Source organism: Mesorhizobium sp. M0848 (assembly GCF_040319805.1).
GTDB lineage: Bacteria > Pseudomonadota > Alphaproteobacteria > Rhizobiales > Rhizobiaceae > Mesorhizobium.
This window is the reverse complement of sequence record NZ_JAMYOM010000007.1, coordinates 1-109,783: the sequence shown is the minus strand read 5'-3', so window position 1 is coordinate 109,783 and position 109,783 is coordinate 1. Positions and strand designations below refer to the sequence as shown.

The following is a 109,783-nucleotide window of genomic DNA, read 5'->3' as shown; positions in this document are numbered from 1 at the left end:
GCCCAGACCAGTCATGCGAGATTGATCTGCCAGGAGACCCCGAACCTGTCGTTGAGCCATGCGAAACGGCGGCTGAAGCCGTAACTGTCGGGCGGCATCAGAAACCCACCGTCCTTGGCCAGTGTCTCGACAATTCGGTTCAGCTCCTCTTCTGAGGAACAGTCCACATAGAGCGAGACCGACGGCGTGAACGTGAAGGCGTGGTGCACGGGGCTGTTGAAGACCATGACTTCCAGGCCAGCGATCGACACGCGCGCCAGCTTGACCGTTCCGTCCGGGCCATCTTCGCCGGGGCCGTAATTTGTGACGTCAAGGACGCCGCTGCCGGGAATGGTCTCGCAATAGAGCGTCATTGCCTCTTCGGCCTTGCCCTCGAACATCAGGAATGGCGTTACTTTCTTCATCGCGGATCTCCATCCTCCCCATGGTGGCTCAGATATTGGTCTCGTTGGCGGGTTCGCCCTTCATCTCGCTGCGATAGTAGCCGTCGCGCAAATTGATGCCGTATTCGACATAGGCCTTCATGCAGGCCAGCATCTGCGACCAGCCCTCGCAATTGAGGTAGGACTTCTTCAGGCCGACCGCGCCTTCCTGCCAACCGCTCTCGGCGATGGTGACGAAGGTGCCGCCATCGTCCAGCGGCTCGAAATTCATCTCGATACGGGTCTTGTAGGCGGGTTTGCCGTCGGCGTCGGTGGCATCCCAGCGCAGCACGATGCGGCTGTCCTTGACCACTTCGTCGACCTCGACCGGCACCTTGCCCCACCAGACGACGCCGGTGCCAGCTTCCAGCGGGGCGCTGGCGCCGCCGATCGTGGTGAAGTAGCCGCTCAGTTTCTTTGGATTGACGACCGCGTCGAAGACGTCGGCGACCGGCTTGCCGATGCGTCCGGAAACACTGAATCCAAGTGACATATCCACAACTCCTTCCCTTGATCGGCCCAACAATATGTTATAGAAAGATAACATGTCAAGCCGATCGCAAGACGACAATGTTTTCAAGGCGCTGGCGCATCCGCGCCGGCGTGAAATACTGGATCAGCTGAAGGACGCGCCGAGGACGACCGGCATGCTGTGCGAGGCCTTTCCCGACATCGATCGCTGCACCGTCATGCTGCATCTCAAGGTATTGGAGGAGGCCGACCTGATCGTTGCGCGGCGCGACGGCCGCGAGCGCTGGAACCATCTCAACGCGCTGCCGATCAAGCAGATCCATGATCGCTGGATCAGCCAGTATGCCGGTCATGCGCTCAGCATCATCGACCGGCTGAAGTCGGATCTCGAGGCGTGAGCGGTCGCAGCATGCCATGCAGTGCCATGTCTTGCGCGGTGCGGCTGGACGAATTGAGCCGATTTATCTATAAGCCGGCCATTCCGACAGAGAACGTCGTGCTTCCACGAGTTGCACCTGGGACGCTCTGAAATTTTGAATTCGGGCATTGCGGCAGACGAGGTCAGATCACTTCGCTTCGGGATGCTCTAGCCGAGAAGACGACAGGGGTGCCATGGCCGGCCATTCACAGTTCAAGAACATCATGCACCGCAAGGGCCGCCAGGATGCGGTGCGGTCGAAAATGTTTTCCAAGCTGGCGCGCGAAATCACCGTCGCCGCCAAGAGCGGGACGCCCGATCCATCGATGAACCCGCGCTTGCGCCTTGCGATCCAGAACGCCAAGGCGGTGTCGATGCCGAAGGACAACATCCAGCGTGCCGTCAACAAGGCCTCGATGGGCGACGCCGAGAACTACGAAGCCGTGCGGTATGAGGGCTATGGCCCGGGCGGCGTCGCGGTCATCGTCGAAGCGCTGACCGACAACCGTAACCGTTCGGCGTCGAATGTGCGCGCCGCCTTTACCAAGGCCGGCGGAGCGCTCGGTGAAACCGGCTCGGTGTCGTTCATGTGGGACCGTGCCGGCGAAATCTACTATCCGGCCTCCGCAGGCAGTGCCGACAAGGTCATGGACGCGGCAATCGAAGCCGGCGCCGATGATGTCGAGTCGGATGAGGAAGGCCACACGATCTATTGCGCCTTCGAAAATCTCGGCGAGGTCTCGAAGGCGCTGGAAGGCGCACTCGGCGAGGCGGAATCGGTGAAGCTGGTCTGGAAGCCGCAAAACAATGTTCCGGTCGACGAGGACCGGGCACAGTCGCTGATGAAGCTGGTTGCCACGCTCGAGGACGACGACGACGTGCAGAGCGTCTACGCCAACTTTGAAGTCGACGACGAGACCATGGCCAAGCTCAGCGCGGCATGAGCGGAAGCCCGGCATGAGCGAGCAGATACTCCCCGCCATCCGCATCACCTACTGCACGCAGTGCCATTGGCTGCTGCGCGCCGGCTGGATGGCTCAGGAACTGCTGTCGACCTTCGGCACCGATCTCGGCGAGGTGACATTGGTGCCCGGCACTGGGGGCATCTTCACCATCAGCTGCAATGACGTGCTGGTCTGGGACCGCAAGCGCGACGGCGGTTTTCCGGACGCGGCCAAACTGAAGCAACTGGTCCGCGACGTCATCGACCCGGATCGCGACCTCGGTCATTCCGATCGGAAGACAAAGGCGTAGAGGTCGCCGGCGCTGCCGTCACTTGCGTGGCCACGCACCGAAGGCGGCGCCAATCGCAATACCCACGGCGACGCCCATCGGAAGGTCATCCAGAGCGGTGCCGATCGCGGCACCGACACCAACTCCGATTGCCATGCCGAAGGCCATATTTGCGTATTGATCCTTCATCGGTCGCTCCATCGTCGTCAACGCGTGGCGAACCAGAAGGATGCCAGCGCGGCCATGCCGCTGATGGCGCGGACATGGTTCCACATCACCCATTCATTGAGGTAGCGTGGCCACAGGGCTGCGCCATTGCTGCTGGCTGGATCGACGGCGGCGAGCGCATCATTCAGCGGGACGTTGAAGATCATCGTCACCACCACGATGCCGATGAGATAGAGCAGGCTGCCGGCAATCAGCCAGAGCGAACCCGGCTGGCTCCAGCCAATCACCGCACCGATGGCGACAACGATGCAGACGAGCGCCGTGCCGAACAGCGCTGTCATGAACAGCGGGGTCACAGCTGTGACATTGATCGAATTCATCGCGGCAATGCCGCTTGCGGCCGGCATGCGGGCGAGGCCCGGCATGACGAAGCTGGAGAAAGCAAAGAAGACGCCGCCGACGACGCCTGAGCCGAGTGCGGCAATGAAGATGAGGGTGGGAAGAAGTTTCGCGATCATGTCATTTGCTCCATATGCCCGTTATGTTTTCCTTCGCGCCAAAACATGAATAATCCTCACGTTTGCAAAACGTGATAAACCCTCGTATTTTGTGAGTCAAGCGATTTTGATGCATTTGGAGTCAGTCATTGGAAGACACGGCAGCCCCCGTTTCCCCGCAGGAGCAGGTTGCTTCACCGCGCCGGGCGCCGAGCCAGCAGCGCAGCCGCGAGCGGGTCGAGCGCATGCTGGCGGCTGCCTCGGCGCTGATCGCCGAGCAAGGCAGCGATGCCATGCGCATGGGAGAAGTGGCGGAACGGGCCGGTGTGTCGATCGGCTCGCTCTACCAGTTCTTTCCGGACAAGCGGGCGATCATCTGGGCGCTGGCCGAGCGCTACACCGCCGAAAGCCAAGCCTGCATCTCGGCGGCACTCGCCGGCGTCAGCGACGCCGAAGGCCTGCAGTCCGCGTTTTCAGAGTTAGTCGACATCTATTACCGGCTGTTCCTGGCCGAGCCGGTGATGCGCGACATCTGGTCGGGCACGCAGGCCGACAAGGCGCTGCGCCAACTCGAACTCGCCGACAGCCGCGCCAACGCCGAATTCCTCACCGCGGTGCTGAAACGGCTGCGGCCGGCGGTCGATCCGGCGACACTGGAAACCACGGCGTTTCTGGTCTGGCAGATGGGCGAGGCCGCCATGCGGCTGGCGATCTCGGTTGAGCGCCAGGAGGGCGACAGGCTGGTCGCCGCCTACAAGCGCATGGCGCTAAGGGAATTGCTGGCCGAGTAGCGCCGCGCCGCAACAAAAAACCCGCCACAAGGACGGGTTTTCGATCTGTGAAAGCTCGTTGAGTTAGATGCCGAAACCTTCGAAACGCTTCTTGAACTTCGACAGGCGGCCGCCGCGGTCGAGCAGGGTCTGCTGGCCGCCGGTCCAGGCCGGGTGGGTGGTCGGGTCGATATCGAGGTTCATCGTATCGCCTTCCTTGCCCCAGGTCGAACGGGTCGTGTATTCGGTGCCATCGGTCATGACGACCTTGATGGTGTGGTAGTCGGGATGAATAGCGCTCTTCATGGCTCGGTTCCTGGCTTGACGGCGCTGCCGACGGGCATAAGCCTGCGTCGATGCGCCTCTTTTTAAAACTCGAAGCCGCAGCTATTGAGGAGCCACGGCTTCTAAAACGGTCGGCGAGCCTATACATCAGCCGGAATTGAATCACAAGGCCGCGGCAAGCGCATATTGAGGCGTAGACCCCAAGGGCGGCTGGAGGAAACATCGGGATGGCGCAAATCACCAGCGCAGACGAGCGCCGGCGTTCGCTCAAGCCGCTCCGGCGCCTGTTCCCGTACATCACGCACTATCGCACACTGGTCGTCGGCGCCATTATCTCGCTGGTCATCGCGGCGGCAACCACGCTGGCGCTGCCGCTGGCGGTGCGACGCATGATCGATCATGGCTTCTCGTCGGCCAGCACCACCTTCATCGCCGAATATTTCGCCGCTCTGGTGGCGATGGCCGCCGTGCTGGCGGCAGCATCGGCCGGCCGCTACTATTTCGTCATCACGCTGGGCGAGCGCGTCGTCGCCGATATCCGGCGCGATGTGTTTGCCCATGTGACGACGCTGTCGCCTGCCTTTTTCGACACCGCCCAGTCGGGCGAGATCGTGTCGCGGCTTGCCGCCGACACGACGCAGGTCAAGTCGGCGGTCGGAGCGACGGCCTCGGTGGCGCTGCGCAACGTAATCCTCGGTCTTGGCGCGGTGGGGATGATGGTCATCACCAGCCCGAAACTGTCAGGCCTCGTCATTGCGGCTATACCCGTCATCGTGCTGCCGCTGGTCGCCTTCGGCCGCTCGGTGCGGCGCAAGTCACGCCAGGCGCAGGATACGCTGGCCGATGCCACGGCCTATGCCAGCGAACAGATCGGCGCGGTGCGCACGCTGCAGGCCTTCACCAATGAGAAGCTGGTCACCGGGCATTTCTCGGCCGCGGTGGAAGCTGCTTTCGAGGCGGCACGCTCCTCGATCTTCGCGCGCTCCTTCCTTACCTTCTTCGCCATTTTCACCATCTTCTCGTCCGTTGTGGCGGTGCTGTGGTTCGGCTCGCGCGACGTGCTCGAAGGCTCGATATCGCCGGGTACGCTCGGCCAGTTCCTGCTCTATTCGGTGTTCGCCGCCGGCGCGCTGGGGGCGCTGTCGGAAGTGTGGGGTGAGCTCGCGCAAGCGGCGGGTGCCGCCGAACGGCTGACCGAGATCCTGGCCGAGAAGCCGGCGATCCAGGCTCCCGCCGATCCGAAACCGCTGCCGGCCGTCGCCAAGGGCGCGATCGTCTTCGACAATGTCTCCTTCTCCTACCCGGCAAGGCCCGACCGCGCCGCCGTGCACGGCTTGAGCTTTCAGGTCATGCCGGGCGAGACGGTGGCGATCGTCGGGCCGTCAGGGGCCGGCAAGAGCACGGTGTTTTCACTGATCCTGCGCTTCTACGATCCCGAAACAGGCAAGATCCTGATCGACGGTGTCGACGTGCGCGAGGCCGATCCCGTTTCGGTCCGCCATCGCATCGCGATCGTGCCGCAGGACGTCACCATTTTCGCGGCAAGCGCGCGTGACAATATCGGTTTCGGCCGGCCGGGAGCCAGCAAGGCCGAAATCGAGACGGCGGCGAAGGATGCACTTGCCGATGAATTCATCCTCAAGCTGGAAAAAGGCTATGACAGCCAGGTCGGTGAGCGCGGCGTGACGCTGTCAGGCGGCCAGCGCCAGCGGGTTGCGATCGCCCGCGCCATCCTGCGCGACGCCCCGATCCTGCTGCTCGACGAGGCCACCTCCGCCCTCGACGCCGAAAGCGAGACGCTGGTGCAGACGGCGCTGGAACGGCTAATGCAGGGCCGCACCACGATCGTCATCGCCCACCGCTTGGCAACGGTGCTGAAGGCCGACAGGATCCTGGTCATGGATGGCGGCTCGATCGTCGAGGAAGGCACGCATCAAAGCCTTGTCGCCAAGGGCGGCATCTATGCGCGGCTGGCCAAGCTGCAGTTCGAAACCGGCGCCAGTGCTTTCAGGGGCGCGGCGGAGTAGGCAGAAACATCTGCCGCTGTGCCGGCAGCCACTATACGGCTCCGTATCGCTGCTTCAGATGGTTCACGAAATAGGTGGCGTTGAGCTTTTCGCCGGTAGCGCGTTCGAGCAGATCCGGCGTCGACCAGCGTGATCCCTGCGACCAGATTTTTTCGCGGCGCCACTCGTTGATCGCCTTGAAATTGCCTTTGGCGAGATCGTCATCGGCGGCAGGATGATCCCGCGTCAGCGCCGCCCATTGCTGCGCCGCCATCATCGCGCCCAGCGTATAGGAGGGGAAATAGCCGAAGGCGGCCCCTGGCCAATGCACGTCCTGCATCGGCCCGTCGGCGGGATTGTCGATGGTGGAAAGACCGAGGTAATCGCGCATCTTGGCGTCCCAGGCTTCGGGCAGGTCGGCGACCTCCAGCCGGCCCGCGACGAGCTCCTGCTCCAGTTCGTAGCGCAGGATGACATGCAGGGGGTAGGTCACCTCGTCGGCATCGACACGGATCAGGCCGCGCTCGACGCGATGCACATGCGGCAGGATATCGTCGAGCGACCAGGCCTCACCGAGATGCTTTTCAACCACCGGCAGCGCCCAGTTCCAGAAGGCCGGGTTGCGGCCGAGCTGTTTTTCGACGAACAGGCTCTGGCTTTCATGCACGGCCATGCCGCGCGCCTTGCCGAGCGGCCAGTGCGACCATGCCTTGGGCAGGTTCTGTTCGTAGAGCGCATGGCCGGTCTCGTGCAGCACGCCCATCAGCGCCGACAGGAAGTCGGACGTCTTGTAGCGGGTGGTGATGCGCACGTCGCTCGGCACGCCGCCGCAGAAAGGATGGTGCGACACCGACAGCGACCCGTGTGTCAGGTCGAAGCCGACCGCCGCCATCATGGCAAGGCCGAGCTCGCGCTGCCGGTCGATCGCATAGGTGCCTGAGAGCGGCTTCAGCGGGCGCTTGCGCAGCCGCGCGTCCTGGACCGCCAGCGCCTCCGGCACGAAGCTTTTCAGGAAAGCCTTCAGGTCGGTGAAGACTGGCGTGATGTCGGCGGTGCGGTTGCCGGGGTCGTATTGCTCCATCAGCGCGTCATAGGGGGCTAGGTCGAGCACATCGGCACGCAGCGCCGCCTCCTCGCGCACCAGCGCCACGACGCCCTCCAGCGCCGGCTGGAAGCCTGCCCAGTCGTTCTTGCCGCGCAGGCCGCGCCACAGCTGCTCGCAACGCATGCGCGCGGTCGTCTGGCGTTCGACGAATTCGACCGGCAGGCAGGTCAGGTTGGTATATTGGCGCCGCAGTTCCGAGACCGCGGTGCGCTGCTCTTCACCCAACGCTTCCTGCTCTGCCGCGGCGATCCAGTCTGCTATCTCCGGCGCCGTTGCCCTGGTGTGATACATGCCGGCCAGTGCCGACATCGCCTCGGCACGCTTCTCGCCGCCGCCGACGGCCATGTGGGTGGCCTCGTCGGCACCGAGGATGGCCAGCGCATGCTCGAGTGCTTGAGCTTGTGGCCGAGATTATCGAGTTTCTGAAAGGACATGGCGGCTTCCGTGATTGGGGACGGCGCGAAAAGATACCAACGCAAAGGCGTTGGCAACCCTCAGACGCCGTCCAGCAGATGCACCTTGCGCAGGCGAGGCCGCGCATGAAATGCTGCCGGCAACACATCAAGGGGGGAAAAAATGATCGGCAACATCCTGGTCGGGCTGGTGGCCTTGATCCATGCCTACATCGTCTATCTGGAGATGGTGCTGTGGGACACGCCGCGCGGACACAAGGCTTTCAACCTGACCCGGGAATTCGCCAGTGCCTCGAAAGTGCTCGCCGCCAATCAGGGACTCTACAACGGGTTCCTCGCCGCCGGGCTCATCTGGGGGTTATACCTTGGTGCGGCCGGTTTCCAGGTCAAAGTCTTCTTTCTGGCTTGCGTGGCCATTGCCGGCCTCTATGGCGCGGCAACGGTCGGGCGCAAGATCCTGTTCATCCAGACCGTGCCGGCGGCGGCTGCCCTGATCGCGGTGTGGCTCGGCTGGTAAAAAGGACGCCCGCGGGAGGCCCCCGAAGGCGTCAGGCGGTCCCTTCCTCTTGGACCGTTTCAGCCGTCCTCTTGGACCGTTTAGCCGTTCGGGTAATTGCCGCCGTCGGCGCCGTCGCCGATCAGGAAACCACTGCCGGTATCGATCATCAACCGCTGGTCGACATTGTCGATACGACGCAACAGGTCATGGTATTGCGCGGCCGGTATCCTGCCATGATAGGACGCGGCGACTTTCTCTGCCGCCTGACTGATGTGGGCCGTGCGCATTTCCAGGCGTTCCGCCACGGCCGGGGTGATGTTGTTGGCCTGTCTTGCGTCCACGATGCCCTGCCGGACGCCCTGCACCTGTGCGATAAGCGCCTCGACACGCGGGCCAGTCATGTCGGTCGGATCGGTCGCGTCGAGAGCGCCCTTGTGATGGCCCGCGGCATAGGCACCGGCAAGCGGAACGGCGATGAGGAACGCCGTGAGTGTAGCAGTTCTAAGCGAGGTCTTGAAAGAGCGCATCACGCGTCTCCTCTTGTAGAGGAAAGCGGCGGTTGTCCGCCTGCCTTCCGGCCTTGGGTCGTCCGGTTCCGTCGCGTCGCGATGAGGGGGATTCATCGCCGGCGGTTCTCGGCCCGGGCGGCAAGCTAGGACCGCCCCGCGACAATGTGTAATTAAAAAAAGATAATCTTTTCAGGCCTTGCCGGCCTCGATATGCGCCCTGGAGTTGAGCCGACGAACAAGTTCGCGTGAGTTCGCGTGATCATGGATCAACGTTCGGTGAGCTTCAGTTCAATACGGCGGTTCTTGTTGCGCGCCTCTTCGGTGTCGGCGGGGTCGAGCGGCTGGAACTCACCGAAACCGGCGGCTACGAGCCGGTTGGCAGGCACGCCGTTTTCGATCAGGAATTTCACCACCGAGGTCGAACGGGCCGTCGACAGTTCCCAATTGTCGCGGTAGCGGCCGGCGCCGGAGAGCGGCTTGTTGTCGGTGTGGCCGTCGACGCGCAGCACCCAGTTGATCTCGGGCGGGATTTCCTTCTGCAGCTCGATGATGGCGTCGGCGAGCTTCTTCATCTCGACCTTGCCGGCATCGTTGATCACCTCGGAGCCGGTCGGGAACAGCACTTCCGACTGGAAGACGAAGCGGTCGCCGACGATGCGGATGTTCTCGCGGTCGGCGAGGATTTCGCGCAAACGGCCGAAGAAGTCGGAGCGGTAGCGGTTCAATTCCTGCACGCGCTGCGCCAGTGCGACGTTGAGGCGACGGCCGAGGTCGGCGATCTTGGTGTTTGAATCGCGGTCGCGGATTTCGGAGACGTTGAGCGCATCCTCGAGCGCGCCGATCTGCTTGCGCAGTGCCGCGATCTGCTGGTTGAGGATCTCGACCTGGCTCAGTGCCTGCTGGCTGATCTGGCGCTGGCTGTCGAGTTCGCCGCCGAGCGCCGCAGCGCGCTGGTTGGCGGCGTCGCCGGCGCCCGCACCTTGCGCCAGCAATTGCTGGAGCCGGCTCCTTTCCGCTTCCGCCGCCGACAGCGATGCCTGCAGATTGGCCAGCGAGTCATCCTTGTCCTGCGCCGTCGAGCGCTCCAGCGCCAGCAGCTGCGTCAGTTCGTTGATCTGGGAGTTTAGGCGCGAGAGTGCCGTATCCTTGCCGGAGATTTCGCGTCCCAGCAGGAACTGCGCCAGCACGAAGACCGTGAGCAGGAACATGATGGCCAAAAGCAGCGTCGACAGCGCGTCGACGAAGCCCGGCCAGTAGTCGATGCGGCGATCGGTGCGCCGGCCCCTGGCGAGTGCCACTTCAGTGCACTCCGGGCTTCTTCAGGGCATCGGCGATCTTTTCCAGCGTGTTGCGCATCGCCTTCTGCTCGTCGGACTGGGCCTCGACCCAGTCGCGCATGATCTGCTGTTCCGAGCGCATGTTCTTGACCAGGCCGGAAATGCCGTCGGCGAGATTGGCCATGGCGGTGGCGACGCGCGGGTTGGAGCCGCCGCCATTCTCCTGCATGCTGCGCAGCCGTTCCGACAGCACCCGGATCTCGTCGGAGGATTCGGTCTTGGCTGGGTCGGCGACGACGATGTCCGACGACAGGTCGGTCACCGAGGACAGCCAGTTTTCCAGTTCGGTGTAGAAGCGCGTCTGGGCGCGGCCGGCCTGCAGGTCGAGGAAGCCGAGCACCAGCGAGCCGGAGAGGCCGAACAGCGAGGACGAGAAGGCCGTGCCCATGCCGGCCAGCGGCGCGGAAAGCCCCTGCTTCAGGGAATCGAGCACCGCGGCGGCGTCACCGGTGCCGGGATCGAGCGATTCGATGGTCTCGCGGATCGAGCCGATGGTGTTCAACAGGCCCCAGAAGGTGCCGAGCAGGCCGAGGAACACCAGCAGGCCGACGAGATAGCGCGAGGTGTCGCGGCTTTCGTCGAGGCGGGTGGCGATGGAATCGAGCATGGTGCGCATCGAACTGGTCGAGAAGGCCATCGCCGAGGAACGGCCGATCATCGCCTTCATCGGCGCCAGCAGCACCGGTTCGGTCGTCTCAGAGCCGGCACGGAAGGAGTTGACCCAGCGCACTTCGCGAAACAGTCGCCCGACTTGGGCGAAGGCCAAAAGGATGCCGACCACCAGCACGCCGACGATCAGGCCATTGAGGCCGGGATTGCTGCCAAAGGCGGTCGAGATTTGTCGGGTCAGAATGGCGGCGATGAAGGCGACGATGACCAGGAAGATCACCATGGTCAGCAAAAAGACCTGCGGGCTCGATAGTTTATGCGGGTCGTAGATCAGGACATCAGAACGTCTGCCCATGCCGAAGGATCTGAGAAAAGCCATCCGTGCCCCGTTTCCGATGCCGCCGCCGATCACGTAAACCGCGACTCTAAACGGAATTGTGACCAAATTGAATGGCGCTTGGCAATATTGCCGCGTCGATAGTGTCAGAGGCGATTGATGACCAGACAGTCGACCATGGCGGCCAGATGCAGGCCGGCGCCGGTGACGACGAAACCGTGCCACAGCGCGTTGTGGAAGCGCAGCCCCTTCCAGGCGAAGAAGATGACGCCGCAGGAATAGACGATGCCGCCGGCGACGATCAGCGCTATCGATGTCGTCGGCAGTGTCTGGACAAGCGGCTTGACCAGGATGATGCCGCTCCAGCCGATGGCGAGATAGAAGCCGATCGCCAGCCGGTCGAAACGGCCGGGAAAGAACACCTTGATGGCAATGCCCAGCACTGCCGCGGTCCAGACCAGCACGATCATCCAGCGCGCCAGCGGCGAGCCTTCGAGCTGCGCCAGGAAAGGCGTGTAGGTCGCGGCGATCAGCAGATAGATCGCGGCGTGGTCGAAACGCCGCAACACCCATTTTGCCGGCGACGACACCGGCCACAGATTGTAGGTCATCGACACCGAGAGCACGGTGAGCAGCGAAACCACGTAGAAGGCGGCGGCGATGTATTCGCCCGGTCCGACACGGAACGCCGCCAGCGCCAGCAGTGCCGAACCGGCCGATATCGCCAGCACGATGCCGACCGCGTGGACGACACCGTCTGCGATCATCTCGGCACGCGAATAGTGCCAGCGTCCGATGAACGGGATATCGGGGTAGGGTTCGTTGTCTCTCACTAAGCCGGGTTCCTGCACCGCGCCCTCCAATTTGGGCGCATGCCGGGCAGTATTTCAAGCTTTTCGTTGCGGTTTTGCGACTGCGGCGCATCAGCGCGGCGTGCCTGTCAGCGCGCCGAGAGCGGCTTCTTGACGGCCTTAAGCAAAGCGCGTTGGATGACCTCGTTGCCGGCGACGACCGAACCGTTGTCGAGCATGTCCTGGCCGCCGTCCATGTCGGAGACGAAGCCGCCCGCCTCGCGGATCAAAAGCAGCCCGGCGGCGATGTCCCAGGCCGACAGGCCGGTTTCCCAGAAGCCATCCATGCGGCCGGCGGCGACATAGGCAAGATCGAGCGAGGCGGAGCCGAGGCGGCGGACCCCGGAAACCTCGGCCATGACGTTGCGCAGTTCGACCAGGAAATTGCCGTGGTGGCCGCGGCCGAGATGCGGCATGCCGCAGCCGATCACGGTGTCGACCAGCTTGATGCGGCCAGCGACGCGCAAGCGGCGGTCGTTCATGAAGGCGCCGCCGCCGCGTTCGCAGGTGTAGAGTTCGTCCATCGCCGGATTGTAGATGACGCCGGCGACGATCTGGCCCTGGCGCTCCAGCGCGATCGAAACGGCAAAGAGCGGAATGCCGTGCAGGAAATTGGTGGTGCCGTCGAGCGGGTCGACGATCCAGCGATGCTGGCCGTCGTCGCCTTCGACCGCACCGCGCTCCTCCATCAGGAAGGAATAGCCCGGCCGTGCCTTGGACAGTTCGGCAAAGACGATGTCCTCGGCCTTGCGGTCGGCCTGGCTGACATAGTCGCCGGGGCCTTTCATCGAGACCTGCAGGTTCTGCACTTCGCCGAAGTCGCGCGACAGCGAGCGGCCGGCCTTCATTGCGGCCTGGACCATGACGTTGAGAAGGGCTGAGCGTGCCATAGTGCTTTTTCCCGGTGCTGCGCTTTAAACTCCGCCTCGATGCATGTCGGTGACCCAGAACCGGGGCCACTTTTGGGCGACATGCGTCAGTCGGCGCGGCGCACGTAAGTGATTTCGTTGGTGTCGACGATGATGCGCTCGCCGGCGCCGATGAAGGGCGGCACCAGGACGCGGATGCCGTTCTCCAGGATCGCCGGCTTGTAGGACGATGCCGCCGTCTGACCCTTCACCACCGGGTCGGCCTCGGTGATGGTCAGCGTCACATAGTCGGGCAGCGAAATGCCGATCGGCCGCTCTTCGTAGAGCTGGACCGTCACCATCATGCCGTCCTGCAGGAAGGCGGCGCGATCGCCGACGAAGTCCTTGTTCAATTCGAGCTGCTCGTAGCTCTGGGTGTCCATGAACACCAGTGCGTCTTCCTGCGCGTAGAGGAAGGAAAAATCCTTCAGGTCGAGCCGGATCTGTTCGACCGTCTCGGCCGAGCGGAAGCGCTCGTTGAGCTTGGTGCCGTTGATGAGGTTCTTCAGTTCGACCTGATTGTAGGCGCCGCCCTTACCGGGCTTGACGGTGTTGGTCCTGACCGCCACCCAAAGGCCGCCATCATGCTCGATGACATAGCCGGGACGGATTTCGTTGCCATTGATCTTGGCCATGATGAGATGATCCGGAATGATGCCAACGGCCACGCCGTTGGTATGGGATGTTCGCAGGGAAAGCGATTTCGGGCTCCCAAGACCACAAATCGCCAGAAGAGGCAAGGGAGCGGGCAGGTTGGAACCAGGCCAGGGAGCCGGGGTTACACTTGCCTTGACCGCGAGAACCGCCGTCAAGGCAGCCGGTTGGCCTTCTGCAGCGCCTGCTTGGTCTGGTCGTCGTCCAGCCCCTGCAGGAAGTCGTCCATCTGGGGGTCGATGAGGCCGGCACGGCGGGCGACGACGTACCAGGCGCCGGCAAGCACAAGGTCCGGATCGGTGCCGATGCCTTGCATATAGAGCTTGGCCAGGCGGTTCTGGGCGGCGACATTGCCGCCTTCCGCCGCCTGCTTCATCCAGCCGAAGGCGGATTTCAGGTCGCGCGCACCGCCGCGGCCTTCGATCATCCAGGCGGCGAGATCGATCTGCGCGGTGTCGTAGTTCTGCCTGGCTGCCTGCGCCAGCAGGCGCCTTGCCTGGGCGTCGTCGCGTGGCTTGCCGCCGACGCCATTGGCGTAGATCTGCGACATCGCATATTGCGCGTCCGCGAGGCCGGTCGCGGCGGCGCGCTCATAGTAGGAGACCGCCTTGGCCATGCCGGCATCGCCGGGGTCCTGCTGGACCAGCATCTGCGCGAAATTGAATTGCGCCAGCCGGTTGCCGGCTTCGGCGGCGGCCTGCATCAGGGCGTAGGCTTCTTTTCCATCCTTTTTGACATAGCGGCCGTCGAGCAGCATCAGCGCATACTGGAACTGCGATTCCGGCACACCCTGTTCGGCGGCCAGCGCGTACCATTTCGCCGCCTGCGCCGAATTGACCGGTACACCGAGCCCCCGCGACAGGATCTCGGCCACCAAGGTCTGCGCCGCCGGATCGCCGTTTTGCGCCCGGACCAATGCCAAATTGTAAGCTGTCTTGTAGAGACCGCGCTGGAAGGCGCCATAGGCCGCGTCGGCGGGTTTTGCGCCGAAGCGGTCGGGATTGACCGTGTCGGCCGACGGCAGCGGCGCCGGTTCTGCCGTGGTGGCGGGCTGCGGCAATGGCTTGTCGATCGGCTTGTCGGTGTGGACGCCGATTTCCGGCTTGGGCTGCGGCAGGGGGACGGTCTCCGCGGCGGCAGCCTGGACCATTAGCACCGCAAGCAGAGCTTGGAGGGGAAGCGTCGCCGAGGACATTTCAGTCCTCGAAGCGCGGCGCGGTCTCGTCGAGCAGCGCGTTGGCGGTGGCTACCGCTGTCCCGGGATCGGTGCCGTCGGCGAACACGGCGCTCGACAGCGCCACGAATTCAGCGCCGGTGGCGCCCACGGCTTCGACCGAGGCGATGTCGGATCCGGCCATGACGATGCAAGGGATCTGGATCATGTCCGCCCACCATGCGCCGAGCGACAGGTTGCGCGGGTGCGGTTCGGGCTTGTTGTCGTAGCCGAAGCGGCCGAAGAAGATGTAGTCTGGCCGTGTCTCGCCAAGCTCGAGCGCGTCGTCACGCGTCTTGGCGCCGCCGGTGCCGACCATCATCTTTGCCTGGAAATGCTCGATCGTCTCGGCGAGCTCGGCCTTGGAGACCTCGACATGGATGCCGTCGGCCTGGACGCGGCCGGCTATGCGGGTGTCGCCGGCGATGATGACAGCAACGCCGGCGGCTTGCGCTGCCGGCACGATCTGTTCGGCGAAAGCCTGGAAGGAGGCTTCATCCATGCCGTTCTCGGGCAGGATCAGCGAAGCGACATCGCCGCCATCGAATGCCGCGACAATACGGGCCGCCGGCACGCCGGACGGCGCGATCAGCACGATGCGACAGCGATTGGGGGGCGTTGCTTCATTCATGGTTCTTCGGGTCCCGCGTCTCGCCTATGCCGGGCGAAGATGGTTGGATTGCGGCATAGAGCAAAGTGCCCGCTTTGAACAGGCGGGCAGCCGGGATCGCGATGTTTGACCCGCCGGGCAGCCGGCGGGGCGCTTCATTTGATCGGGTGCGGGCTCGCCACGGGCGGTTTGCCCTTCCACAGCGTCCAGCCGAGATTCATGCCGGCGGCGGCGATCAGGATGGCGGTGGCGCCGACGACCTGACTCAGATGCAGCCGATGGCCGAAGGCGACGACATCGACCAGTATGGCGACGACGGGATAGATGAAGGACAGCGATCCCTGCAGATGCGTCGGCAGCTTCTGGATGGCGCCGTACATCAGTATGTACATCAGGCCGGTATGGACGATGCCGAGCGTCGCCAGCATGGTCCAGCTCCAGGCATCGGCCGGAAGCTCTGCAAGATTGGCGAAAGGCGCCAGCATGACGACGCCGACGCAGACCTGGATCAGCGCAATCAGGTGCGGTGGCGTGCCCTTGAGCTTCTTGGTGACGATGGCGGCAACGGCCCAAAAGAAAGCCGCGCCCAATGCCATGACGATGCCGGTAAAATAGTCCGTGCCAACATCACCGGCGTCGGGGGCCGACTGCACGATCAGCACCATGCCGGCGAAGGCGATGGCCAGCCAGGTCAGCTTGGTCAGGGTCAGCCGTTCGGCGAAGAAAAGCGCACCGAAGCCGACCAGCATGAAGGGCTGCGTGTTGTAGACAGCGGTGGCGATCGAGATCGACGCGCGCGAGAATGCGCTGAACAGCAGCAGCCAGTTGACGACGATTGCGACACCGCCGAGCGCGGCGATGCCGATGATGCGCAGCGACAGCTTGTTGCGCAGCAATCCCAGCCCGGCGCAGATGATGAGCAGCGTCATCGCGCCGAAAGCGCAACGCCAGAACACCACATCCATGATCGGCTGGCCGGACAGGACGACGAACCATCCGATCGTTCCCAGGATGGCCATTGCGGCGGACATTTCGACCGTGCCGCGTACTGTCTCGTTCACAACAAACCTCCGTATCGGTTGAGCCGCAATAATCTCATGCTGCCGCGAAGCTTTCCATCTGATTGGAAAGGGTGTATGGCCTGTTTGCCTAATTATATTAGGAGAAACTCCAAATTATCGGGGAAAGAAAAAAGATGCTGGACGATCTCGACCGAAATCTCCTTGAAATCCTGGTCAAGGATGCGCGAACCTCGCTGAAGGAGCTGGCCGCCCAGGTCGGACTGTCGTCGCCAAGCGTTTCGGAGCGGCTGCGACGGCTCGAGGAGCGCGGCGTCATCCGCGCATTCACCGTCGAGATCGATCCGCTGGCGCTCGGCTATACCTTGCAGGCGATCGTGCGCATCCGGCCTTTGCCGGGCAAGCTGCACATCGTCCAGAAGCTGATCGAGGACATCCCCGAATTCGGCGAATGCGACAAGGTGACGGGCGATGACTGTTTCGTCGCCCGGCTGTTCGTGCGTTCGATCGGCGATCTCGACGGGATTCTCGACCGTATCGCAGACAAGGCCGAGACAAGCACCGCCATCATCAAGGCGCAGCCGATCCGGCGGCGTCCACCGCCGCTCGATGCAGCTTCACCGCGCGACAGGGCAAAGGTCTTGCAGGCATCCTGATCGAGTTGGTGGAAAGCCGGTGGCCGGTTGGTTAGTGTGCCGGCCCAAACGAGGCCGGAACCATGGCGCAGAACATATACGACCGTGAGGATTTCTTCGCAGGCTACAGCCAGCTCGGCCGTTCGGTCGAAGGGCTGGAGGGTGCCGCCGAGTGGCCGGCACTGCGCGCCATGCTGCCCGATGTCGGCGGCTTGAGGGTCGTCGATCTCGGCTGCGGCTTCGGCTGGTTCTGCCGCTGGGCCCGCGAGCATGGGGCGGCGCAGGTGCTTGGCCTGGATCTGTCGGAGAAGATGCTTGCCCGGGCAAGGGCCGCCGGCCCGGATGCGGGCATAGACTATGAGACGGCCGATCTCGATCGGCTCAGCCTGCCGGAAGCCAGCTTCGATCTCGTCTACAGCTCGCTCGCCTTGCACTATGTCGAGGATGGGTCGCATCTGTTCGGGACCGTGCATCAGGCCCTGGCGCCTGGCGGGCATTTCGTTTTTTCGACGGAACATCCGATCTTCATGGCGCCGACCAAACCTGGCTGGGTGATCGATGCCGAAGGCCGCAAGACGTGGCCTGTCGACCAGTATCTAGTGGAAGGACCGCGCAGCACCGACTGGCTGGCCAAGGGTGTCGTGAAACATCACCGCACGATCGGCGCCACCATCAACGCACTGATCCGGTCCGGCTTCACCATCGGCCATGTCGAGGAATTCCGGCCGACCGATGCGCAAATCGCAGCCAAGCCGGAACTGGCGGAAGAGCTCGAGCGGCCGATGTTCCTGCTGGTCTCGGCGCGTCGGTAGGCACAGGCCTGCGTCGGCTCGCATGTGCGGCCGCCACGCTCATATTTGCTGTCGCTCCGCCCGGCATTCTGGGCTATTCAAGCGTCGACACGCTTTCCCTCCGGACCAGTCCCGCTCCCATGTCAGGCCTGCTTCTCGACCCGTGGTTCTATGCGGCCGCCATTCCGGCGGTCATTCTGGTCGGCCTGTCCAAGGGCGGCTTTGGCGGCGCCGTCGGCTTCGTCGGCGTGCCGCTGATGGCGCTGACCATGCCGCCGGTGCAGGCGGCGGCCATCCTGCTGCCGATCCTGTGCCTGATGGATATCGTCTCGGTATGGACATGGTGGGGCGTTTATAACAGAAAGATGCTGGTCGACATGATGCCGGGCGCCGTCATCGGCATCGGCCTTGGCTGGCTGACGGCGGCACTGGTCACCGAAGAGGCGGTGCGGCTGATCGTCGGCGCCGTCGCCATCATCTTCGTCCTGCGCTGGCTCTATCTGCAGTTCCGCCACGGCGCCGACCACGCAGCCGCGCCCAACCGTGTGGCCGCCGCGGTCTGGGGCACGGTCGCCGGGTTCACCAGTTTCGTCGCCCATGTCGGCGGCCCGCCCTTCCAGGTCTATGCCTTGCCGATCCGGCTCGACCCGAAGGTGTTGTCGGGCACGGCGGCGATCTTCTTTGCCGCCACCAATGCGCTGAAGCTCGTGCCCTATTTCGCGCTCGGCCAGTTCGACACCGCCAACCTGACGGCGTCGGCGGTGCTGATGCCGCTGGCGCCGCTGTCGACCATCGCCGGGGCGTGGCTGGTGCGACGGATGCGCCCGGAAACATTCTATCCCTTCACCTACGCAACCGTCGCGGTCGTGGCGCTGAAGCTGCTTTGGGACGGCATCGCTGGCTTGATGTAGAAAGGCGGCCGCGCAGCCGCCCTGTTTATCCGGGGGTCACGCGGCGCTCGGCACGAGGCGACGGTTGCCGCCAAAGGCCAGTGTGGCGCCGGCCACGACGACCAGCACCATGCCGGCGAGGATGCCGATATCATGCGCGGTCGGCTTGAGCACCATGTCGGCGATGATCACCAGCATCACCGCATAGTCGAAGCGTGCCGCGCTCATCATGCGCTGACCGATGGCAAGAACAGCCGGTGTGACGCCCTCCTTGGCGATCATCTCGCCCATGCGCTCGCCCGTCGGCTTGAAGATCAACATGCCGATCGAAAAGGTCGTGGCGTAGCCGGCCAGGCCGATGAGGATCCATAGGTCGGAGAAGCCGACCCAGAACCAGCACATGATGAGGCCGAAAATCAGCGTCAGCATCGACATCGGCGCGAAGAACCTGCCGCCCAGCTGACCGCTGGCGCGCATTGCCTGCAGTTTTTCCTCGATGTTGCCCGCCCGCTCGGCAAGCATGCCCAGCAGGAACAGCACGAAGCCGCCTCCGACCCACAGAATGGCGGTAGTGACGTGGAGGAATTTGACGATCGAGTACCAGTCCATGGGTTGTTCCTGCAGTGTTCGGTCAGGTTTGCGGCTGGGCTGATTTGCGCCGGCCGTCAGAGGAGCGGGCGTTTTGCGTGGTGCCTGTTTCGGTACGATGTCGGGAAAAATTCGGCTCTGTTTCAGCCTGCCCTCAACTTACGAAGTCGCCGAGATTGTGAATGCACTATCTGATTTTCTGCTAATATACGGATGTCGGGAGGGGTTGGCGCGACATCGTCCGGATACGTTGCCGATGCTAGTGCGCCAATGCCGGGAGCCCGGTGGCGACAACAATCGCCTGACGATCAACCCATTCCCGCAAACGGGAAAAGGCAATTCGGGGGACCATTATGCAAGGGATAGCACGGAATTTCTTCACGCTGGCCATCATCTATTCGCTGTGCGGCATGGCGCTCGGCCTGTACATGGCGATCAGCCAGGATCACGGACAGATGCCGACCCACGCCCACACGATGGTGGCCGGATGGCTGATGTCGGCGGTCTTCGCCTTCTTCTACCATTTGTTTCCGGCAATCGGGAAGAAGACGCTCGCTACCGTTCATTTCTGGCTGACCGCAATCAGCGGTATCGGCCTGCTGATCGGCCTCTATTTCCTGCTTGCCGGCAATGCCGCGATCGAACCGCTGGTGGCGGCCTCCTCGATGGGCTTCTACGCGGCCATGCTGTTGTTTGCCTTCATCGCCTTGCCCGCCGTCTGGAGGACAGCCTGAGCTAGCCTGACGTAGGAGATGCTGTGCTGTTACGGCACAGTATGGCGTGCGTTCGGTCAAAAAACATCCGCGCCGTTAAGGCTTCATTAAGCTTTACAGGTGTTTACTATGTTCATCCAGTGATCTGGATTCTTACCGAGTGGTTGGAGCCACTTTGTTTGACGCCTCCCTGTTAAACTCCTGAGAGCCGCCTTATCCGCGGCTCTTTTTTTGTCTTCATTTCCCTTTTTGTCCGCATCTCGGCGGGGGCCGCCCAATGGCGGCTCGCCGTTAACCTTCTGTTAAACATGTGCTTGCCTTCGCCAGTGACGAAGCGCATTTTCAAGCTTCAGTCAGATAGGGTTCCGGGTGTATCGGCAGGGAGCCGAATCGGCCGGTTGCAAGTGCAGGGGCGTATCAATGAACGAGCCTTCGAAGGGCAGTGCGAAAACCGTCAAGCTGGCGGAGCGCCGGGTTTTCTCGCAATCCTTCAAGCCGCTTTACCAGGAAGGCATGGGCCTGGTCGAACAGGCCGCCGAATATCTCGACGGCAAGGGCCGGGCCGAGGCAAAGAAACTGTCGCGGCTGGGCGCCACGCTCTATGCGGCCGAATCGATGCGGCTGACCACCAGGCTGATGCAGGTTGCGTCCTGGCTGCTTTTGCAGCGCGCCGCCAATTCCGGCGAGATGACCCGCGACCAGGTCGCGTCGGAAAAGTCCAAGGTGCGCCTCGACACCGCTTCCGCCCATGACGAAGCCACCGGCTGGGCCGAGCTGCCCGAGGATTTCCTCGACCTCGTCACCCGCTCGCTGCGCCTGCAAGCACTGGTGCGCCGCATGGACGACGAGATCTATGGCTCGGGCGCCTTGGTCGACATGCAACCGATGGCGCGCCGCCTCAATCCGGTTTCCGACCAGATCAGCCTGCTCAACACGGCTTTCGCTCGGGGTTAGACCTCGGTCTGTCTTTCTGTTTCCGGTTTGTTCACATTTCGCTGGCATCGCTGTGGGCCGGAGGTAAAGTCGGCAAATGGCGGAAGCGATTCGCATCATCGGTATCGATCCGGGGCTTCGGCGCACCGGCTGGGGTATCGTCGAAAGCCTCGGCCATTCGCTGCGCTTTATTGCTTCAGGCACTGTGAAGTCCGACGACAAGGCGGCGCTGGCAACGCGGCTGTGCCAGCTGCATGACGGGCTGGCGGATATCCTGCACAGCGCGATGCCGCACGAGGCGGCGGTCGAACAGACCTTCGTCAACAAGGACGCCGTGGCGACGCTGAAGCTCGGCCAGGCACGTGGCATCGCCATGCTGGTGCCGGCGCGTGCCGGTCTCGTCGTTGCCGAATATGCGCCCAACGCCGTCAAGAAGGCGGTGATCGGCGTTGGTCATGGCGACAAGAAGCAGATCCACATGATGGTGAAGGTGCTGTTGCCAAAAGCCGTCTTCGACACCGAACATGCCGCCGACGCGCTGGCCATCGCCATCTGCCACGCGCATCATCGGCAAAGCGTGGCCTACAGGATGGCGCTGGCCGGCTAGCTATGTTCTTGACTTGTTCACGTTGCAGGGATAAGTAATACCGCAGAGGTATTACCATGCGCGTGACCACCAAGGGGCAAGTTACAATCCCCAAGCCGATAAGGGAGCGTCTGGGCATCGCCCCGGGCTCCGAGGTGGAGTTTGTGGCCACCGACGAGGGCGTTCGGCTGGTTGCCGTCAACGAGAACCTCTCCCAGGAAGACAAATTGCGCAGGTTCAGCGATGTCCTCGACCGGATGGAGGGGACGTTGGATCTGGGAGGCATGACCACCGATCAGTACATGGAGTGGTTGAGGGGGCCGCGTGAAGATCTCGACGTTGATTGACACAAATGTCCTGATCGACGTCTGGGGACCGGCCGGACCGCTGACAACATGGTCGGCGTCGGCGATTGCTTCCTGCCGCCGTGATGGAGCCTTGGTGGTCAACACCATCATTTGGTCCGAACTCGCGCCACTGATAGCGACGGAAACGGCGCTTCGAAAAGCAGTCGACATGCTTGAGATGGATCGCGAACTTGTACCTTGGGACGCGGCATTCCTTGCCGGCGTCACGCATTCCCGCTATCGCCGGGCCGGTGGCATCAGGGAAAGAACCTTGCCCGATTTCTTTATCGGCGCTCACGCGACCGTCGCTGGACATCGTCTTTTGACCCGCGACGCCGCGCGTTACCGCAGTTACTTCCCGGAGCTCGACATCATCTCTCCTGAGACGCACCCATGAGAGCCCATCTTCCATGAAAGGTCTGGCATGATCGGCAAGCTCAAGGGTACGCTCGACGAGGTCGACGAGGACCATTGTCTCGTCGATATCCATGGCGTCGGCTATGTCGCCTATTGCTCGGCGCGCACGCTGGCCGCGCTGCCTTCGCCCGGCGAAGCGGTGGTGCTGTTCATCGAGACCTATGTGCGCGAGGACATGCTGCGTCTCTACGGCTTCCAGTCGCAGCTCGAGCGCGAGTGGTTCCGGTTGCTGATGAACAATGTGCCGGGCGTCGGCGCCAAGGTGGCGCTGGCCATCCTGTCGACGCTGGCGCCGGCGGATCTCGCCAACGCCATTGCGCTGCGCGACATCGCCATGGTTTCGCGCGCGCCCGGCGTCGGCAAGAAAGTGGCCGAGCGCATCGTCACCGAATTGAAGAACAAGGCGCCGGCCTATGCCGGCACCGCCTCGGGCACCATCGGCCTGAAACAGGAGCTCGGCGACGGCGTGGCATCCGCGCCGATAACCGACGCGGTCTCGGCGCTGGTCAATCTTGGCTATTCGCGCGACACCGCCGCCAATGCTGTGGCGGCGGCGCTGAAGACGGCGGGCGAGGATGCCGATGCGCCGAAGCTGATCCGCTTCGGGCTGAAGGAACTGGCGCAGTGATATGGTTGTTGGAAAAGAAAATTCCAACTATCATAGGTTTGGTAGGAAATTTCTTAGAAAGTAAGAAAATGGGTGCTTACGCCAGTCTGACCTCGAAGGGTCAGCTTACAATTCCAAAAGATGTCCGGGATGCGCTGTCACTCAAAACGGGTGACATGATCGCCTGGACGGTCATGGATGGCTACCTGATTGGAACGCCGCGCAATCTCGACTTTGCGGACCTCGCCGGATTTCTGGGCGATCCGCCCGGCGGTCCGGCGTCACTGGAGGAAATCGACCTCGCGGTGCGGGATGCAGTTGGTAGGCATGTTGTCGGAGACGGATCGCAAGGCGGACGAGAGGGCGACGAGTGACGTCGATCGGCATTGATACGAACGTTCTGCTTCGAATGGTGCTGAACGACGATGCAGAGCAACGGGCGAAAGCCCTCGCATTCGGCGAAGGCCTCAGCGACGATGCTCCCGGCTTCGTCAGCTTGATCGTGCTGGTGGAATTCAGCTGGTCGTTGATTTCGCGCTACAGACTACCGAAAGAGCAGATGCAGGCGGCAATCCAGAGACTGTTGAAGGTCAAGACACTGTTGTTCGAAGATTTCGATGCCATCGTGATTGCGCTCGAAAGATCAAATTTGCCGCAGGTAGATTTTGCCGATGCGCTGATCGCCGAGCACAATCGAAATCTGGGTTGCTCGCATACAGTCACGTTCGATCAGCGGGCCGCCAAGTCCATTGCCAGTATGGAACTGCTCGCATGAGCCTGTCGCCCCGCCTGATTGCGCCGGAAAAACGCGGCGAGGATGCCGAGCAGACCTTGCGGCCGCAGACGCTCGACGATTTCGTCGGCCAGGCGGCGGTGCGGGCCAATCTCAAAGTGTTCATCGAGGCCGCCAAGGGCCGCAACGAGGCACTCGACCACGTACTGTTCGTCGGGCCACCCGGTCTGGGCAAGACGACGCTGGCGCAGATCATGGCGCGTGAGCTCGGCGTCAATTTCCGCTCGACCTCCGGCCCGGTCATCGCCAAGGCCGGCGATCTTGCCGCGCTGCTGACCAATCTCGAGGAAGGCGACGTGCTGTTCATCGACGAGATCCATCGGCTGAGCCCGGCGGTGGAGGAGATCCTCTATCCGGCGATGGAGGATTTCCAGCTCGACCTGATCATCGGCGAAGGACCGGCGGCGCGTTCGGTCAAGATCGACCTCGCCCGCTTCACGCTCGTCGCCGCCACCACCCGGCTTGGACTGCTCACCAACCCGCTGCGCGATCGTTTCGGCATTCCGGTGCGACTCAATTTCTACACGGTCGAGGAGCTGGAGCAGATCGTGCGGCGCGGCGCGCGCATCCTGCAAATGCCGCTCGGCGATGACGGTGCGCTGGAGATCGCGCGGCGTGCGCGCGGCACGCCACGCATCGCCGGCCGGCTCTTGCGCCGTGTGCGCGATTTCGCCTCGGTGGCCGGCGACGGCCATGTCGACCGCAAGATCGCCGACGAGGCGCTCACTCGGCTGGAGGTCGATGCGCTCGGCCTCGACGCGCTCGACCGGCGGTATCTCAGCATGATCGCGTGCAATTTCGGCGGCGGGCCGGTCGGCATCGAGACGATCGCCGCCGGCCTGTCAGAGCCGCGCGATGCCATCGAGGACATCATCGAGCCCTATCTGATCCAGCAGGGCTTCATCCAGCGCACGCCGCGCGGCCGCATGCTGACGGCCAATGCCTGGCGCCATCTCGGCCTCGACGCGCCGAAAGATCTGGCGCAGCAGCAGATCAACCTGTTCCAGGAAGAGTAATTTTCCAGCGCCGTCCCGTCGTCTCGGACCTGGCTCAGCATTGCGTCGGTACGTTTTTGAATGCGCCCGGAATCTTCTCGATCGATCTTGGCTGGGCGATCAACGCAGCCCACGGATCACGTCCATTACAACCGGCTCGGCCTTGTCGCCGTTGAAGGCGTCGACGATGCCGAAGGCACCGCCATAACTCCACACCGACCATGAGAAGCCATGTGCTTCGGCACGCCCGATCATGTCCCTGACATAGGCGGCCCGGTAATCGGCGGGCATCACATAGGAATTGCCATATTCCTGGCGGATCATGCCGAACTCGCCCAGCGTGATGTTTTCCGGCTTGACGCGGTTGGCCTTCGCCCATGCCTCGACCTTTTTGAACGGCGCATCCATCAAGCCGAGCAGCTTGTCGAGGCTGTCCATGCTGGCGACTTGTTCGTCGAGATAGGCAAGCAGGCCGCTCTGCCTTGTCCATGGCGCCTCGGCCTTGATCCTGGCGCGGATGGTGTCGAGCGTCACGTCGAGCTGTGCCTTGGGCACCGCGCTCAGCGGGTAAGGCAGGCCGGTCACGTAGGGGATGAAGTCGCCGGCCCAGGTCGCGCCCTGATGGGTGAGCAGGAACGGATCGTAGGAGTGGAACGCCCAGATGACGTTGTCGTCCGGGATCGTCTTCGGGTCGATCTTCTCCAGTGAGCTCGCGGCGGAATAGCAGGCGCCGGTCAGCACCAGGGTCAATTTCGTCGCCGACGATCGCGCTGCGGCGAACAGTTTACGCTGGCGGTCCGGCCACAGGGTGGTGCCATCGCTGTCGCAGTCGACGATCGGTTCATTCATCGGCTCGAAGGCGACCTGGGCGGGATCTTCGCTGGCCAGCGTGCGGGCCATCTTGCGGACCATCTCGACATAGGTGTCGAAGGTCCGCGGGTCGTCCATCACTTGCGCCATGCCGATCTTGCGGCTGCCGCCGGCCGGGATCAGGTGCATGTCGACGACCACCTTCAGCCCGGCGCGGTTGATCATGCGCACCGAGTCCAGCACGCTGGCATAGAGATCGTCACGCAAGGTCACGGTCTGGTCGGACAGAAAGGGCGATGGATCGACCGGCATGCGCAGGAAATCGAAGCCGGCGTCCTTCAGTGCCTTGAGGTCGTTCTCCCCAAGGAATTTCCGCCATTCCGGGTAGGGCAGGATGGCCGTGGCATCGCCCCACTGGTCTTCGCCGGGCCATGTGACCCATTGGTCGAGGTTGAGGCCGCGCTTCATCGAGAATGTCGCGGTCTGGCCAGGCAGCGCCAAAGCCATCAGCACGAACAGCGCCGCCGTCAAACTCTTGATCATCGCCGTCAACAGTGCCATCCGATGTTATGTTCCGCGGGAAACTGGTGCCTCGCCGGGGCTGAAAAAGGAAGCGCAATGGGCGATCATGGTGAATCGGCGACGCTGCTGGCCGGCATTTCGGGCGCTCTGACCGCGTTCGGCCACCGGCTGATGGCGCGGGTCTATTATGCCGACACCGATTTCTCCGGCGTCGTCTACCATGCGCGCTATCTCGAATTCTTCGAACGCGGTCGCTCCGACTATCTCAGGCTGACCGGCGTGCACCACACAGAGCTTGCCGACGGCAAGCATGGCGAAAGAATAGTCTGGGTGGTGCGCCGCATGGAGATCGACTTTCGCGGCCCCGCCCGCATCGATGACATCCTGACGGTCGACACCCGCACCGAGGAGATTTCCGGCGCGCGCATCTTCATGGCGCAGCAGCTCAAGCGCAGCGACGAGGTGCTGGTCGAGGCCAAGGTCGAGGCGGCGATCATCGGTGAGAATGGCCGCCCAAGGCGTTTTCCCAAGGAATGGGTGGTGGCATTCATGCCCAGGGCCTTGCCGACGGCTGACTAGCCTCATTGTGAGCGACGGCGAATGCATGTGCCTTGCCACTGGGCGTGGCAATGCGCCGCGCCTTATATACTAACCCATCCTTAACCATAACGGTTCATGAAGAGATTGGTGAAGATTGGCGTTATCGAACGCCTTCCTTTCACCAATATTTGCCCCGAAAAGGCCGATAACGGCACAGTTTGGGGTTGTTCCGGTAGCTTCGTGCGAACCGACCACAAGGGATGCCAGGGGCCAGCCGCCAGCTTCGCCCGGAAAATCTTAAGGACGTAACGATGGAAAATATCGCACTCGCCGACCCGGGCGCGCAATTGTCGGTTTGGTCGCTGTTCGTTTCGGCAAGTTGGGTGGTCAAGCTGGTCATGATCGGCCTGCTCTGCGCCTCGGTCTGGACCTGGGCGATCATCGTCGACAAGCTGGTTTCCTATGCCCGCATGCGGCTGGCGCTCAACCGGTTCGAGCAGGTGTTCTGGTCGGGGCAGTCGCTGGAGGAGCTTTACCGCACGCTCGCCGACCGCAAGACCACCGGCATGGGCACCATTTTCGTCGCCGCCATGCGCGAGTGGAAGAAGAGTTTCGAGAAAGGCGCCAAGTCGCCGCTTGGCCTGCAGACCCGCATCGACAAGGCGATGGACCTGGCGCTGACCCGCGAGATGGAAAAGCTGGAAGGGCGCCTCGGTTTCCTTGCCACCACCGGCTCGGCGGCACCCTTCATCGGGCTGTTCGGCACCGTCATCGGCATCATGACGTCGTTCCAGGCGATCGCCGGCTCCAAGAACACCAGTCTCGCCGTGGTTGCGCCGGGCATCGCCGAAGCGCTGCTGGCGACGGCCATCGGCCTGCTCGCGGCCATTCCCGCCGTCATCGCCTACAACAAGCTGTCGTCCGACGCGAGCAAGATAGCCGTGCGCATGGAAGGGTTCTCCGACGAGTTCTCCGCCATACTCTCGCGCCAAATCGATGAAAAAGTGGCCCCCAAGGCCTGAGGAGTAGCAGATGGGTATGTCCATGGGCATGGGAGGACGCGGCGGGCGCGGCCACAGGCGGCGCGGCCGTCACCATGCACTGATGTCCGAGATCAACGTCACGCCGATGGTCGACGTGATGCTGGTGCTGCTGATCATCTTCATGGTCGCCGCACCAATGCTGACGGTCGGCGTGCCGGTCGACCTGCCGGAGACGCAGGCCAAGGCGATGAATGCCGATACCCAGCCAATCATGGTTACGATCGACGCCACGGGCAAGATTTTCCTGCAGGAGACCGAAATCCCGCAGGAAGAGTTGGTGGCCAAGCTGCAGGCGATTTCCAAGACCGGCTATGACGAGCGCATCTTCATCCGCGGCGACAAGTTAACCAACTACGGCACCGCGATGAAGGTGATGGCCCTCATCCAGGCCGCTGGCTACAAGAATATGGGCCTGATTTCATTGCAGGAACAGGATCAGTAGACAGACGATGAAGACCGGCCTCACCACATCGGTGATCTTGCATGCGGCGGCGCTGACCTTCGGCTTGTTCACGCTGACGGCGCCGGCCGCGCTTCCGTCCTCCGACGTCGAGTCGGTCGCGGTCGATATCGTGCCGATGGAAGCCATTGCGCAGACGTTGCAGGGCGACAAGAAGGCCGTGATGCACGAAAAGCCGGCACCCGTGCCGACGCAGCGCCCGGACATCGTTCCGGATGCGCAGAAGGTCGGCGAGAACAGCGTCGACACCGACAAGCCGATAACGCCGGAAGCCAAGCCGAAGCCCGTCGACATGACCTCGGCTCCGCCGCCCGCGCCGACCCCGATCGAAAAGCCGAAGCCCGAGGACGTGCCGAAGCCGCAGGAAAAGCCCAAGCCCACCCCGGCAACGGAAGTGGCGCCGGCGCCAACGCCCAAGGAAGAGGTCAAGCCCGAGCCGGTCAAGCAGGCCGACCCCAAGCCGACACCGGCCAAGCCGGCGCCAACTCCGCCGCCGCAGGACAAGACCGCCGCCATCGATCCAACGCCCGAGGTCAAACCCGACGCCGTCGCTGAAGCCATAGCGCAGGAGCCGCCCGCCGAGGCGACGCAGCTGCCCGACTCGGCGCCCGCGCCGGAAGGGCGGCCGAAGCCGCAGCCTGCGCAGGCCGAAAGCGCCAAGGCGCCGGAGCGGAAGAACGCCGACAAGCCGGTTAAGGAAGCCTCGTCGAAGCCGAAGTCCGACGACAAGCAGTTCAACGCCGACGAGATCTCCGCGCTCCTCGACAAGCAGAAACCATCCGGCGGCGGCGCCAAGCGCTCGACCCAGCAGGCGTCGCTTGGCGGCGACAAGGATCAGGGCCAGAAGCTTTCCAGGTCCGAAATGGGCGCCCTGGAAAGCCAGCTTGGTGGCTGCTGGACTCTTCCCGCGGGCCTTGAAGGTTCCGAGAACTTCGTCGTCGTGGTGCGGTTCAACCTGGATGCCTCCGGCAAGCTGGACGGACGCCCGGCGGTCGAAACGTCGAGCGGAAACCGCCAGTTCGACGAAAGTGCCGTTCGTGCGGTGCAAAAATGCGATGTCACCGGCCTGCAGGTTCCCGCCGGCAAGCAGGATATCTGGGCCGACGTCCGCGTCACCTTCGATCCAAGGGAGATGCTGGGCCTCTAAGGCGGCCCGCGTATCCGAAAATCAGTACGAGAAGCGAGAAGACATGAAATCAATCCTCAAGCCGCTCCTGATGGTCTCAGCAATGGCGATGGGCATGACCACTGCCAGCACTTTGCCGGCGCTGGCGCTGGTCGAGCTCAACGTCAACAAGGGCAACGTCGAGCCGCTGCCGATCGCCATCACAGATTTCCAGGGCGGCGACGCGCTTGGGGCTCAGATTTCGCAGATCGTCACCGCCGATTTGAAGCGTTCGGGTCTGTTCGCTCCGATCGACAAGAGCGCCTTTATCGAGAAGATCACCAACCCCGATGCAGCGCCGCGCTTCGACGACTGGAAGGTGATCAACGCGCAGGCGCTGGTCACCGGCAGCGTCAGCAAAGAAGCCGACGGCCGCATCCGCGCCCAGTACCGGTTGTGGGATACCTTTGCCGGCCAGCAGATGGCCGGCGAGCAGTTCTTCGCCAACGACGCCAATCAGCGGCGTGTCGCCCACATCATCGCCGACGCCATCTATGAGCGGCTGACCGGCGAAAAAGGCTATTTCGACACCCGCGTCGTCTTCATCGACGAATCCGGCGCCAAGAATGCGCGCAAGAAGCGCCTCGCGATCATGGACCAGGACGGCGCCAATGTGCGCTATCTCTCGGACGGCAGGTCGATCGTGCTGACGCCGCGTTTCTCGCCGAACCGGCAGGAAATCACCTACATGTCGTATGAGAGCGGCCAGCCGCGGGTCTACCTGCTGCAGATCGAAACGGGGCAGCGCGAACTGGTCGGCAATTTCCCCGGCATGACCTTTGCGCCGCGCTTTTCGCCCGACGGCCAGAAGGTGATCATGAGCTTGCTGCGCGACGACGGCAATTCCAACATCTTCGCTATGGACCTGCGCAGCCGTTCGACGACGAGGCTGACCAATTCGACCGCCATCGACACCTCGCCGTCCTATTCGCCCGACGGCAGCAAGGTGGTGTTCACCTCCGACCGTGGCGGCCGCGCACAGATCTACGTGATGGGCGCCGACGGCTCTGGTCAGACCCGCATCTCCTTTGGCGACGGCGTCTATTCGACACCGGTATGGTCGCCGCGCGGCGACCTCATCGCCTTCACCAAGCAGACCGGCGGCGAATTCCAGATCGGCGTCATGAAGACCGACGGCTCGGGAGAGCGCATCCTGTCCTCCGGCTTCCAGCAGGAGGGACCGACCTGGGCGCCGAACGGCCGCGTGCTGATGTTCTTCCGCGATTCCGCCGGTGGCCCCAAACTGGTTTCGGTCGATCTGACCGGACGCAACGAGCAATCGATCCCAACGGCGAACTTCGCTTCGGACCCGGCCTGGTCGCCGCTGCTCGAATAGGTTCGGCTGAATTGCCACACATGCTGAGAAGGGGCCGTTTCGGCCCCTTTTCCATGCCTTGGCCGCCTTTTGGCCGTATTTACGCCTAGGGTCCGCGTGAACTGTGGCTTCAGGCCGAAACGGCTGCGGACGGGCAGCTTAAACCAAAATTTAACCGTGTTTCTTGAATGCCGGTTAACCCAAACGTGGTTACTGGGTGATCAACGAAATCACTCAAAGTAGATCACTCGAAATACGAAGGAGAGGCGGCATGGGCCGTATCGCAGCACTTACCAGAAACCCGGTCATGATCGCGCTGGTGGCGATGCTCGCCATCGCCGGTTGCGCCTCGAAGAAGACGCCGAACAACGCGGCCGATCTTGGCCTCAACGGCGCCGGCGCGGCGACGCCCGGCTCGGCGCAGGACTTCACCGTCAACATTGGCGACCGCATCTTCTTCGATACGGACTCGACCTCGATCCGTGCCGACGCGCAGACGACGCTCTCGCGCCAGGCGCAGTGGCTGAATCAGTACAAGCAGTATGCCATCGTCGTCGAAGGCCATGCCGACGAACGCGGAACGCGCGAATACAATCTGGCGCTCGGCGCCCGCCGCGCCGCCGCCACCCGTGACTTCCTTGTCGCCAAGGGCGTCTCGGCCAGCCGTCTCAAGACCATTTCCTACGGCAAGGAACGTCCGGTCGCGGTTTGCGACGACATCTCCTGCTGGTCGCAGAATCGCCGCGCGGTCACCACGCTCAGCGGTGCTGGCTCCTGAGGCATCACGCAGCCGACCGGCGCGTCAAAGAACGCGCGGCCGTCTAGCGGTAAAAATGCAACATACCTGCGCGAAAGGCGGCCCTGGGGCCGCCTTTTTCATATCCGGATGCTCGAAACAAAATTTGGCCGAAGTCTCGGCTCCTGCTATGAGCCGAGGGCGCTTGGCTGGTCCCATTCTGATTGGAAGGCGCGAACAAGCTAACGAAATCACTGCGAGAGGCACATGCATTTGAGATCGGTTCTGAGCGGCACGCTTGCGCTGCTGCTCCTATCAGGCGTCACCGCCTTGGCTAGTGGCACAGGGCAATCAACCGACAGCGGCTTTACCTTCCATCTTCCCAGTATCGAATTGCCGGGGTTTTTTGGTCAAAAGAAGAAACCGGACCAGGTTCAGCTGGTGCAGTCCGATCCTGCCGCTGTCACCAGCCTGGAAGAGCAACTGCGGCAGATGAACGGCAAGATCGAGGAACTCAATTTCCAGGTCCTGCAGATGCAGGAGCAGATTCGCAAGCAGCAGGAAGATAATGAATTCCGCTTCCAGCAGCTGGAAGGTGGCGGCACGCAAGGCGGGCAGCCGCCGGCGCAGAAGAAATCGGACGCCACCACCGGCCCCGACAACGACGTGGCGGCGGCCCCGGCAATACGGGCGCCGGCCGATGCCGGCGCCGCGCCCGCCAACGACCAATCGGCAGGCGGCAAGACGGTCGAGGACGTCATCGTCGAATCTCCCGATGGCGACCCCGGCAAGGTCATTCCCGGTACGGGAGCGCCGGAAAAGAATTTCGGCACCATCACCCTCGACAAGAATGGCAATGTCATCGATGCCGGCGGCAACACACAATCGACCGCGCCGGCGCAGGACACCGCGCCAGTCGCCGGGGCGGCGCCCAAGGCCGGCAAGTCCGACACGGTAGTCGCGGCGTTGCCCGCCACCAACAACCCGGAGGAGCTTTACCGCAACTCATACCAGTTCATCCTCTCGGGCGACTACGGCACCGCCGAGCAGGGTTTTCGCGACCACATCGCCCGCTTCCCCAGGGATGCGAAGGCGGCGGACGCGCATTACTGGCTGGGCGAGTCATTGCTCGGCCAGCAGAAATACCGCGATGCGGCCGAGACTTTCCTTGCCGCCAGCAAGGACTACCCCAAGGCCAAGAAAGCTCCCGACATGTTGCTGAAGCTCGGCGTGTCGCTGGTCGGCCTCAAGCAGCATGATGTTGCCTGTGCCACCTTCAGCGAGGTCGGCAAGCGCTACCCTGATATTTCCAGTGCGCTCAAGGAACGCGTCAAGCAAGAGAAGGCTCTGGCTGCCTGCTGATCCTTGTCCTACATGTCGTTGTCCTGAAACCGGGATCACTTTTGGGCGACATGCATTATGCTCGACACCGAGCCGGACCTTTCGTCTAACCCTTTTTCGCATATCGATTTTACCAGCGGCGCTGTTGCGGCCGTGTCCGGCGGCAGCGACTCGACCGCCCTGCTCCTTCTTCTCAGACACCATCTCGACCGTACGGCGCCGGCAACCAAGCTGCTGGCGGTGACGATCGACCACGGTTTGCGGTCCGGTTCGGCTGCGGAAGCGCAAGCAGTGGCGAAGCTGTGCGCCAGACTCGGAATTTCACACCGCATCCTGACATGGTCGGGCCTCAAGCCATCGACCGGCCTGCCCGCCGCCGCTCGCGAGGCGCGCTACCGGCTGTTGTCCGAAGCGGCACAAGCCGAAGGCGTCGGCATGATCCTCACCGGCCATACCGCCGATGACCAGGCGGAGACGGTGTTGATGCGGCAAGCGCGCGCAGAAGGATTGGCGCGGGACGAGGGCCAAGGCCATGCCGAAATGGCAGGCCGGGGACTTGCCGGCATGGCGCCGGCCACCCTGTATGACTCTCGCGCGTGGATCGTGCGGCCGCTTCTCGGGTTGCGGCGCGCGGCGCTGCGAGATGTCCTGCGGCGTGAGAATGTCGGCTGGGCCGACGACCCGACCAATGCCGACGAGGCTTTCGAGCGGCCGCGCATGCGGGCAGCCCTTGCCGACGGCAACGGTGCACAGCGCATCGGCGATGCACTGGCGTTGGCCGCGCATGAGGGCCGCGCGCGCAGTCAACTCGGCCTCGCCGCCGCTAGTTTGATCGGCGATTTCGCGACCCGGCTGTCCTGCGGGCTCATTCGTCTTGATCCGCTTTTGCTGAACACAGGTGACGAGCGAGCGGCCGTCTATGCGTTGCGTATCCTGCTGGCCATGGCCGGCGGAATTGCCTTCCTGCCGGATCAGGCCCGCAGCGAGACTCTGTTCGGTCGGCTGAGGGCTGGATTTCTTTGCGCCACATTGTCGCGGACGGTTGTGGATTCCCGGCGCTCCGGCATCTTCCTGCGCCGCGAGGCGCGCGGCCTGCCCTCCGCCGCTGCCATCACGGACGGCACCGTCTGGGATGGCCGCCGGCGCATCACATTGAACGACAGCAGCAGCGCATTGTTGATTGCCCCGTTCGGCGCAGCAGCGGCGAAGCGGCTGGCGAAGGGCGATGGAAGAACCCCGCCGAGCCTGATGCGCGCCGCGCTCGCCGCCGAGCCGGCGTTGTGGCAGGCCGGTGAATGCCTTGATTTGTCGGGGGATAGCCGGGCGCCAATGGCGGTTGAAGTGCGGCCGGTCGTTGCGCCCTTTGCCCGCTTCCTGCCGTCCTTCGACCTGGCGCCGGCGCGGGCCGTGGCCGGGCTGATTGGCGCGGCCCCGGTGCCGCCCTTGCCTTTCAGCGGCCACAGTGCCGGCTGATGGTTGCGCGAAAGCTTAACCCAGACGTGCTGTTCTGCTTGGCAAGGGGGGACGCTCTCCCTATGTTAGGCGCAAGTTTCCTCTCATGACGCGTGTCCGCCCCGCGGACGCCAACGGGACAATTGATGAATCCGAACTATCGCAACCTCGCGCTCTGGGCGATCATAGCGGTCCTGCTCATAGCCCTGTTCAATCTGTTTCAGACGCCGCAGACGCGAGGGGCCTCCAGCGATGTGCCTTATTCGCAGTTCCTGCAGGATGTCGCGGCGGGCCGGGTCAAGACGGTGACCATCGCGGGCGCCCGTATCAGCGGCACCTACACCGACAATGCCAGCGGCTTCCAGACCTATTCGCCCGGCGATCCTTCGCTGGTCTCGCGGCTGCAGGACAAGAACGTCACCATCAATGCGCGGCCTGAAACAGACGGTTCCAATTCGCTGTTCGGCTATCTGATCTCGTGGCTGCCGATGATCCTCATCCTCGGCGTCTGGATATTCTTCATGCGCCAGATGCAGTCCGGCTCCGGTCGCGCCATGGGCTTCGGCAAGTCGAAGGCCAAGCTGCTCACCGAAGCGCATGGCCGCGTCACCTTCCAGGACGTTGCCGGCGTCGACGAAGCCAAGGAAGATCTGGAAGAGATCGTCGAGTTCCTGCGCGATCCGCAGAAATTCCAGCGGCTCGGCGGCAAGATTCCGCGCGGCGTGCTGCTTGTCGGCCCTCCGGGAACCGGCAAGACGCTGCTCGCCCGCTCGGTTGCCGGCGAAGCCAATGTGCCGTTCTTCACCATTTCCGGTTCTGACTTCGTCGAGATGTTCGTCGGCGTCGGTGCAAGCCGCGTCCGCGACATGTTCGACCAGGCCAAGAAGAACGCGCCCTGCATCATCTTCATCGACGAAATCGACGCTGTCGGCCGTCATCGCGGCGCCGGCCTCGGCGGCGGCAATGACGAACGCGAGCAGACGCTGAACCAGCTCCTGGTCGAGATGGACGGCTTCGAGTCCAACGAAAGCATCATCCTGATCGCTGCCACCAACCGGCCCGACGTGCTCGATCCGGCACTGCTCAGGCCAGGCCGCTTCGACCGCCAGGTCGTGGTGCCGAACCCCGACATCGTCGGCCGCGAGAAGATCCTCAAGGTGCATGTGCGCAACGTGCCGCTGGCGCCCAATGTCGACCTCAAGGTGATCGCGCGCGGTACGCCGGGCTTTTCCGGCGCTGACCTGATGAACCTCGTCAACGAATCCGCGCTGATGGCGGCACGGCGCAACAAGCGCCTCGTCACCATGGCCGAATTCGAGGACGCCAAGGACAAGATCATGATGGGCGCCGAGCGCCGCTCGTCGGCCATGACGCAGGCCGAGAAGGAGCTGACCGCCTACCACGAGGCAGGCCACGCCATTCTCGCGCTGAACGTGCCGTCGGCCGATCCGCTGCACAAGGCCACGATCATCCCACGCGGTCGCGCGCTCGGCATGGTCATGCAGTTGCCCGAAGGCGACCGTTATTCGATGAGCTACAAATACATGATCTCGCGGCTCGCCATCATGATGGGCGGCCGTGTCGCCGAGGAGTTCAAGTTCGGCAAGGAAAACATCACCTCGGGTGCCTCTTCGGATATCGAGCAGGCGACCAAACTGGCGCGCGCCATGGTCACACGCTGGGGCTTTTCCGACAAGCTCGGCCATGTCGCTTATGGCGACAACCAGGAAGAAGTGTTCCTCGGCCACTCGGTGGCGCGCACGCAGAACGTGTCGGAAGAAACGGCGCAGATCATCGACGCCGAAGTGCGCCGCCTGATCGACGAGGCCTACTCATCGGCGAAGTCCATCCTGACCAAGAAGAAGAAGGAATGGATCGCGCTGGCGCAGGGCCTGCTGGAATACGAGACGCTGTCCGGCGAGGAGATCAAGCAGTTGATCGCCGGCCACAAGCCAGCGCGCGACCTTGGCGACGACACGCCGCCGAGCCGTGGCTCTGCCGTGCCGAAGTCCGGCGGCCGGCGCAAGAAGGGGCCGGAGCCCGAAGGCGGCATGGAACCGCAGCCATCGAGCTGAGCTTGACCACTGATTTCATCGAACGCCGCGGCTTGCTCCGCGGCGTTTTTTGTTTTTGGCGTTGGGGAGGAGTTGTCCGCGACCTCGCATCTGCGACGATGACGATTGGCGAAAGCCTAGGTGATAGCCAATCTCCCCCCTTGCGGGGGAGATTGGCAACGTCGCCGCGGGCGTGCCCTCGAAGGCAACAAAGAAGGCCCGCGAACCCTGCGGTTCGCAGGCCTTCTCTTCTTCAGATGTCTTGTCGCTCAGCTCTTCAGCTTGGCATTGCACAGGCTGTAATAACCGCCGCCCTTCTGGATCCAGCGAAGGCCGTTCAACGTGCCCGCGTCCTTGTTGCCATGGTAGCCCTGGAGACAGGTCTTCATGCGCGCCTTCGCGGGCTTTTCGGTCTTGAACTCGGCGGCCAGCGTGGTTGGGAATGTCACGCCCGCGGGCGCTACAGTGGGGGCGACCGCCGCGCTGGTTTCCTTTTTCGTCTGCGGCTCGGTTTTGACCGTATCCTCGCTGACACTGTCCGCTGCTGATGTCGCGCACTTCTCCTTGCGAAAAGCCGTCCAGTCCATGCCGTTCAGAGTGCCGCCTTCCTTGGCTGTTCGATAGGTCTCGCCGCATTCCTTCATCGTCAGTGCGCTTGCGGGGGCGACGCTCCAAGCGACAAATGCGGTCGCAGCCAATACCGCCAATTTCAAACTGTGCATAAGACCCTCCTGGTTGATAATAAGTTTGACGTCTTTTTGTATACGGTTTGTTCTTTATATGTTCAACAGAATCGTTACGGACTACCGATGAGCTTGGCGGTGGGCAGTAGGCGAATTGATGATCCCGGCAGCCCGGCGACATGCAGTTGCGAGCAAGGCAGTATGCGTCTTCGCGCAACAAAAAAGGCCCGCGCATCTTGCGATGCGCGGGCCTTTGTTTGGAGACTATGGCTAAGCGATCAGCTCTTCAGCTTGGCATTGCACAGGCTGTAGAAGCCGCCGCCCTTCTGGATCCACTTCAGGCCGCCAAGCGCATTGGCGTCCTTCAAGGCATAATACTGGTCGAGGCAAGTGTGCATGCGGCCTTTACCGGGGGTCTCGCTGGAATATTTAGCCGAGATCGCGGACGGGAAAGTGACGCCCTTGGGTGCGGCCGTGGTCGGCTTTGCCGGCTCCTTGGTGTAGCTCGCCTCGTCGGCGGCCGGCACGGTGTCGTCATCCGAGGCACCGGTACCGCATTCGGCCTTGCGGAAGTCGTTCCACTTCATGCCTTTCAGCGTGTTGGCCGTCTTGGCAGCCTGATACTTGGTGCTGCATTCGGCCATGCTCAGGCCCTTGCCGTCGGCGGGAGCCGCGGCTGCCTTGGTGGCTGCCGGCTTGGCGGCGGCAGCGGCGGATGCACCGGCGGCGCATTCGGACTTGCGGAAGTCGTTCCACTTCATGCCGTTCAGCGTGCCGGCGGCCTTCGCCGCCTGGTATTTGGTGCTGCATTCCTTCGCCGTCAGGCCCTTGGCCGTGCTGTCGTCCGTCGCGGCGGCAGCCTTGGCCGGCTTCGTCTCGGCAGCCTTCGTGGTGTCAGTTGCTTTCTTGGTATCGGCCGGCTTGGCGTCGGTCGTCGCGGCGGCGTCGGTGCCGCACTGAGCCTTGCGGAACTGGTTCCAGGTCGCGCCGGCGAGTGTCCCCGCATCCTTGGCGGCGTTGTACTTCGTGCTGCACTCGGCCATCGTCAGTGCGTTGGCTGGCGCGGTCAGGAACAAGGTCGCGACGGCGAGGCCGGTCAAAGTGGCAAGTCGGTGGATGAGCATAGCGTTTCTCCGTTGCAGCAGCCCATGATACGTCCCTGCAAATCAATACCGCTCAACGGGCGGTTGCGCCAGATGCTAAGTGGCGTATATATCGCCGAAGACCGGTTTCTCCCGATAAGGTGATGAAATCGTTGTTTGTTGCCTGGTCCAAAGCAAGATTTTGCTGGTGCATCCGCGCTGAAAGGCTCGCATGACTTGTATATTGCAACATGGCAGTCTGGGCATGTCAGGTTGCGGCCACATGTGTGCAGTGCACAACAATGGTTTTCTAAGGATTGGTAACGTATAATCACACAATGTGATCATAGCGCCCTGGCCAATTGTGGCATGACGTGCCGGGGAAGAAACGTCGAGGAAGCTGACTAGCATGGCAGGGAATTATTTCGGCACGGACGGCATTCGCGGACGCGCCAACAAGTTTCCGATGACGGCTGAAATCGCGATGCGGGTCGGCATGGCCGCCGGCCTTTCCTTCCAGCGCGGCAGCCATCGACATCGTGTCGTGCTCGGCAAGGACACCAGGCTTTCCGGCTATATGATCGAGAATGCCATGGTCGCCGGTCTTTGTGCCGCCGGCATGGACGTGTTCCTGCTCGGCCCGATCCCGACTCCGGCTGTCGCCATGCTGGTGCGTTCGCTGCGCGCCGATATCGGCGTCATGATCTCGGCCTCGCACAACCCCTATTACGACAACGGCATCAAGCTGTTCGGACCCGACGGCTACAAGCTCTCCGACGAAATCGAGGAGCGCATCGAGAGCATGCTCGACAAGGATATCGAACTGGCGCTCGCCGATTCCGACGGGCTTGGCCGCGCCAAGCGCGTCGATGGCGTGCATGACCGCTACATCGAATTCGCCAAGCGCACCTTGCCGCGCTCGATGTCGCTCGCGGGCTTGAGGATCGTCGTCGATTGCGCCAATGGCGCGGCCTACAAGGTGGCGCCCGAGGCGCTGTGGGAACTGGGCGCCGAAGTCGTCGCCATCAATGTCGAGCCCAACGGCTTCAACATCAACAAGGAATGCGGCTCGACCCATCCGGCCGGCCTGCAAAAGAAGGTGCACGAAGTGCGCGCCGACATCGGCATCGCGCTCGACGGCGACGCCGATCGCGTCGTCATCGTCGATGAAAACGGCGCGATCGTCGATGGCGACCAGATCATGGCGCTGATCGCCGAATCCTGGCACCAGAGCGGGCGGCTTGCGGGCGGCGGCGTCGTTTCGACGGTGATGTCCAATCTCGGCCTCGAGCGCTTCCTCGGCGGCATGAAGCTGCAATTGCACCGCACCAAGGTTGGCGACCGTTATGTCGTCGAGCATATGCGCGCGCATGGCTTGAATGTCGGCGGCGAACAGTCGGGCCATATCGTGCTGTCGGATTTCTCGACCACCGGCGACGGCCTGGTTTCGGCGCTGCAGGTGCTGGCCTGCATCAAGCGGCAGGGCCGGCCGGTCAGCGAACTGTCGAAGAAATTCGAACCCGTGCCGCAGCTTCTGAAGAACGTCCATATTTCCGGCGGCAAGCCGCTCGAGGAGGCGCCGGTCAAGGCCGCCATCGAAGACGCCCGTAACCGCCTCGGCAAGACCGGACGGCTGGTTATCCGGCCATCAGGGACAGAACCGCTGATCCGCGTGATGGCCGAAGGCGACGACCCGCAACTGGTCGAGTCCGTCGTCAACGGCATCGTTGAAGTCATCTCGGAAACGCGCAGCGCCGCCTGACCCCAGCGCGTCCAGCAGGACGTGGATCGGACAACCAGGCGCGCCGCGCTCCCTTAACCGGTCCAAGGCCCGCCCCTCGGCGGGCTTTTTCTTGTCAGCCGCCACTTTTTTCGGTGCCCGTAAATCTCGCGCCAATCCCTAGAGTTTCGAGATTCGTGGTTAAGCAACAGGGTTAAACGCCTTTTAACCTTTGCAATTCATTATCCACGACTGAAAGCCAATCGCATTTCGGACGGATTCGCCGTTCCGAGCTTCTCAGGGGTGACAAGCATGTTCAAGACAGCAAGAAAGGTCCTGCTCGCCTTCCTGTTCGCAGGCCTGGCAGGACCGCTGTTCGCAGCCGACCTGCCGGAACCGATGGTCGAAGAGGCTCCGCCTCAGGCTGTCTACGAGCAGCCGGTCGAGGTCGGCGGCTGGTACATCCGCGGCGACATCGACTATCACAAGTCGACCGTGCGCGGCATCGACTATATGACCTACACCGTCGATCCCTGTAACTGTACGGTTACGCCCGGCACCAGAAGCTTCGATTTCGGCAAACTCAAGGGCGGTTTCTCGCTCGGCGCCGGCGTCGGCTACAAGATCAACGATCACTTCCGGACCGATTTGACCGCCGACTACTGGTTCAAGTCGAACTTCAACGGGGGCACCTCGGACATCAACGGTACTTCGACCGAAGTATCGAAGATGAGCGCCCTGTTGCTGCTGGCGAATGCCTATGTCGATCTCGGCACCTACCATGGCATCACGCCTTACGTTGGCGCCGGCATCGGCGGCGCCCGCGTCAAGTGGGATGATGTCTACGACCCGAACACCACCGAGTTCAATCCCGGCAGATCAAGCTGGCGTTTCGCCTACGGTCTGATGGCCGGCGCTTCGTACTGCCTGACCGACAAGATCATTCTCGATGCCGGCTACCGCTTCTCCCATATTCAGGGCGGCCGCATGTTCGACTGGAACATCACCAGCTCCGGTCCCGGCTTCGACCGTGGCATCAACACGCACGAAGTGCGCGGTGGCCTGCGCTACCAGTTCGGTGGCAGCAATGGTTGCGCCGCGCCGGTCGTGGCCTACCAGCCCGAACCCGAGCCGATCTACACCAAGTAACGCCATCTACATCACTTGAATTCTTCGAAAACCGTCCGGCCTCAAGCCGGGCGGTTTTTCGTTTGGGCCGCCTGGAATCGACAGGGGAAATGAATTCGCTAACGCTCTGTTAGCCTTAACCGGCACTTAACCACTATGGTTAACAATGCTCCTTGAAACGATGGCTGCCGCTGCGATTGCGGGCTGAGCCAAATTCGGGAGTCGGGGACCATGAAACTTACATCGCGTATGGCGCTGGCGCTCGGTGCACTAGCCCTCCTGCCGCTGACGCCGGTGCACGCGGCCGATTATGACCCGCCGATCTACGTCGACCAGGCGCCCGACTACGTCCCGGTCGAGGTCGGTTCCGGCTGGTACCTGCGCGGCGACGTCTCCTATCTGGCGCAGAAGAGCTTCAAAAATGAGGATTTCGCCTTCACACCTTCGCCACCTGCAAGCTTCAGCGACAAAGAAGATCCGATCTTTGCCAGCATCGGCTTCGGCTACCATTTCAACGACTATCTGCGCGCCGACCTCAATCTCGGCTATCTGCCTGGCAACGAGATCGGCGTCGGCTATGACGATTCAGCGACTGCGGCAGAGCCGACCGTGGCGTCGGCATCCCTGAAGAACTACGCCTTGTCGGGCATACTCAACGGCTATGTCGATCTTGGCACCTATGTCGGCATCACACCCTATCTCGGCGCCGGTATCGGGGTCGTTCGCAGCAAGCGCAGCCTGTCGGCAAGCTATTTCACCGACAATGGCGACGACACGGACGATTTCGCCGTAAGTGACAGCAAGACCCAGTACTCGCTGGCCTACACGCTGAATGCGGGCCTCGCCTATCAGGTATCGAAGAACGTTTCCGTCGACCTGGGCTATCAGTATTTCTCCGCCCCGGACGCTGAATATGTGACGGCTGAGAGCCTGACCTCCTATCCGGTCAAAAAAGGTATCAGCAACCATCAGGTCAAGCTCGGGCTGCGCTACGATCTCTGGTAGGCGCGGCGAGCACGAGGTTCAGGACGGCGGATCTTCGGGGTCCGCCGTTTGCGTTTGAAGTCACGACATCCCGATCAGGGATCGCCGGTATCCCGGCAGCGACAAAAACTTTCCTCTTGACGCCCGAAGTCTGAACGCATATCGCCGTCCGTGGGCCACCCCTCCCCAACGAGGGGCCACTATCTGGAAGGATAGACCACGATGACGACGCATACGAAGCCCGGACTCCGTCCGGCAAACCCCAATTTTTCCTCAGGTCCCTGTGCAAAACGTCCCGGCTGGTCGGTCGAGGCGCTGAACAATGCCGCGCTCGGCCGTTCCCACCGCGCCAAGATCGGCAAGACCAAGCTCGAACAGGCGATCGAGCTGACGCGGGAGATTCTCCAGGTCCCGGCGGGTTATCGCATCGGCATTGTGCCGGCGTCGGACACCGGTGCGGTCGAGATGGCGCTGTGGTCGCTGCTCGGCGAGCGCGGCGTCGACATGGTCGCCTGGGAGAGCTTTGGCTCCGGCTGGGTCACCGACGTGATCAAGCAATTGAAGCTCGCCGATGTGCGCAAGATCGAAGCCGGCTACGGCGAACTGCCTGATCTTACCAGGATCGATTTCGACCGCGATGTGGTCTTCACCTGGAACGGCACCACGTCGGGCGTGCGCGTGCCGAACGGCGATTTCATTCCCGCGGACCGCAAGGGCCTGACCGTCTGCGATGCGACTTCCGCCGCATTCGCGCAGAGGCTCGACTTCGAAAAGCTCGATGTCGTCACGTTCTCCTGGCAGAAGGTGCTGGGCGGCGAGGGCGCTCACGGCATGCTGATCCTGTCGCCTCGTGCCGTCGAGCGGCTGGAGACCTACAAGCCTTCATGGCCGCTGCCGAAAATCTTCCGCCTGACTTCGGGCGGCAAGCTGATCGAAGGCATCTTCAAGGGCGAGACCATCAACACCCCCTCGATGCTGTGCGTCGAGGATTACCTCGATGCGCTCAACTGGGCGAAGTCGACCGGCGGCCTCGACGCGCTGATCGCCAGGGCGGATGCCAATGCGGCCGTCCTCGATCGCTTTGTCGGCAAATCCTCCTGGCTCGGTCATCTCGCCGTCCAGCCGGCGACACGGTCGAACACGTCCGTCTGCCTGTCCTTCACCGATCCGGACGTGTCCGAGCTCGACGCCGACGGGCAGGCGGCTTTCGCCAAGGGGCTGGTGTCGGTGCTCGACAAGGAAGGCGTCGCCTACGATATCGGTGCCTATCGCGACGCACCGCCCGGCCTGCGCATCTGGTGCGGCGCGACGGTCGAGACGTCGGATCTGGAAGCGCTGCTGCCCTGGCTCGACTGGGCCTTCGCCGCACAGAAGGCGTCGCTCAAAGCGGCGGCCTGAGATCATTCGCGGCGGCCTCCGGGCCGCCCATTCCCATCAGGATCAAATCCATTTCAAGGAGGTCGCCATGGCGCCCCGCGTTCTCGTCTCAGACAAACTCTCCCCCACCGCCGTGCAGATATTCAAGGATCGTGGCGTCGAGGTCGACTATCTGCCCGATCTCGGCAAGGACAAGGAAAAGCTCGCCGAAGTGATCGGCCAGTATGATGGCCTCGCCATCCGTTCGGCGACCAAGGTCACCGAAAAGCTGATCAACGCCGCTACCAATCTCAAAGTCATCGGCCGCGCCGGCATCGGCGTCGACAATGTCGATATCCCGGCGGCAAGCCGCAAGGGCATCATCGTGATGAACACGCCCTTCGGCAACTCGATCACCACAGCCGAACATGCGGTGGCGATGATCTTTGCGCTGGCGCGCCAGATCCCTGAAGCCAACGCCTCGACCCATGCCGGCAAATGGGAAAAGAACCGCTTCATGGGCGTTGAGATCACCGGCAAGACGCTGGGCGTCATCGGCTGCGGCAACATCGGTTCGATCGTCGCGACACGCGGCGTTGGCCTCAAGATGCACGTCATCGCCTTCGATCCGTTCCTGTCGGACAGCCGTGCCGAGGAGCTTGGCGTCGACAAGGTCGAACTCGACGAACTGTTCGCCCGCGCCGATTTCATCACCCTGCACACGCCGCTGACCGACAAGACGCGCAACATCATCGATGCCGCGGCGATCGCCAAGATGAAGAAGGGCGTGCGCATCATCAATTGCGCACGCGGCGGTCTGATCGTCGAGGCCGACCTGATCGCGGCGCTGAAGAGCGGCAAGGTCGCCGGCGCCGGCGTCGACGTCTTCGAGGTCGAACCCGCCGAGAACAACGAACTGTTCGGCATGGAGAATGTGGTGGCGACGCCGCATCTCGGCGCCTCGACGACGGAGGCCCAGGAGAATGTCGCGCTGCAGGTTGCCGAACAGATGGCCGACTATCTGATCAAGGGCGCCGTCTCCAACGCCATCAACATGCCGTCGATCACCGCCGAGGAGGCGCCGCGGTTGAAGCCGTTCGTCAAGCTTGCCGAGGTGCTCGGCGCCTTCGTCGGCCAGGTCACCGAGGATCCGATCAAGGAGGTCGAGATCCTGTTCGACGGCTCCACCGCGACGATGAACACGCGCGCGCTGATCAGCGCCGCACTCGCCGGGCTGATCCGGCCTCAGGTCTCGGACGTCAACATGGTGTCGGCGCCGATCATGGTGAAGGAGCGCGGCATCATCGTCGCCGAGGTCAAGCGCGACAAATCGGGCGTGTTCGACGGCTATATCAAGCTGACCGTGAAGACCGAGCATATGACGCGTTCGATCGCCGGCACATGCTTCTCGGATGGCAAGCCACGCTTCATCCAGATCAAGGGCATCAACCTTGATGCCGAGGTCGGCCAGCACATGCTCTACACCACCAATGCCGACGCGCCGGGCATTATCGGGCTGCTCGGCACTGTCTGCGGCGAGAATGGCGTCAACATCGCCAACTTCCAGCTCGGCCGCAACCGGCCGGGCGGCGATGCCATAGCGCTGCTCTATCTCGACGCGCCGTTCCCGGAAGCCGTGCTGGAAAAGGTCAAGGCGCATAAGTCGATCGACTCGGCCAAGCGGCTGCAGTTCGACGTCAACGCGATGTGATCGAGGACAGGGGTCGCCCTCGTTGAACCGGCCGCCGCGGCGGCCGGTTCAGGTCAACTCGTCCGAGCCATCGGAGACACCCACGCGATGTCGGTAGACCAGTTCCCAGCCCTTCCAGCCCGTAAACAGCAGGATGAGAACCACGATCAGCGATAGGACGAAGCCGGTTGGCATCACGGCCGCCGCTCCGCCCGCATACCGCGAGTACCAGTTGTAAAGCTCGATCAACACGACGAGTACATTGCCGCCGGCATGGAGCCATGCCGTCGTGAGATTGCGGATCTGAACATCGCCGAGAACATCCGTCAGGCCAGCAAGCGCAGCCAGGGCAGCCATGATCAGGCCTGCGCCGAGAAGCCAAAGCGACCCGGTGACCCATCCGGGATCGGCTGTTCGCCAGAAGATAAGATCGCAAACGAAGGTGCCGACGAAAAAAGCAATCGGAAACGGAATCAGCATGGGATGGATAGGGTGACCAGCGATGCTTGCCGTGCTGCGAGGGTTGTGGCTCATCATGTCGCCTCCCTGCCGTTCAAACTCCGCTGGAGGTGAAATGTTCCAAGTGGGGACGCGGCAGGGTTTATGCCGCCGTTCCGCGGCCATTGGCGAAGTCCAGGCCGTTCGCGTGAATTGCCGCGACGGCGGAGGGCGTCAGCCGCCACATGTCATCCGCGGTGGTCCGCCAACGCCATCTTGCGCCCGCTGTATTCGGCAAGTCCGATGCCGCCCAGCACGAGCACCAAAGCCAATGCCTGATAGAGGTGGAACGTCTCGCCGACGATCAGCACCGATAGCAGCGTGCCGAAGATCGGCACCAGATTGATGAACAGGCCGGCGCGGTTGGCGCCGATCAGTTCGTTGCCTCTGATGTAGAAGATCTGCGAAACGACGGAGGCGCCGATCGCCGTATAGACGATGACGGTCCAGCCGCGCGCGTCGGGCATGATGACCTTGCCGGCGACGACCTCCCACAGGAAGAACGGCAGCGAAGTGACGAGTGCCGCAACCGACAGGGCCAGCATCAGGCTTTGCCAATGCATCACTGGTTTCAACCGCAGTCCGACCGAATAGCCGCTGTAGAGAAACACGGCGACCAGCATGATGGCGTCGCCGAAATTGAGTTCCAGCGTCAACAACCGGCGCGGGTCGCCATGGCAGGCGGTGAGGATCACGCCGGCGATGGTCAGCACGACGCCGACAATCTGAGCCCAGTTCACGCGCAGGCGGAAGAAGACGAAATTGGCAGTCATGATCAGGATCGGCATCGCCGCCTGTTCGATCGAGACATTGATCGCTGTCGTGTAGTTGAGCGCCGTGTAGAAGATGGTGTTGAACAGGGTGAAGCCGCTGGCGCCGAGGGCGACCAGCACGAACCAGTGCTTGCGGACGACCGGCCAGTCCTTCTGGATGGTCTTCCAGCCGATGGGCAGCATGATCGCCACGGCCAGAACCCAGCGCAGGAAGACCAGCGTCATCGGCGAGACGTGATCGACCGCCAGCTTGCCGGCCACCGAATTTCCGCCCCAGAGCAAGGTGGTGAGCAGCAGGAATATGTAGGCGCTTCGATGCATCGCGGGATTCCAGTCGCCGGAGCTGCGGTGTTTGCCGGCCTATTGCCCTCGCTCGCCCAAGTAAATGATGTCAAAGCCGAAAATTGTTGTGCCTCAGGGCATTTTCGACGGCAAAGAAAGGTCGCGCTCGCGAGGTCTTGACGTTATAGAGGCCTGTCGTTTCGAACCATATTCAAGCCGCTTGGCGGCGTCTCAAGGGAAAAGAAACATGGCCAATGTGGTGGTCGTCGGCTCGCAGTGGGGTGACGAAGGCAAGGGCAAGATCGTCGACTGGCTGTCGGAGCGGGCCGATGTCGTGGTGCGTTTCCAGGGCGGCCACAATGCCGGCCATACGCTGGTCGTCGACGGCAAGGTCTACAAGCTGTCGTTGCTTCCGTCGGGCGTCGTGCGCCAGGGCAAGCTGTCTATCATCGGCAATGGCGTCGTGTTCGACCCGCATGCTTTCGTCGCCGAGGTGGCCAAGCTCAAGGCGCAAGGTGTCGAAGTCGCACCGGATCGCCTGAAAATAGCCGAAAACACAGCGCTTATCCTGTCCCTGCATCGGGAGCTGGACGGATTCCGTGAGGACGCCGCATCCAATTCCGGGACGAAGATTGGCACGACCCGTCGTGGCATCGGCCCCGCCTACGAGGACAAGGTGGGCCGGCGCGCGGTCAGGGTGATGGACTTGGCGGATTTGGAAACACTGCCCGTGAAGGTTGACAGGCTGCTGACGCACCACAATGCGCTGCGTCGGGGGCTTGGCCATGCGGAAGTCACGCATGACGCGATCATGCAGGAACTGACCTCGGTCGCCGACGACATCCTGCCCTATATGGACCGGGTCTGGAAAATCCTCGACGACAAGCGCCGGGCTGGCGAGCGTATCCTGTTCGAGGGCGCGCAGGGCACGCTGCTTGACATAGACCACGGCACCTATCCATTCGTGACCTCGTCGAACACGGTTGCCGGACAGGCTGCCGCCGGCTCCGGCGTCGGCCCAGGCGCTATCGGCTATGTGCTCGGCATCACCAAAGCCTATACGACACGCGTCGGCGAGGGTCCGTTCCCGACCGAGCAGAAGAACGAGGTCGGCGAATTCCTCGGCACGCGCGGCCATGAATTCGGCGTCGTCACCGGCCGCAAGCGCCGCTGCGGCTGGTTCGACGCGGTGCTGGTACGCCAGGCCGTCGCTGTCAACGGCATCAAGGGCATCGCGCTGACCAAGCTCGACGTGCTCGACGGGCTGGACGAGATCAAGGTCTGCACAGGTTATCGTCTCGACGGCGAGATGATCGATTATCTGCCGGCCAGCCAGGGCGCGCAGGCACGTGTCGAGCCGGTCTACGAGACGCTCGAGGGCTGGAAAGGCACCACTGCCGGCGCGCGCAGCTGGAACGATCTGCCGGCCCAGGCCGTCAAATACGTCCGCTACATCGAAGAGCTGATCGGCGCCCCGGTCGCACTCCTTTCCACCAGCCCCGAACGGGACGACACGATACTTGTGACCGATCCGTTTCAAGACTAGTTTCTGAAGCCTTTCCGGGCATCGCGGCCGATTTGCGGGGGCCGGCGCGGAAACAAAATACAGGTCGACTGAAGCATGGCAGATTACGTTGCTATTCTGAAAAAGGCGCTCGGCAAGCATGGTGACGAGACGCCGGAAAAGCGTACGCGCATCTATGCCAGCGTTCGCACCATGCTGGCGAAGAAGCTTGAGGAATATTCGCCGCCGCCGGCCGCCGAAGCCATAGCCACGCAGATGCGTTCGCTGGAAGACGCGATCGCGAGTGTCGAGCGGGACTATGCCAAGAGCCTGCCGGAGACCGATCCGCTGGCGGAGCTGGAACACATCTTTTCGTCGATCGATCGTAACAAGAATCAGCCAACCCATACACGGCAGCCGGCCAAGGCCGAATCAGCCTGGCCGGCACCGCCCGCTGCAAAGCCTGAATCTTATCAGCCCGCGCCACCACCTGCCGCCAAGGTCGAGCCGAGCTGGCAAAGGGCGACGCCGGCGCCTTCCCAGCTGGCTCGCGCCGACACGCCTCTTCCAGGTATGGATGTCGACGAGGAGGAGGACGAGGCCGATGTCTTTTCCAGCGACGAAGAGCCGGTGTCGGATACCTTCCAGCGCCTGCGTCCCGCCGAGCGCAAGCGCAGCTATGGTGGGCTGATCGCGGCCGTCGTCGCTCTTCTGGTCGTAGCCGGCGGCGGCTACGGAATCTGGCTGAACAAGGATGCCTTCGGCAAAATGCTTGGGTTTGGCGGCAATCAGATCGCCAAGACCGAGCCGGTGAAACCAGCGCCTGCCAAGCCGGCAACCGATGCCGCGGCAACGCCTCCGGCGCCCGCGGCTGGCGGCACGGAAGCCGAAAGCACGAAATTCACGCAGCGGCTGACGCCGCAGGGCAGTGAAGTCGACCCGGGTCCGGCCGGTGGCCAAAGCGGCATCGGCGAAGGCGAATCGGTCGCCGCGCTGACCACGCCGCCCTCGGCGACGAACCCACCGGCGATTTCCGCTCCGGCCGCAGGCACACCTGCCGCGGCAGCGCCCCCCGCTACAGGTGCCGCCCCCGCAACACCGCCTGCCAACGGAGCTGCCCCGGCAGCGCCAGCCGATGCTGCCGGCACGCCGACCGCACCGGCCGGCGCCGCGCCGCCCGCCACGGCAGCTGCGCCTGCGGAAGCCGCTCTGCCTGTCGGCCAGAAGGCGATCTTCTATGAGGAGCGTACCAGCACTGCCCAGGGTTCCGCCGAGCCCGGCAACATCGTCTGGTCGCTGGTGCAGGAATCGCCCGGTGGCGACCTGCCGCCGGAGCCGGCGATCCGCGCCGAGGCCACCATTCCCGGCAAGGACATCCAGTTGCGCATGACCATCCGCCGCAACACCGACCAGACACTGCCGGCCAGCCATATCATCGAGATGATCTTCCTGACGCCCGACGGTTTCGAGGGCGGCGGTGTCGACAACATCCTGCGCGTCGCCATGAAGGGTTCGGAGCAGGATGCCGGCAGCCCGTTGATCGGCATTCCGGCCAAGATCGCCGACGGCTTCTTCCTCGTCGCGCTCAACGATACCAAGGCCGACGAAGACGCCAACATGACCCTGCTTCGCGGCCAGGACTGGATCGACGTACCGGTCGTCTACAAGACCGGACGGCGGGCACTGCTGACCATGGAAAAGGGCATTCCCGGCGAGAAGGTGTTCGACGAGGCAATCAAGGCCTGGCAGGCGAAGACGGCGGGCTGAGAAGGAAGCCGGCCCGAAGCCTCGTTGACTCAGAAGCCCTGGAACAACATATCGAGCGCGGCGACGATGTCGTCGTGGTGCCGGGAGAGATTTCCCTCGGCATCCGGCAATTCAGAGGCCATCAAGGCTGACATGAACTGCGTGACCATTACATGATCTTTGCCATCGATAGCGAAGGTCGGATTTAGTCGGCGGCCCGGAACCGGTGCTATGTTGGGCGGCATCAACGGAATGACGACTCTTGTGCTCAGTCCTTCAAGAAGGTCGGACTGAACATCGAGAAAATAGCCGCCGCCTTCAGCATTCCGATAAAGATCGTAACGTGCCATCAAAACAGCCGGTATTTGGCTAATGGCAGTCCGTTGCGCCTGACATATTCATTGGAGCTTTCAATGGCTTGTTTGTTTTCCTCTTGCCATCGACGCGTCTTTTCCGCCGCAATCGCTTTCGCGATCCCCGCCTCGGCGGCACGGGAAATGTTGATGCCCAACGCTTTCGCGTCGCTGATCAACTGGGAATCGATGGACGTGTTGACGGATTGCCGTTGAGGTTTTGACGTCGATTGAAGCATGGAAATCGCTCTCTTTTATGCGCATAATGTAGGCGCATAAAAGTTCACACACAATCCCTTACCCTTCCATCTCCTCGCGCAGCATCTCCAGTTCCAGCCACTCTTCCTCCAGCGCCGCCAGCGTGGCGCGCTCCTTGTCGAGGGCGGCGATGGTTTTCTGGAAGGAGGCCGGGTCGCGCTCGTAATAGGCCGGATCGGCGATGTTGTTCTCCAGCCTTGAGATCGAAGCCGTCACACCCTCGATTTTCTTGGGCAGCGATTCCAGCGCGAATTTCTGTTTGAACGACAGTTTCTTCGCCGGCCCCTTTGGCGCGGCCGCTTCATTTCTGGTCGTCACTGGCGCTTCGCCGTTTTCGGCCTTCGCACGCGCCTTGCGGTCGTCCAGCCTGGTGCCGCCGCGCTGCGCCAGCATGTCGGAGTAGCCGCCGGCATATTCGATCCAGCGGCCTTCACCATCCGGCGCGATCAGGCTGGTCACGGTGCGGTCGAGGAAATCGCGATCGTGGCTGACCAGGATGACGGTGCCGGCAAAGCCGGCGACCAGTTCCTGCAGCAGTTCCAGCGTCTCCATATCGAGATCGTTGGTCGGCTCGTCGAGCACCAGAAGGTTTGCCGGCCGCGCCAGCACCCGCGCCAGCAAGAGCCGTGCCCGTTCTCCGCCGGACAACTCGCGCACCGGCGTGCGTGCCTGCTCCGGCTTGAACAGGAAATCCTTCATGTAGGAGACGACGTGGCGCTGCTCGCCATTGATGACGAGGTTCTCGCCGCGCCCGTCGGTGAGATATTGCGCCAGCGTCTCCTGCGGGTCGACCGCCTCGCGCTTCTGGTCGAGCGTGGCGATCTCCAGATTGGTGCCGAGCCGCACCGAACCGGCGTCCGGCTTCATCTCGCCGTTCAGCATCTTCAAGAGCGTCGTCTTGCCGGCGCCGTTCGGCCCGACCAGGCCGACGCGATCGCCGCGCTGGATGCGGGTCGAAAACCCCTTGACCACGGTGAGATCGCCAAAGCTCTTCTCGATGTTCTTCGCCTCGATCACCAGCTTGCCGGACTCGGCGGCGTCGCTCGCCACCATGGTCGCCGACCCTTCGGCACCGCGATGGCCGCGAAAACGCTGGCGCATGGTCTGCAACTCGCCGAGCCGGCGCATGTTTCGCTTGCGCCGCGCCGTCACGCCGTAGCGCAGCCAATGCTCTTCGCGAACGATCTGGCGGCCGAGTTTATGCTGCTCGCGCTCTTCTTCCTCCAGGACCAGGTCGCGCCATTCCTCGAAATGGCCAAAGCCCTTGTCCAGCCTGCGGGTCTGGCCGCGATCGAGCCAGATGGTGGCGCGCGACACACGTTCGAGAAAGCGGCGGTCGTGCGAGATGACGATCAGTGCCGAGGAGGTGCGGATGAGTTCTTCTTCCAGCCATTCGATGACCGAGAGGTCGAGATGGTTGGTCGGCTCATCGAGCAGCAGGATGTCTGGCTCCGGCGCCATCACGCGGGCAAGGGCAGCACGCCTCGCCTCGCCGCCCGACAGATCATTCGGACGTTCCTCACCCGACAGTCCGAGATGCTCCATCAGATAGCTGGCTCGGTAGGGATCGTCGGCGGGGCCAAGCCCGGCCTCGACATAGGCGCGGACGGTGGCAAAGCCCTCCATGTCCGGCATCTGCGGCAAATAGCGGATAGTTGCCGAAGGCTGGCGGAACACCTCGCCGTCCTGCGGCTCGATCAGGCCAGCGGCGATCTTCAGCAGGGTCGACTTGCCCGACCCGTTGCGGCCGACCAGTGCAATCTTGTCGCCGGCCGAAGCCGTCAAGGCGGCGCCGTCGAGCAGCGGCGTGCCGCCGAAGGTCAGTTTTATCCCGTCGAGGTTGAGAAGAGGCGGGGCCATGTCAGCTTTCAGGTAAGGGATAGGGATGAGCGAGCAGCATCGCGCGGCCATGGTCCAGTGCGATTTCGAGGCGGCCCTTGACCTCGTTGGAGATGGTCAGCGACGAACCGAACGCCACCTTGACGTGGTTCAGCGGCCATTTGGCGCCGGTGACGGTCAGGCCGGCGAGCTCGGAAAAGCCGAGCACCGAAAACAGCGTGCCATCGGCATAGTCGAAGCCGGCCGTTCCGCGCAGCAGGGGAATGCCCTCCTGGGCGCCGCTGGTCAGGAGCACATCAGTCCCGGCCTCGGCCAGCCGGAGGGCAAGCGCCAGATGCAGGAAAGCGTGGTCGGCGCGCTTGCCGCCGAAAGCACCGGCGAGCACCAGGCGGGTCGCGCTGCGCTCGAGTGCGGCGGCAATGGCCAGTTCGCCATCGGTCTGGTCCTTTTCCGCCGGGAAGGTCCGGCGCGGCACGGAAGCGAGATCGTCAGGCAGCTTGGCTGGCACGGAATCGAAATCGCCCACCCACAGTTCGGGCACGAGACCCAGCAGCCGCGCATGCCCGATGCCGGCGTCGGCGGCGATGACGCGGGAGCCTTCGGCCTGGCGGTCGAGCCGTGGCGTGCGGATGAGATCGCCGCCAAGCAGGATGGTGAATGTGCTCATATCGTGTGGCCCTTACCAGCCCGGCACGGGAAACGGAAGGCGGCAAACTCCCACTTGCATGGGGGATCGGCCCGGCCTATGTGTCGAAACGCTCTAACGGGGTGCCGGACGCGATCTTCGCGGACCGGCTGAGAGGCAGTCTCGCCAACCCGCTGAACCTGATCCGGTTTGTACCGGCGGAGGGATTAGACGTTTCGGACAGTCCGACGCCTCAATTCCTTTCAATTCGAACGAAGGAGGCGCCGATGCGCACGCATTTATACGCTCTAGTCTCAGCAATGGCCGTGGTCCTGTCCGGACCGGCCTTGGCCAAGGACAAACTCACCGTCTACACCTATGAGAGCTTTACCGCCGACTGGGGTCCGGGTCCCGTGGTGAAGAAGGAGTTCGAGGCCGAATGCGGCTGCGATGTCGAGTTCGTCTCGGTCGCCGACGGCGTCGCGCTGCTCAACCGCGTCAGATTGGAAGGCGCATCGACCAAGGCCGATATCGTGCTTGGCCTCGACACCAATCTCACCACCGATGCCAAGGCGTCAGGCTTGTTCGCGCCGCATGGCGGCGTAACTGATGTCAACGTGCCGGGTGGCTGGAGCGACGATACTTTTGTCCCCTTTGACTACGGATATTTCGCCGTCGTCTACGACACCGAGAAGCTGAAGAACCCGCCGAAAAGCCTGAAAGAGCTGGTCGAGGGCAGTGCCGATGACAAGATCGTCATCCAGGATCCGCGCACCTCCACGCCGGGCCTCGGTCTGCTTCTGTGGGTCAAGTCAGTCTATGGCGACAAGGCGCCCGAGGCCTGGGCCAAGCTCAAGGCGAAAGTGCTGACCGTGACGCCGGGCTGGAGCGAGGCCTATGGGCTGTTCACCAAGGGCGAGGCGCCGATGGTGCTGTCCTACACGACGTCGCCGGCCTACCACATGGTCGCCGAGAAGACAGAGCGCTATCAGGCAGCGTCGTTCGAGGAGGGCGAGTATTTGCAGATAGAAGTCGCGGGTATCACCACGGCGGGGGCCAAGAACCCGCTGGCGGCCAAGTTCATCGCCTTCATGACCGGGCCGAAATTCCAGGATGCCATCCCCGAGACCAACTGGATGTTCCCGGCCGGCAAGACCGACAAGCCGCTCAATCCGGCCTTCGACAAACTGGTCAAGCCGACCAAGACCTTGCTGTTCAGCCCGCAAGAGGTCGCTGCCAACCGCAAGGCTTGGGTCGATGAATGGCTGGCGGTGATGAGCAAGTAGGCTTGCGAGTTCTTTTGATGTTCGCGCCACTCCACCCCCCTCTGGCCTGCCGGCAATCTCCCCCTCAAGGGGGGAGATTGGCAGCGTCGTTGCTGGTTATAGTCCGGCAACGTTGGAGACTAGCGGAAGCATGGGTGACGGCCGATCTCCTCCCTGGAGGGGGAGATGTCCGGCAGGACAGAGGGGGGCGCCAAGGAACGCAATCCTTTGTAATTGCCGCGATGGAAAGAATGGTGGTCCAGCGTGCAACGCGCGTCTGACCCCCGCATCACCGCTGGCACCCTCGCGCTCGCTGCAATCGCGCTGCTGATCGGCGGCGCGTTTGCTGGCCTGCTTTTCGAGGGCGCCCATGATTTCTCGGGCGCCTGGGCAACCTTCGATCCCTATCTGCTTCGCGTCATTCGCTTCACGCTCTGGCAAGCGGCGCTCTCGACGCTGCTTTCGGTCATCCCGGCGCTGTTCGTGGCGCGCGCTCTGTCGCGGCACCCACGTTTCTTCGCTCGCGCCTTCATCCTGCAGATCTTCGCCGTGCCGTTGGCGCTGCCGGCTATTGTCGCAGCACTCGGCATCCTGGCGCTTTATGGCCGTGCCGGCTATTTCGCCGGCGTGCTTGCCGTGATCGGCGGGGGAAGCTGGCCGGGCATCTATGGCCTGTCCGGCATCCTCGTCGCCCATGTCTTCTTCAACCTGCCGCTGGCGACGCGGCTGTTCCTCGAGGCGCTGCAGACCATACCGGCCGACCAATGGCGGTTGGCGAGCCAGCTCGGCATGGCGGCGCGGCCGGCGTTCCGGCTGATCGAATGGCCAACGCTGCGCGCCGCACTGCCCGGCGTCGCCGGGCTGGTGTTCATGCTCTGCATCACATCCTTCACCATCGTGCTGACGCTCGGCGGCGGGCCGGCCGCGACGACGCTTGAGGTCGGCATCTACCAGGCGCTGCGCTTCGATTTCGATCCCGCGCGGGCCGTTACACTGACGCTGTTGCAGATCGCCTTGACCTTTATCGTTGTGCTGGCCCTGACGCGCCTAGGCGCCAATGTGATCGGCGACACCAATTTGCCGGTCGCGCAACGCCGCTATCTCTCGGTCAATCGGAGCGAGACCTGGTTGAACGCGCTAGTCATCATCCTGGCGCTGCTGTTCGTCGTTGGGCCGATGGCGGCAACCGTGGTGGCCGGGTTGGGTGCGGACCTCGGCCGTTTGGCCAGCGAGGCCACCGTCCGGCAGGCAACGCTGACCAGCGCAGCGCTCGCCTTCCTGTCGGCGCTGCTTTCGGTGATGCTGTCGCTGGTGCTGACCATGGCGCGGCGGGCACTGGCGCTGAACCGCCGTGCCGGCGCAAAGACACTGCTCGAACGCGCCACCGATACAGGCGCCGGTTTTGTCCTTGTCGTGCCGCCGATCGTCGTCGGCGCTGGCTGGTTCCTGTTGCTGCGCCATGTCGGCGATGCCTTCGCCATCGCCCCGGTCATGGTCGTCACCGTCAATGCGGTGATGGCGATGCCGTTCGCCCTACGCGCCGTGCGTCCCGCCTATGATGCGGCGAGCGAGCGTCACGAACGGCTCTGCGCACAGCTCGGCATTGCGGGCTGGAACCGGCTGATGCTGGTCGACTGGCCGTCGCTGCGGCGACCGCTCGCCACGGCCTTCGCTTTCGCCATGGCGCTGTCGCTCGGCGATCTCGGTGTCATTGCCCTGTTCGGCAGTGATTCCGTGCAGACATTGCCTTACCTTCTTCTGGCACGGATGGGCAGCTACCGCACCGAGGATGCCGCCGGCCTGGCACTGCTGCTCGGCTTCGTCTGTCTCGCGTTGATCGTGGCGGCGCACTGGCTGGGAAGGGAGAAGGTCCGCGATGCGTGAGAGGGCGGCCAACAGGCTCGAAAAGGGCGCGCCGGTGCGGCTAGACAATGTGTCGTTCAGTTATGGCAGCTATGGCGATGCGCCACTTGTCTTCGACGTCGAGTTCGCCACGGCGAAGATCACCGCCATCATGGGTCCGAGCGGTTCGGGCAAGTCGACGCTGCTCAATCTGGTCGCCGGCTTCGAGACCCCACAATCGGGCCGCGTGCTGATCGGCGGGGCCGATGTCAGCGCCGAGCCGGCCTCGGCGCGGCCGGTGTCGATGGTGTTCCAGGAGAACAATCTCTTCGCGCATCTTTCCGTCGAGCAGAATGTCGGGCTCGGCCGCTCGCCCTCCCTGGGACTGACCGAGGCGGACCGCGTCGCGGTCGCCGAGGCGCTTGCGCGCACCGGTCTCGCGGGCAAGGAGAAACGCCTGCCGCGCGAGCTCTCCGGGGGCGAACGCCAGCGCGTCGCACTGGCCCGCGTGCTGGTGCGCGACCGACCGGTGTTGCTGCTCGACGAGCCCTTCGCTTCGCTCGGACCCGCTTTGCGCGACGAGATGCTGGATCTGGTTGCTGCCGTTCATGCCGAACGCGCCATGACGGTGCTATTTGTCACCCACCAGCCCGAGGATGCACGCCGCATCGGCGAGCACATGGTGTTTGTCGACAATGGGTTGGTGGCCGCAACCGGCAAGGCTGATGATTTCTTTACCGGGGCTGGTCCGGAGGCGTTCCGGCGCTATATCGGCGCGGGTACTGGATATTCCACATCACGCGATGTTGCCCGGAAGCGGACATAATTTACGGTCAAACCGGCTCCAGGCGATGTGGCGTTTGCTTGCCATGACCGGGGGAGTGTGGCTAGGTCCGCCCTACCGGTCCGGCACCGGCCGTGATTTGCCTGCAGTATCCGCCGCCGCCCTAAGGGACGGGCACGGATGCTGCAGCAGTTTGAGATAGCGCATGACACGTTCCGAAGATCGCCCCCGATTTTCGTGGTCACGCGCCGGGACCCGAAAGGAAGCCGTTCTGGCGATCGGCGCTAACACATTGGGAATGAAACCGCTGGCGCGTTTTCTCGCGCTGGCCGGTTTTGCCGTGGCGTTGGCAAGCTGCCAGATGTTCACGCCGCCGGAAGTTCAGGAATCCGGCTTCCAGCCTTCCGACAAGCCGATCACGGTGGACAATGTCGGCGCCAACAACAAGCTCGCCGAATTGGCCAAGGCGCAGCACCCGCGCATCCTGGCGACTTATGGCGGTGAATATTCCGACCCCAAGCTCGAACGCATGGTCGCCAAGGTGGTCGGTAGTTTGACGGTGGTGTCCGCCAACCCGACACAGACCTATCGCATCACCATTTTAAATTCGCCCAACGTCAACGCCTTCGCGCTGCCGGGCGGCTATCTCTACATCACCCGCGGCCTCCTGGCGCTGGCCAATGATTCGGCCGAGCTTGCCGCCGTCATCGCGCATGAGATGGGCCACGTCACCGCCAATCACGGCCTGCAGCGCCAGCAACTGGAAGCCGAGGAAGGCCTGGCCACCAAGGTGGTTTCGGACGTGCTCGGCGACAGCCCAACCGCCAAGGCGGCGTTGATCCGCGGCAAGCTGAGGCTGGCGCAATTTTCGCGCAACCAGGAGCTGGAAGCCGACGCCATCGGCATCAAATCGATCGGCGAGGCCGGCTACGATCCTTTCGCCGCAGGCCGCTTCCTTCAATCGATGTCGGCCTATACCGATTTCCGCTCGATCAGTGGCGCCACCGACGCCAGCCTGGACTTCCTGGCCACGCACCCAAACACGCCGCAGCGCATCGATCTGGCGCAGCGCCATGCCCGCCAGTTCGGCGCGCCGGGCGTCGGCACGCGCGACCGCGATTCCTTCCTCGCCGGCATAGACGGCCTGCTCTATGGCGACACACCCGAGGAAGGCTATGTGCGCGGCGAAACCTTCCTGCACCCGGGCCTCGGCGTGTCGTTCACGGTGCCGGACGGCTTCATCATCGACAATTCGGCGGCAGCGGTGACGGCCACCGGCCCCGGCGACATAGCGATCCGTTTCGATGGCGTTTCCATCGACAAGAACCGGGCGCTGACGGACTATATCCGCAGCGGCTGGGTGGCTGGTCTCGTCGACAGCAGCGTCAAGCAGGAAACCATCAACGGCAATGAGGCGGCGACCGCGCATGCCGGCGCCGAAGGCTGGCAGTTCGACATTGCGGTCATCCGCGCCGGCGGCCAGGTCTACCGGCTGCTGACCGCGGCCCCTTCCGCCAGCACGTCGCTGGACACGATCGCCCGCTCGGTCAGCGGCTCGTTCCGGATTTTGAGCGCTGCCGAAAAGGCGGCGCTGAAGCCGCTGCACATCCGCGTCGTCACCGTCCAGCCTGGGCAGACGATGGGTTCGCTTTCGGCGCAGATGGTCGGCGTCGACCGCAAGCTCGACCTGTTCCGCGTCCTCAATGCGCTGTCGCCCGGTGCCGCGGTTTCGGCCGGCGACAAGGTCAAGATCGTCACCGACAAGTAGGCGCCGCTGGACGCCTGCCGCCGTTCAGGCGGCAGTCGCCATGAACTCCGGATTCTGCTTCACCAATGCGACCTTGAGCTTTTCCATGGCGCGGGCCTCGATCTGGCGGACGCGTTCCTTGGAGATGCCGAGCGTTTCGCCGAGCGCTTCGAGTGTGGCGCCCTCGTCGTTCAGCCGCCGTTCCTCGATGATCCTCAGTTCCCGTGCGTTGAGCGCGCGAAGCGCCTCCCTCAGCCAGAGCGAGCGGCGCGCGACATCGATCTTGTCGCCGACGATCTCGTCGGGCAGCGGATCGTCCGAAATCAGGAAATCCATGCGCTCGGTCGAACCCGCATCGTCGGCAATAGGCATGTTGAGCGAGGAGTCGGGCGCCGAGAGCCGCGAATCCATCATCGCCACATCGGCTTCGGAGACGCCAAGCGCCTCCGACACCTCGCGATAGAGCGTGGCGTTGGAGAGCGGCTCCGTGCCATTCGCCAACCGCGCGCGCAGGCGTCGCAAATTGAAGAACAGCGCCTTCTGGGCCGAGCTGGTGCCACCACGCACGATAGACCAGTTGCGCAGGATATAGTCCTGCATCGAGGCGCGAATCCACCATGTCGCATAGGTCGAGAACCGCACCTCGCGCTCCGGCTCGAAGCGGGCGGCGGCCTCGAGCAGTCCGACATGACCCTCCTGAACCAGGTCGCCGAGCGGCAGGCCGTAATGGCGGAATTTGGAGGCCATGGAAATGACCAGCCGCATATGGGCGACGGTGATGCTGTGCAGCGCGTTCTGGTCGTTGTCCTCTTTCCAGAGCAATGCAAGCCGATGCTCTTCGTCACGCTCGAGGTAGGGAGCCTTCATTGCCGCGCGGACCATGATCCGTCCTGCCGTGTCTTCCATCATGAGGCGCTCCCTGGGTGGTGCGGATGACTTTGCAAACTTGGCTGGCGCCCGGGTTGAAATGGCGGCGTCGTGCCCTACAACAGCCAGAACTGCCATGCGCGGGAAAGGTTCCGCGACCGTGGCGGCGGGATTGTGTTGCCTGAAGGATTCCCAGGACGGTTCGTGATGGCTGCGATGACGAGCAGAAAGTGCCATTTGGAGAATTAGGTTTCATAAACCGGTTGTTTTTGAAATTCTGTTCCTTATTTTTTCTGCTTGCATCTGTCAGTTTCCAGCGCTCACAAATATGCCGGCCAGCCGGCCAAGGACGGGATCACAGAAAAATGAAATGGCTCAAGTCGCTCATCATCGCCGGAACGCTGCAGGCCCTGGCTGTCACTGCAGGCCATGCCGGCGCCAATCTCGACCAGATCAAGCACGCCGGTGTCATCAAGGTCGGCACGGAAGGCACCTATGCGCCGTTCACTTACCATGACACGTCCGGTGCACTGGTCGGCTTCGACGTCGAAATCGCCAAGGCGATCGCCGACAAGCTTGGCGTCAAGGCCGAGTTCCTCGAAGGCAAGTGGGATGGACTGATCGCCGGCCTCGACGCCAATCGCTACGATGCCGTTATCAATCAGGTCGGCATCACCGACGCCCGCAAGGCAAAGTACGACTTCTCCGATCCCTACATCGCCTCTAAGGCGGTGCTGATCGTGCGCGGCGACAACACCGACATCAAGAGCTTCGCCGATCTCAAGGGCAAGAAGTCGGCGCAGTCGCTGACCTCGAATTTCGGCAAGCTGGCCGAAACGAACGGCGCCGAACTGGTCGGCACCGATGGCTTCGACCAGTCGATCCAGCTGCTTCTGACCGGCCGCGCCGACGCCACGATCAATGACAGTCTGTCGTTCCTCGACTTCAAGAAGCACAAGCCCGACGCCAATGTGAGGATCGCCGCGCAAGAGGAAAACGCCGACTATTCCGGCGTCATCGTGCGCAAGGGCGACCCGGAGCTGGTCGCCGCGATCAACAAGGCGCTGGCCGATATCAAGGCCGACGGCACCTACAAGAAGATCTCCGACACCTATTTCGGCCAGGACGTTTCGAAGTAATCCGGGAGGCGGGCCGGTCCGCCGCCCATGAGACTATCGAGCGGCGAGCCGTCTTTGACGGCCCGCCGCTTTTGTCGTGATATGGCCGACGCATTCTTGCTTTGACCAAGCTGCTTCGACCAATCTGGAGGGTCTTACGTGCCGCACTGGCTGCAACTGATGCTGGAGTCGCTGCCTTCGCTCCTGTGGGCGGCGCTGATCTTCACCGTGCCGCTGACGCTATTGTCCTTTGCTCTCGGCTTGACGGTCGGCCTGGGTGCTGCACTCGCCCGGCTGTTCGGCCCCAAGCCGCTGGTCGCGCTGGTGCGCTTCTATGTCTGGATCTTCCGCGGTACGCCGCTCCTGGTGCAGCTGTTCCTCATCTTCTACGGCCTGCCGTCGGTCGGGATCCTGCTCGACGCCTTCACGGCGGCGCTGATCGGCTTTACCTTGAACATCGGCGCCTACACGTCGGAAATCATCCGCGCGGCCATAGGCTCGGTGCCGAAAGGCCAGTGGGAAGCCGCCTATTCGATCGGCATGACCTGGGGCCAGGCGATGCGGCGCACCATTCTGCCGCAAGCCGGCCGGGTCGCGGTGCCGCCGCTCTCCAACACCTTCATCTCGCTGGTCAAGGACACGTCGCTGGCCGCCGCCATCACCGTGCCGGAGATGTTCCAGGCGGCGCAGCGCATCGTCGCCACCACCTATGAGCCGCTGATCCTCTATGTCGAGGCGGCGATCCTTTATCTGGCGCTGAGTTCGGTGCTGTCGGCCTTGCAGACGCGGCTGGAGATCCGGCTCAACCGCTATGGCGGCTTCCTGGAGGCACGCTCATGATCGGCCTCAGCAACATCGAAAAGCGCTTCGGCGACAATCTCGTGTTGAAGGGCGTGACAGTCACCATTGCCGAAGGCAGCGTCACGGCGCTGGTCGGACCTTCGGGCGGGGGGAAGAGCACCCTGCTGCGCTGCATCAACCTCCTGGAGATTCCAACTTCGGGCACGGTGCGGATCGGCGACGAGACGCTCGAATTCCACCCCGGCGGCAGGGTTCCGGCCAGGGATATCCAGCGCCTGCGGCTGCAGACCGGCATGGTGTTTCAGAATTTTCAACTGTTTCCGCATCGCACCGCGATCGAGAATGTCATGGAAGGGCTGGTGACGGTGCTGAGATGGCCGCCTGAGAGGGCACGCGAGCGGGCGCTGGCTTTGCTGGAGAAGGTGGGGATGGCGCACAAGGCCGACGCTTGGCCAGCGACCTTGTCGGGCGGCCAGCAGCAGCGCGTGGCGATCGCCCGCGCGTTGGCGCCGTCACCGAAAGTGCTGCTCTGCGACGAGCCGACTTCGGCGCTCGACCCGGAACTGGCGCAAGAGGTGGTCGACGTGCTTGGCAAGCTCGCCAGCGAAGGCACGACCATGGTGATGGCGACGCATGATCTGCGCCTCGCCTCCAAGATCGCCCAGGAAGTGGTGTTCCTCGATGCCGGTCTCGTCGTCGAGAAGGGACCGGCCGCGGTGCTGTTCAACAATCCGGAGCAGCAACGGACCAAGCGCTTCATTGCGACGCTGAAGCAGGAGGCTGAGAAGGAAGGCGGCGGCGCGTAAGCGCGCGGCCCAGAGTGTGTTGAATTCGGGTGATGGCCCCAGCCGCGGCTTTTCATTTGCAGGTTCAGATATGATGGCTGACGAGCGCCACGCCAAGTCCGATGAGGATCGAACCGCATGTCTTGGGGATCACCCATCCGGCGCCGCCGCCAGTGAACCGGCCAACGGCGAGCGAGGCGATGCCGACCGCCGCCAGGTCGGCCATCGAGAAGATGAGATTGACGACGATGCCGAGGATGAGGAATTGCAACCCTACGGCAATGGCGGCTGACGGGTCCACGAACTGCGGCAGGAAGGTCAGGAAGAACAGTGCCGTCTTGGGATTGAGGATCTCGACGACCATGCTGTCGCGAAATGTGTTCGGCGCCGGCCTGGCACCGTCCTCGCCCATCCGGTTCCAGCCCAGGAACATGGCAAGGCCCAACGAAATAAGATATATAGCGCCCGCCAATCGGATCATCGAGAAAGCGACCGGCGCGTGTTCCATCAGTGCGGCGAGCCCGACCGCCGCGGCCAGGATGTGCACGTAACAGCCGAGATGAACACCCAGTGCCGCCATCAATCCCGCCTGACGGCCATGGGCCAGCGTTTGCGCGGTCATGTAGAGAATCGCCGGCCCCGGCATGCAGGCGAAGGCGAGCGTTGCGAGGGCGAACGGAATCCAAAGATCCAGCGACGGCATGACGGCTCCTCCCATGTGATCAAGCCGTGGGAGGAGTAGGCTGGGGGTCAGGCCGAAAACATACGGCAGATGCCGTATTTGGATCGTGATCGGGCTTGGCTAATCTGCCGATGGTTAAGGGGACGTTGCGGGGTTGCCCATCGTCGCGGCTGCGATGTCAGCCGGCGGGCAATCCCAGACGAACCGCGTAGGCGGTCAGTTCGGCGGTGTTGTGGAGATTGAGCTTGCCCATCAGGTTTTCGCGATGCTTGCGAGCGGTCGGCAGGCTGATCCCCAACCGTTCGGCGATGTCGCGCGTGATCATGCCTTGCGCCACCAGTTGAAGGATCTGCCGTTCGCGCCGCGTCAGCGGCACCGGGGAGAGGATTTCCTGTGCGGCTATCGGCTCGCTGCCCCTGCCCATATCGCTGACGGCGAAGCGAACGGTTTTCGCCAGATAGGTGCCTCCGTTCTTGACCGCTTCGATGGCGGCGCCAAGTTCCTCGGGATCGCCGTCCTTGGTCAGGTAGGCGTTGGCGCCGGCACTGAGCGCGGCGCGCACCGTCCTCGGCTCGATATTGGCCGTCAGCACCACGATCCGCAGGCGTGGCGCCAAGGTCCTGATGGTGGCGATGAACTGCATCCCGGCGACACCTGGCATGCCGAGGTCGAGGATCAAAAGGTCGGCGCGCGTGCTTCGCAGCTGGCCAAGCAGCGCCTCGCCATCCGCAGCCTCGGCGACGACCGAGACATTGTCCATTGCCGAGATGAGCAGCTTCAGCCCCTCGCGCACGATGGCATGGTCGTCGGCGAGTATGGCGGTGAGCGGGCGATTCATCAGGGCACTATCCAGGACTGCAGCGGCGTATATGGATCGATCGCCAATCTATGCGAAACAGGTTGCCGGTAGATCAACGGTACCGGGGAAGACCGCCCGGAGAATACTTGGGGCAATTGGAGGGCTTCGATGCAGGAAGACAAGATACGCTAGGCCCTGATCGAACTCCTGTATCGCAATTTGAAAAAACGGCGCGACGCCAGCACCCGGATAGCCGTCAGCAGATACAGCGCCGCTAGCCAGCCGATCAGCCAATTGATGGAAACGGCCGTTCTCAGCACATAGACCGCCGCCATCGAGATCACGATGTTGGAGATGACCACGCCGTAGGACGCGCCCGGGATCGCCACTCGATCTTGCGCTGGGCATGGCTGGCTACGGCGTTTTCCTGCATGTCGGGCCTTCTGTGGGGTGTGCTTGGCTGGGTCGGCTTCATGCCCGAGGCGCCGATCGTGCTGTCCTTCACGGTCATTGTCCTGACTGGTCTCGTCTGCGGCACGGTGCCGTCTCTGTCGGCCTTTCCGCCGGCGCTGGTTGGTTCCATCCTGGCAACGGTGGTGCCGGTCGCCCTTCGCTGCCTGACCACCCAAAGCGATATTTCCGGCGCCTTCCTGTTCCTGCTCGCATCGCTGGTGGCGATCAATTTCTACTACTGCCGTATCACCTACCGCATGCTGCGCGAAACCGTCAGCCTGCGATTGGAGAACGAAACGCTGGTCGAGCATCTGCAAGAGGAACGCGACAGGGCGCAGACCGCCGACCGTGCCAAGACGCGTTTTCTGGCGGCGGCGAGTCACGATCTGCGCCAACCGATCCATGCCCTGAGCCTGCTGGTCTCGACGCTTGCCGTTTTGGGGCAGCGCGGCGACGTACCCTCCGGCGAGGCGCGCGAGCTGGCCAGCCGAGCGAAATCGGTTGTCAGCAACTTCAGTGGGCTGCTCAACGCTTTGCTCGATATCTCCCGGCTCGATGCGGGCATCGTCACGGTCGCGAGCGAGGCGGTGCCGCTGCGCGACCTCTTTGGTGATCTTCGCAATGAATTCGCCGCCGAGGCGAAACAGCGCGGACTTAGGTGGCGCGTGGTCGACAGCGGCCTCTACGTCGACAGCGACCCGATGATGCTGAAGCGCATTCTCAACAACCTGGTGTCGAATGCCTTTCGCTACACCAAGCAAGGTGGTGTCCTGCTGGGCTGTCGCCGGCGCGGCGCATGTGTGGAGATACAGGTCCTGGACAATCGGCCCCGGCATCCCCGCCGATCAGCAGGGGATGGTCTTCGAGGAGTTCGTGCAGTTGCAGAACCCGGCGCGGGACCGCACGCAAGGCCTGGGACTCGGGCTCGCCATCGTTCGCCGCACCGCCGAACTGTTGCGGCACCCCCTGAAATTGGCTTCGACATCCGGACGCGGTTCCCTGTTTTCCATCACCGTCGCGAAGGCCGGCGCGGTGCAAGCTCGCTTAGCGGTCGACACGACATCGCCGGCCAGCAGTACCGCGGGCATCATCGTGGTCGAGGACGAGGGCGATGTTCTCGATGCCATGGTGCGCTTGCTCGGCCTGGAGGGACATCGTGTCTATCCCGGCCGCTCCGCCGGAGAGGCGCGGAAGGCCCATGCGGCGGCGCTGGCTGCCGGCGATGCGCCGGTCGACCTGATCATCGCAGACTACCGTCTCGAGAATGACACCACCGGCACCGACGCGATCCGTGCGCTTCACGCCCATATCGGCCGCGTTGTCCCGACCATCATCATCACCGGCGATACCTCGCCTTCGCGCCTCAAGGAGATCAGCGCCAGCGGCAGCCGCATCCTGCACAAGCCGATCGCCGACGAGGAATTGCGCGAAACCATTGCTGCGGTCTGCTTTGCTGGCAAGGCGACAAGTGGGGACAAACGTTAACCGAAAACGCGCGCTGGACGGCCCGGAGCGCGCCAGCAAGCCGCGATGCAGCACGCTGGTGCGCAGTACATCATCAACATCGAAGCCGCCGCCCGAAAGCAAAAGAGGCCCCGGTCAAACCGGAGCCTCCAATCGTTTCAGGCAGGATCTCTCGAATCAAAGGCGAGAAGGATCAGGCAGCTTCTTCCTGCTCGGCCTCTTCATTGTCGGCCTTGGCGCCACGCTTAGGGCCCTTGTTGAGGTTGACCTCGATCAAGCGCACGGCTTCGGTTTCCGACATGCGGTTGACGGCCGCGATCTCGCGGGCCATGCGGTCGAGCGCCGCCTCATAGAGCTGGCGCTCGGAATAGGACTGCTCCGGCTGGTTGTCGGCGCGGTAGAGGTCGCGCACGACTTCCGAGATCGAGATCAGGTCGCCCGAATTGATCTTCGCATCATATTCCTGGGCGCGGCGCGACCACATGGTGCGCTTGACGCGGGCGCGGCCCTGCACGACCTTCAGCGCGCGCTCGACATAATCCTCTTCCGACAGCTTGCGCATGCCGATGGAGGTCGCCTTGGCAACCGGAACCTTCAGGCGCATCTTGTCCTTCGAGAAGTCGATGACGAACAGTTCCAGCTTGTGTCCAGCAACTTCCTGCTCGTCGATCGAGACGATCTGGCCGACGCCGTGCGCCGGGTAGACGATGTATTCGCCGGTCTTGAAACCGTGACGCGCAGCGGTGGACTTCTTCTGCGGGGTGATCGTTGCCATTACGCCCTGAACTCCTTGTTGTGGCACCGGCGTCCTGCCGGTCCGAACTCGCGCGATCGGGGAAGCCGATCGTTAGCCGCACAACAGATGAACCCATCGGAAAAGCCGGACCGGCAAACGCGACATTGCGACCGCCTGGCCCAGATCGCTCTGGTCCGAATGGGATTTTCACCTTTCAGTGATTTGGGGCGTCTGCGCCATAAATCGACGTTGTGTCACCGGCATGTTTCGCTGATGTAACACAAAAAGTCGGAAGAATCAAGGTTTTGCTGCACAAGCGAAGGCCACAGGCCAGCGCCGCCTGTCAAGCCGGTTAATGCGACGTGCCTCTTACCCAGCGTAATACCGGCCTTTGCGGCCGTGTTGTCAATCGCCTTCGCCGGGCTCTGCCGAGAAGTATTTCTCGAACTTGCCGGCCTCGCCGTCGAAGGATTTGGCGTCGGCCGGCGGTTCCTTCTTGGCGGTGATGTTGGGCCATTTGTCGGCGTATTCGGTGTTGACCTGCAGCCATTTGTCGAGGCCGGGTTCGGTGTCAGGCTTGATCGCGTCGGCCGGGCATTCCGGCTCGCAAACGCCGCAGTCGATGCACTCGTCGGGATGGATGACGAGCATGTTCTCGCCTTCGTAGAAACAGTCGACCGGACAGACTTCGATGCAGTCCATGTATTTGCATTTGATGCAATTGTCGGTCACGACATAGGTCATCGGTCGGCTCCGGGACGTCCCATTTTGTTGGGCTTTTTCCGTCAGGTAACGCCTTTGTCGACCGCTTGCAAGGGTAGCCATTGCGGACGGTGCCGGTGTTTCCGGAATGGAATTCCAGACTGAAGGCCCGGCGGAAGTCAGTCATGTCCCGCAGAGCGTCTGTTTGCCGGGCTCAGTTCTCGCCTCAGGCGTGCCGTTGTCCCAAAACCGCTGCGTGTTTTTGGACGCCAGGCATCAGTCTTCGCCGAGCAATCGGTCGGTCTGGCGACGTTCCTTCTTGGTCGGGCGGCCGCTGCCGGCCTCGCGCAGCCCCGGAATTGCATCGGGAGGGGCTTCGCCCTTCGGTGCGGGCGGTGGCGACATGTCCTCGTAAAGCGTACGGGCCTCCTCGGCCGGGCCGCGCCGCGTACCGGCGCCGAGCACCTTCCAGATGAAGATGCGGCGCTCGAGCGTGATGGTCAGGACGTCGCCTGGCTTGACCTGATCGGAGGCCTGCGCTGCTTTGTCGCGATTGATGCGAACGCGGCCGGCGACGACCAGTTTTGCCGCCAGCGAGCGCGATTTCACGGCGCGTGAGAAGAACAGCCATTTGTCGATGCGCTGGCGGCCTTCGGCAACCATCGAAGCGAGCCGGGTTCTACTTCTTCAACTGGTCGCGCAATGCGGCGAGCTTGGCGAAGGGCGAATCCGGGTCGAAGCGCACCGGGCGCTCCTCGCGCGGCTTGGGCTGGAAGGCCGGCTTGCCGCCTTGCGGACCACCTTTGGCATCCGGCCTGCCACCCTTCCAGTCGGGACGGCCCTCACGGCGGTCGGGACGCTCGCCTTGCGGCCTGCCGTCACGCCGCTGTTCGCCTTCGGCCTGCGGCTTGGGTTTGAATTTCGAGCGGTCGAAGCGCGGCTTGCCGGCTCCATCGCGCCGGCCTTCATGGGCAGGCCGTTCTCCGGGTGCAGCTACGGCCGGTGCGCCGGCGGTATCCACGGGTGCATCGCTTCGACCGCGCGCTTGTCCGTTGCGTGGGCGATTGTTCCTTCGGTTGTCGTCGCGGTTGCGCGGACGCTGTTCGAACCGGCCCTGACGCCACAACAGGATGGGTTTTGGCGCTTCGGCTTCCGGAGCGGGTTCGCCGGCGGCTGCTTCAGTCACCGCCACAGGTTCGTCCGGCGCGGCGTCCGTTGCCGGCGCGGCATTTGACACCAACTCGGCCGTTGCGGCTTCTTCTGCCGCTGCAACTTCGATCTCGGCAGTCTCAGTCTCTGCCTGCGGTTCAATCGGCGCCGGTTCGGCGACGTCGGGCGCAGCCTCGGCTACAGGCGCTTCGTCTTGCACGGTTTCGACAGGAGCGTCCGCCTGTTCTTCCACGGCAGGCGCAGCAGGTTCAGCCGCGGCGTCGGGGGTGATTTCGGCGGGAATTTCGGCCGCGGTTTCCGAAACGGCAACTGCGTCCGATGCCGGCTCCGACCCTTCGACGGCTGCCTCTGCTGCGGCATCCGTTGCCGCGGCTTCCGCCGCTTCGGCCTGCTCGGCTCGTGCAGCTTCTTCCGTCGCAAGCTTCGCCACCGCCGCTTCGCGCGCGGCATTGTCCTGTGCTTCGAGCCGCGCCTTGACCTCGACGGCCGGCTTCGGCTCGGCACGATAGCCGAGACCCTTGAGGATTTCTTCCATGTCGTCGGCGGTGGCGCCGAGGATCGACATCATCGGCGGCGTCACCATGAAGGACTGGCCGTCATAGGCGCCGTCCGGGCGCTGACCGAGGCCGGGCTTCCAGTTGGTCGCCGGACGGATCAGATCCGCCAGCCGTTCCAGTATGTCGATGCGCACGGCGCGACGGCCGAGATTGCGGTAGCCGGCAAGCTTGTAGAACGTCTTGTCGAAAGCAGGGTCGATCACCACCGAGGTGCGACCCGAGGCGAGCGCATGGACCACGTCGCCAAAGCCCGGCTTGTCCTTGCCGTCGTTCTTCAGCGCCCACAGCAATGTCACCAGCCCGGCAGGCGCCGGCTTGATCAGCGCCGGCACGAAGACATGGTAGGCGCCGAAGCGCACGCCAAGCCGGCGAAGGGCGGCGCGGCCTTCCTGGTCGAGCGACTTCATCTCCTCGGCGATGTCGCGGCGGTTGATGAGGCCGAAATTCTCGACCAGCTGGAAGGCGATGCCGCGGCCGATGCCAGAAATCTGGTCGGCGTTCCTGAGGTCGACCAGCGGCTTCAGCAGCGACTCGATCTGGAAATTGACGAATCGCTCTGCACGCGCGGCGACCTTGTCGCGCGCCGGGCCGGTCAGCTGTTCGTCGGCCAGCAGCACCAGGCGCGGCTTCAGCGCGTCTTCGCCTGATACCAGCGTGCCGATCGGCGCGCCGATCCAGCGCAGCGTACCATCCGAGCCAAGCGCGATGTCGCCATTGGCCGAGGCGCCGAAGCGTTCGGCGCGCGCTTCGAACTCGGCGGCCAGCGCCTTCTGGGCGGCGGTGCGCACCGCCTTGGCGTCTTCGCCGCCGGCGGTCTGGTCGGCGGTGAAGCGGAACCCTTGCAACTCGCCGACATGGTGGCCTTCGACAAGGACGGTTCCGGTAGGACTAATTTCGGCTTCGGGCATGGTATTTTCTCTAAGGCGCCGCATGAGGACGGAAGTCCTGCGGTCTACGAAGCGTTTCGTCAACCGCTCATGCAGCGCATCCGACAATCTGTCTTCGATTTCGCGCGTCTTTTCCTGCCAGTGTGCCTGATCGGCCAGCCAGCCGGGCCGGTTCGACACGAATGTCCAGGTGCGGATCTGGGCAATGCGATGCGACAGCGTGTCGATATCGCCCTCGGTGGTATCGGCGCGGCGCACCTGCTCGGCCATGTAATTCTCGTCGACATGGCCGTAGCGTGCGAGGTCCGTGTAAATGGAAGCGATGAGGTCGGCATGCTGCGCCGGCGCGATCCTGCGGTAGTCGGGCAGCGCGCAGGCTTCCCACAGCAGCGCCACGCGCTTGGCATTGGTGGTGAGTGCGCGAATGTCCTCGTCGCGCGATAGATGCTCGAGCGCCTGTGCATCGACGGCAGGCAATGCCCGCGTCAGTCCCTCGACGGGGGCGTTGGTCTCGATCGAGCGCTTCAGCGCGTCGAGGCTGGCAAAGTCGAAATGCGCGGTGCGCCACTGCAGCACCTTCACCGGATCGAAATCGTGGCCTTCGATCTTCTTGATCAGCTCTTCGTCCAGCGGGTCGACCTGGCCGGTGACACCGAACGTACCGTCACGCAGATGCCGGCCGGCGCGGCCGGCGATCTGGCCGAGCTCGGCCGCGGTCAGGTTGCGATACTGGAAGCCGTCGAACTTGCGGTTCTGGGCGAAGGCGACGTGGTCGAGATCTAGGTTGAGACCCATGCCGATGGCATCGGTGGCGATGAGATAATCGACATCGCCGGACTGGAACAGCGCCACCTGGGCGTTGCGGGTGCGCGGCGAGAGCGCGCCGAGCACGACGGCGGCACCGCCCTGCTGGCGGCGGATCAGCTCGGCGATGGCGTAGACCTCGTCGGCCGAGAAGGCGACGATCGCCGTGCGCCGCGGCAGGCGGGTCAGCTTCTTGGAGCCGGCATAGGCAAGATGCGACAGCCTCGGCCGCGTCACCACCGAGACACCCCTCAGCAGGCGCTGCAGAATGCCATGCATGGTGGCTGCACCGAGCAGCAGCGTTTCCTGGCGGCCGCGCAGATGCAGGATGCGGTCGGTGAAGATGTGGCCACGCTCGAGGTCGCCGGCGAGCTGCACTTCGTCGATGGCGACGAAGGCGGCGTCGGTCTCGCGCGGCATGGCCTCGACAGTGCAGACCGAATATCTGGCGCCCGGCGGCTGGATCTTTTCCTCGCCGGTGATCAGCGCCACTTTGTGGGCGCCGACCTTTTCGCAGACACGGGCGTAGACCTCGCGCGCCAGCAGCCTGAGCGGCAGGCCGATGATACCACTCTCATGCGCCACCATGCGCTCGATTGCGAGATGGGTCTTGCCGGTGTTGGTCGGCCCGAGCACGGCGGTCACGTCGCGGCCCGACAGGATCAGCGGCTCGGTGTGTTTGGGCTGGATGTTCATCAACCTAGAATAAGGCTTCTGGGACCTGGAAATAAGGCTTCTTGGCCTCTGGTTGTCGGGAGCGTGACTCAAATGGCGCGTATGACAGGCGACACATAGGGATTTCGGGCGCGAAGCGAAAGCGGAATGTTCCGTCGGCGGCGAGAAGGTGGTTTTGTCAAGCTTTCAATCGGCTGCGGATTAACGGATAGAACGAGTCTGGAACGAATCGGCGACGAATCAGTGACTCCTGCAGATTCAGCTTTTGTTCACGGCTACATGTGGATTTCGCGACCGCGAGTCGCACCACATGCTGAATCGCTGAACTGGCCCGTTTGATGCTAAGAGGGCGTTGCCGTTAACCTTTGCCTGGAAACAATCACGGTGGCTTGGCGCGCCTCGACCAACATTATGAAATTGTTGATCTTTCTTAACCTGCGTTAAGCAGTTGGGCAGGCGATTCCGGCTGTCGTCGTTAACGTTCAGCTCATAGCCGGAACGAATCGGCGACGAATCGGCGATGGCGTAATTTTCCCGATTTGTTCACCTCAATATCTTGTGTTGTGAACAGTTTATCCACCGAGAATCCACAGGTTGCCAGGGAGCTTTTGCACAGGGCTGCTGCCGGCTGTTAACCTTCGCGTGCCGAATTGGGTCAGCTACGGTCGCGAGCACGTCAAAGGGACCGTGCCGGAAACGGGCCGGTGTGCCGGCCCGTCGATCTCCTACATCGCCACGTCGTCAGGCGAAGTATTGGCCACCGTTGGCCGTGATGGTCGAGCCGGTGATGAAGCCGGCATCTTCGGATGCGAGGAAGACTACGCAGCGCGCGATCTCTTCCGGTTCGCCGAGGCGACCGACGGGGATTTGCGGGATGATGCGGTCGTTGAGCACCCTCTCGTCGATCGCCTTGACCATCTCGGTGGCGATGTAGCCAGGGCAGATGACGTTGACGGTGATGCCCGCGCGGGCTCCCTCTTGAGCGAGGGCTTTGCTGAAACCGATGTCGCCAGCCTTCGCGGCGGAATAGTTGACCTGGCCGGCCTGGCCTTTCTGGCCGTTGATCGACGAGATGGTGATGACGCGGCCGAACTTGCGGTCGCGCATGCCGCTCCACAGCGGATGCGTCATGTTGAAGACGCCGGACAGGTTGGTGTCGATGACCTCTTTCCACTGCTCGCGCGTGATCTTGTGGAACATGGCGTCGCGGGTGATGCCGGCATTGTTGACCAGCACCGAGACCGGGCCGAGATCGGCCTCGACCTGCTTGATGCCGGCCGCGCAGGAATCATAGTCGGCGACCGACCATTTGTAGACCGGAATGCCGGTCTCGGCCTTGAATTTCGCCGCTGCGGCGTCATTGCCGGCGTAGTTCGCGGCAACCGAATAGCCGACGGTCTTCAATGCGATCGAGATCGCCGCCCCGATGCCGCGCGATCCGCCTGTGACGATTGCTACCTTGGTCATGCATTTCCCCTTTTTTTGATACCGCCCTGTTGTCGGGCTTGGCAGGCACTGGATACAGAACGGGCGGCTCGCGCCGCCCGGTTAGTGAGTTCTTCAGAGTGCTTCGATACACATGGCGACGCCCATGCCGCCGCCGATGCACAGGGTAGCGAGACCCTTCTTGGCGCCGCGCCGGCGCATCTCGAAGACCAGCGTGTTGAAGACACGGGCGCCGGAAGCACCGATCGGGTGGCCGATGGCGATGGCGCCGCCATTGACGTTGACGATCGAGGGGTCCCAGCCCATGTCCTTGTTGACGGCGCAGGCCTGCGCGGCAAAGGCCTCGTTGGCCTCGACCAGGTCGAGATCGCCGACCGACCAGCCGGCCTTTTCCAAGGCCTTGCGCGATGCTGGGATCGGGCCGGTGCCCATGATCTGCGGATCGACGCCGGCGGTTGCCCAGGACACGATGCGTGCCAGCGGGGTGATGCCGCGCCTCACCGCTTCCGCCTCGCTCATCAGCAGCGCGCCGGCGGCACCGTCATTGATGCCGGAGGCGTTGGCGGCGGTCACCGTGCCGTCCTTGTCAAAGGCCGGCTTCAGCTTGGTCATGGCGTCGAGCGTGGCGCCATGGCGGATGTATTCGTCCTGGTCGACAATGGTGTCGCCCTTCTTGCCCTTGAGTGTGACGGCGACGATCTCGTCCTTGAACTTGCCGGCCTTTTGCGCGGCCTCGGCCTTGTTCTGCGAAGCCAGCGCAAACTGATCCTGGTCTTCGCGGGTGATCTGGAACTGACGTGCCACGTTTTCGGCGGTGTTGCCCATGTGATAACCGTTGAAGGCATCCCACAGCCCGTCCTTGATCATGGTGTCGATCAACTTGAAGTCGCCCATCTTGACGCCGGCGCGCAGGTGCTGGGCATGGGTCGAAAGCGACATCGATTCCTGGCCGCCGGCGACGATGACCTTGGCATCGCCGGTGGCGATCTGCTGCATGCCGAGCGCAATGGCACGCAGGCCCGAGCCGCAAACCTGATTGAGGCCCCAGGCTGTGGTTTCCTTGGGCAAGCCAGCATTGATCGATGCCTGGCGGGCCGGGTTCTGGCCTTGCGCGGCGGTCAGCACCTGGCCGAGGATGACCTCGTCGACCTCGCCTGGTTCGACACCGGCACGTGACAGCAATTCCCTGATGACAACGGCACCGAGCTCATGCGCCGGGGTGGCGGCAAAGGCGCCGTTGAAGGAGCCGACCGGCGTGCGCGCCGCGCTGGCAATGACGATGGAAGCGGACATTTTCTTCTCCAGACTTCAAGGGTGTCGTTCTGTCGTTAGGGACTTTTCTTGCCCTTTCCCAACCCCAAGTCAAACCGGAAATAGGCAGGGCGCCCATGCGCCGCAAGCAGGTCGTGCCTTGCCATGGCGGCCATTCGTCCATTGCTGCGCAGCATATTTTGCCTGCTATGCAGCATTTAGTGATCCCGCACTGCACAAACTGCTTGGAATTGTGAAGCTTTTGCGCATATCCTCAAAAAAAAGGCACAATCGTTATCGGCGGCTTGCTCAAAGGCGCGCCGGTGTCCCCGGGAGGATGTAGATGGCCGCTAAAGACGATCCGATCATCATCAAGAAATACGCCAATCGCCGCCTCTACAACACCGGCACCAGCACCTATGTGACGCTCGAGGACCTCGCCGAGATGGTCAAGAAGGGCGAGGAGTTCACCGTCCAGGACGCCAAGACCGGCGACGACATCACGCATCCGGTGCTGACCCAGATCATCTTCGAACTGGAGAACAAGGACGGGCAAAACATGCTGCCGATCCCGTTCCTGCGCCAGCTCATCGCTTATTACGGCGACCAGATGCAGATGATCGTGCCGAGCTTCCTCGAACAGTCGATGCTCGCCTTTTCCAAGGAGCAGGAGCGCTTTCGCGAGCAGATGAAGGGGGCGATCGGCAAGTCGCCGCTCGACATGATGAAGATCACTACGCCGATCAAGGCGCTGGAGGAACAGACACGCCGCAACATGGAAATGTTCCAGAATGCGATGCGGCTGTTCACGCCGTTCCCGCCCGCTGGCTCTACGCCGGCGGCTGCGCCAACGCCCGAGCCGGCCAGGAAGGAAACGGCTGACAAGCCCGACGACCTTCAGGAGCTGAAGGACCAGATCGCGGCCATGCAGCGCAAACTCGACACGATGTCGTGAGCGCCTGGCGCTCTCGCGATCTTACGGCAGTATTCCCTCGTAGCGGCCGCGCGGCCGGATAAGGCCTCCGCCTGTTATCTGTTCGACCGTGTGCGCTGCCCAGCCGACGCTGCGTGCGAGCGCAAACAGGCGGAACGGCGTATCGCGCAAGCCAAGACTGCGCGTCAGCGCGGCCAGCCCAAAGTCGATGTTGGGAAGCGCGCCGGTCGCCGCAAAGGCAGCGTCGCGCAGCGACGATAGTGTGCCGTCAACCTCGATCACCGACAGAAGCGCTGCCCCTCGGGGGTCGCCGTCGGGATAGAGCTGATGACCGAACCCCGGCAGCGGCCGGTCATGGCTGAGCCAGCGCCGAATCGCCGCATCGGCGCCATGCCGCGCAGCATCCTCGGCCAGTTGCATCACCGCCTCGCCGGCGCCGCCATGGCGAGGGCCTGACAGCGTCGCGAGCCCCGCCAGCAGGCAAGCGGCCAGAGGCGCGCCGGTGGAGGCTGCGACGCGCGCGGCGAAGGTCGATGCATTCAGCTCATGATCGGCAAGCAGGACAAGCGCGCGGCGGATCGCATCTGCGCCGCCGGCATCCACCGACCAGTCCTGCGCAAGCCGCTGATGGACCGGATCCGGCCCCGCCGGTGCGCCCAGCGCGGCGGCCAGCACGCCGACCGCGTGCGCGGCGTCGGCATGCAGCGAGGCGGCGCTGCGCCCAAGCGATGGGCGCCCCTGGCCGGCAAGCACGGCAAGTCGCGCAAAGGCCGCAGCCCGGCCAGCTTGATGGGGTGCGTCCGGCAATGGTGCTTCGAAAGCCACCGGTTCCGGCAGAGCCCAGAGAACGGCGGCGGCTTCTTCCAGTGTGGCGTGCCCGGAGAGCACCGCGGCGTCCTGCCCGCGATAGATGAGCCGACCGTGCGAGACGGTCGAGATCGCCGTTGCGATCGAGGGCTCGCCCCAGGCAATGGCGCTTTCAGCGATGGCTGATGGGCTCCGTCCGCGCGCCCTCCGCGTTGCCAGCGCTTCTATATCGTCGGCACGATACTGGCTGCGGCGCGGATCGGCGCGGTCGGGCCGCATGCCGATGCGCCCACGGCTGACATAGGCGTACAGCGTCTGCGCCCGCACCTTGAGCCTCTCCAGCGCTTCTTCTCTGGACAACCACTCCGACATATCGAACCCCAATATTGATTCTATTGATCAAGATTGATGGAAACGTTGCCCATCTCTATCTCCGATCTGGAAATGCTTCAAGGAGACAGGCTATGGCGAATGGGCTCGATGACGTGGTGGCGGCGGAAACCGTGCTTTCCGATGTGGATGGTCTTGGCGGCCGGCTGACGATCCGAGGTCATTCGCTGCCCGAGCTGGCCGGCCGCTGGGACTATGCTCAGGTGATGCGCCTGCTGCTCGACGGCTTCTTCGACGACCTTCCCGCCGACGCGAAGCTGACGGGTGAGCTGGGCCAGGCACGTGCTGAGGTGTTCGAACGGCTTTTACCCTCGTTGCCCCGGCTGGCGTCGCTCGATGTCTACAGCGCCATGCGCGCCGGCATGGCGCTGCTGCCGGACGGCGACACATCGACGAACGCCTTGCTGCTCATCGCAGCGCCCGCCGTGCTGACGCCGGCCCTGCTGCGCCTGCAGCGCGGCGAGGAGCCGATCGCGCCGGACAGCCGGGCCGATCATGCCGCCGACATGTTGAGGATGCTGAACGGCAGCGTCGCCTCGCCGGCGCTGGCGAAGGCGCTCGACACCTATCTGGTGACCGTCTGCGACCACGGCCTCAACGCATCGACCTTTGCGACGCGCGTGGTGGCCTCGACGCAGGCCGGCCTGACATCCTCCGTGCTGGCCGGGCTCGGCGCACTCAAGGGGCCGCTGCATGGCGGGGCGCCCGGTCCGGTGATCGAGATGCTGGATGCGATCCAGGCGCATGGCGATGCCGCCGGCTGGCTTCGCGACGAGATCGCGCACGGCAGGCGCATCATGGGCTTCGGCCACCGCATCTACCGCGTGCGCGATCCGCGCGCCGATGTGCTGAAGTCCGTCGTGCGGCAACTCGGCGGCGAGGGCGAAACCGGCCGCCGGCTGGCATTCGCGGAGACAGTGGAACAGGTAGCGCTCGACGTGCTGCGGATCGCCAAGCCGTCGCGCTCGCTGCAGACCAATGTCGAGTTCTACACCGCGCTGCTGCTGGAGGCGGCGGGCTTTCCGCCACAAGCTTTCAGCAATGTCTTTGCCACCGGGCGCGTCGCCGGCTGGATCGCGCATGCGCGCGAGCAGCAGACGATCGGGCGGCTGATCCGCCCGCAGTCGCGCTATGTCGGGCCTGTGCCGGAGCTGGCTGCCTGAGGCTTATCGGCGCCTGGCGAGCGACCGGCGATCCAAACGATATCCTCCTGGTGAGCGGCCGTGTGGCCGCTTATGACGAAAATTTCATCTCGCCCACAAATCTGGCCGCTGTTATTGCGTCGTATTGAGCATATATGCTGCACTGCAACATAGATGCATTCTTGCCGTAACCAGAGGATTCCGCCCTTGGCCGCCAGAAAAACCGCAGTCATCACCGGCTCCACATCGGGCATTGGCCTGGCCATCGCCCAGGCGCTGGCGGCCGAAGGCCGCAACGTCGTCGTCAACTCTTTCTCCGACACGACCGCCGACCACGCCATGGCCGACGCGATTGCCAAACAGTATGGAGTGAAGACCGCCTACATCAAGGCCGATATGTCGAAACCGGCGGAATGCCGGGCGCTTGTCGCCAAGGCGGCCGAAACATTCGGTTCGGTCGATATCCTGGTCAACAATGCCGGCATCCAGCATGTCGCGCCGGTGGAAGAGTTCCCGATCGAGAAATGGGACGCCATCATCGCCATCAACCTGTCGTCGGCATTCCACACCATTGCAGCCGCCATTCCGCTGATGAAAAATGCCGGCGGCGGGCGGATCGTCAACATCGCCTCGGCACACGGCCTGGTCGCGTCGCCGTTCAAGTCGGCCTATGTCTCGGCCAAGCACGGCATCATGGGATTGACGAAGACCGTCGCGCTCGAACTGGCGCGCGAAAAAATCACCTGCAATGCCATCTGCCCGGGCTATGTGCTGACGCCGCTGGTCGAGGCGCAGATCCCCGATCAGATGAAAGCCCATCAGATGGACCGCGAGACCGTCATCCGTGAGGTCATGCTGGACAAGCAGCCGACCAAGGAATTCGTCACGGTAGAGCAGATCGCGGCAGCGGCGGTGTTCCTGTGCTCGGACGCGGCAGCGCAGATCAACGGCACGCATCTCTCGGTAGATGGCGGCTGGACCGCCGCGTGAGGCGCGAAATCTTCTCATCTACCCAAAACGCACCAAGGACGACGCCATGACCAAAAACGGCAAGGCGGAGGAGACGAAGAAGACGATCAACATCGCGCTTCAGGGCGGCGGCTCGCACGGGGCCTTTTCCTGGGGTGTGCTCGACCGCCTGCTGGAGGACGGACGGCTGGAGATATCAGCAGTGTCCGGCACCAGCGCCGGCGCCATGAACGCGGTGGCGCTGGCCGACGGATATGTGCGCGGCGGTGTCGAGGGAGCGCGGCAAAAACTTGAGGATTTCTGGCGCGCGGTGGCGGCCAAGGGCCGGTTCAGCCCAGTGCAGCGCATGCCGTGGGATGTCGCCTGGGGCAACTGGTCGATCGAGAATACGCCTGGCTATGTCTTCTTCGACACCATGTCGCGGGTGTTCTCGCCCTACGTCGCCAATCCGCTCGGCCTTAACCCGCTGCGCGACGTGGTGGAGCAGGAGATCGATTTCGACAATGTCCGCGCCTGCAAGTCGATGGAACTGTTCATCTCGGCGACCAATGTCGAGACCGGACAGTTGCGCGTTTTTTCCGACGGCGAGATCGACCTCGACGTGGTGATGGCTTCGGCCTGTCTGCCGCAATTGTTCCGCGCCGTCGAGATCAAGGGCGTGCCCTACTGGGACGGCGGCTATGGCGGCAACCCGGCGCTCTATCCGTTCTTCAAGACCGCGGCGACCGAGGATGTGCTCCTGGTGCAGATCAATCCGGTGGTGCGGGAGGGAACGCCAAGGAGCGCCAACGAGATCCAGAACCGCATCGACGAGATCACCTTCAACGCCGGGCTGCTGCGAGAATTCCGCTCGATCGCCTTCGTCAAGGAACTGATCGCCGCCGGCCGTCTGCCGCATGGCGAATATCGCGACATCCGCATGCACCGCATCGATGCCGACGAGGCGTTCAAGGACCTGTCGGCGTCATCAAAGGTCAATGCCGAATGGGCGTTCCTGACGTATCTCAGAGACCTCGGCCGCACAGCCGCCAGCGACTGGCTGGAAGAGAATTACGACGCCGTCGGCAAGCGACCGACGCTCGATCTCTCCGGCGAACTCGATGACGGCTTCAAGCCGGTGCGCGGTCCGGCACCCGGCCGGCGGGTCAAGGAATTCCTCGCTGTGCGCAAAAATCCGGAGGTGGTTCGCCGTCGGGCCTGAACTGAAACCCGATACAGCTGGTTTCATCGAGCTTTCAAGGCGAGGTCGATCACCCTGATCAGGGCAGCGGCCGCCTGCCGCTGTCCCTCCGGATCTCTGATCCGCGCCTTCATGCCTTCCAGCCCGTCGAGCAGCATGTCGGTGAGCAGTTGCGCCGACAGGCCCCTGGCCGCCAGGTCGACGCCGTTCCTGGCTGCCTCCCCCTGGATCGCGGCGCCGATGTGTTGGCCAAGCCCGCCGCGCCAGCAGCCTACCAGATCGCCAAGGCTCGATTTCATATCCAGCAATTCGGCGCCGTGCGGCGAGGCAACGACCGCGCCCATCATCGAGATGAATGCCTCATCGATGGCCCGCATCATGCGCTCGGTGAAAGGGCCATCGCCGGATAGGGCAATCTTTGCCGCCTCGACCGAGCGCGACAGGATCATCATGGCGATGGCGCGGAAAATGTCGGTCTTGTTCTTGAACAAGAGATAGAGCGCCGGGCGCGACATGTCTGCGGCGCGGGCGATGTCGTCCATGGTGGTGCGGGTGAAGCCATAGGCCAAAAACACCTTCATCGCGCCATCCAGGATACGGACGCGTTTGGGATCTGTGGCGGCGATGTCTTCGATCTGGTTCATGGAGCAATTCTATCCTGCAAAATCCTATTTGACAAAATGACGAAATTTGTCAATCTGTATTGGGCGAAACGGTCGAGAGGACGCTTCGCCCTTGGCAGTGGACGACAACAAAGGGTATCCCCATGCGCCTTACCGTCGACGGTCAGTCTTTCGATATCGATGCCGATCCTGACATGCCGCTGCTGTGGGCGCTGCGCGATCTCATTGGCAAGACCGGGCCGAAATTCGGCTGCGGCATCGCCGCCTGCGGCGCCTGCACGGTTCATGTCGACGGTCAGCCGGTGCGTTCCTGCTCACTCCCGGTTGGCCAGGTCAGCGGCGCTGTCACGACCATCGAAGGCATCGGCACAGCAGGCGGACTGCATCCGGTGCAGCAGGCATGGCTGGAGGAACAGGTCGCGCAATGCGGCTACTGCCAGGCCGGCCAGATCATGAGCGCGGTGGCGCTGCTCGACGAAGTCGCCAGCCCAAGCGACGCCGACATCGACAACGCCATGGGCGGCAATCTCTGCCGCTGCGGCACCTATCCCAAAATCCGCTCGGCCATCAAGAAGGCCGCGGCGCTCAAGACGGCGGGGCTCTGACCATGGCCAGTGTCGGAAAGATCGCCCGCCGCACGTTTCTGATCGGCGCTGCCGCCGTCGCGGGCGGCGTTGCCGTCGGCTACTACTATTATCGCAAGCCTTTTCCGAACCCGCTCGAGGCCGAGCTCGGCAAGGGCGAGGCGACCTTCAACCCCTATGTGAAGATCGGCGCCGACAACACCATCACCATCGTCGCGCCGCGGGCCGAGATGGGGCAAGGCATTTCGACGACGCTCGCCGTCATGGTCGCCGAAGAACTCAATGTGAGCCTCGACCGGGTCAAGGTCGAGCACGGCCCCGCCTCCCATGCCTATTACAACGCCGCGATCCTCGAAGAGGGCGGTCCGTTCGCCTTCTTCGACGAGAGCATGACCGCGCAGGCGGTGCGCTCGGGTCTCGGTGTGGTCGGCAAGTTCCTTGCCCTGCAGGGCACTGGTGGTTCGGCTTCGACACGCGACGGTTTTGACAAGATGCGGCAAGCGGGTGCAGTCGCCCGGCAGATGCTGATCGCGGCTGCGGCGCAAAAACTCGGTGTCGCCGCCGCCGATCTGGAAACGGCCGACGGTTCGATCCTGCACAAAGCGTCCGGCAAGTCGCTGACCTATGGCGCGGTCGCCGCGGCCGCCGCCGCGATGGCGCCGCCGGCCGAAGTCAGGCTCAAGGACCGGGCCGACTGGAAACTGCTGGGAAAGCCGCAAAAGCGCATCGACATGCTGGCCAAGGTGACCGGGGCGCCGATCTTCGGCATCGATGTCAGGCTGCCGGACATGGTCTACGGCACGGTCAAGATGAGCCCGCGCTTCTGGTCGGCGCCGATCAAGGCGGACCTCTCGAAAGCCGAGAAAATGCCCGGTGTGATCAAGATCGTGCCGCTGGAGACGAATTACGGCCATGGCTTCGGCATCATCGCCGACAACACATGGGCGGCATTCAAGGCGGCCGAGGCGATCGATGCCCAGTGGTCCGATCCCGAATACCCGCTCAGCAGCGCCGCTATTTCAGATGTCCTGAAGCAGGCGCTCGGCACCAAGGGGTCGGTGATGCGCGACAATGGCGACGTCGACACCGCCTTTGCCGACGCGCCGCGTGAAAGGATCGTCGAGGCCGACTATGCGGTGCCCTATCTGGCGCATGCGACGATGGAGCCGATGAACGCCACGGCGCAGCTCAGGGACGGCGCGCTCGACATCTGGTGCGGCAACCAGGCGCCGACCCTGGTGCGGCAGCTTTGCGCCAACGCGGTCGGCATCGAGCAGGACAAGATCACTGTGCACACCACCTTCATGGGCGGCGGTTTCGGCCGGCGCGTCGAGGTTGACTACGCGCTGTGCGCCGCGCTGATGGCGAAGGAGACGGGCGGGCGCCCGATCAAGGTGACCTGGACGCGTGAAGAAGACATGCGCCACGACGCCTACCGGCCGGCCGCTATCGGCAAGTTCCAGGCGCGGCTCGGCGACGATGGCATGCCGGTCGCCGTCGACATGAGGATGGCCTCGCCATCGGTGATTGCCGGCATGCTGCGCCGGCTGTTTCCTTCGATATCGCCGCTCGGTCCCGACAAGAGCATCGTCGACGGTGCCTATGACCAGCCCTACACCATTCCGAACTACCGGGTCAGCGGTATCGCGGCGCCGGTCTCCATCCCTGTCGGCTCCTGGCGCTCGGTCGGCAGTTCGGTCAACGGCTTCTTCCATGAGGGTTTCATGGACGAGATCGCCATTGCCGGAAAAATCGATCCGGTCGAGATGCGCAAGAGACTGATGGCCGCTTATCCCTCGGCGGTGAAGGTGGTGGAGAAAGTCGCCGCGATGGCGAAATGGGGCGAGGCGCTGCCCGCCGGCAAGGCCAGGGGTATCGCCTTCACGCTGTCCTTCGGCAGTTGGGTCGGCGAGATCGTCCAGGTGGCGGACACGCCGGCCGGCATCCGCATCGAGAAGGTGTGGATCGCCGCCGATGTCGGCACCGCGCTCGATCCCGGCATCATCGAGGCGCAGCTGATTTCGGCCGCCATCTACGGACTCTCCGCAGCTATGGGTCAGGAAATCACCTTCGCCGACGGCATGGTCGAACAGTCGAACTTCCACGATTTCGACGCCATGCGGATCTTCCAGTGCCCGGTCTTCGAAGTCGCCATCCTGGAAAACTTCCACAAGATGGGCGGCGTCGGCGAGGTCGGCACACCGCCGGCGGCTCCGGCGCTCGCCAACGCCATCTTCGCGCTCACCGGAAAGCGCGTCCGCACGCTGCCGCTGTCGAAAACGGTGGCCTTCGCATGAAGAAGCTCCTCATCATGCTGACGCCTGCTGCCATGCTCGTGCTCGCAGCGCCGTTTGCGATCGCGCAAGAGAGCCAGATGCCGGCGCCGGCGACCGTCGACGCGGCGAAAGGCCTGTCCGAATGGGACAAGGTCTATGCGGTGTTCTCGCATCCGCGCTGCGCCGACTGTCATGTCGCGGACGAGCGGCCGCGCTGGTCGGGTGCGCATTACGGCGGTACGCGCGTTCACGCCTTCAATGTCCAGCGGGGTGCTGACGGGTCGGGCTTCGGCAATCCGGGCCTGCGCTGCACGACTTGCCATTTCGCCAGCAATTCCAAGGCATTGCACGGTCCGCCCGGGGCCGAGAACTGGCATCTGGCGCCAGCCGAGATGGCCTGGTTCGGCAAATCCTCGGCCGAAATCTGCGCCCAGATCAAGGATCCCCTGCGCAACGGCAACCGTAGCTTGAAAGATATCGCGCTGCATGTTCGCGACGACAGATTGGTCGCCTGGGGCTGGGCGCCAGGATCGGGTCGTGAACCAGCCCCGGGCTCCGCCGAAGCAACCTATCAAGCGATCGAAAACTGGGCAGCGGCCGGCGCATCTTGTCCGCCGGCGCAATGATCTTGCAACTTTCAGACTATATTGCGGTGCAACTTTGATGTAGAAGCGCGCTTCGCCGATCACGGCAAATTGAACACGGCTCGGCGCGCACCCATATCGGCGACGCGCCCGCGTTATGAGGACGCTGGCCGAACCCGCAGTGGAAAAAACGACGATGAGAATCAGGTTTCACAAGCTTGCAGCCGTTGTTGTGCTCATTGGTTTCGCGGCGTGGATGGCGACAGGCGAGTTTTCGTCGGTCGGCAGCGTAGCCGCCAACAAAGCCAAAGCAGCCGAAGCCGAACAGGCCAAGGCGCCGGACGCGAGCAAGCCGAAGACGGCGGAAGCCGAGCCGAAGGCACCGCTGCGCACGGTCGCGGTGGTGACACCGCCTCGCAAGACCTATGCACGCGCCATCCGCATTTCCGGGCTGACCGAAGCCGACAAGCGGGCGGTGCTGGCGACGCGCGTCGCCGGTGTCATCGACAAGCTACCTGTCAAGCAAGGCGATCACGTCAAGACGGGGGATCTGGTGCTGATGTTTGCGGCGGAAGAAAAGATCTCGATGGTCGACAACGCCAAGCAGTTGGTGGTGCAGCGCCAGGCCGAGCTGGACGCAGCCTTGCGGCTGATGAAGACCGGCAATCTGCCGAAGCTGCAGCTCGACACCGCGCGCTCGAACCTGACCTCGGCGCAGTCGCTGCTGGAAACGGCACAGGCCGAACTCGACCGCAACGAGGTGAAGGCGCCTTTCGACGGCGTTATCGACCGGGTGCCGGTGGAACTTGGCAGTTCCGTCATGCAAGGCGGCGAGGTGGCAACCATCCTCAAGCTCGATCCGGTGATTGCCCGTGGCGAAGTCAGCGAGCGCGATCTCGGCTATCTCAAGCTCGGCGACAAGGCCACCATACGGCTGGTCAGCGGCCAGACGGTCGAAGGCACCGTGCGCTACATCAGCCGCGACGCCTCGTCGGCGACCCGCACCTTCCGCGTCGAGGTTGCCGTCCCCAATGCCGACGGCTCCGTGCCGGCCGGCATGACGGCGGAAATCGCGCTCAACGCACAGCCGACCGACGCGGTGCTGCTGCCGCGCTCGGTTGTGACGCTCGGCGACAAGGGCGACCTCGGCATCCGTGCCGTCGGCAAGGACAACAAGGTGGCGTTCTTCCCGATCGACCTCGTTGACGACACGCCGACCGGCCTCGTCCTCGGCGGCATACCGGCCGACGCCCGCATCATCGTCGCCGGCCAGGAACTGGTGAAGGAAGGCGATCTGGTCAATCCGGTCGAGGCCGACCAGGCGATCATCAAGAAGCTGCTCGGCGAGGCGACGACCGGCACCCAGTAGCGTAGCACAAGTCGCGACGGACTAGCCCTGGGCGGGGACAATCGGCTGCGACGCAGCTCGTGGAAATTCAAGAACAGGCGTTAGCCATGGATATCGTCAGACTCGCAATCAACAATGCCCGCCTGACCATTTCGGTCCTCGTCTTCCTTCTGCTGGCGGGCTGGGTCGCCTATCAGGCGACGCCAAAGGAAGCGGAGCCCGACGTTCCGATTCCGATGATGTATGTCAGCCTGATCTATCAGGGCATTTCGCCCGAGGATTCGGAGCGGCTTCTGCTGCGGCCGATGGAAAGCAAGCTGAAAAGCCTGAAGGGCCTCAAGGAGATGCGTTCGGCCGCCTTCCAGGGCGGCGGCTACGTGCTGGTCGAGTTCCAGCCGCAGACCAATCTGGCCACCGCGCTGCAGGACACGCGCAGCAAAGTGCAGGACGCCAAGGCCGACCTGCCGCAGGCGGCGGAAGAACCCGTCGTCACCGAAGTCAACATTTCCGAATTTCCCGTGCTCGTCGTCACGCTCTCGGGAAATCTGCCCGAACGCGTGCTGACCGCCGCCGCGCGTGAACTGCGCGACCGCATCGAGGAGGTTCCCGGTGTTCTCGAGGGCTCGCTGCAGGGTGCGCGCGATGATCTCGTCGAGGTCGTCATCGATCCGATGAAGCTGTCTTCCTATGGATTGCAGCTCGATCAGTTGATCGGTGCGGTCGGCAACTCCAACAGCCTGGTCGCCGCCGGCAACATCGAAGGCTCGGAGGGCAAATACGCCGTCAAGGTGCCGTCGCTGATCGAAACGCCGGAGGATGTCGCCGCACTGCCTGTGGTCGCCGGCCCCAATGCCGTGGTGCAGGCCAAGGACATCGCGACGATCCGTTCGACCTTCAAGGATGCCGAGACGGTGACCCGTCTCAACGGCAAGCCGGCCATCGCCATCGAAGTCAAGAAGCGCATCGGCTCCAACCTGATCGACACCATCGCCAAGGTGCGAACGGTGTCCGACGAGTTCGTCAAGTCGATGCCCGAGGGCATGAACGTCACCTACACGCAGGACAAGTCGGTCTTCGTCAACCAGCTGCTCGGCGACCTGCAGAACCATGTGATGATCGCCGTCATCCTGGTGTTCATCGTCATCCTCTACGCGCTGTCCGGCCGCGCCTCGCTGCTCATCGGGCTTGCGATTCCGTCGTCGTTCCTGATCGGCATCCTGCTGCTGGCGATGATGGGCTACACGATCAACATGATCGTGCTGTTCAGCCTGATCCTGGCCGTCGGCATGCTGGTCGACGACGCCATCATCGTCACCGAGTTCGCCGAACGGCGGATGAGCAAAGGCATGCCGAAGGAGGAAGCCTTCGCGCTCGCAGCCAAGCGCATGGCCGGTCCGGTCATCGCCGCGACGATGACGCGCATCGCCGCCTTCTCACCGCTGCTGTTCTGGCCGGGCATCATCGGCGACTTCATGAAGTACATGCCGATCACGCTGATCGTCACGCTGTCGGCCTCGATGCTCTATGCGCTTGTCTTCGCGCCGACGCTGGGTGCGATCTTCGCCAAGGCGCCGCCGCATCATGAGGATGACAATCGCGACGGCTGGTACATGGCGATCGTCAAGCAGGCGGTGCGCTTCCCCATCACCGTGCTGGTGCTGACCGTCGCGCTCTTGTTCGGCGTCGGCTTTGCCTATTCGAAATACGGCGCCGGCGTCGAGTTCTTCCCGAATGTCGAACCGGATTACGGCCTGCTCTACGTGCATGCGCGCGGCAATCTTTCGCTGGCCGAAATGGATACCGCGACCAAGATCGCGGAAGACAGGCTGCTCGGCTGGCCGGGCGTGAAGTCGGTCTACACCCGCGTCGGCAAGACGCAAGGCGGCGGCCAGGATATCCCCGAAGACGTCGTCGGCGTCATCCAGTACGAATTCATCGACTGGCGCGAGCGCAAGGCGGCGAACCACATCCTGGACGATCTGCGCGGCGTCATGGCCGGCATTCCCGGCGTCGATGTCGAGGTGCGCGTGCCGGAAGCCGGTCCGCCGACCGGCAAGCCGATCCAGATCAGGCTTTCGGCCGTCGACCCCAAGGGGCTCGACGACAAGGCCCGTGAGGTTGCGGCGCGCATCGGCAAGGTGCCCGGCGTCATTGATATTTCCGACGGCCTGCCGCCGCCCGGTGTCGACTGGGCGCTCGAGGTCGACCGTGCCAAGGCGGCGCAGTACGGCATCAGCCCAACCTCGGTCGGGACGGTGGTGCAACTGGTGACCAACGGGCTGAAGCTCTCGGAATACCGGCCTGCCGGAGCCGACGACGCGGTCGACATAAGGCTGCGGCTGCCCGAAGACCGGCGCACGCTGTCGACGCTCGACGAACTCAGGGTGCAGACCTCACAAGGCTCGGTGCCGATCTCGAACTTCGTCGTGCGCAAGCCCGAGCCGACGGTCGGCATCCTCAACCGCATCGACGGCGCGCGTACGGTGGTCGTCCAGGCCAACGTCGCCGCCGGCGCTCAGGTCGCGGCTGTGCAGGAGCAGGTCACCAAAGCCGTCTCCGACATGGATCTCGGCAGCGGCATCCGCTGGAAGCTGGCCGGCTCGAACGAGGACAGCGCCGAAGCCAGCGCCTTTCTTAGCAAGGCCTTCGGGGCGGCGATCTTCCTGATCTTCCTGGTGCTCTTGGCGCAGTTCAACAAGTTCACCAGCGTCTGGCTGGTGCTGTCCTGCGTGGTCATGGCGACGATCGGCGTGTTCCTCGGCCTGCTGATAACAGGCGAGACGTTCGGCATCGTCATGTCGGGCATCGGCGTCATCGCTCTGGCCGGCGTGGTGGTGAACAACAACATCGTGCTGATCGACACCTATGACCGGCTGCGTGAAGAAGGCTGGGACAAGGTCGAGGCGGTGCTGCAGACTTGCCGCGAGCGCGCCCGTCCGGTGGTGCTGACGGCTGTTTCGGCCATTCTCGGCGTGCTGCCGATCGCCTTCGGCCTCGGGTTGGAAATCTTCCATCACGAGACGACGATCAACGCGCCGTCGACGCAATGGTGGATTTCGCTGTCCTCGGCGATCGTCTTCGGCCTGTCCTTCGCCACCGTGCTGACGCTGGTGGTGACGCCGTCGATGCTGATCGTGTTCACCCGCGCCAAGGTCAAGCCGGGCGCACGGCGCGGTTGGTTCAGCCGGCTGTTCCGGCGTGGCAAGGGCGAGATTTCCTCGACCGATGCGCAGGGGCAGGATACCGGAGCCGAGCCGGATATCGCCTTTCCGAAAGCCGCCGAATAGACCAATGCCGATTTGACCGCAAAAGGCCGCCCGGAACAACCGGGCGGCCTTTTGCATTGTTCTTGGGCGAAACGTCGAATTGCGGGGTTCTCATGCCGATCACCACCATCGTCATCATCGTCCTGGTCCTTATCCTCATCGGCGCGGTGCCGGCCTGGCCACATTCGCGCTCCTGGGGCTATGGGCCCTCGGGTATTGTCGGCGTGGTGCTGGTGGTGCTTATGGTGCTGCTGTTGATGGGACGGCTCTGAGGCGCCCTCTCAGTCCGCGGAGATTGTCAATGTGCGGAGGAGCATCGCCCGCCATCGCGGACGTCAGGGCAGCTTTCGCAACGCCGGTCACGGTGGCAATGCCGATATCCCCGAGAGCTTCAGTGACGGCCTGATCCAGCGGCGTGTGCGGGATCGCGCCGATGATGCCTTCCAGCCTTGCCGACGCCAGTTGGTGCGGTTCGAAGCGCAGATAGGACATCGACACGATCTCACGCCACATCGCCACGAACGGGCTACCGGCGCGCAGCACCCACCAGGCCATCGAGGTCATCTTGAGCGGACGCCCAAGCGCCTTCTCTGCGGCTGCCTTGATCTCCAGGTCGGTGACGGGATGGCCGGGGAAGTTGAAGGCTTCATAAGCGCCGAGCTTGTCCAGGTTCTGCGCCAGTCCGACGAAAGCCCTGGCCAGATCCGGTAGGTAGGCCCATTCATGTACGAGGTCGACCGGGCCGGGCGCCGTATAGATACCCTTGTTGATCTTGGCAGCGACGACCAAGTCGAACCACGAGCCGCTGCCGGTGCCGCCGAAGAAGTCGCCGGCCCGCAAAATGATGGTGCGGACGCGGCGTGCTTCGGCCTCGCGGTGAAACAGGTCCTCCATGGCGACGCGGATGCGCCCCTTGTCGGTCGTCGGGCGGAACGGCGTGTCTTCCGTGATCACCTCCGGCATCGGCGATCCGTAATTGTATACGGTCCCGGGAAAGAGATGCAGTGCGTTGTTGGCATGGCAAGCGGTCATGACATTCTCGGCGATCGGCAGGCACTTGACCCATTCGGTGTAGATCGGGTTGAGGCCGTTGAAGATGATGTCGACACCTTCCGTGGCGCGGATCAGCGCTTCCCGGTCGAGCGCGTCACCGGCAACGGCCGTAGCGCCTTCAAGTTCAGTTGGCAGTTTGCCGTTGCGGGTGACGGCGCGGACCTCGTAGCCCGCGTCGATGAAGGCCTTGGCGACCACGCGGCCGAGCCGGCCATTGGCACCGAGAATTGCGATACTGGTCATTGGAAGCACTCCTGGGTTGGGATTTGCGTGGTCGGTCTGGACGCGCGATCGGGATCAGCGACAAGCGCGATCGAGATCAGCGGCTGCCGAAGAGGTCGCGGTTGCTGCCTTGCGTGACCGGCTGCCGGACGGCCGCATCCGGGTTGTGGATCGAAGCGGTGGTCGTGTTGTCGGTGCTGGTGACAGTCGGCTGGCTGGCGTCGTTCGACCCAAACTTGTCGCTGCCGGCAAAAGCGGCGCTGACGGAAATGAGGATGGCGGCGGTGGTGAGAGCGATCTTGGTCATCTGAGTTCTCCTGGTTGGTGTTTGCAGTCCGTGTTGGTGTCTGCAGCCGGAATATGGTCGCTCCGAACGCGAATGGAAATTGACTACAGATGGCGATCTGATATTCATAAATGAATGGCTGAAATCGACTGGAACCTGATCAAGAGCTTTGTCGCCGTGGCGGAATCCGGCAGCCTGTCGGCCGCCGCGCGAAAGCTTTCGGCCAGCCAGCCGACGCTTGGCCGTCACATCGGCGAGTTGGAACAGGCGCTGGGCGTCACACTGTTCCGTCGAGGACGGCACGGCTACGAACTGACGGAGGCCGGCAGCACGCTGTTCGAACGCGGCAAGGCGGTCAGTGAGCAGGCAAGCGCCTTCTCATTGCTGGCGCTGGGTTCGGTAGAGGCCATCGAAGGCACGGTGCGCATCGCCGCCAGCGAGGTGGTGGCGGCCTATGTCCTGCCTGAAATGACGATGCGGCTGGGGATCGAGGAGCCCGGCATCGAGGTCGAGATCGTCGCCTCCAACCAGGTCGAAAACCTGCTTCGTCGAGATGCCGACATCGCCATCCGCATGGTCAAGCCGGCGCAGAACGAGCTGATGGCACGCAAGGTCTGCGATATCGAGCTCTGCGCCTGCGCCGCCAAATCCTATCTCGACAGGCGCGGCCCTCCGCTGAAGCCCGCCGACCTTGTCGACCACGACCTGGTCGGCTTCGACCGCGGCGACGAGATCATCAGGGGCTTTACCCAGCATGGTATCCCCGTCACCCGGAGCAGCTTCCGCTTCAGGGCCGACAACCAGATCGTTTTGTGGGAAGCGGTGCGGGCGGGAAACGGCATCGGCCTCGGTCAGGAGCCGCTGGCCGACAGGGATCCTTTGATAGAGAAGGTGCTGCCTGACCTGCCGCTGCCAGTTCTGCCGGTGTGGCTGGCGATGCATCGCGATGTGCGTACCAGCGTGCGCATCCGCCGGGTGGTGGATTTTCTGCATGAGGAGCTGAAACGCTATTCGGCGGGTGCTGGCGCGAATTCGGCGCGGTGAGCGAGCCCGGCCATCAGCAACACGATGATCAGCAGTCCCGACATGGTGATGAAGATCGGGCCGAAGCTGGAATGCTCGGCAACGAAGCCGATCGCCGACGGCGCCACCAGTATGCCGCAGTATCCGATAGTGGTGACCACGCTCATGCCGGTGCCGGAAGACATGCCTTCCTGGTTGCCGCCGGCCGAAAAGATGATTGGCACCATATTGGCGATGCCGAAGCCGCAAAAGGCAAAGGCTGCAATAGCGAGCCAGGGCGAGGGCGCCAGGCCAGCCACCAGCATGCCGACCGCGGCTACGAGGGCCGACACGCGCAGCGTCGTCACCGCGCCGAAGCGATTGCGTATGCCGTCGCCGAAGAACCGCGTAACCGCCATGACGCCCGAAAATCCGGCGTAGGCGAGGCCGGCAACGGCGAGATCGGCGCCGAGTTCCTGGCGCAGATACAGGGCTGCCCAGTCGAGCACCGCGCCTTCGGAGATCATCGCCAGCAGCGCCATCAGTCCGATCAGATAAACCAGCGGGTTTGCCGGCAGTGCGAATTTGTGGTGCTCGGCTGCCTGCGGTCTGTCTTCGGTGAGGAGATGGCGAACGGCCACCGCGATCACCGCGAAGGCAAACACCGTTACCGCCGCCGCGTGGGCGAGGTGGCCGTAGTGCTGGATGGCAAAGCCGCCGAGGCCGCCGCCGGCGAAGCCGCCGAGACTCCAGAAGCCGTGCGAGGACGACATGACGGCGCGGGAGAGCCGCCGTTCGACCACCACGGCATTGGCATTCATGGCAACGTCCATGCCACCGATCGAGCCGCCGAAGATGATCATGGCCGCGGCCGCCAGCGGTACGTTGGGCGCCAGCGCCACGACCATCAGACCGAGGCTGCCGCACAGGACGAACCAGCGCAGTACGGTGCGCGAGCCATGTCTGGAAATCAAATGGCCGCACCAGGTCATCGCGACGACGGCACCGACGCCGAATAAGAGTATCAGCAGACCGAGCGTGAACTTCGAGATCTCCAGCCGGGTCAGGAACACCGGAATCTGCGGCGCCCAGCTGCCCGTCAGGAAGCCGTTGGCCAGGAAAATGGCCGCGAGCGCCCATCGTCCGCGAATGGCAGTCAGCTTGGCAGTTGACGCGTTCATGAGGCGAATCCCGCTGAAAATGGCTTCGCGCGGCAAATTAGATCGATTCAATTTTCAGTCAAGGCTCTTTCTGGGAGCATTTTGAGCCAAACATAGCCGTAAGCGATCACTGGGGCGACGGCGTCAATGGTCTTGGGGGCGCCTTGCCTCGAATTCGGCCTTCTTGGCGTCGGAGGCCTCGGTTTGGTTGAGCGCCTGCCACTCCCCATAAGGCATGCCGTAGACGATCTCGCGCGACTGACCCTTGGTGAGTTCGACGCCCTCGGCATTGGCTGCCTCGCGATACCAGTTCGACAGGCAGTTGCGGCAGAAGCCGGCGAGGTTCATCAGGTCGATGTTCTGCACATCGTTGCGCTCGCGCAGATGCTCGACCAGCCGGCGGAAGGCGGCCGCCTCGAAATCGCGTTGCTGCTCGTCGCTGAGTTCGTTCATCGAAACCTCCGTCATAGCGGCCCGGTGCGCGAGCCGAACATCTTCACCACATGTATATCGGGACGGCGGTCTATCGCGTCAACGATCGGCGCCAGCCGTTCGGCCCAGGCGAGCGCGCCCTTCTGGTCCGATATCAGATCCTGTCTGATCTCGATCAGCGCATGGGCGAAGCCGTTGACGATGGCGTGCTTGTACATGGTGTCGCCGCGCAGCGCGCCGTCATAGGGTTCGTTGTCGCCGACGACGAGGTTCTTGTCCTGCGCCAGCATGTCTATCAAGGGCCGCGCCACGCGGTCGTCGAGGTCCCACAGGATCCCGACGTGCCAAGGACGCTGGGTTCCTTGCATGGCGGGGGTGAAGGAATGCACCGAAAAGATGAAGGGCACCTGGGCGGAAGCCTGTGCGACCGAGGCGATCATGGCGCCGACGGTGTCGTGATAGGGCCGGTAGAACCCGTCGAGCCGCCTCTCGCGCTCATCGGCAGCGATGGGGTAATTCCCAGGTACGACAGTGCCGTCATAAAGCTGGCGAATGAGCGTCGGGTCGTCTTCGCCGCGATTGGGATCGATCAGCAGCCGCGAAAAATTGGCAAGCACCGCCGGCACGCCGAGCAGGGCAGCCAGTTCGCGCGTCACCGCCTCGACGCCGATGTCATAGGCGATGTGCCGGTCGAACTCGGCCGAGGGCAGGCCGAGGCTGCCGTAGTCGTCGGGCAGGTCGCGACGGGCATGATCGCCCAACAGCACGATGCCTCGCTTGCGGTCGCCCTCGATGACGTCGAAAGGCGCGAAAACTGTGGATCGGGTCATTGGCGGGAAATGGTCTGTTCGCGGGCTTCCGGGGAGGGTGCTATCGTCATTCCACGAAGACGACGCTTGCGCAATGCCGTTGTTTGGCCAAGGTTTCCCGGGAAATCTGGCACACGTCGGCGAATTGTGCGCCGGAGCCTTTCTAAATCGATTGGAATTGGACAAAACGGTGCGTTGACATGCGCCCGGACTTTTCCGAAAAGGGCGCAGAGAGATGCTGATGTGGTTTTTGAGGGGTTTTCGGATGAGTTTCGCCGGCGGGCAGCGCATGCGCTCTGCCTTTGCCATGCCGCTCCTCACTCTTGCCATAGGCCTGTCGGCGATGGTCGTGGCTTCGCCGGCGCGTGCCGATTTCCGCGTCTGCAACGCCACGCAGAACCTGGTCGGTGTCGGCATCGGCTATCGCGCCAAGGCCGGCTGGATCACCGAAGGCTGGTGGCACATCGAGGGATCGAGTTGCAAGACGCTGATCGAAGGGCCGCTGTCATCAAGGTTTTACTATCTTTATGCAGAAGACGCCGAGCGCGGTGGACGCTGGGACGGCCCGATCAACATGTGCGTGGCTGAAAAAGAGTTCAAGATCGCCGGCGTAACCGACTGCGTCGCCCGGGGCTTCCAGCGCGCCGGATTCCAGGAATATGACACGGGCGAACAGGCAAGCTGGATGGTCCAGCTGACCGATGAGTCCACAACGGGAGGCGCTCCAGCCGCCCCGGGAACAAACAGTCAATGAGACGTAGCCGCAAGGTCAAGATCCTAGCCACCATCGGTCCGGCCTCCTCGTCGGAGGAGATGCTGAAGAAACTGTTCGAAGCGGGCGCCGATGTGTTCCGCATCAATATGAGCCATACCGACCATGAACTGATGCGCACGCTGGTCGGACGCATCCGCGCTGTCGAGGAAGCGGTTGGCCGGCCGATCGGCATCCTGGCCGATCTGCAAGGGCCAAAGTTGCGCGTCGGCAAGTTCGCCAACGGCAAGGAAGTGCTGACGCAAGGCCAGACCTTCACCCTCGACGACAATCCAGAGCCTGGCACCTCGACCAGGGTCTATCTGCCGCATCCGGAAATCCTGAGCTCGGTCGAAGCCGGCCATCGCCTGCTGATCGACGATGGCAAGCTCGAGCTGAAGGCGGTGAAGAGCGACGGCAAGTCGATCGTCTGCACCGTCGTCGCCGGCACCACCATTTCCGACAAGAAGGGCGTCAGCCTGCCCGACACCGACCTCCCGGTCGGCGCGCTGACCGAGAAGGATCGCAAGGACCTCGATGCCGTGCTGGCCACGGGCGTCGACTGGGTGGCGCTGTCCTTCGTGCAGCGGCCGGAGGATCTGGCCGAAGCGCGCAAGATCGCACGCGGCCGGGCGCTGATCATGGCCAAGATCGAAAAGCCGCAGGCCGTCGCCCGGCTGGCCGAGATCATCGAATTGTCCGACGCGCTGATGGTCGCCCGCGGCGATCTCGGCGTCGAGATGCCGCTCGAGGCGGTGCCCGGCATCCAGAAGCAGATCACGCGCGCCGCACGCCGCGCCGGCAAGCCGGTGGTGGTTGCAACGCAGATGCTGGAATCGATGATCACGGCACCGGTGCCGACCCGCGCCGAGGTGTCCGATGTTTCGATCGCCGTCTTCGAAGGTGCCGATGCCATCATGCTGTCGGCGGAATCGGCGGCGGGTGCCTATCCCGTCGAGGCCGTGGCAATGATGAACCGTATCGCCACCAAGGTCGAAACCGATCCGACCTATGCCGGCATCATCAACGCCCAGCGCTCCGAGCCGGAGGCGACCGGTGCCGACGCCATTTCGCTGGCCGCGCGCGAGATCGCCGAAACGCTGAAGCTGGCGGCGATCATCACCTACACCGCATCAGGCACCACAGGCCTGCGCGCCGCCCGCGAGCGGCCGCAAGTGCCTGTTATCGCGCTGTCGCCGATCCTCAACACGGCGCGGCGGCTGTCGCTTTTGTGGGGCACGCATTGCGTCGTCTCACCCGACGCCGTCGACCTCGACGACATGGTCAATCGCGCCTGCCGCATCGCCTTCGACGAAGGCTTCGGCAAGCCGGGCGACCGCGTCATCATCACCGCGGGCGTACCGTTGCGGACACCGGGTTCGACCAACATGCTGCGCATCGCCTATATCGGATCGGACACACAAGTCAGCCGCTAGATTCCTAAAGCGTGTCGCCTCTGAACGGATTCAGGCGATCCGCTTTAGGTCGGCGCGAGTTCGGCCTGCGGTACCTTGATATCGGCGCATCTGCCGGCGCCGTAGGCGTCGCCGGCGATGCGCGCCTCCACGGTCCTGGCCATCGCCTGCAGGTCTATACTCTTCCCGGCGACCTTCTCGATGGCGCCGACGGTCAGGTCGGGCGCGATCCAGTCTGGCTTGTGACCGAGATTGTGCACCCAGACGAGTTCGGCACCGGCAATGTCGCGCGCCAGGCCGACCGAATGGATATGTGCATAGACCACCTTGTCGCGATCGCCTGAAATGACCACGGTTGGCGCCTTGATCTCGTTGTAGCGCGGTGCGGCGCCGAGGGCATAGCGATAGAGCCCGGCGACATCGGTGGCGTTGGCACGAAAGGCTGTTGGTCGCAGCACCAGCGGGATAGAGGCCGAGCTGAGATAATTGTCCGGCACCTTGTTGGGCGAAAAGACGCAGGTGGTGGCGTCAGCCATCTGCAGTGTACCGGCCGGATAGGTCAGCATCTCGGAAAACAACCAACCGAGCACCGGCATGGTGGTCAGATTGTAGTACCAGGCGGTTGCGCCGCCCGGCCATGGGTGGGTCGCCGGTGCGAGGAAGACCAGCCCGAGCGTCTTGTCGGGATGCTCCCGGCCAAAGGCCGATGTCACCACGCCGCCGAAGGAGTGGCCGACGATGATAGCCTTCTTAATGCCGAGATGGTCCATCAGTGCGGCAATGGTGTTGGCCTGCGCCGACGGGTTCTCGTTGTTGGTGCCGCGACCCGACCAGCCATGGCCTGGCCGGTCGAAGAACAACATTTCGGCGCGGCCTTCGAGCAAGGGGCGCAGCGGCAGCATCTGGTCCCTGAGGTTGGCGCTGGCGCCGTGGATGAAGACGATCGGCGGCAGCTCGGCATTGGCGGGTGCCGAGACATGGACATAATGGATGCGGGCGCCGTCGATTTCGGCGAACTCGCCGATCGGCGGATTGCGGCGCTCGATCAGCCATGATCCGACGCGGGTGACGCCGACAAAGCCGAAGACAAGCGCCATCAGGAAGGCAAGGGCGGCGTAGATCAGGTTCATGGGGGGAGATACGGAGGTGGAGGGGGATAAGTTGTAGGGGAGTAGGGTGTGTGTTCCGCAGGTACAATCTGCCCCTACTGCCTTATTCCCCTACTCCCCTAGATCAAATGCCTTCACCGGCAAGTTCCTCCGAAATCGTGCCGACCTGGTCCTGGGCGCTGCGCATCATCGGATAGATGGCCAGCACCTTTTGCCAGGCCTCGAGCGCCGATTGCTTGTGGCCGGTCAACGCCATGATCTGCGCCAGGCCGGACAGCGCACCGAAATGGCGCGGCTCGAGCTGCAGCGTATGGTCGATGTCGGACATCGACTTGCCGTAGTTCTTCATCATGAAATGCACGGTGGCACGCCGGTTCCAGCCTTCGGCATAGGTCGGCTGCAAAGTCACCACCTGGTCGAGGAAATCGAGCGCGACGTCGAATTTCTGGCTTTCGACGGCTTTTTGCGACCATTGCATCATCAGGTCGATCGAGGCGCTGCCGGATTGCGACCACTCGCTCCAGATGTTGCCGGCGATGCGCTCGGCCGCCTTTTCGTTGCGCTCGCGTTTCAGATCGCTGAACAACTGGTCGAGGCGGGCTTGTTTCGTCGTTGCGGCGGGCGGGGCGTCCTGAGTGGCCGGCGGCGCGACAGCATCATCCGCCCATGCCGGGCCATAAATGGCGCCGGAAACAAGCAGAGATGTCAAAAATGCAAAAAGAATCCGCATCACCGGACTCTAGTCCCGGGCGGCGGAACGTCAAACTGAATTTGGCGTGAAAAGGCCGGCAGGCGGCAACAAGCATCAAATGGGCGGAGGCAACAGCCTCCTGCCCGAAAGCTCAGCCCTGGCGTGCCTTGTAGCGCGGGGCGGTCTTGTTGATGATGTAGACGCGGCCCTTGCGGCGAACCAGCTGGTTGTCGCGGTGACGCGCCTTCAGCGCCTTGAGCGAATTCTTGATCTTCATGGTCTTGCCTGTCGGTGTGGACCCGGTCCGGGTCGAAATTTTAAGGCGCGCCAGAAGACGCGCCTTTGAACTGTGGGTGGCTCATAAACGAGGAGCCTTGTCCCTGTCAACCGCAAGCGTGCTCCATTGCGGCTGTGAATCATCCCTGTCATCAATTATCCGCCATGTCGGCCTGGCGCATTGCGCGGCCCTGGGCCGGCTGGGATGATGCGGTCGCCGTGAAGTGATTTGGAGAGAACCATGCGCCGAATGTTCCTGTCCGCCTGCCTTGTCCTGCTGGCGGGAGCCTCGGTTGCGCGCGCGCAGGAATGCGACCGCAGCGACGACAGCCAGCAGATGATGAACATCTGTGCCGGCGAAGACTATCAGGCGGCCGACGCCAAGCTTAACAAGGCCTATCAGGATCTCACCAGCTCGGATGATGCCGGCGGCAAGAGATTGCTGCAGGTGGCGCAACGCGCCTGGATCGCTTTTCGCGATGCCGAGTGCGCGCATTCCACCGCCGCCAGCGAAGGCGGATCGATCCATTCGATGGAAGTTTCGCAATGCCTGACCAGATTGACCAATGATCGCGTCAAGCAGCTCGCTGCCGCGGCCAATTGCGAGAAAGGCGATGTGAGTTGCGCCACTCCAGGCGAGGACGAGAGCGACGACGTGCAGTAGGCAACCTTATGAGGCGCGACGGCTGATCCGAGTGAAATGGCCCATCTTGCGGCCGGGCCGCGCTTCGGCCTTGCCGTAGAGATGCAGCATCAGATCGGGCTCGGCGAGAAGCTCAGGGACGCGCAGCACATCGTCGCCGATCAGGTTCTCCATCACGCAGTCGGAGTGGCGGTCCGGGCTGCCGAGCGGCAGGCCGGCGATGGCGCGGATATGCTGCTCGAACTGCGAAACGATACAGGCGGCTTCCGTCCAATGGCCGGAATTGTGCACGCGCGGCGCGATCTCGTTGGCCAGCAGCGAGCCGTCCGCCAGCACGAAGAACTCGACGCCGATGACACCGACATAGTTCAGCGCCGACAATATCGTCGATGCCGCCATTCGGGCTGCTGTCGCGGTTTCGGGCCTTACGCCGGCCGGCAAGGTCGACGTATGGAGAATGCCATTGCGGTGGACATTCTCGGCCGGATCGTAGGCGACGACCGCACCGTCCAGCCCACGCGCCGCGATCACCGAGATCTCGCGCTCGAACGGCACGAAGGCCTCCAGGATCAGCGGCACATTGCCCATCGTCTCGCAGGTGCCGGCAAAACCGCCTGCTTCCATGTTGCTGAAGACGCGCTGGCCCTTGCCGTCATAGCCCATGCGCCGCGTCTTCAGGATGCCGCTGCCGTCGAACGCTTTCAGCGCCGCCGTCAGCTCGTCATCATTGTCGACGGCGTGGAAATCGGCGGTGGCAATGCCGATGCCGTTGAGGAATGTTTTTTCGTCCACCCGGTCCTGCGCCACTTCCAGCGCACGCGCCGGCGGATAGACCGGAACCTTGGCCGCCAGCGCGCTGGCCGCCGCGACCGGGACGTTCTCGAACTCGTAGGTGATGACGGAACTCGACGCTGTCAGTTCGGCAAGGGCGGCCGGGTCGTCATAGGCAGCTGTTATTTGCCGGTTGGCGACCTGTGCCGCGGGGCAATCCGCTTGCGGCTCCAGCACCACGGTGCGGTAGCCGAGGCGGGCGGCGGCAACAGCCAGCATGCGGCCGAGTTGGCCGCCGCCAATGATGCCGATCGTCGATCCGGCGGGCAGGCTCACGGCGTATCCGTCGGTTCTGCCGCGACCTTGGCGGTCTGCGCGGCGCGCCAGGCATCCAGACGGACGGCAAGCTTGTCATCGTTCAGCGCCAGCACGGCAGCGGCCAGAAGGGCTGCGTTGGTGGCACCGGCCTTGCCAATGGCCAGCGTGCCCACGGGAATACCAGCCGGCATCTGGACAATGGAGAGCAGCGAATCCTGCCCGGACAGCGCCTTCGATTCCACCGGCACGCCGAACACCGGCAGCGGCGTCATCGCCGCCGTCATACCGGGCAGATGCGCCGCACCGCCGGCGCCGGCGATGATCACCTTGTAACCGGCCGCCTTGGCGCTCTTGGCGAAATCATAGAGCCGGTCTGGCGTGCGATGCGCGGAGATGATCAGCCGCTTGTGCGGGATGTCGAGTGCTTCCAGCGTTTCGGCGGCATGGCGCATCGTCGCCCAGTCGGACTGGCTGCCCATGATGATGGCGACGTCGGCGCGTTGATCGTCCAAGTCTGTGTTCCCCGGCGACAAAGGCGCGCCTTAGCGGAATTCGCGCGAGGCCGCAAGGATAGGCGGCCGCCGCTTCGGTCCGGCAAGACGGAAACCAGCCGGTCAGATGCCGTCGCGCTCGGCCTCTGGCGTCGAGACCAGCAACGCCGAAGCCGCGTTGGCAGCGGTGACCGCCGCGTGCATGGTCTCTCCTCGGGCAAGTCCCGCGGCCAGCGCGCCAACGAATTCATCGCCGGCGCCATGCGTGCTGGCGACCTTGACCGGGACGGCCAGCAGCGCAAAGGCCTCGCCGGTCTGGTCGCAGCAGGCGACGCCCTCGCCGCCCGCCGTGACAATCGCCACCGGATAAAGATCGGCCAGCAATCGTGCGGCTTGCGCGGCCCCGTCCTGCGTCTCCACCACTGCTGTGCCAGCCAGGAATTCCGCCTCGATTGCGTTGACCACCAATATGTCGACCAGGGCGATCAACTCGTCGGAGAGTTTGCGCGCGGGGGCCGCGTTGAGCACGACGCGGCCGCCCTGTGCTTTGACGGCGCGTGCGGCGGCAATGTTGCCGGCTTCCGGCACTTCGTTCTGTAACAAAAGCACTGCCGTTTGGGCCATCACATCGGAAGCTGAGGCAATGTCGGCATGGCCCAGTGTCAGATTGCTGCCTGAGACGATCACCGCGCCATAGTCGCCGCCCGCGTCGAAGATCGCCACGCTCATGCCGGAGCCGGCGCCAGCGGCCACCCGCACGAAGCGGTGGTCGACCTTGGCGCGATCGAGATTGGCCAGCAACGCCCGCCCGAAATCATCGCCGCCGACGGCGCCGATCATCGCCGCGCGCACACCGGCCCGCGCCGCCGAGACAGCCTGGTTGCCGCCCTTGCCGCCGCATTTCGGATGCCAGGCATGGCCGGTCACCGTCTCGCCCTTGCGCGGGCGATCGGGCGCGTCGACCATGATGTCATAATGCAAGCTGCCGAACACGGTGACCAGCGGCGTTGTCGTCATGAGCCCCGGTCTTTTCGTTTCGATGTCACCGCCGACATGGTGCGGCCGAGATTGCGCTCAGCCGCCTGATAGTCGCGCTGCGCCACCGCCACGAACAGCGCGTCGAGGATGTTGAGCTGGGCAATGCGCGCCGCTGCGTTCTCGCCCATCAGCGGCGACCCTTGCGCGGTCGAGCAAAGCACGATGTCGGCGACCGCAGCCAGCGGCGAGTTGTCGTAGTTGGTGATGGCCAGCGTGCGGGCACCGTTCTTGCGGGCCAGCTGGATGGCGTCGATGACGGCCGACGTGTTGCCCGAATGCGAGAAGCCGACGGCGATGTCGTCGCCGCCGAGCAGCGAGGCCGACATCAGCATCATATGCGAATCGTCATAGACCGATGCGCGGATGCCGATGCGCAGAAACTTGTGCGAGACATCGCGGGCGATCTGCGCCGAGCCGCCGACGCCATAGAAATCCCGGTTCTTGGCACGGAAGAGCAGCTCGGCGGCGCGGTCGAAATCCTCGATGTCGAGGATTGCCAGCGTTTCCTCCAGCGCCTGGATGGAGGTGCGGAACACCTTCTGCACGATCTCGGCCGAACTGTCGTCGGACGACAGTTCCTGGTGCATCTCGGCGGTCGGCAGGCGACTGTATTCATAGACGGCGGTGCGGAAGTCGCGATAGCCGGAAAAGCCGAGCTTCTTGGCGATCTTGACCACCATCGCCTCGGACACGCCGGACTCTTCGGCGATCTGCTTCAGCGGAATGCTCTCATCGAAGCCGCGCCGGCCGAAGACGGTTTCCACCACCTTCGCCTCCAACGGGGTGAGATGCGGCATCATCATGCGGATGCGCGGTCCTACCGCTTTCAGGTCCAGCCCGCTCAAGGTCATCCACGCCCCCTCGTCACGCGATCGATAAGCATCGCGGCGAGGATTATAAGACCAGTTGCCAGAAGCTGATAGAAGGACTGGACGTTCATCAGCGTCAAACCGTTGCGCATGGCGCCGAGGATGATAGCGCCCAGGATGGTTCCGACGATGCTGCCCTTGCCGCCCATCAGCGAGGCGCCGCCGATGGCGGCAGCCGCGATGGCGTCGAGTTCCCAGAGATTGCCGAGGATGGGCTCGGCGGCGCCGAGCCGGCCGATCAGGATCTGCGCGGCAAGCGCCGCCAGCAGGCCCGAGATCATGTAGGCGGCGATCTTGGTGCGGGCAATCGGCACGCCGGCGATGTAGGCCGCCTCCTCGTTGCCGCCGACGGCAAGCAGATATTCGCCGAAGGGCGTCTTCTTCAAAACGACCCAGGCGACGACAGCCACGCAGGCGACGATGACGACCGCCAGAGGCAGTCCAAACAGCGATCCGTTGAAGATGGCGCGGAACCCCGCGGGCAGGCCCAGAACCGGATTGCCGCCGGTGTAGATCAGTGCCAGCGCCCGGTAGGTGCTGAGCGTCCCCAATGTGACGATGAAGGGCTGCAGCCCGACATACGCGACGAGCACGCCGTTGACGAGGCCGCAGGCAAGGCCAATGGCGAAGCCGGCGGCGATGGCCAGCGGAAACGGCACGCCGGCGACCATCATAGAGGCCGAGATGACGGCCGAGAGTGCCGCCGTCGGCCCGACCGACAGGTCGATGCCACCGGAGATGATGACCAGCGTCATGCCCAGCGCCAGACAGGCATTGATGCTCGACTGCTGCAGGATGTTGATCAGGTTGCGCTCGGCGAAGAAGCCAGGCACCAGCGCGCCGAATACTGCCAGGATCACGACAAGGCCGATCAGCGTGCCGGCGTCGCGCATGGAAACGCCGCGCAGGAATTCGGCGCGTGGCCGCACCAGAGTGGTATCCGACATATCCGTCACCTCTGCCTTGCCTGTTACGCGGCCGGCGTTTGCGTTTGCGGGATGGCGTGCGCCGCGATCGCCTGTTCGCTGATATCGTCTCTGTGGAGTTCGGCCGCGATCGTGCCGTCGCGCATGACCAGCACGCGGTCGGCAAGCCGGATCACTTCGGGGAGCTCGGAGGAGACGACGATCACGGCATGGCCCTCGGCGGCGAGTTCCTCGATCAGATGATAGATCTCCGCCTTGGCGCCGACATCGATGCCGCGCGTCGGTTCGTCGAACAAGAGGATGCGGGTTCCCGCCGCCAGCCAGCGGCTGATGATCGCCTTCTGCTGGTTGCCGCCGCTGAACAGGCGAATCGGCCGGTCGAGCAGAAACGGCCGCAGGTTGACACGGCTCATCTTCTCGACGGCCACGTGTTTCAACCTGGCGTGATCGATGAGACCGCGCGGCGCGAACACGGCCATCGAGGCGAGCGCCATATTGCAGGTGATCGAGCGCAGCGGCACGATGCCTTCGCGTTTGCGCTCCTCCGGCACCAGTCCGACGCCGGCGGCAATCGCATCGCGCGGGCTGGCGAAGCGCGCCGCCTTGCCGTCGATTGCAATCGTCCCGGCCGTGGCGCGATCGGCGCCGGCCAAGAGCCGCAAAAGTTCAGTGCGGCCGGAACCGACCAGGCCGGCAATGCCCAGCACCTCGCCGCAATGCAGATTGAACGACACGTTGCGCACCTTCGTCGCCGAAGAGAGGCCACGCGCGCTCAGCATGACCTTGTTCGTGGCATGGGAATTATGGTGTTCCCGCGCCAGTTCGCGGCCGACCATCATCGCCACGACCGCTTTCTCCGACAGGTCTTTCAGATCGACGGAATCGACGACGACGCCATCGCGCATGATGGTGGCGCGCCGGCAGATGCCGAACACCTCATCCAGCTTGTGCGAGACATAGACGACGGCGACGCCATCGCGCGCCAAACCTGTAATGACTTCGGCGAGCCGTTCGAATTCGCTCGGCGTCAGGCTCGATGTCGGCTCGTCCATGGCGACGATGCGGGCGCGATCGAGCAGCGCGCGAGCGATCTCGACGATCTGCCGCTGCGCCACCTTCAGGGTACCAAGGGGTGCCGCCGGATCGATGGAGGGATCAATGGCCGCAAGAGCATCCGCAGCACGGCGCTCTTGCTCGCGCCGGGCGACGAAGATACCGCCGCGCGTCAGCGGATGGCCGAGGAACATGTTCTGGGCGACGCTGAGGCGCGGTACCTGCTGCAATTCCTGATGGATCATGGCGACGCCCGCAGCGCGTGCGGCGACCGGGTTGGCGAGTGTAACCGGCTTGCCGTCGATGAGGATGCTTCCCGCTGTCGGCCTGTAGACGCCAGACAGGACGCGCAGCAGCGTCGACTTGCCGGCGCCGTTTTCGCCGAGCAGGCCGTGGATTTCACCGGCCCCGACCGAGAGTGACACCTCGTGGAGCGCCCGTACGGCCGGAAACAGCTTGGAAATGCCCTTGAATTGCAGCCGGGGTGACATCGGGTTCTATCTCCGGGCAAGAGTGCCGGCCGGCAGCGAATTGCTCTGGCCGGCACCCGCCGATTAGCCTTATTGGCCCGCTGCCGCGTCCTCGAGCAGGGCCTTGCGCGCGCCGGTGCCGGAATAGCGGTCGGCATTGTCCTTGGTGATCAGCGCCTGCGGCGTGGCGACAACGCGCGGCAGCTTCTGTCCCGCGACGAGACGCAGAGCTGTTTCCAACGCCACTTCGCCAGTCAGCACCGGGAAACTGTCGACCGTGCCGGTCAGTTCGCCGGCGCGGATCGAGGCATAGGCGTCGGAAATGCCGTCGGTGCCGAAGACCGCAACCTTGTCCTGCAGGCCGGCGGCCTTGACAGCCTCGACGATGCCCAGCGCCATGCCGTCATTGTTGGCATAGAAGCCGATCAGGTCGGGGTGCTGCTGTAGGATGTTGGTGGCCGCGTCATAGGAGGCTTGGCGGTCCCAGTTGCCGGGAACGCTGGCGACAACCTCGAAATTGCCCCCCTCGGTGATGGTCGACTTGAAGCCGTCGGTGCGCTGCACGGCGGCATAGACGCCAGCCTGACCTTCGACGATGGCGACCTTGCCGCCATTCGGACGATTCTTGATGAACCATTTGGCGACGCGCACGCCATTGTCGCGTTGGACATTGCCGACATAATGCTCGGCCTGCGGGATGACGGCGTCATTGACGTTGACCACCGGCACGTTGGCGGCCTTGGCCTGCTCCATGATCGGCTGCAGATTGGCATCCGTCTGCGGCGAGACGAGCAGCACGTTGTAGCCCTGCGTCACCAGGCCTTCGGCGATGGTGAGCTGGCCGAGCTGGTCGCCCTCGCTCTGCGCTGCCTGATAGACGACGGGAACGCCGACCTTGGCGCCGAATGCCGTGTAGCCCTCGCCCAGCGAGCGCCAGTATTCATTGGTCAGCGTCTTGGAGACCGCGCCTGCCTTGGTGCCTTCGGGCAGCTTGGGGAACGCGCCGAATTTAGCCTCGACCTGCGACCAGTCGATGCGGTCCTTTTCCGTGTCGGAATTGAGCGGCGCGAGGTCGGCGGCAAAGGCAGAGCCGATCGAGAGCGCCATCAGTGCGGCGGTAGCGGTGGCAAGCAGAAGTTTCATTGTATTCCTCCCTGGTTGAAAACGGTGATGGCGCGGATGCCTCAGCTATCCGGCCCGAGCATGATTTCCTGGATGATGGCCTGCGACGTCACCGCGTCCTGGCTGTCCATGGCGGCGGACAGGCGATTGTCCTGCTCCAGCCGGTCGACGACGCGCAGCATGCGCTTGACGGTGGCGATGTTGACTTCGCACTCGCGCACCGGATCGAGCCCGGTCATATCGGGGAACGTGTCGAAATAGATGGCGCCGGCGTAACCGTCGCGGCGAATCTGCCTGAGCAGCTCGATGGTCTGCAGCGTGTGCACCGCGCCGACCATCAGGCCGTCGTCGCGCTTGGCGTAGCCGTCGTTCAGGTGCACGCCGAGCAGCTTGCTGTGACGCGCCACCAGGGCCGCGGCAAAGGCCGGCTGTTCGTCGGCGTAGAGCACATGAGCGAAATCGAGCGTGACGCCGAGATTGGGCAGGCCCACATCGCGGATCGCCAGCAAGGTCGTCGCCGCATCCGGCATCAGGCTGTAAGAGCGTGGTTCGTTCGGTTTGTATTCAAGGCTGATCTGACAGTCGGGATCATGTGTCGCAACTTCACGAATCCCATCAATTTCGTGTTGCCAAAGCGTTGAATAGTCGGCCTGGAAGGCGTAGTCGAAGCCATCTTGGCCGAGCCACAGCGTCATCAGGCTGGCGCCGGCCTCACGCACGGCATCGATGCCGGCCTTGGTCAGGTCGATGGCCTCGCGGCGCACCGCCGGATCCGGATTGGTGAAGGCGCCGAGCTTGAAGGCGGGGTTGGAGTAGTAGCGCATGGCAAAGCCATTGATGGAAAGCCCGAGATCGCCCAGTTTCAGGGTGATTTCCGTGGGCTTTTCACCGACGTGGTCAGGAAAGTTGAGGTCGAGATCGGTAAGCCCCTCGACCTTGGCGGCGCGCGCCGCCATCTGCAGCAGCGACGGCTTGCCGGTAAGATCGGGCCACTCGGCCTGCGGTCGCGAGGCAAAGGAATTCAGGCGCGTGGCGAAACGGTTGGCTGTCATGAGCGATCCTTCATCGTCATAACTTCACACAAATATAGATATTTGTAAAGTTATTGTTGAAAAGTTGTGAAGCAGCCGCCAAGCTGGAACCGCCAAGGCGCGCAGAGGGAGCCGGCAGTTTCCTGGCCGGTGCCCTGGAGAGCCCGTCAGGGCAGGAGGCGCATGATGGCGCGTGCCGGTTACGGCCGACGCATTTCAGGTAGCGATTCGCCGGGTGTTCAATCTGGCCAGCGTAAGACGCCGGACGAATCCTTGCGGGCGACTTTCATCGCATCGGCCGGGCGGTCCTTGGCGGTCAATATGGCGCGCAGCCGTTCGGCGACGATCTCGGCCTCGCCGGGATGAAGATTGCAGGGGTCGAGGAAGAAATGGCCGCGCTCCACCTCGTGGTTGCGCACGATAATCGGCGGCGAGCCCGTCGCCAATGCCGAGGTGAGACCGGCCGCCGTGAACCGGCTTTCGGGCAGTACAAAAATCTGAAGCCGATCCAGAGGGTTGGCGGTCGGATCCGGGATGATCTGCGCGATGACGCCCGGCAGCCCGTGCAACGTGTCCTTCCACAGGTTGAGCGCGGCGTCTTCGCGGCGGCGGATGCCGGCATGGTCGCGCTTTTCCCAGGCTTCCAGTGCGGCCATGGTGCCGGCGATGCTTTCCTTGCCGACCTTCATGGCGCGGGCGACGCCGCGGTTCTGCAGATAAGCGGCGCGAACCAGATCCTTGCGGCCGGTGACGATGCCGCTGGTCGGCCCGCTCAGGAATTTGTGGCCGCTGTAGATGACAATGTCGGCGCCGCGCGCGAGGAAGTCGCGCAGATCATACTCTGAAGCCGCATCCACGATCACCGGGACACCCCTGGCGTGGCAGATCTCGCAGAATTCCTCCAGCGACAGCATGCCATACTGCACGGTGTGGTGCGCAACGACATAGAGGCCCGCCGCCGTGCGGTCGTTGATCGCGTCGCGCACATGATAGTCCTGCGTCACGCTGACCGTGCCGGCCGGCACGACCCTGGCGCCCGCCAGCCGGACCGACTGGTCGATCGGCGCACCATAGTTGACGATGTGGCCGAGCTGGACGATGACCTCCGACTTGAGACCTTCCGTGTTATCAGGCAGCCGCTCGATGGCGAGCAGATTGGTCCCCGTCATCGCACCGGCGATCGCCATGGTGATGCCGCTGGCGCAGCAGGCAGTGATGAAACCGGTTTCGCCGCCGGTCAGGCGCGCGACGATCGTGCTTGCGGCGCGTTGCAGGTCATCCATTTCCACCCATTGCGAGGCCATTTCCGCCATGGCGCTGATCGCTTCGGGGACAATGATCGACGCGCCGAGCGCGGTCATCGTGCCGGAGACATTGATGATCGGGCGAAGGCCGAGCCGTTCGCGGATGGTGGTGTTGGAGCCGTCGGTGGAAGTGGTTTTCATCTCTCGGATTCCATTCTTCTAAAGGTCAGGCGGCGATCTCGACAACCGCCTCGATTTCAACGGTGATGTTTCCAGGCAAGGAGCCGACGCCGATCGCCGAGCGGGCATGGCCGCCGATATTGTCGAACACATCGGCAAACAGGTCGGAACAGCCATTGACCACTTTCGGGTGGTCGCTGAAGGTCGGTATGGCGTTGACGAAGCCGAGCAGCTTGACGACGCGCACGATCCGGCCAAGGTCGCCGGTGGCTGCGTGCATGACGGCAAGCAGATTGAGGCCGGTGAGGCGGGCATGGCCATAAGCCTGCTCGACGGTGACATCGTCTCCTACCTTGCCGGTGAACAGTTTGCCATCGGTGCGCAGCGGTCCCTGGCCGGACAGGAAGATCAGCCGGCCGCTTTCGGCATGGGTGACGAAGTTGGCGATCGGGGTCGGCGGCTCGGGCAGCGTCAGGCCCAACGCGGCGAGCCGGATATAAGGCGTCATGAAAGAAGGCTCCTTACGACAGCGTTCGCTGTCCCGTTCTAGAAATGCGAGGCGCGGAAGCGTGCCAGGAAGGTGCGCAGGCGCTCATTGTCGGTGTCGGCTGCCAGGATTTCGGCGGGTGGACCCGCCGCGCTGACGCCGCCATCGGCCATGAAGATGATGCGGCTCGAGGCATCTCGGGCAAAGGCCATTTCGTGCGTGACCATCACCATCGTCATGCCGTCCTCGGCCAGGCTGCGCACGACCTCAAGCACCTCGCCGACCAGTTCCGGGTCGAGCGCGGATGTTATCTCGTCGAGAAGCAGGATCTTCGGCCCCATGGCCACGGCGCGGGCAATGCCGACGCGCTGCTGCTGGCCGCCGGACAGTTCGGCGGGCAGGCTGTCGGCCTTGTGGGCTAGACCGACCCGGCCGAGCCAGTGTTCGGCGATGGTGCGCGCTTCGGCGTTGCTCTTGCCGCGCACCTTGGTGAGGCCAAGCATGATGTTGCCGGCGGCTGTCAGGTGCGGAAAGAGGTTGAAGCTCTGGAACACCATGCCGGTCTCGGCGCGCATCGCGGCGAGATCGCGTTCGCTGCGACGCTGGCGGGTTCCGGCTTCGCGAAAGCCGACCTCCTTGTCGTCGATGCGAATCGAACCGCTGTCATAGCTTTCGAGAAAGTTGACGCAACGCAGCAGCGTGGTTTTGCCGCTGCCGGAGGGGCCGATGACCGTCACCACCTCCCCCTTCGCCACCTGCAGGCTGACCGAACGCAGGACCTGGACGGTCCCAAAGGCTTTGGAAACGTCCAGGACGTCGAGAAGGGCCGGGGTGTTTTTCGGACTTGTGGACATTGCTATTCCCGGATGAAGGAGAAACGCCGCTCGAGCCGCCGGCTGGCGAGCGAAAGGGCATAGTTGACCGCGAAGTAGATGAGCGCGCCGAGAATATAGAGCGGCATGGCCTCGTAGGTGCGGCCGATGACCTGGTTGATGGCCTGCATCAGGTCGGTGATGCCGAGCAGCGATACCAGCGCGCTGCCCTTGACCGCATCGGTGACGCCGTTGATCCAGGGCGGCAGGAAGCGCCTGAACGCCTGTGGGAAAATGACGTAGGCGAGCCGCTGGCGAAAGGTGAGTCCGATCGCCATCGCCGCCTCGGACTGCCCTTTCGGAATGGAGCCGACAGCACCTCTGAAATATTCGACGACCTGGGCTGTCTTGAACAGGGTCAGCGCCAGCACGGCGGCCCAGAACGACGGCAGATGAAGCCCGACGGCCGGCAGTCCGTAATAGACAAAGAAGATGAGCACCAGGATCGGGATGCCGCGGATGGTGTCGCTGAAGATGCGCACGGCCCATTGCAACGGCACCGGGCCATAGACCAGACCGACGCCCATGATCACGCCGGCAATCAGCGAAAACACCACGACCAGCAGGGATACCCACAGTGTCAGCGCAAAGCCCTGGGCGAGGAAAGGCAAGGCATAGGCGATCTGGGTCAGCATGTCAGCGCGCCGCCCTGAACCGGCGCTCGACAAGCCGAAGCGCAAAAAGCAAGATGTAGCCGGTCACCAGATACATCGCCGTGACCACGAGATAGACCTCGACGATGCGGAAGGTGTTGAAGTTGATCCACTGGGCGCCATAGGTCAGCTCCGGCACCGAAATGACCGAGGCGACGGAGGTGTCCTTGAACAGCGATATGAAGGTGTTGGACAATGCCGGCAAGGTGATGCGCAGCATGGTCGGCAGGCGCACGTTGAGCAGCCTTTGCCAGGGCGTCAGGCCGATTGCCTTGCCGGCGTCCAGCTGTCCGCGCGGAACGGCTTCGAGCCCGGAGCGAAACACCTCGACCAGATAGGCGCCGCTATAGAGCGACAGCGTGACGACGAACGAGGTCGGCGCGCTGTAGGCGATGTCGACCACTGTCGGCAGGCCGTAGAAGACGAGGTAGACGAGCAGGATCAGCGGCACGTTGCGGATGAATTCGACGTAGGCGGCGATGATGGTGCGCACGATGCGTCCGGCAGACACGTACCAGACCGCCAGAACCAGGCCGATGACGGTGCCGATGGCGATCGATATGACGGCGAGCTCGAGACTGAGCAGCAGTCCTCCCCACAGCTTGTCGAAGTGCCGCCAGATCAGGTTGAAATTAAGGGCATAGCCCATGCGTCCGCCTCAGTGCCGCAGGCTTAGAGCAGTTCACCGTTTCACGGAAACGGCGACCCGCTCTAACTCTTTGTTTTGACGCAATTCCGGGCGGAAAACCGTTTCACACTTTTCCTGGAATTGCTCTAGGGAGGCGGGAGGGGGGGGGATACGGCCCTCCCCCCCGCCCGTCACTAGGGTGGGGAGCCGGGATGGCCCGCCCGCGGCGCCTGGCCGCAAAAAAAAGAGTATCGG

Annotated in this window: 112 protein-coding genes, 2 pseudogenes and 1 riboswitch; of the genes and pseudogenes, 57 read left to right on the top strand and 57 right to left on the bottom strand. The window is 63.5% G+C overall.

All coding sequences use genetic code 11. From position 1 onward, the window contains the following. Positions 1 to 11: 11 nt before the first annotated feature. A complete protein-coding gene (locus tag NKH95_RS10015; RefSeq protein WP_352554267.1) occupies positions 12 to 404 on the bottom strand; it encodes a VOC family protein in 393 nt (130 codons plus the stop codon). A gap of 28 nt (positions 405 to 432) precedes the next feature. Then, the gene (locus NKH95_RS10010; protein WP_352554266.1) at positions 433 to 915 is read right to left on the bottom strand and encodes an SRPBCC domain-containing protein; all 483 of its coding nucleotides are present in this window, start codon (positions 913 to 915) and stop codon (positions 433 to 435) included. Between the two features lie 52 nt (positions 916 to 967). Here NKH95_RS10010 and NKH95_RS10005 point away from each other — a divergent pair, with 52 nt between their 5' ends. The 3 genes from NKH95_RS10005 to NKH95_RS09995 all read left to right on the top strand — a co-directional run bounded on the left by NKH95_RS10005 (position 968) and on the right by NKH95_RS09995 (position 2,565). Then, positions 968 to 1,291 carry an ArsR/SmtB family transcription factor gene (locus NKH95_RS10005; RefSeq protein WP_352793036.1) on the top strand — a complete coding sequence of 108 codons (324 nt, stop codon included), beginning with the start codon at positions 968 to 970 and terminating at the stop codon, positions 1,289 to 1,291. Between the two features lie 214 nt (positions 1,292 to 1,505). Further along, positions 1,506 to 2,255, top strand: a complete 750-nt coding sequence (locus NKH95_RS10000; protein WP_352891435.1) for a YebC/PmpR family DNA-binding transcriptional regulator — start codon at positions 1,506 to 1,508, stop codon at positions 2,253 to 2,255. Positions 2,256 to 2,268: 13 nt separating this feature from the next. Next, positions 2,269 to 2,565 (top strand): Rdx family protein, encoded by a 297-nt coding sequence (locus tag NKH95_RS09995; RefSeq protein WP_352440973.1) that lies wholly within the window; start codon positions 2,269 to 2,271, stop codon positions 2,563 to 2,565. Between the two features lie 18 nt (positions 2,566 to 2,583). Here NKH95_RS09995 and NKH95_RS09990 read toward each other — a convergent pair whose 3' ends face one another. Beyond that, positions 2,584 to 2,745, bottom strand: coding sequence for a glycine zipper domain-containing protein (locus NKH95_RS09990; protein ID WP_502895188.1), 162 nt, complete (start codon positions 2,743 to 2,745; stop codon positions 2,584 to 2,586). A 5-nt stretch (positions 2,746 to 2,750) separates the two neighbouring features. Next, on the bottom strand, positions 2,751 to 3,230 hold the full coding sequence (locus tag NKH95_RS09985; RefSeq protein WP_352554264.1) for an anthrone oxygenase family protein: 480 nt from the start codon (positions 3,228 to 3,230) through the stop codon (positions 2,751 to 2,753). Between the two features lie 128 nt (positions 3,231 to 3,358). On the opposite strand from NKH95_RS09985, the gene NKH95_RS09980 reads away from it, so the two are divergent. Continuing rightward, positions 3,359 to 4,000, top strand: a complete 642-nt coding sequence (locus NKH95_RS09980; protein ID WP_352554263.1) for a TetR family transcriptional regulator — start codon at positions 3,359 to 3,361, stop codon at positions 3,998 to 4,000. A 63-nt stretch (positions 4,001 to 4,063) separates the two neighbouring features. Here the strand turns inward: NKH95_RS09980 and rpmE are convergent, their stop codons facing one another. After that, positions 4,064 to 4,285, bottom strand: coding sequence for a 50S ribosomal protein L31 (gene rpmE / locus NKH95_RS09975; RefSeq protein WP_023811830.1), 222 nt, complete (start codon positions 4,283 to 4,285; stop codon positions 4,064 to 4,066). A gap of 206 nt (positions 4,286 to 4,491) precedes the next feature. Between rpmE and NKH95_RS09970 the strand changes: the two genes are divergently transcribed. Continuing rightward, the gene (locus tag NKH95_RS09970; RefSeq protein WP_352629180.1) at positions 4,492 to 6,291 is read left to right on the top strand and encodes an ABC transporter transmembrane domain-containing protein; all 1,800 of its coding nucleotides are present in this window, start codon (positions 4,492 to 4,494) and stop codon (positions 6,289 to 6,291) included. A 31-nt stretch (positions 6,292 to 6,322) separates the two neighbouring features. Here the strand turns inward: NKH95_RS09970 and NKH95_RS09965 are convergent. Continuing rightward, positions 6,323 to 7,809: pseudogene (locus NKH95_RS09965) on the bottom strand (carboxypeptidase M32). A 142-nt stretch (positions 7,810 to 7,951) separates the two neighbouring features. On the opposite strand from NKH95_RS09965, the gene NKH95_RS09960 reads away from it, so the two are divergent. Next, a complete protein-coding gene (locus NKH95_RS09960; protein ID WP_352554260.1) occupies positions 7,952 to 8,305 on the top strand; it encodes a DUF1304 domain-containing protein in 354 nt (117 codons plus the stop codon). Between the two features lie 80 nt (positions 8,306 to 8,385). Here the strand turns inward: NKH95_RS09960 and NKH95_RS09955 are convergent, their stop codons facing one another. The 9 genes from NKH95_RS09955 to NKH95_RS09915 all read right to left on the bottom strand — a co-directional run bounded on the left by NKH95_RS09955 (position 8,386) and on the right by NKH95_RS09915 (position 16,376). After that, complete coding sequence (locus NKH95_RS09955) at positions 8,386 to 8,814, bottom strand: hypothetical protein (RefSeq protein ID WP_352629184.1); 429 nt, start codon at positions 8,812 to 8,814, stop codon at positions 8,386 to 8,388. A gap of 248 nt (positions 8,815 to 9,062) precedes the next feature. Continuing rightward, positions 9,063 to 10,094: a peptidoglycan -binding protein gene (locus tag NKH95_RS09950; protein ID WP_023811834.1), complete on the bottom strand. Its 1,032-nt coding sequence runs from the start codon at positions 10,092 to 10,094 to the stop codon at positions 9,063 to 9,065. Between the two features lies 1 nt (position 10,095). Beyond that, positions 10,096 to 11,121: a MotA/TolQ/ExbB proton channel family protein gene (locus NKH95_RS09945; protein WP_013529124.1), complete on the bottom strand. Its 1,026-nt coding sequence runs from the start codon at positions 11,119 to 11,121 to the stop codon at positions 10,096 to 10,098. Between the two features lie 104 nt (positions 11,122 to 11,225). Beyond that, a complete protein-coding gene (gene trhA / locus NKH95_RS09940) occupies positions 11,226 to 11,912 on the bottom strand; it encodes a PAQR family membrane homeostasis protein TrhA (protein WP_352554259.1) in 687 nt (228 codons plus the stop codon). A gap of 107 nt (positions 11,913 to 12,019) precedes the next feature. Beyond that, the gene (locus NKH95_RS09935) at positions 12,020 to 12,820 is read right to left on the bottom strand and encodes an inositol monophosphatase family protein (RefSeq protein WP_352554258.1); all 801 of its coding nucleotides are present in this window, start codon (positions 12,818 to 12,820) and stop codon (positions 12,020 to 12,022) included. A gap of 86 nt (positions 12,821 to 12,906) precedes the next feature. Then, on the bottom strand, positions 12,907 to 13,473 hold the full coding sequence (efp, locus tag NKH95_RS09930; protein ID WP_013529127.1) for an elongation factor P: 567 nt from the start codon (positions 13,471 to 13,473) through the stop codon (positions 12,907 to 12,909). Between the two features lie 173 nt (positions 13,474 to 13,646). Further along, a complete protein-coding gene (locus tag NKH95_RS09925; RefSeq protein ID WP_352891429.1) occupies positions 13,647 to 14,687 on the bottom strand; it encodes a tetratricopeptide repeat protein in 1,041 nt (346 codons plus the stop codon). A gap of 1 nt (position 14,688) precedes the next feature. After that, positions 14,689 to 15,336, bottom strand: coding sequence for a thiamine phosphate synthase (locus tag NKH95_RS09920; protein WP_127323222.1), 648 nt, complete (start codon positions 15,334 to 15,336; stop codon positions 14,689 to 14,691). Between the two features lie 134 nt (positions 15,337 to 15,470). Beyond that, positions 15,471 to 16,376, bottom strand: coding sequence for a DMT family transporter (locus NKH95_RS09915; protein ID WP_352772956.1), 906 nt, complete (start codon positions 16,374 to 16,376; stop codon positions 15,471 to 15,473). 134 nt (positions 16,377 to 16,510) lie between these two features. Between NKH95_RS09915 and NKH95_RS09910 the strand changes: the two genes are divergently transcribed. From NKH95_RS09910 to NKH95_RS09900, 3 genes are all read left to right on the top strand, one after another. Next, the gene (locus NKH95_RS09910) at positions 16,511 to 16,990 is read left to right on the top strand and encodes an Lrp/AsnC family transcriptional regulator (protein WP_127296193.1); all 480 of its coding nucleotides are present in this window, start codon (positions 16,511 to 16,513) and stop codon (positions 16,988 to 16,990) included. A 62-nt stretch (positions 16,991 to 17,052) separates the two neighbouring features. Next, a complete protein-coding gene (locus tag NKH95_RS09905) occupies positions 17,053 to 17,781 on the top strand; it encodes a class I SAM-dependent methyltransferase (protein WP_352891427.1) in 729 nt (242 codons plus the stop codon). Positions 17,782 to 17,900: 119 nt separating this feature from the next. Further along, positions 17,901 to 18,671, top strand: a complete 771-nt coding sequence (locus NKH95_RS09900; protein WP_127296191.1) for a sulfite exporter TauE/SafE family protein — start codon at positions 17,901 to 17,903, stop codon at positions 18,669 to 18,671. Positions 18,672 to 18,707: 36 nt separating this feature from the next. On the opposite strand, the gene NKH95_RS09895 is transcribed toward NKH95_RS09900, so the two are convergent. After that, positions 18,708 to 19,259 carry a DUF2269 family protein gene (locus tag NKH95_RS09895; protein WP_352554254.1) on the bottom strand — a complete coding sequence of 184 codons (552 nt, stop codon included), beginning with the start codon at positions 19,257 to 19,259 and terminating at the stop codon, positions 18,708 to 18,710. A 332-nt stretch (positions 19,260 to 19,591) separates the two neighbouring features. Between NKH95_RS09895 and NKH95_RS09890 the strand changes: the two genes are divergently transcribed. The 9 genes from NKH95_RS09890 to ruvB all read left to right on the top strand — a co-directional run bounded on the left by NKH95_RS09890 (position 19,592) and on the right by ruvB (position 24,650). Continuing rightward, on the top strand, positions 19,592 to 19,972 hold the full coding sequence (locus NKH95_RS09890) for a hypothetical protein (RefSeq protein ID WP_352772947.1): 381 nt from the start codon (positions 19,592 to 19,594) through the stop codon (positions 19,970 to 19,972). Between the two features lie 399 nt (positions 19,973 to 20,371). Then, positions 20,372 to 20,905: a protease adaptor protein RcdA gene (gene rcdA / locus NKH95_RS09885; RefSeq protein ID WP_352678064.1), complete on the top strand. Its 534-nt coding sequence runs from the start codon at positions 20,372 to 20,374 to the stop codon at positions 20,903 to 20,905. A gap of 76 nt (positions 20,906 to 20,981) precedes the next feature. Next, positions 20,982 to 21,491, top strand: coding sequence for a crossover junction endodeoxyribonuclease RuvC (gene ruvC / locus NKH95_RS09880; protein WP_352891422.1), 510 nt, complete (start codon positions 20,982 to 20,984; stop codon positions 21,489 to 21,491). A 56-nt stretch (positions 21,492 to 21,547) separates the two neighbouring features. Beyond that, positions 21,548 to 21,817, top strand: coding sequence for an AbrB/MazE/SpoVT family DNA-binding domain-containing protein (locus NKH95_RS09875; RefSeq protein WP_352891421.1), 270 nt, complete (start codon positions 21,548 to 21,550; stop codon positions 21,815 to 21,817). Beyond that, positions 21,795 to 22,214 carry a type II toxin-antitoxin system VapC family toxin gene (locus NKH95_RS09870; RefSeq protein ID WP_023811847.1) on the top strand — a complete coding sequence of 140 codons (420 nt, stop codon included), beginning with the start codon at positions 21,795 to 21,797 and terminating at the stop codon, positions 22,212 to 22,214. Before NKH95_RS09875 ends, NKH95_RS09870 begins: the two co-directional genes overlap by 23 nt. Before the next feature lie 27 nt (positions 22,215 to 22,241). Continuing rightward, positions 22,242 to 22,862 carry a Holliday junction branch migration protein RuvA gene (gene ruvA, locus NKH95_RS09865; protein ID WP_023811848.1) on the top strand — a complete coding sequence of 207 codons (621 nt, stop codon included), beginning with the start codon at positions 22,242 to 22,244 and terminating at the stop codon, positions 22,860 to 22,862. 8 nt (positions 22,863 to 22,870) lie between these two features. After that, entirely contained in the window at positions 22,871 to 23,215 is a 345-nt protein-coding gene (locus tag NKH95_RS09860; protein ID WP_352772943.1) for an AbrB/MazE/SpoVT family DNA-binding domain-containing protein, read from the top strand. Further along, positions 23,212 to 23,616 carry a type II toxin-antitoxin system VapC family toxin gene (locus NKH95_RS09855; protein ID WP_127296186.1) on the top strand — a complete coding sequence of 135 codons (405 nt, stop codon included), beginning with the start codon at positions 23,212 to 23,214 and terminating at the stop codon, positions 23,614 to 23,616. The genes NKH95_RS09860 and NKH95_RS09855 overlap by 4 nt, the downstream gene beginning before the upstream one ends. Further along, complete coding sequence (gene ruvB, locus NKH95_RS09850; protein WP_352772941.1) at positions 23,613 to 24,650, top strand: Holliday junction branch migration DNA helicase RuvB; 1,038 nt, start codon at positions 23,613 to 23,615, stop codon at positions 24,648 to 24,650. The genes NKH95_RS09855 and ruvB overlap by 4 nt, the downstream gene beginning before the upstream one ends. Positions 24,651 to 24,749: 99 nt before the next feature. Here the strand turns inward: ruvB and NKH95_RS09845 are convergent, their stop codons facing one another. After that, positions 24,750 to 26,000, bottom strand: coding sequence for a glycoside hydrolase family 5 protein (locus NKH95_RS09845; RefSeq protein ID WP_352772938.1), 1,251 nt, complete (start codon positions 25,998 to 26,000; stop codon positions 24,750 to 24,752). 57 nt (positions 26,001 to 26,057) lie between these two features. Here NKH95_RS09845 and ybgC point away from each other — a divergent pair, with 57 nt between their 5' ends. The 9 genes from ybgC (at position 26,058) to ftsH (ending at position 36,088) form a co-directional block, all read left to right on the top strand. Further along, positions 26,058 to 26,540, top strand: a complete 483-nt coding sequence (gene ybgC / locus NKH95_RS09840) for a tol-pal system-associated acyl-CoA thioesterase (protein WP_352772936.1) — start codon at positions 26,058 to 26,060, stop codon at positions 26,538 to 26,540. A 272-nt stretch (positions 26,541 to 26,812) separates the two neighbouring features. Next, positions 26,813 to 27,523 carry a protein TolQ gene (tolQ, locus tag NKH95_RS09835; RefSeq protein ID WP_352891419.1) on the top strand — a complete coding sequence of 237 codons (711 nt, stop codon included), beginning with the start codon at positions 26,813 to 26,815 and terminating at the stop codon, positions 27,521 to 27,523. A 10-nt stretch (positions 27,524 to 27,533) separates the two neighbouring features. Then, positions 27,534 to 27,986, top strand: a complete 453-nt coding sequence (gene tolR, locus NKH95_RS09830; protein ID WP_352750569.1) for a protein TolR — start codon at positions 27,534 to 27,536, stop codon at positions 27,984 to 27,986. A gap of 7 nt (positions 27,987 to 27,993) precedes the next feature. Further along, on the top strand, positions 27,994 to 29,151 hold the full coding sequence (gene tolA, locus NKH95_RS09825) for a cell envelope integrity protein TolA (RefSeq protein ID WP_352772930.1): 1,158 nt from the start codon (positions 27,994 to 27,996) through the stop codon (positions 29,149 to 29,151). Between the two features lie 70 nt (positions 29,152 to 29,221). Next, entirely contained in the window at positions 29,222 to 30,505 is a 1,284-nt protein-coding gene (gene tolB / locus NKH95_RS09820) for a Tol-Pal system beta propeller repeat protein TolB (RefSeq protein ID WP_502895187.1), read from the top strand. 250 nt (positions 30,506 to 30,755) lie between these two features. Further along, positions 30,756 to 31,262 carry a peptidoglycan-associated lipoprotein Pal gene (gene pal, locus NKH95_RS09815; RefSeq protein ID WP_013529149.1) on the top strand — a complete coding sequence of 169 codons (507 nt, stop codon included), beginning with the start codon at positions 30,756 to 30,758 and terminating at the stop codon, positions 31,260 to 31,262. A gap of 225 nt (positions 31,263 to 31,487) precedes the next feature. Continuing rightward, positions 31,488 to 32,582, top strand: coding sequence for a tol-pal system protein YbgF (gene ybgF, locus NKH95_RS09810; protein WP_352891418.1), 1,095 nt, complete (start codon positions 31,488 to 31,490; stop codon positions 32,580 to 32,582). A gap of 57 nt (positions 32,583 to 32,639) precedes the next feature. Next, positions 32,640 to 34,034, top strand: coding sequence for a tRNA lysidine(34) synthetase TilS (gene tilS / locus NKH95_RS09805; protein WP_352891417.1), 1,395 nt, complete (start codon positions 32,640 to 32,642; stop codon positions 34,032 to 34,034). 125 nt (positions 34,035 to 34,159) lie between these two features. After that, positions 34,160 to 36,088: an ATP-dependent zinc metalloprotease FtsH gene (gene ftsH, locus NKH95_RS09800; protein WP_023811859.1), complete on the top strand. Its 1,929-nt coding sequence runs from the start codon at positions 34,160 to 34,162 to the stop codon at positions 36,086 to 36,088. Positions 36,089 to 36,336: 248 nt separating this feature from the next. On the opposite strand, the gene NKH95_RS09795 is transcribed toward ftsH, so the two are convergent. Continuing rightward, positions 36,337 to 36,789, bottom strand: coding sequence for a hypothetical protein (locus NKH95_RS09795; protein ID WP_023811860.1), 453 nt, complete (start codon positions 36,787 to 36,789; stop codon positions 36,337 to 36,339). 239 nt (positions 36,790 to 37,028) lie between these two features. Further along, complete coding sequence (locus NKH95_RS09790; protein ID WP_128305350.1) at positions 37,029 to 37,874, bottom strand: hypothetical protein; 846 nt, start codon at positions 37,872 to 37,874, stop codon at positions 37,029 to 37,031. Positions 37,875 to 38,241: 367 nt separating this feature from the next. Between NKH95_RS09790 and glmM the strand changes: the two genes are divergently transcribed. The 5 genes from glmM (at position 38,242) to serA (ending at position 44,731) form a co-directional block, all read left to right on the top strand. After that, positions 38,242 to 39,594 carry a phosphoglucosamine mutase gene (gene glmM, locus NKH95_RS09785; protein ID WP_023811863.1) on the top strand — a complete coding sequence of 451 codons (1,353 nt, stop codon included), beginning with the start codon at positions 38,242 to 38,244 and terminating at the stop codon, positions 39,592 to 39,594. Between the two features lie 270 nt (positions 39,595 to 39,864). After that, on the top strand, positions 39,865 to 40,701 hold the full coding sequence (locus NKH95_RS09780) for an outer membrane protein (protein WP_023811864.1): 837 nt from the start codon (positions 39,865 to 39,867) through the stop codon (positions 40,699 to 40,701). Positions 40,702 to 40,911: 210 nt separating this feature from the next. Continuing rightward, positions 40,912 to 41,685, top strand: coding sequence for an outer membrane protein (locus NKH95_RS09775; protein ID WP_023811865.1), 774 nt, complete (start codon positions 40,912 to 40,914; stop codon positions 41,683 to 41,685). Between the two features lie 201 nt (positions 41,686 to 41,886). Further along, a complete protein-coding gene (locus NKH95_RS09770) occupies positions 41,887 to 43,062 on the top strand; it encodes a phosphoserine transaminase (RefSeq protein WP_023811866.1) in 1,176 nt (391 codons plus the stop codon). A 67-nt stretch (positions 43,063 to 43,129) separates the two neighbouring features. After that, positions 43,130 to 44,731, top strand: a complete 1,602-nt coding sequence (gene serA / locus NKH95_RS09765) for a phosphoglycerate dehydrogenase (RefSeq protein ID WP_023811867.1) — start codon at positions 43,130 to 43,132, stop codon at positions 44,729 to 44,731. Positions 44,732 to 44,779: 48 nt separating this feature from the next. On the opposite strand, the gene NKH95_RS09760 is transcribed toward serA, so the two are convergent. Beyond that, positions 44,780 to 45,244, bottom strand: a complete 465-nt coding sequence (locus NKH95_RS09760; protein ID WP_352441038.1) for a DUF2231 domain-containing protein — start codon at positions 45,242 to 45,244, stop codon at positions 44,780 to 44,782. 152 nt (positions 45,245 to 45,396) lie between these two features. Next, positions 45,397 to 46,302 (bottom strand): DMT family transporter, encoded by a 906-nt coding sequence (locus NKH95_RS09755; RefSeq protein ID WP_023811869.1) that lies wholly within the window; start codon positions 46,300 to 46,302, stop codon positions 45,397 to 45,399. A 208-nt stretch (positions 46,303 to 46,510) separates the two neighbouring features. On the opposite strand from NKH95_RS09755, the gene NKH95_RS09750 reads away from it, so the two are divergent. Together NKH95_RS09750 and NKH95_RS09745 are read left to right on the top strand one after the other, a co-directional pair. Further along, on the top strand, positions 46,511 to 47,809 hold the full coding sequence (locus NKH95_RS09750) for an adenylosuccinate synthase (protein ID WP_127267133.1): 1,299 nt from the start codon (positions 46,511 to 46,513) through the stop codon (positions 47,807 to 47,809). 75 nt (positions 47,810 to 47,884) lie between these two features. Beyond that, a complete protein-coding gene (locus NKH95_RS09745) occupies positions 47,885 to 49,534 on the top strand; it encodes a hypothetical protein (RefSeq protein ID WP_352891415.1) in 1,650 nt (549 codons plus the stop codon). 29 nt (positions 49,535 to 49,563) lie between these two features. Here NKH95_RS09745 and NKH95_RS09740 read toward each other — a convergent pair whose 3' ends face one another. Genes NKH95_RS09740 through NKH95_RS09725 form a run of 4 tightly spaced genes read right to left on the bottom strand, consistent with a single transcriptional unit; the run spans position 49,564 to position 52,630 of the window. After that, complete coding sequence (locus tag NKH95_RS09740; protein ID WP_127297430.1) at positions 49,564 to 49,863, bottom strand: CcdB family protein; 300 nt, start codon at positions 49,861 to 49,863, stop codon at positions 49,564 to 49,566. Further along, positions 49,863 to 50,105, bottom strand: a complete 243-nt coding sequence (locus NKH95_RS09735) for a type II toxin-antitoxin system CcdA family antitoxin (RefSeq protein ID WP_352554243.1) — start codon at positions 50,103 to 50,105, stop codon at positions 49,863 to 49,865. The genes NKH95_RS09740 and NKH95_RS09735 overlap by 1 nt, the downstream gene beginning before the upstream one ends. 58 nt (positions 50,106 to 50,163) lie before the next feature. After that, positions 50,164 to 51,984: an ABC-F family ATP-binding cassette domain-containing protein gene (locus tag NKH95_RS09730; protein WP_352891414.1), complete on the bottom strand. Its 1,821-nt coding sequence runs from the start codon at positions 51,982 to 51,984 to the stop codon at positions 50,164 to 50,166. A gap of 1 nt (position 51,985) precedes the next feature. Next, a complete protein-coding gene (locus NKH95_RS09725; RefSeq protein ID WP_352798140.1) occupies positions 51,986 to 52,630 on the bottom strand; it encodes a thiamine diphosphokinase in 645 nt (214 codons plus the stop codon). Positions 52,631 to 52,717: 87 nt separating this feature from the next. Beyond that, positions 52,718 to 52,832: riboswitch (TPP riboswitch) on the top strand. 43 nt (positions 52,833 to 52,875) lie between these two features. Between NKH95_RS09725 and thiB the strand changes: the two genes are divergently transcribed. The 4 genes from thiB (at position 52,876) to NKH95_RS09705 (ending at position 58,247) form a co-directional block, all read left to right on the top strand. After that, a complete protein-coding gene (gene thiB, locus NKH95_RS09720; RefSeq protein ID WP_352798137.1) occupies positions 52,876 to 53,874 on the top strand; it encodes a thiamine ABC transporter substrate binding subunit in 999 nt (332 codons plus the stop codon). Positions 53,875 to 54,117: 243 nt separating this feature from the next. After that, the gene (gene thiP, locus NKH95_RS09715) at positions 54,118 to 55,737 is read left to right on the top strand and encodes a thiamine/thiamine pyrophosphate ABC transporter permease (RefSeq protein WP_352891413.1); all 1,620 of its coding nucleotides are present in this window, start codon (positions 54,118 to 54,120) and stop codon (positions 55,735 to 55,737) included. Continuing rightward, positions 55,730 to 56,521, top strand: coding sequence for a thiamine ABC transporter ATP-binding protein (gene thiQ, locus NKH95_RS09710; protein WP_352555454.1), 792 nt, complete (start codon positions 55,730 to 55,732; stop codon positions 56,519 to 56,521). The genes thiP and thiQ overlap by 8 nt, the downstream gene beginning before the upstream one ends. 256 nt (positions 56,522 to 56,777) lie before the next feature. After that, the gene (locus NKH95_RS09705; protein ID WP_127267258.1) at positions 56,778 to 58,247 is read left to right on the top strand and encodes a M48 family metalloprotease; all 1,470 of its coding nucleotides are present in this window, start codon (positions 56,778 to 56,780) and stop codon (positions 58,245 to 58,247) included. Between the two features lie 24 nt (positions 58,248 to 58,271). On the opposite strand, the gene NKH95_RS09700 is transcribed toward NKH95_RS09705, so the two are convergent. Continuing rightward, positions 58,272 to 59,135: an RNA polymerase factor sigma-32 gene (locus NKH95_RS09700; RefSeq protein WP_023814301.1), complete on the bottom strand. Its 864-nt coding sequence runs from the start codon at positions 59,133 to 59,135 to the stop codon at positions 58,272 to 58,274. A gap of 323 nt (positions 59,136 to 59,458) precedes the next feature. On the opposite strand from NKH95_RS09700, the gene NKH95_RS09695 reads away from it, so the two are divergent. The 3 genes from NKH95_RS09695 to NKH95_RS09685 all read left to right on the top strand — a co-directional run bounded on the left by NKH95_RS09695 (position 59,459) and on the right by NKH95_RS09685 (position 61,818). Then, positions 59,459 to 60,232 carry an amino acid ABC transporter substrate-binding protein gene (locus NKH95_RS09695; RefSeq protein ID WP_128305517.1) on the top strand — a complete coding sequence of 258 codons (774 nt, stop codon included), beginning with the start codon at positions 59,459 to 59,461 and terminating at the stop codon, positions 60,230 to 60,232. A gap of 138 nt (positions 60,233 to 60,370) precedes the next feature. Further along, positions 60,371 to 61,051, top strand: a complete 681-nt coding sequence (locus NKH95_RS09690; RefSeq protein WP_031213968.1) for an amino acid ABC transporter permease — start codon at positions 60,371 to 60,373, stop codon at positions 61,049 to 61,051. Beyond that, a complete protein-coding gene (locus NKH95_RS09685; protein ID WP_352722468.1) occupies positions 61,048 to 61,818 on the top strand; it encodes an amino acid ABC transporter ATP-binding protein in 771 nt (256 codons plus the stop codon). The genes NKH95_RS09690 and NKH95_RS09685 overlap by 4 nt, the downstream gene beginning before the upstream one ends. 64 nt (positions 61,819 to 61,882) lie before the next feature. Here the strand turns inward: NKH95_RS09685 and NKH95_RS09680 are convergent, their stop codons facing one another. Together NKH95_RS09680 and NKH95_RS09675 are read right to left on the bottom strand one after the other, a co-directional pair. Next, positions 61,883 to 62,500, bottom strand: a complete 618-nt coding sequence (locus NKH95_RS09680) for a LysE family translocator (RefSeq protein WP_352611411.1) — start codon at positions 62,498 to 62,500, stop codon at positions 61,883 to 61,885. 157 nt (positions 62,501 to 62,657) lie between these two features. Next, the gene (locus NKH95_RS09675) at positions 62,658 to 63,317 is read right to left on the bottom strand and encodes a response regulator (RefSeq protein WP_128305518.1); all 660 of its coding nucleotides are present in this window, start codon (positions 63,315 to 63,317) and stop codon (positions 62,658 to 62,660) included. Between the two features lie 392 nt (positions 63,318 to 63,709). Between NKH95_RS09675 and NKH95_RS09670 the strand changes: the two are divergent. Both NKH95_RS09670 and NKH95_RS09665 read left to right on the top strand, forming a co-directional pair. Beyond that, positions 63,710 to 64,234 (top strand): annotated as a pseudogene (locus tag NKH95_RS09670) (histidine kinase dimerization/phospho-acceptor domain-containing protein); the annotation flags it as partial. Between the two features lie 235 nt (positions 64,235 to 64,469). Next, the gene (locus NKH95_RS09665) at positions 64,470 to 65,216 is read left to right on the top strand and encodes an ATP-binding response regulator (protein ID WP_352441037.1); all 747 of its coding nucleotides are present in this window, start codon (positions 64,470 to 64,472) and stop codon (positions 65,214 to 65,216) included. Between the two features lie 172 nt (positions 65,217 to 65,388). On the opposite strand, the gene NKH95_RS09660 is transcribed toward NKH95_RS09665, so the two are convergent. The 6 genes from NKH95_RS09660 to NKH95_RS09635 form a co-directional block, all read right to left on the bottom strand. Further along, positions 65,389 to 65,970, bottom strand: coding sequence for a CarD family transcriptional regulator (locus NKH95_RS09660; RefSeq protein ID WP_013529179.1), 582 nt, complete (start codon positions 65,968 to 65,970; stop codon positions 65,389 to 65,391). A gap of 366 nt (positions 65,971 to 66,336) precedes the next feature. Then, a complete protein-coding gene (gene fdxA / locus NKH95_RS09655) occupies positions 66,337 to 66,675 on the bottom strand; it encodes a ferredoxin FdxA (protein WP_023699302.1) in 339 nt (112 codons plus the stop codon). 234 nt (positions 66,676 to 66,909) lie between these two features. Then, a complete protein-coding gene (locus NKH95_RS09650; RefSeq protein ID WP_127297242.1) occupies positions 66,910 to 67,296 on the bottom strand; it encodes an RNA-binding S4 domain-containing protein in 387 nt (128 codons plus the stop codon). Positions 67,297 to 67,312: 16 nt separating this feature from the next. Beyond that, positions 67,313 to 70,747, bottom strand: coding sequence for a helicase-related protein (locus NKH95_RS09645; protein ID WP_352891412.1), 3,435 nt, complete (start codon positions 70,745 to 70,747; stop codon positions 67,313 to 67,315). A gap of 720 nt (positions 70,748 to 71,467) precedes the next feature. Beyond that, positions 71,468 to 72,193, bottom strand: a complete 726-nt coding sequence (gene phbB / locus NKH95_RS09640; RefSeq protein WP_023814310.1) for an acetoacetyl-CoA reductase — start codon at positions 72,191 to 72,193, stop codon at positions 71,468 to 71,470. 93 nt (positions 72,194 to 72,286) lie between these two features. Further along, on the bottom strand, positions 72,287 to 73,465 hold the full coding sequence (locus NKH95_RS09635) for an acetyl-CoA C-acetyltransferase (protein ID WP_128305521.1): 1,179 nt from the start codon (positions 73,463 to 73,465) through the stop codon (positions 72,287 to 72,289). A gap of 301 nt (positions 73,466 to 73,766) precedes the next feature. On the opposite strand from NKH95_RS09635, the gene phaR reads away from it, so the two are divergent. Beyond that, the gene (phaR, locus tag NKH95_RS09630) at positions 73,767 to 74,378 is read left to right on the top strand and encodes a polyhydroxyalkanoate synthesis repressor PhaR (RefSeq protein ID WP_128305522.1); all 612 of its coding nucleotides are present in this window, start codon (positions 73,767 to 73,769) and stop codon (positions 74,376 to 74,378) included. A 21-nt stretch (positions 74,379 to 74,399) separates the two neighbouring features. Here the strand turns inward: phaR and NKH95_RS09625 are convergent, their stop codons facing one another. Then, complete coding sequence (locus NKH95_RS09625; protein ID WP_352891411.1) at positions 74,400 to 75,536, bottom strand: citrate/2-methylcitrate synthase; 1,137 nt, start codon at positions 75,534 to 75,536, stop codon at positions 74,400 to 74,402. Positions 75,537 to 75,628: 92 nt separating this feature from the next. On the opposite strand from NKH95_RS09625, the gene NKH95_RS09620 reads away from it, so the two are divergent. The 3 genes from NKH95_RS09620 (at position 75,629) to NKH95_RS09610 (ending at position 78,866) form a co-directional block, all read left to right on the top strand. After that, positions 75,629 to 76,717 carry a citrate synthase/methylcitrate synthase gene (locus NKH95_RS09620; protein WP_352611414.1) on the top strand — a complete coding sequence of 363 codons (1,089 nt, stop codon included), beginning with the start codon at positions 75,629 to 75,631 and terminating at the stop codon, positions 76,715 to 76,717. A gap of 153 nt (positions 76,718 to 76,870) precedes the next feature. Then, complete coding sequence (locus NKH95_RS09615; RefSeq protein WP_031213135.1) at positions 76,871 to 77,686, top strand: 3-hydroxybutyrate dehydrogenase; 816 nt, start codon at positions 76,871 to 76,873, stop codon at positions 77,684 to 77,686. A 46-nt stretch (positions 77,687 to 77,732) separates the two neighbouring features. Next, positions 77,733 to 78,866 carry a patatin-like phospholipase family protein gene (locus tag NKH95_RS09610; protein WP_031213140.1) on the top strand — a complete coding sequence of 378 codons (1,134 nt, stop codon included), beginning with the start codon at positions 77,733 to 77,735 and terminating at the stop codon, positions 78,864 to 78,866. Positions 78,867 to 78,889: 23 nt separating this feature from the next. Here the strand turns inward: NKH95_RS09610 and NKH95_RS09605 are convergent, their stop codons facing one another. Further along, a complete protein-coding gene (locus NKH95_RS09605; protein ID WP_352750553.1) occupies positions 78,890 to 79,489 on the bottom strand; it encodes a TetR/AcrR family transcriptional regulator in 600 nt (199 codons plus the stop codon). A 122-nt stretch (positions 79,490 to 79,611) separates the two neighbouring features. Here NKH95_RS09605 and NKH95_RS09600 point away from each other — a divergent pair, with 122 nt between their 5' ends. The 6 genes from NKH95_RS09600 to NKH95_RS09575 all read left to right on the top strand — a co-directional run bounded on the left by NKH95_RS09600 (position 79,612) and on the right by NKH95_RS09575 (position 87,798). Then, positions 79,612 to 80,073, top strand: coding sequence for a (2Fe-2S)-binding protein (locus NKH95_RS09600; protein WP_023810909.1), 462 nt, complete (start codon positions 79,612 to 79,614; stop codon positions 80,071 to 80,073). A gap of 2 nt (positions 80,074 to 80,075) precedes the next feature. Then, the gene (locus NKH95_RS09595) at positions 80,076 to 82,349 is read left to right on the top strand and encodes a xanthine dehydrogenase family protein molybdopterin-binding subunit (RefSeq protein ID WP_023810910.1); all 2,274 of its coding nucleotides are present in this window, start codon (positions 80,076 to 80,078) and stop codon (positions 82,347 to 82,349) included. Beyond that, on the top strand, positions 82,346 to 82,954 hold the full coding sequence (locus tag NKH95_RS09590; RefSeq protein ID WP_128305530.1) for a hypothetical protein: 609 nt from the start codon (positions 82,346 to 82,348) through the stop codon (positions 82,952 to 82,954). Before NKH95_RS09595 ends, NKH95_RS09590 begins: the two co-directional genes overlap by 4 nt. Positions 82,955 to 83,108: 154 nt before the next feature. Then, entirely contained in the window at positions 83,109 to 84,281 is a 1,173-nt protein-coding gene (locus NKH95_RS09585) for an efflux RND transporter periplasmic adaptor subunit (RefSeq protein ID WP_352798107.1), read from the top strand. A gap of 86 nt (positions 84,282 to 84,367) precedes the next feature. Continuing rightward, on the top strand, positions 84,368 to 87,547 hold the full coding sequence (locus NKH95_RS09580) for an efflux RND transporter permease subunit (protein ID WP_352440940.1): 3,180 nt from the start codon (positions 84,368 to 84,370) through the stop codon (positions 87,545 to 87,547). 92 nt (positions 87,548 to 87,639) lie between these two features. Beyond that, on the top strand, positions 87,640 to 87,798 hold the full coding sequence (locus NKH95_RS09575) for a DUF3309 family protein (RefSeq protein ID WP_023810914.1): 159 nt from the start codon (positions 87,640 to 87,642) through the stop codon (positions 87,796 to 87,798). Here NKH95_RS09575 and NKH95_RS09570 read toward each other — a convergent pair. Beyond that, positions 87,767 to 88,822: an SDR family oxidoreductase gene (locus tag NKH95_RS09570; protein WP_352891410.1), complete on the bottom strand. Its 1,056-nt coding sequence runs from the start codon at positions 88,820 to 88,822 to the stop codon at positions 87,767 to 87,769. The two genes, NKH95_RS09575 and NKH95_RS09570, sit on opposite strands and share 32 nt — an antisense overlap. A gap of 76 nt (positions 88,823 to 88,898) precedes the next feature. Beyond that, positions 88,899 to 89,108, bottom strand: a complete 210-nt coding sequence (locus NKH95_RS09565; RefSeq protein ID WP_023810916.1) for a DUF680 domain-containing protein — start codon at positions 89,106 to 89,108, stop codon at positions 88,899 to 88,901. Between the two features lie 114 nt (positions 89,109 to 89,222). Here NKH95_RS09565 and NKH95_RS09560 point away from each other — a divergent pair, with 114 nt between their 5' ends. After that, the gene (locus NKH95_RS09560) at positions 89,223 to 90,131 is read left to right on the top strand and encodes a LysR family transcriptional regulator (protein ID WP_023810917.1); all 909 of its coding nucleotides are present in this window, start codon (positions 89,223 to 89,225) and stop codon (positions 90,129 to 90,131) included. On the opposite strand, the gene NKH95_RS09555 is transcribed toward NKH95_RS09560, so the two are convergent. The 3 genes from NKH95_RS09555 to NKH95_RS09545 form a co-directional block, all read right to left on the bottom strand. Continuing rightward, positions 90,095 to 91,270 (bottom strand): MFS transporter, encoded by a 1,176-nt coding sequence (locus NKH95_RS09555; protein WP_352891409.1) that lies wholly within the window; start codon positions 91,268 to 91,270, stop codon positions 90,095 to 90,097. The two genes, NKH95_RS09560 and NKH95_RS09555, sit on opposite strands and share 37 nt — an antisense overlap. Positions 91,271 to 91,393: 123 nt before the next feature. After that, complete coding sequence (locus NKH95_RS09550; RefSeq protein WP_352772877.1) at positions 91,394 to 91,702, bottom strand: DUF1244 domain-containing protein; 309 nt, start codon at positions 91,700 to 91,702, stop codon at positions 91,394 to 91,396. Positions 91,703 to 91,713: 11 nt separating this feature from the next. Further along, positions 91,714 to 92,511, bottom strand: a complete 798-nt coding sequence (locus tag NKH95_RS09545; RefSeq protein ID WP_352891407.1) for an N-formylglutamate amidohydrolase — start codon at positions 92,509 to 92,511, stop codon at positions 91,714 to 91,716. Positions 92,512 to 92,755: 244 nt separating this feature from the next. Between NKH95_RS09545 and NKH95_RS09540 the strand changes: the two genes are divergently transcribed. Continuing rightward, the gene (locus NKH95_RS09540) at positions 92,756 to 93,244 is read left to right on the top strand and encodes a DUF1036 domain-containing protein (protein WP_502895180.1); all 489 of its coding nucleotides are present in this window, start codon (positions 92,756 to 92,758) and stop codon (positions 93,242 to 93,244) included. Further along, entirely contained in the window at positions 93,241 to 94,677 is a 1,437-nt protein-coding gene (gene pyk / locus NKH95_RS09535; protein ID WP_023810921.1) for a pyruvate kinase, read from the top strand. The genes NKH95_RS09540 and pyk overlap by 4 nt, the downstream gene beginning before the upstream one ends. A gap of 44 nt (positions 94,678 to 94,721) precedes the next feature. Here pyk and NKH95_RS09530 read toward each other — a convergent pair whose 3' ends face one another. From NKH95_RS09530 to ykgO, 3 genes are all read right to left on the bottom strand, one after another. Continuing rightward, positions 94,722 to 95,786 (bottom strand): alpha/beta fold hydrolase, encoded by a 1,065-nt coding sequence (locus NKH95_RS09530; RefSeq protein WP_128305538.1) that lies wholly within the window; start codon positions 95,784 to 95,786, stop codon positions 94,722 to 94,724. Between the two features lie 103 nt (positions 95,787 to 95,889). Further along, positions 95,890 to 96,495, bottom strand: a complete 606-nt coding sequence (locus tag NKH95_RS09525; protein ID WP_352555428.1) for a tetratricopeptide repeat protein — start codon at positions 96,493 to 96,495, stop codon at positions 95,890 to 95,892. 112 nt (positions 96,496 to 96,607) lie between these two features. Beyond that, positions 96,608 to 96,733, bottom strand: a complete 126-nt coding sequence (gene ykgO, locus NKH95_RS09520) for a type B 50S ribosomal protein L36 (RefSeq protein WP_006327841.1) — start codon at positions 96,731 to 96,733, stop codon at positions 96,608 to 96,610. A gap of 240 nt (positions 96,734 to 96,973) precedes the next feature. On the opposite strand from ykgO, the gene NKH95_RS09515 reads away from it, so the two are divergent. Then, the gene (locus NKH95_RS09515) at positions 96,974 to 97,396 is read left to right on the top strand and encodes a lysozyme inhibitor LprI family protein (protein WP_352555426.1); all 423 of its coding nucleotides are present in this window, start codon (positions 96,974 to 96,976) and stop codon (positions 97,394 to 97,396) included. Between the two features lie 6 nt (positions 97,397 to 97,402). Here NKH95_RS09515 and NKH95_RS09510 read toward each other — a convergent pair whose 3' ends face one another. From NKH95_RS09510 to NKH95_RS09450, 13 genes are all read right to left on the bottom strand, one after another. Next, a complete protein-coding gene (locus NKH95_RS09510) occupies positions 97,403 to 98,482 on the bottom strand; it encodes a 5-(carboxyamino)imidazole ribonucleotide synthase (RefSeq protein WP_352555424.1) in 1,080 nt (359 codons plus the stop codon). After that, the gene (purE, locus tag NKH95_RS09505; protein WP_352891406.1) at positions 98,479 to 98,976 is read right to left on the bottom strand and encodes a 5-(carboxyamino)imidazole ribonucleotide mutase; all 498 of its coding nucleotides are present in this window, start codon (positions 98,974 to 98,976) and stop codon (positions 98,479 to 98,481) included. The genes NKH95_RS09510 and purE overlap by 4 nt, the downstream gene beginning before the upstream one ends. Before the next feature lie 102 nt (positions 98,977 to 99,078). After that, positions 99,079 to 99,972 carry a ribokinase gene (locus tag NKH95_RS09500; RefSeq protein ID WP_352611766.1) on the bottom strand — a complete coding sequence of 298 codons (894 nt, stop codon included), beginning with the start codon at positions 99,970 to 99,972 and terminating at the stop codon, positions 99,079 to 99,081. Beyond that, entirely contained in the window at positions 99,969 to 100,844 is an 876-nt protein-coding gene (locus NKH95_RS09495; RefSeq protein WP_013529211.1) for a MurR/RpiR family transcriptional regulator, read from the bottom strand. Before NKH95_RS09495 ends, NKH95_RS09500 begins: the two co-directional genes overlap by 4 nt. Next, on the bottom strand, positions 100,841 to 101,809 hold the full coding sequence (locus NKH95_RS09490) for an ABC transporter permease (protein ID WP_128305974.1): 969 nt from the start codon (positions 101,807 to 101,809) through the stop codon (positions 100,841 to 100,843). Before NKH95_RS09490 ends, NKH95_RS09495 begins: the two co-directional genes overlap by 4 nt. Before the next feature lie 23 nt (positions 101,810 to 101,832). Further along, entirely contained in the window at positions 101,833 to 103,332 is a 1,500-nt protein-coding gene (locus tag NKH95_RS09485) for a sugar ABC transporter ATP-binding protein (protein ID WP_352722452.1), read from the bottom strand. 69 nt (positions 103,333 to 103,401) lie between these two features. After that, positions 103,402 to 104,454: a sugar ABC transporter substrate-binding protein gene (locus tag NKH95_RS09480; protein ID WP_352677376.1), complete on the bottom strand. Its 1,053-nt coding sequence runs from the start codon at positions 104,452 to 104,454 to the stop codon at positions 103,402 to 103,404. A gap of 41 nt (positions 104,455 to 104,495) precedes the next feature. Then, positions 104,496 to 105,485 carry a TIM barrel protein gene (locus tag NKH95_RS09475; protein WP_352442014.1) on the bottom strand — a complete coding sequence of 330 codons (990 nt, stop codon included), beginning with the start codon at positions 105,483 to 105,485 and terminating at the stop codon, positions 104,496 to 104,498. Positions 105,486 to 105,703: 218 nt separating this feature from the next. Then, the gene (locus NKH95_RS09470) at positions 105,704 to 106,909 is read right to left on the bottom strand and encodes an aminotransferase class V-fold PLP-dependent enzyme (protein WP_128305970.1); all 1,206 of its coding nucleotides are present in this window, start codon (positions 106,907 to 106,909) and stop codon (positions 105,704 to 105,706) included. Between the two features lie 25 nt (positions 106,910 to 106,934). Then, positions 106,935 to 107,396 carry a RidA family protein gene (locus NKH95_RS09465; protein WP_128305969.1) on the bottom strand — a complete coding sequence of 154 codons (462 nt, stop codon included), beginning with the start codon at positions 107,394 to 107,396 and terminating at the stop codon, positions 106,935 to 106,937. A 38-nt stretch (positions 107,397 to 107,434) separates the two neighbouring features. Continuing rightward, positions 107,435 to 108,229: an amino acid ABC transporter ATP-binding protein gene (locus NKH95_RS09460; RefSeq protein ID WP_128305968.1), complete on the bottom strand. Its 795-nt coding sequence runs from the start codon at positions 108,227 to 108,229 to the stop codon at positions 107,435 to 107,437. A 2-nt stretch (positions 108,230 to 108,231) separates the two neighbouring features. Further along, positions 108,232 to 108,882, bottom strand: a complete 651-nt coding sequence (locus tag NKH95_RS09455) for an amino acid ABC transporter permease (protein WP_023810936.1) — start codon at positions 108,880 to 108,882, stop codon at positions 108,232 to 108,234. A 1-nt stretch (position 108,883) separates the two neighbouring features. Next, on the bottom strand, positions 108,884 to 109,549 hold the full coding sequence (locus NKH95_RS09450) for an amino acid ABC transporter permease (RefSeq protein WP_023810937.1): 666 nt from the start codon (positions 109,547 to 109,549) through the stop codon (positions 108,884 to 108,886). Between the last annotated feature and the right edge of the window lie 234 nt (positions 109,550 to 109,783).

Bases quoted from the DNA above. Each gene is read 5' to 3' on its own strand.
- rpmE (WP_023811830.1), bottom strand. From the start codon at position 4,285: ATGAAGAGCGCTATTCATCCCGACTACCACACCATCAAGGTCGTCATG.
- NKH95_RS09530 (WP_128305538.1), bottom strand. From the start codon at position 95,786: ATGAACCTGATCTACGCCGCCCTTGCCTTCCTGATGGCGCTTGTCTTC.
- NKH95_RS09605 (WP_352750553.1), bottom strand. From the start codon at position 79,489: ATGAACCAGATCGAAGACATCGCCGCCACAGATCCCAAACGCGTCCGT.
- pyk (WP_023810921.1), top strand. From the start codon at position 93,241: ATGAGACGTAGCCGCAAGGTCAAGATCCTAGCCACCATCGGTCCGGCC.
- ybgC (WP_352772936.1), top strand. From the start codon at position 26,058: ATGGGCGATCATGGTGAATCGGCGACGCTGCTGGCCGGCATTTCGGGC.
- NKH95_RS09695 (WP_128305517.1), top strand. From the start codon at position 59,459: ATGAAATGGCTCAAGTCGCTCATCATCGCCGGAACGCTGCAGGCCCTG.
- NKH95_RS09920 (WP_127323222.1), bottom strand. From the start codon at position 15,336: ATGAATGAAGCAACGCCCCCCAATCGCTGTCGCATCGTGCTGATCGCG.
- tolB (WP_502895187.1), top strand. From the start codon at position 29,222: ATGGTCTCAGCAATGGCGATGGGCATGACCACTGCCAGCACTTTGCCG.
- NKH95_RS09635 (WP_128305521.1), bottom strand. From the start codon at position 73,465: ATGTCCGCTTCCATCGTCATTGCCAGCGCGGCGCGCACGCCGGTCGGC.
- NKH95_RS09620 (WP_352611414.1), top strand. From the start codon at position 75,629: ATGGCGAATGGGCTCGATGACGTGGTGGCGGCGGAAACCGTGCTTTCC.
- NKH95_RS09705 (WP_127267258.1), top strand. From the start codon at position 56,778: ATGAAACCGCTGGCGCGTTTTCTCGCGCTGGCCGGTTTTGCCGTGGCG.
- NKH95_RS09560 (WP_023810917.1), top strand. From the start codon at position 89,223: ATGGCTGAAATCGACTGGAACCTGATCAAGAGCTTTGTCGCCGTGGCG.
- thiB (WP_352798137.1), top strand. From the start codon at position 52,876: ATGCGCACGCATTTATACGCTCTAGTCTCAGCAATGGCCGTGGTCCTG.
- NKH95_RS09770 (WP_023811866.1), top strand. From the start codon at position 41,887: ATGACGACGCATACGAAGCCCGGACTCCGTCCGGCAAACCCCAATTTT.
- NKH95_RS09570 (WP_352891410.1), bottom strand. From the start codon at position 88,822: ATGACCAGTATCGCAATTCTCGGTGCCAATGGCCGGCTCGGCCGCGTG.
- NKH95_RS09910 (WP_127296193.1), top strand. From the start codon at position 16,511: ATGCTGGACGATCTCGACCGAAATCTCCTTGAAATCCTGGTCAAGGAT.
- NKH95_RS09725 (WP_352798140.1), bottom strand. From the start codon at position 52,630: ATGAGCACATTCACCATCCTGCTTGGCGGCGATCTCATCCGCACGCCA.
- tolQ (WP_352891419.1), top strand. From the start codon at position 26,813: ATGGAAAATATCGCACTCGCCGACCCGGGCGCGCAATTGTCGGTTTGG.
- NKH95_RS09700 (WP_023814301.1), bottom strand. From the start codon at position 59,135: ATGATGGAAGACACGGCAGGACGGATCATGGTCCGCGCGGCAATGAAG.
- pal (WP_013529149.1), top strand. From the start codon at position 30,756: ATGGGCCGTATCGCAGCACTTACCAGAAACCCGGTCATGATCGCGCTG.
- NKH95_RS10005 (WP_352793036.1), top strand. From the start codon at position 968: ATGTCAAGCCGATCGCAAGACGACAATGTTTTCAAGGCGCTGGCGCAT.
- NKH95_RS09795 (WP_023811860.1), bottom strand. From the start codon at position 36,789: ATGCACAGTTTGAAATTGGCGGTATTGGCTGCGACCGCATTTGTCGCT.
- NKH95_RS09590 (WP_128305530.1), top strand. From the start codon at position 82,346: ATGAAGAAGCTCCTCATCATGCTGACGCCTGCTGCCATGCTCGTGCTC.
- NKH95_RS10000 (WP_352891435.1), top strand. From the start codon at position 1,506: ATGGCCGGCCATTCACAGTTCAAGAACATCATGCACCGCAAGGGCCGC.
- NKH95_RS10015 (WP_352554267.1), bottom strand. From the start codon at position 404: ATGAAGAAAGTAACGCCATTCCTGATGTTCGAGGGCAAGGCCGAAGAG.
- NKH95_RS09610 (WP_031213140.1), top strand. From the start codon at position 77,733: ATGACCAAAAACGGCAAGGCGGAGGAGACGAAGAAGACGATCAACATC.
- NKH95_RS09960 (WP_352554260.1), top strand. From the start codon at position 7,952: ATGATCGGCAACATCCTGGTCGGGCTGGTGGCCTTGATCCATGCCTAC.
- tolA (WP_352772930.1), top strand. From the start codon at position 27,994: ATGAAGACCGGCCTCACCACATCGGTGATCTTGCATGCGGCGGCGCTG.
- ybgF (WP_352891418.1), top strand. From the start codon at position 31,488: ATGCATTTGAGATCGGTTCTGAGCGGCACGCTTGCGCTGCTGCTCCTA.
- NKH95_RS09565 (WP_023810916.1), bottom strand. From the start codon at position 89,108: ATGACCAAGATCGCTCTCACCACCGCCGCCATCCTCATTTCCGTCAGC.
- ftsH (WP_023811859.1), top strand. From the start codon at position 34,160: ATGAATCCGAACTATCGCAACCTCGCGCTCTGGGCGATCATAGCGGTC.
- NKH95_RS09480 (WP_352677376.1), bottom strand. From the start codon at position 104,454: ATGAAACTTCTGCTTGCCACCGCTACCGCCGCACTGATGGCGCTCTCG.
- glmM (WP_023811863.1), top strand. From the start codon at position 38,242: ATGGCAGGGAATTATTTCGGCACGGACGGCATTCGCGGACGCGCCAAC.
- NKH95_RS09500 (WP_352611766.1), bottom strand. From the start codon at position 99,972: ATGACGACAACGCCGCTGGTCACCGTGTTCGGCAGCTTGCATTATGAC.
- NKH95_RS09680 (WP_352611411.1), bottom strand. From the start codon at position 62,500: ATGCCGTCGCTGGATCTTTGGATTCCGTTCGCCCTCGCAACGCTCGCC.
- NKH95_RS10010 (WP_352554266.1), bottom strand. From the start codon at position 915: ATGTCACTTGGATTCAGTGTTTCCGGACGCATCGGCAAGCCGGTCGCC.
- tilS (WP_352891417.1), top strand. From the start codon at position 32,640: ATGCTCGACACCGAGCCGGACCTTTCGTCTAACCCTTTTTCGCATATC.
- NKH95_RS09495 (WP_013529211.1), bottom strand. From the start codon at position 100,844: ATGACCTTGAGCGGGCTGGACCTGAAAGCGGTAGGACCGCGCATCCGC.
- NKH95_RS09745 (WP_352891415.1), top strand. From the start codon at position 47,885: ATGGCAGATTACGTTGCTATTCTGAAAAAGGCGCTCGGCAAGCATGGT.
- NKH95_RS09650 (WP_127297242.1), bottom strand. From the start codon at position 67,296: ATGGTTGCCGAAGGCCGCCAGCGCATCGACAAATGGCTGTTCTTCTCA.
- NKH95_RS09895 (WP_352554254.1), bottom strand. From the start codon at position 19,259: ATGGACTGGTACTCGATCGTCAAATTCCTCCACGTCACTACCGCCATT.
- NKH95_RS09845 (WP_352772938.1), bottom strand. From the start codon at position 26,000: ATGGCACTGTTGACGGCGATGATCAAGAGTTTGACGGCGGCGCTGTTC.
- ruvB (WP_352772941.1), top strand. From the start codon at position 23,613: ATGAGCCTGTCGCCCCGCCTGATTGCGCCGGAAAAACGCGGCGAGGAT.
- NKH95_RS09455 (WP_023810936.1), bottom strand. From the start codon at position 108,882: ATGCTGACCCAGATCGCCTATGCCTTGCCTTTCCTCGCCCAGGGCTTT.
- NKH95_RS09685 (WP_352722468.1), top strand. From the start codon at position 61,048: ATGATCGGCCTCAGCAACATCGAAAAGCGCTTCGGCGACAATCTCGTG.
- NKH95_RS09550 (WP_352772877.1), bottom strand. From the start codon at position 91,702: ATGAACGAACTCAGCGACGAGCAGCAACGCGATTTCGAGGCGGCCGCC.
- NKH95_RS09945 (WP_013529124.1), bottom strand. From the start codon at position 11,121: ATGGCTTTTCTCAGATCCTTCGGCATGGGCAGACGTTCTGATGTCCTG.
- rcdA (WP_352678064.1), top strand. From the start codon at position 20,372: ATGAACGAGCCTTCGAAGGGCAGTGCGAAAACCGTCAAGCTGGCGGAG.
- NKH95_RS09470 (WP_128305970.1), bottom strand. From the start codon at position 106,909: ATGAAAACCACTTCCACCGACGGCTCCAACACCACCATCCGCGAACGG.
- NKH95_RS09955 (WP_352629184.1), bottom strand. From the start codon at position 8,814: ATGCGCTCTTTCAAGACCTCGCTTAGAACTGCTACACTCACGGCGTTC.
- NKH95_RS09615 (WP_031213135.1), top strand. From the start codon at position 76,871: ATGCATTCTTGCCGTAACCAGAGGATTCCGCCCTTGGCCGCCAGAAAA.
- NKH95_RS09515 (WP_352555426.1), top strand. From the start codon at position 96,974: ATGCGCCGAATGTTCCTGTCCGCCTGCCTTGTCCTGCTGGCGGGAGCC.
- NKH95_RS09740 (WP_127297430.1), bottom strand. From the start codon at position 49,863: ATGGCACGTTACGATCTTTATCGGAATGCTGAAGGCGGCGGCTATTTT.
- NKH95_RS09580 (WP_352440940.1), top strand. From the start codon at position 84,368: ATGGATATCGTCAGACTCGCAATCAACAATGCCCGCCTGACCATTTCG.
- NKH95_RS09460 (WP_128305968.1), bottom strand. From the start codon at position 108,229: ATGTCCACAAGTCCGAAAAACACCCCGGCCCTTCTCGACGTCCTGGAC.
- NKH95_RS09465 (WP_128305969.1), bottom strand. From the start codon at position 107,396: ATGACGCCTTATATCCGGCTCGCCGCGTTGGGCCTGACGCTGCCCGAG.
- NKH95_RS09875 (WP_352891421.1), top strand. From the start codon at position 21,548: ATGCGCGTGACCACCAAGGGGCAAGTTACAATCCCCAAGCCGATAAGG.
- NKH95_RS09475 (WP_352442014.1), bottom strand. From the start codon at position 105,485: ATGACAGCCAACCGTTTCGCCACGCGCCTGAATTCCTTTGCCTCGCGA.
- NKH95_RS09990 (WP_502895188.1), bottom strand. From the start codon at position 2,745: ATGGAGCGACCGATGAAGGATCAATACGCAAATATGGCCTTCGGCATG.
- NKH95_RS09600 (WP_023810909.1), top strand. From the start codon at position 79,612: ATGCGCCTTACCGTCGACGGTCAGTCTTTCGATATCGATGCCGATCCT.
- NKH95_RS09675 (WP_128305518.1), bottom strand. From the start codon at position 63,317: ATGAATCGCCCGCTCACCGCCATACTCGCCGACGACCATGCCATCGTG.
- NKH95_RS09735 (WP_352554243.1), bottom strand. From the start codon at position 50,105: ATGCTTCAATCGACGTCAAAACCTCAACGGCAATCCGTCAACACGTCC.
- ruvA (WP_023811848.1), top strand. From the start codon at position 22,242: ATGATCGGCAAGCTCAAGGGTACGCTCGACGAGGTCGACGAGGACCAT.
- tolR (WP_352750569.1), top strand. From the start codon at position 27,534: ATGGGTATGTCCATGGGCATGGGAGGACGCGGCGGGCGCGGCCACAGG.
- NKH95_RS09750 (WP_127267133.1), top strand. From the start codon at position 46,511: ATGGCCAATGTGGTGGTCGTCGGCTCGCAGTGGGGTGACGAAGGCAAG.
- NKH95_RS09545 (WP_352891407.1), bottom strand. From the start codon at position 92,511: ATGACCCGATCCACAGTTTTCGCGCCTTTCGACGTCATCGAGGGCGAC.
- NKH95_RS09660 (WP_013529179.1), bottom strand. From the start codon at position 65,970: ATGGCAACGATCACCCCGCAGAAGAAGTCCACCGCTGCGCGTCACGGT.
- NKH95_RS09645 (WP_352891412.1), bottom strand. From the start codon at position 70,747: ATGAACATCCAGCCCAAACACACCGAGCCGCTGATCCTGTCGGGCCGC.
- ykgO (WP_006327841.1), bottom strand. From the start codon at position 96,733: ATGAAGATCAAGAATTCGCTCAAGGCGCTGAAGGCGCGTCACCGCGAC.
- efp (WP_013529127.1), bottom strand. From the start codon at position 13,473: ATGGCCAAGATCAATGGCAACGAAATCCGTCCCGGCTATGTCATCGAG.
- NKH95_RS09935 (WP_352554258.1), bottom strand. From the start codon at position 12,820: ATGGCACGCTCAGCCCTTCTCAACGTCATGGTCCAGGCCGCAATGAAG.
- NKH95_RS09890 (WP_352772947.1), top strand. From the start codon at position 19,592: ATGCAAGGGATAGCACGGAATTTCTTCACGCTGGCCATCATCTATTCG.
- NKH95_RS09450 (WP_023810937.1), bottom strand. From the start codon at position 109,549: ATGGGCTATGCCCTTAATTTCAACCTGATCTGGCGGCACTTCGACAAG.
- NKH95_RS09995 (WP_352440973.1), top strand. From the start codon at position 2,269: ATGAGCGAGCAGATACTCCCCGCCATCCGCATCACCTACTGCACGCAG.
- NKH95_RS09730 (WP_352891414.1), bottom strand. From the start codon at position 51,984: ATGGCCCCGCCTCTTCTCAACCTCGACGGGATAAAACTGACCTTCGGC.
- NKH95_RS09540 (WP_502895180.1), top strand. From the start codon at position 92,756: ATGAGTTTCGCCGGCGGGCAGCGCATGCGCTCTGCCTTTGCCATGCCG.
- NKH95_RS09970 (WP_352629180.1), top strand. From the start codon at position 4,492: ATGGCGCAAATCACCAGCGCAGACGAGCGCCGGCGTTCGCTCAAGCCG.
- NKH95_RS09525 (WP_352555428.1), bottom strand. From the start codon at position 96,495: ATGCGGATTCTTTTTGCATTTTTGACATCTCTGCTTGTTTCCGGCGCC.
- serA (WP_023811867.1), top strand. From the start codon at position 43,130: ATGGCGCCCCGCGTTCTCGTCTCAGACAAACTCTCCCCCACCGCCGTG.
- NKH95_RS09775 (WP_023811865.1), top strand. From the start codon at position 40,912: ATGAAACTTACATCGCGTATGGCGCTGGCGCTCGGTGCACTAGCCCTC.
- NKH95_RS09485 (WP_352722452.1), bottom strand. From the start codon at position 103,332: ATGTCACCCCGGCTGCAATTCAAGGGCATTTCCAAGCTGTTTCCGGCC.
- NKH95_RS09780 (WP_023811864.1), top strand. From the start codon at position 39,865: ATGTTCAAGACAGCAAGAAAGGTCCTGCTCGCCTTCCTGTTCGCAGGC.
- NKH95_RS09760 (WP_352441038.1), bottom strand. From the start codon at position 45,244: ATGAGCCACAACCCTCGCAGCACGGCAAGCATCGCTGGTCACCCTATC.
- NKH95_RS09625 (WP_352891411.1), bottom strand. From the start codon at position 75,536: ATGTCGGAGTGGTTGTCCAGAGAAGAAGCGCTGGAGAGGCTCAAGGTG.
- NKH95_RS09555 (WP_352891409.1), bottom strand. From the start codon at position 91,270: ATGAACGCGTCAACTGCCAAGCTGACTGCCATTCGCGGACGATGGGCG.
- thiQ (WP_352555454.1), top strand. From the start codon at position 55,730: ATGCGTGAGAGGGCGGCCAACAGGCTCGAAAAGGGCGCGCCGGTGCGG.
- ruvC (WP_352891422.1), top strand. From the start codon at position 20,982: ATGGCGGAAGCGATTCGCATCATCGGTATCGATCCGGGGCTTCGGCGC.
- NKH95_RS09490 (WP_128305974.1), bottom strand. From the start codon at position 101,809: ATGTCGGATACCACTCTGGTGCGGCCACGCGCCGAATTCCTGCGCGGC.
- NKH95_RS09925 (WP_352891429.1), bottom strand. From the start codon at position 14,687: ATGTCCTCGGCGACGCTTCCCCTCCAAGCTCTGCTTGCGGTGCTAATG.
- phaR (WP_128305522.1), top strand. From the start codon at position 73,767: ATGGCCGCTAAAGACGATCCGATCATCATCAAGAAATACGCCAATCGC.
- fdxA (WP_023699302.1), bottom strand. From the start codon at position 66,675: ATGACCTATGTCGTGACCGACAATTGCATCAAATGCAAATACATGGAC.
- NKH95_RS09985 (WP_352554264.1), bottom strand. From the start codon at position 3,230: ATGATCGCGAAACTTCTTCCCACCCTCATCTTCATTGCCGCACTCGGC.
- phbB (WP_023814310.1), bottom strand. From the start codon at position 72,193: ATGACCAAGGTAGCAATCGTCACAGGCGGATCGCGCGGCATCGGGGCG.
- NKH95_RS09585 (WP_352798107.1), top strand. From the start codon at position 83,109: ATGAGAATCAGGTTTCACAAGCTTGCAGCCGTTGTTGTGCTCATTGGT.
- NKH95_RS09595 (WP_023810910.1), top strand. From the start codon at position 80,076: ATGGCCAGTGTCGGAAAGATCGCCCGCCGCACGTTTCTGATCGGCGCT.
- NKH95_RS09905 (WP_352891427.1), top strand. From the start codon at position 17,053: ATGGCGCAGAACATATACGACCGTGAGGATTTCTTCGCAGGCTACAGC.
- NKH95_RS09665 (WP_352441037.1), top strand. From the start codon at position 64,470: ATGCCTTTCGCTACACCAAGCAAGGTGGTGTCCTGCTGGGCTGTCGCC.
- NKH95_RS09755 (WP_023811869.1), bottom strand. From the start codon at position 46,302: ATGCATCGAAGCGCCTACATATTCCTGCTGCTCACCACCTTGCTCTGG.
- NKH95_RS09575 (WP_023810914.1), top strand. From the start codon at position 87,640: ATGCCGATCACCACCATCGTCATCATCGTCCTGGTCCTTATCCTCATC.
- NKH95_RS09900 (WP_127296191.1), top strand. From the start codon at position 17,901: ATGTCAGGCCTGCTTCTCGACCCGTGGTTCTATGCGGCCGCCATTCCG.
- NKH95_RS09790 (WP_128305350.1), bottom strand. From the start codon at position 37,874: ATGCTCATCCACCGACTTGCCACTTTGACCGGCCTCGCCGTCGCGACC.